This is a genomic window from Chelatococcus sp. YT9 (assembly GCF_018398315.1).
GTDB lineage: Bacteria > Pseudomonadota > Alphaproteobacteria > Rhizobiales > Beijerinckiaceae > Chelatococcus.
Genome location: NZ_JAHBRW010000001.1, coordinates 711276 through 824497 on the forward strand (window position 1 = coordinate 711276; position 113222 = coordinate 824497).

General features: G+C 62.7%; 109 protein-coding genes, 3 tRNA genes and 1 pseudogene (2 of these 113 cut by a window edge). 70 read left to right on the forward strand and 43 right to left on the reverse strand.

Features of this window, described 5'->3' with window-relative positions; translation table 11 throughout:
* From KIO76_RS03265 to KIO76_RS03305, 9 genes are all read left to right on the forward strand, one after another.
* Positions 1-2922: the 3' portion of a tape measure protein gene (locus tag KIO76_RS03265; RefSeq protein ID WP_213321445.1), read on the forward strand. 1998 nt of this gene lie to the left of the window's left edge; the window shows 2922 of its 4920 coding nt (coding positions 1999-4920); the start codon falls outside the window, past its left edge; the stop codon is at positions 2920-2922.
* Between the two features lie 11 nt (positions 2923-2933).
* A complete protein-coding gene (locus tag KIO76_RS03270; protein ID WP_213321446.1) occupies positions 2934-4469 on the forward strand; it encodes a hypothetical protein in 1536 nt (511 codons plus the stop codon).
* Positions 4470-4474: 5 nt separating this feature from the next.
* Positions 4475-5899 carry a phage tail protein gene (locus KIO76_RS03275; protein ID WP_213321447.1) on the forward strand — a complete coding sequence of 475 codons (1425 nt, stop codon included), beginning with the start codon at positions 4475-4477 and terminating at the stop codon, positions 5897-5899.
* A 6-nt stretch (positions 5900-5905) separates the two neighbouring features.
* Positions 5906-6772, forward strand: coding sequence for a hypothetical protein (locus KIO76_RS03280; protein ID WP_213321448.1), 867 nt, complete (start codon positions 5906-5908; stop codon positions 6770-6772).
* Positions 6773-6785: 13 nt separating this feature from the next.
* Positions 6786-9548: a hypothetical protein gene (locus tag KIO76_RS03285; protein WP_213321449.1), complete on the forward strand. Its 2763-nt coding sequence runs from the start codon at positions 6786-6788 to the stop codon at positions 9546-9548.
* Entirely contained in the window at positions 9545-10501 is a 957-nt protein-coding gene (locus KIO76_RS03290; RefSeq protein WP_213321450.1) for a hypothetical protein, read from the forward strand. Before KIO76_RS03285 ends, KIO76_RS03290 begins: the two co-directional genes overlap by 4 nt.
* A 39-nt stretch (positions 10502-10540) precedes the next feature.
* Positions 10541-10837, forward strand: a complete 297-nt coding sequence (locus KIO76_RS03295; protein WP_213321451.1) for a hypothetical protein — start codon at positions 10541-10543, stop codon at positions 10835-10837.
* The gene (locus tag KIO76_RS03300) at positions 10834-11160 is read left to right on the forward strand and encodes a hypothetical protein (RefSeq protein WP_213321452.1); all 327 of its coding nucleotides are present in this window, start codon (positions 10834-10836) and stop codon (positions 11158-11160) included. The genes KIO76_RS03295 and KIO76_RS03300 overlap by 4 nt, the downstream gene beginning before the upstream one ends.
* Before the next feature lie 293 nt (positions 11161-11453).
* Positions 11454-11675: a DUF7940 domain-containing protein gene (locus KIO76_RS03305; RefSeq protein ID WP_213321453.1), complete on the forward strand. Its 222-nt coding sequence runs from the start codon at positions 11454-11456 to the stop codon at positions 11673-11675.
* On the opposite strand, the gene KIO76_RS03310 is transcribed toward KIO76_RS03305, so the two are convergent.
* Positions 11672-12241 carry an HNH endonuclease signature motif containing protein gene (locus KIO76_RS03310; RefSeq protein WP_249729462.1) on the reverse strand — a complete coding sequence of 190 codons (570 nt, stop codon included), beginning with the start codon at positions 12239-12241 and terminating at the stop codon, positions 11672-11674. The genes KIO76_RS03305 and KIO76_RS03310 overlap by 4 nt on opposite strands.
* An 87-nt stretch (positions 12242-12328) precedes the next feature.
* On the opposite strand from KIO76_RS03310, the gene KIO76_RS03315 reads away from it, so the two are divergent.
* From KIO76_RS03315 to KIO76_RS03335, 5 genes are all read left to right on the forward strand, one after another.
* Complete coding sequence (locus KIO76_RS03315; RefSeq protein ID WP_213321454.1) at positions 12329-12799, forward strand: lysozyme; 471 nt, start codon at positions 12329-12331, stop codon at positions 12797-12799.
* A complete protein-coding gene (locus KIO76_RS03320; RefSeq protein WP_213321455.1) occupies positions 12796-13197 on the forward strand; it encodes a hypothetical protein in 402 nt (133 codons plus the stop codon). Before KIO76_RS03315 ends, KIO76_RS03320 begins: the two co-directional genes overlap by 4 nt.
* 165 nt (positions 13198-13362) lie before the next feature.
* On the forward strand, positions 13363-13626 hold the full coding sequence (locus KIO76_RS03325) for a hypothetical protein (RefSeq protein ID WP_213321456.1): 264 nt from the start codon (positions 13363-13365) through the stop codon (positions 13624-13626).
* Positions 13627-13680: 54 nt separating this feature from the next.
* Positions 13681-14919 carry a hypothetical protein gene (locus KIO76_RS03330; RefSeq protein WP_249729464.1) on the forward strand — a complete coding sequence of 413 codons (1239 nt, stop codon included), beginning with the start codon at positions 13681-13683 and terminating at the stop codon, positions 14917-14919.
* A complete protein-coding gene (locus tag KIO76_RS03335; RefSeq protein ID WP_213321457.1) occupies positions 14916-15329 on the forward strand; it encodes a dATP/dGTP diphosphohydrolase domain-containing protein in 414 nt (137 codons plus the stop codon). Before KIO76_RS03330 ends, KIO76_RS03335 begins: the two co-directional genes overlap by 4 nt.
* Positions 15330-15591: 262 nt before the next feature.
* On the opposite strand, the gene KIO76_RS31530 is transcribed toward KIO76_RS03335, so the two are convergent.
* The gene (locus tag KIO76_RS31530) at positions 15592-16113 is read right to left on the reverse strand and encodes a helix-turn-helix domain-containing protein (RefSeq protein WP_213321458.1); all 522 of its coding nucleotides are present in this window, start codon (positions 16111-16113) and stop codon (positions 15592-15594) included.
* Between the two features lie 436 nt (positions 16114-16549).
* Between KIO76_RS31530 and KIO76_RS03345 the strand changes: the two genes are divergently transcribed.
* From KIO76_RS03345 to KIO76_RS03360, 4 genes are read left to right on the forward strand one after another with little or no spacing between them, the layout of a single operon-like run.
* The gene (locus KIO76_RS03345; RefSeq protein ID WP_213321459.1) at positions 16550-17338 is read left to right on the forward strand and encodes a phage antirepressor KilAC domain-containing protein; all 789 of its coding nucleotides are present in this window, start codon (positions 16550-16552) and stop codon (positions 17336-17338) included.
* Entirely contained in the window at positions 17338-17649 is a 312-nt protein-coding gene (locus tag KIO76_RS03350) for a hypothetical protein (RefSeq protein WP_213321460.1), read from the forward strand. The genes KIO76_RS03345 and KIO76_RS03350 overlap by 1 nt, the downstream gene beginning before the upstream one ends.
* Positions 17646-17891, forward strand: a complete 246-nt coding sequence (locus tag KIO76_RS03355; protein ID WP_213321461.1) for a hypothetical protein — start codon at positions 17646-17648, stop codon at positions 17889-17891. The genes KIO76_RS03350 and KIO76_RS03355 overlap by 4 nt, the downstream gene beginning before the upstream one ends.
* A complete protein-coding gene (locus KIO76_RS03360) occupies positions 17891-18118 on the forward strand; it encodes a hypothetical protein (protein WP_213321462.1) in 228 nt (75 codons plus the stop codon). Before KIO76_RS03355 ends, KIO76_RS03360 begins: the two co-directional genes overlap by 1 nt.
* Before the next feature lie 547 nt (positions 18119-18665).
* On the opposite strand, the gene KIO76_RS03365 is transcribed toward KIO76_RS03360, so the two are convergent.
* Positions 18666-19379 (reverse strand): L,D-transpeptidase, encoded by a 714-nt coding sequence (locus KIO76_RS03365; RefSeq protein WP_213321463.1) that lies wholly within the window; start codon positions 19377-19379, stop codon positions 18666-18668.
* A gap of 362 nt (positions 19380-19741) precedes the next feature.
* On the opposite strand from KIO76_RS03365, the gene KIO76_RS03370 reads away from it, so the two are divergent.
* Positions 19742-21823, forward strand: coding sequence for a hypothetical protein (locus KIO76_RS03370; protein ID WP_213321464.1), 2082 nt, complete (start codon positions 19742-19744; stop codon positions 21821-21823).
* A gap of 150 nt (positions 21824-21973) precedes the next feature.
* On the opposite strand, the gene KIO76_RS03375 is transcribed toward KIO76_RS03370, so the two are convergent.
* Positions 21974-22861: an alpha/beta hydrolase gene (locus tag KIO76_RS03375; protein WP_291976170.1), complete on the reverse strand. Its 888-nt coding sequence runs from the start codon at positions 22859-22861 to the stop codon at positions 21974-21976.
* A 394-nt stretch (positions 22862-23255) separates the two neighbouring features.
* Between KIO76_RS03375 and KIO76_RS03380 the strand changes: the two genes are divergently transcribed.
* The 3 genes from KIO76_RS03380 to KIO76_RS03390 all read left to right on the forward strand — a co-directional run bounded on the left by KIO76_RS03380 (position 23256) and on the right by KIO76_RS03390 (position 26024).
* Positions 23256-24908 (forward strand): arylsulfatase, encoded by a 1653-nt coding sequence (locus tag KIO76_RS03380; protein WP_213321465.1) that lies wholly within the window; start codon positions 23256-23258, stop codon positions 24906-24908.
* A gap of 328 nt (positions 24909-25236) precedes the next feature.
* Entirely contained in the window at positions 25237-25536 is a 300-nt protein-coding gene (locus KIO76_RS03385; RefSeq protein ID WP_213321466.1) for a PsiF family protein, read from the forward strand.
* Positions 25537-25781: 245 nt separating this feature from the next.
* Entirely contained in the window at positions 25782-26024 is a 243-nt protein-coding gene (locus KIO76_RS03390) for a hypothetical protein (protein ID WP_213321467.1), read from the forward strand.
* Between the two features lie 93 nt (positions 26025-26117).
* On the opposite strand, the gene KIO76_RS03395 is transcribed toward KIO76_RS03390, so the two are convergent.
* Positions 26118-26591: a DUF3806 domain-containing protein gene (locus tag KIO76_RS03395; RefSeq protein ID WP_213321468.1), complete on the reverse strand. Its 474-nt coding sequence runs from the start codon at positions 26589-26591 to the stop codon at positions 26118-26120.
* Between the two features lie 344 nt (positions 26592-26935).
* Here KIO76_RS03395 and KIO76_RS03400 point away from each other — a divergent pair, with 344 nt between their 5' ends.
* Positions 26936-28381: an NAD-dependent succinate-semialdehyde dehydrogenase gene (locus KIO76_RS03400; RefSeq protein WP_213321469.1), complete on the forward strand. Its 1446-nt coding sequence runs from the start codon at positions 26936-26938 to the stop codon at positions 28379-28381.
* A 129-nt stretch (positions 28382-28510) separates the two neighbouring features.
* Here the strand turns inward: KIO76_RS03400 and KIO76_RS03405 are convergent, their stop codons facing one another.
* Positions 28511-29419: a ribokinase gene (locus KIO76_RS03405; RefSeq protein WP_213321470.1), complete on the reverse strand. Its 909-nt coding sequence runs from the start codon at positions 29417-29419 to the stop codon at positions 28511-28513.
* Positions 29420-29446: 27 nt separating this feature from the next.
* On the opposite strand from KIO76_RS03405, the gene KIO76_RS03410 reads away from it, so the two are divergent.
* Complete coding sequence (locus tag KIO76_RS03410) at positions 29447-29686, forward strand: hypothetical protein (RefSeq protein WP_213321471.1); 240 nt, start codon at positions 29447-29449, stop codon at positions 29684-29686.
* Positions 29687-29945: 259 nt separating this feature from the next.
* Here KIO76_RS03410 and KIO76_RS03415 read toward each other — a convergent pair whose 3' ends face one another.
* Complete coding sequence (locus KIO76_RS03415) at positions 29946-31199, reverse strand: Gfo/Idh/MocA family protein (protein WP_213321472.1); 1254 nt, start codon at positions 31197-31199, stop codon at positions 29946-29948.
* Positions 31200-31467: 268 nt separating this feature from the next.
* Between KIO76_RS03415 and KIO76_RS03420 the strand changes: the two genes are divergently transcribed.
* Positions 31468-32682 carry an ROK family transcriptional regulator gene (locus tag KIO76_RS03420; RefSeq protein ID WP_213321473.1) on the forward strand — a complete coding sequence of 405 codons (1215 nt, stop codon included), beginning with the start codon at positions 31468-31470 and terminating at the stop codon, positions 32680-32682.
* A 98-nt stretch (positions 32683-32780) separates the two neighbouring features.
* On the opposite strand, the gene KIO76_RS03425 is transcribed toward KIO76_RS03420, so the two are convergent.
* The 4 genes from KIO76_RS03425 to KIO76_RS03440 form a co-directional block, all read right to left on the reverse strand.
* Positions 32781-33215, reverse strand: coding sequence for a hypothetical protein (locus KIO76_RS03425; protein ID WP_213321474.1), 435 nt, complete (start codon positions 33213-33215; stop codon positions 32781-32783).
* Positions 33216-33968: 753 nt separating this feature from the next.
* Complete coding sequence (locus tag KIO76_RS03430) at positions 33969-35498, reverse strand: ATP-binding protein (protein ID WP_213321475.1); 1530 nt, start codon at positions 35496-35498, stop codon at positions 33969-33971.
* Positions 35495-36238: a response regulator gene (locus KIO76_RS03435; RefSeq protein WP_213321476.1), complete on the reverse strand. Its 744-nt coding sequence runs from the start codon at positions 36236-36238 to the stop codon at positions 35495-35497. The genes KIO76_RS03430 and KIO76_RS03435 overlap by 4 nt, the downstream gene beginning before the upstream one ends.
* 749 nt (positions 36239-36987) lie before the next feature.
* Positions 36988-37245, reverse strand: a complete 258-nt coding sequence (locus KIO76_RS03440) for a hypothetical protein (protein ID WP_213321477.1) — start codon at positions 37243-37245, stop codon at positions 36988-36990.
* A 574-nt stretch (positions 37246-37819) separates the two neighbouring features.
* On the opposite strand from KIO76_RS03440, the gene KIO76_RS03445 reads away from it, so the two are divergent.
* On the forward strand, positions 37820-38554 hold the full coding sequence (locus KIO76_RS03445; RefSeq protein WP_213321478.1) for a TerC family protein: 735 nt from the start codon (positions 37820-37822) through the stop codon (positions 38552-38554).
* 45 nt (positions 38555-38599) lie between these two features.
* On the opposite strand, the gene KIO76_RS03450 is transcribed toward KIO76_RS03445, so the two are convergent.
* The 6 genes from KIO76_RS03450 to KIO76_RS03475 form a co-directional block, all read right to left on the reverse strand.
* Positions 38600-39052, reverse strand: coding sequence for an arsenate reductase ArsC (locus tag KIO76_RS03450; RefSeq protein ID WP_213321479.1), 453 nt, complete (start codon positions 39050-39052; stop codon positions 38600-38602).
* 4 nt (positions 39053-39056) lie between these two features.
* On the reverse strand, positions 39057-39539 hold the full coding sequence (locus KIO76_RS03455; RefSeq protein WP_213321480.1) for a UPF0262 family protein: 483 nt from the start codon (positions 39537-39539) through the stop codon (positions 39057-39059).
* Between the two features lie 24 nt (positions 39540-39563).
* Positions 39564-40889 (reverse strand): histidinol dehydrogenase, encoded by a 1326-nt coding sequence (gene hisD / locus KIO76_RS03460; RefSeq protein WP_213321481.1) that lies wholly within the window; start codon positions 40887-40889, stop codon positions 39564-39566.
* Positions 40890-40938: 49 nt separating this feature from the next.
* Entirely contained in the window at positions 40939-41367 is a 429-nt protein-coding gene (locus KIO76_RS03465; RefSeq protein ID WP_213321482.1) for a DUF2948 family protein, read from the reverse strand.
* Between the two features lie 705 nt (positions 41368-42072).
* Entirely contained in the window at positions 42073-43362 is a 1290-nt protein-coding gene (gene murA / locus KIO76_RS03470) for a UDP-N-acetylglucosamine 1-carboxyvinyltransferase (RefSeq protein ID WP_213321483.1), read from the reverse strand.
* Positions 43363-43368: 6 nt separating this feature from the next.
* Positions 43369-43602 (reverse strand): hypothetical protein, encoded by a 234-nt coding sequence (locus KIO76_RS03475; protein WP_213321484.1) that lies wholly within the window; start codon positions 43600-43602, stop codon positions 43369-43371.
* Between the two features lie 427 nt (positions 43603-44029).
* Here KIO76_RS03475 and hemA point away from each other — a divergent pair, with 427 nt between their 5' ends.
* The 4 genes from hemA (at position 44030) to KIO76_RS03495 (ending at position 46932) form a co-directional block, all read left to right on the forward strand.
* Positions 44030-45256, forward strand: a complete 1227-nt coding sequence (gene hemA / locus KIO76_RS03480; RefSeq protein WP_213321485.1) for a 5-aminolevulinate synthase — start codon at positions 44030-44032, stop codon at positions 45254-45256.
* A 113-nt stretch (positions 45257-45369) separates the two neighbouring features.
* Positions 45370-45444 (forward strand) — tRNA-Thr (locus KIO76_RS03485).
* A gap of 190 nt (positions 45445-45634) precedes the next feature.
* Positions 45635-45919, forward strand: a complete 285-nt coding sequence (locus KIO76_RS03490) for a hypothetical protein (protein WP_213321486.1) — start codon at positions 45635-45637, stop codon at positions 45917-45919.
* A 29-nt stretch (positions 45920-45948) separates the two neighbouring features.
* Entirely contained in the window at positions 45949-46932 is a 984-nt protein-coding gene (locus tag KIO76_RS03495) for a zinc-dependent alcohol dehydrogenase family protein (protein ID WP_213321487.1), read from the forward strand.
* A gap of 27 nt (positions 46933-46959) precedes the next feature.
* On the opposite strand, the gene KIO76_RS03500 is transcribed toward KIO76_RS03495, so the two are convergent.
* From KIO76_RS03500 to KIO76_RS31310, 3 genes are all read right to left on the reverse strand, one after another.
* Positions 46960-48219 carry an adenylate/guanylate cyclase domain-containing protein gene (locus KIO76_RS03500; protein WP_249729465.1) on the reverse strand — a complete coding sequence of 420 codons (1260 nt, stop codon included), beginning with the start codon at positions 48217-48219 and terminating at the stop codon, positions 46960-46962.
* A gap of 78 nt (positions 48220-48297) precedes the next feature.
* On the reverse strand, positions 48298-48501 hold the full coding sequence (locus KIO76_RS03505; RefSeq protein ID WP_213321488.1) for a Thivi_2564 family membrane protein: 204 nt from the start codon (positions 48499-48501) through the stop codon (positions 48298-48300).
* Positions 48502-48768: 267 nt separating this feature from the next.
* The gene (locus KIO76_RS31310) at positions 48769-48903 is read right to left on the reverse strand and encodes a hypothetical protein (RefSeq protein ID WP_283771403.1); all 135 of its coding nucleotides are present in this window, start codon (positions 48901-48903) and stop codon (positions 48769-48771) included.
* A 285-nt stretch (positions 48904-49188) separates the two neighbouring features.
* On the opposite strand from KIO76_RS31310, the gene KIO76_RS03510 reads away from it, so the two are divergent.
* Complete coding sequence (locus KIO76_RS03510) at positions 49189-49800, forward strand: cupin domain-containing protein (RefSeq protein WP_213321489.1); 612 nt, start codon at positions 49189-49191, stop codon at positions 49798-49800.
* 111 nt (positions 49801-49911) lie between these two features.
* Positions 49912-50664, forward strand: coding sequence for a fumarylacetoacetate hydrolase family protein (locus tag KIO76_RS03515; RefSeq protein WP_213321490.1), 753 nt, complete (start codon positions 49912-49914; stop codon positions 50662-50664).
* Between the two features lie 28 nt (positions 50665-50692).
* On the opposite strand, the gene KIO76_RS03520 is transcribed toward KIO76_RS03515, so the two are convergent.
* Both KIO76_RS03520 and KIO76_RS03525 read right to left on the reverse strand, forming a co-directional pair.
* A complete protein-coding gene (locus KIO76_RS03520; RefSeq protein WP_213321491.1) occupies positions 50693-51781 on the reverse strand; it encodes an AbrB family transcriptional regulator in 1089 nt (362 codons plus the stop codon).
* Between the two features lie 153 nt (positions 51782-51934).
* Positions 51935-53122, reverse strand: coding sequence for a pyridoxal phosphate-dependent aminotransferase (locus tag KIO76_RS03525; RefSeq protein WP_213321492.1), 1188 nt, complete (start codon positions 53120-53122; stop codon positions 51935-51937).
* Between the two features lie 351 nt (positions 53123-53473).
* On the opposite strand from KIO76_RS03525, the gene KIO76_RS03530 reads away from it, so the two are divergent.
* The 7 genes from KIO76_RS03530 to KIO76_RS03560 all read left to right on the forward strand — a co-directional run bounded on the left by KIO76_RS03530 (position 53474) and on the right by KIO76_RS03560 (position 64082).
* Positions 53474-55336: an extracellular solute-binding protein gene (locus KIO76_RS03530; protein WP_213321493.1), complete on the forward strand. Its 1863-nt coding sequence runs from the start codon at positions 53474-53476 to the stop codon at positions 55334-55336.
* Positions 55333-57231: an extracellular solute-binding protein gene (locus KIO76_RS03535; RefSeq protein WP_249729466.1), complete on the forward strand. Its 1899-nt coding sequence runs from the start codon at positions 55333-55335 to the stop codon at positions 57229-57231. Before KIO76_RS03530 ends, KIO76_RS03535 begins: the two co-directional genes overlap by 4 nt.
* A gap of 65 nt (positions 57232-57296) precedes the next feature.
* Complete coding sequence (locus tag KIO76_RS03540; RefSeq protein ID WP_213321494.1) at positions 57297-58397, forward strand: microcin C ABC transporter permease YejB; 1101 nt, start codon at positions 57297-57299, stop codon at positions 58395-58397.
* A gap of 1 nt (position 58398) precedes the next feature.
* Positions 58399-59571 carry an ABC transporter permease gene (locus KIO76_RS03545; protein ID WP_213321495.1) on the forward strand — a complete coding sequence of 391 codons (1173 nt, stop codon included), beginning with the start codon at positions 58399-58401 and terminating at the stop codon, positions 59569-59571.
* 10 nt (positions 59572-59581) lie between these two features.
* Entirely contained in the window at positions 59582-61231 is a 1650-nt protein-coding gene (locus KIO76_RS03550; RefSeq protein WP_213321496.1) for an ABC transporter ATP-binding protein, read from the forward strand.
* Positions 61232-61645: 414 nt separating this feature from the next.
* Complete coding sequence (locus tag KIO76_RS03555; protein ID WP_213321497.1) at positions 61646-63145, forward strand: phosphomannomutase/phosphoglucomutase; 1500 nt, start codon at positions 61646-61648, stop codon at positions 63143-63145.
* Between the two features lie 109 nt (positions 63146-63254).
* Positions 63255-64082 (forward strand): class I SAM-dependent methyltransferase, encoded by an 828-nt coding sequence (locus KIO76_RS03560; protein ID WP_213321498.1) that lies wholly within the window; start codon positions 63255-63257, stop codon positions 64080-64082.
* An 85-nt stretch (positions 64083-64167) separates the two neighbouring features.
* Here KIO76_RS03560 and KIO76_RS30860 read toward each other — a convergent pair whose 3' ends face one another.
* The 4 genes from KIO76_RS30860 to KIO76_RS03580 form a co-directional block, all read right to left on the reverse strand.
* Complete coding sequence (locus KIO76_RS30860) at positions 64168-64428, reverse strand: HAD-IA family hydrolase (RefSeq protein ID WP_291976172.1); 261 nt, start codon at positions 64426-64428, stop codon at positions 64168-64170.
* A 504-nt stretch (positions 64429-64932) separates the two neighbouring features.
* Positions 64933-65562, reverse strand: coding sequence for a TadE/TadG family type IV pilus assembly protein (locus KIO76_RS03570; protein WP_213321499.1), 630 nt, complete (start codon positions 65560-65562; stop codon positions 64933-64935).
* Positions 65559-66158 carry a TadE/TadG family type IV pilus assembly protein gene (locus KIO76_RS03575; protein ID WP_283771404.1) on the reverse strand — a complete coding sequence of 200 codons (600 nt, stop codon included), beginning with the start codon at positions 66156-66158 and terminating at the stop codon, positions 65559-65561. The genes KIO76_RS03570 and KIO76_RS03575 overlap by 4 nt, the downstream gene beginning before the upstream one ends.
* Positions 66136-66702: a pilus assembly protein N-terminal domain-containing protein gene (locus KIO76_RS03580; RefSeq protein ID WP_213321501.1), complete on the reverse strand. Its 567-nt coding sequence runs from the start codon at positions 66700-66702 to the stop codon at positions 66136-66138. Before KIO76_RS03580 ends, KIO76_RS03575 begins: the two co-directional genes overlap by 23 nt.
* 380 nt (positions 66703-67082) lie before the next feature.
* Between KIO76_RS03580 and KIO76_RS03585 the strand changes: the two genes are divergently transcribed.
* From KIO76_RS03585 to KIO76_RS03625, 9 genes are all read left to right on the forward strand, one after another.
* Entirely contained in the window at positions 67083-67271 is a 189-nt protein-coding gene (locus tag KIO76_RS03585; RefSeq protein WP_213324992.1) for a Flp family type IVb pilin, read from the forward strand.
* Between the two features lie 191 nt (positions 67272-67462).
* Complete coding sequence (locus KIO76_RS03590; RefSeq protein ID WP_213321502.1) at positions 67463-67969, forward strand: A24 family peptidase; 507 nt, start codon at positions 67463-67465, stop codon at positions 67967-67969.
* 303 nt (positions 67970-68272) lie between these two features.
* Positions 68273-69052 carry a Flp pilus assembly protein CpaB gene (gene cpaB, locus KIO76_RS03595; RefSeq protein ID WP_213321503.1) on the forward strand — a complete coding sequence of 260 codons (780 nt, stop codon included), beginning with the start codon at positions 68273-68275 and terminating at the stop codon, positions 69050-69052.
* 89 nt (positions 69053-69141) lie between these two features.
* Positions 69142-70548: a type II and III secretion system protein family protein gene (locus KIO76_RS03600; protein ID WP_249729468.1), complete on the forward strand. Its 1407-nt coding sequence runs from the start codon at positions 69142-69144 to the stop codon at positions 70546-70548.
* Entirely contained in the window at positions 70541-71284 is a 744-nt protein-coding gene (locus KIO76_RS03605; RefSeq protein WP_213321505.1) for a CpaD family pilus assembly protein, read from the forward strand. Before KIO76_RS03600 ends, KIO76_RS03605 begins: the two co-directional genes overlap by 8 nt.
* On the forward strand, positions 71281-72573 hold the full coding sequence (locus KIO76_RS03610; protein WP_249729469.1) for a CpaE/TadZ family protein: 1293 nt from the start codon (positions 71281-71283) through the stop codon (positions 72571-72573). Before KIO76_RS03605 ends, KIO76_RS03610 begins: the two co-directional genes overlap by 4 nt.
* A 200-nt stretch (positions 72574-72773) precedes the next feature.
* The gene (locus tag KIO76_RS03615; RefSeq protein ID WP_213321506.1) at positions 72774-74213 is read left to right on the forward strand and encodes a TadA family conjugal transfer-associated ATPase; all 1440 of its coding nucleotides are present in this window, start codon (positions 72774-72776) and stop codon (positions 74211-74213) included.
* A 42-nt stretch (positions 74214-74255) separates the two neighbouring features.
* Positions 74256-75233, forward strand: a complete 978-nt coding sequence (locus KIO76_RS03620) for a type II secretion system F family protein (RefSeq protein ID WP_213321507.1) — start codon at positions 74256-74258, stop codon at positions 75231-75233.
* 76 nt (positions 75234-75309) lie between these two features.
* Complete coding sequence (locus KIO76_RS03625; protein ID WP_249729470.1) at positions 75310-76248, forward strand: type II secretion system F family protein; 939 nt, start codon at positions 75310-75312, stop codon at positions 76246-76248.
* Positions 76249-76336: 88 nt separating this feature from the next.
* On the opposite strand, the gene KIO76_RS03630 is transcribed toward KIO76_RS03625, so the two are convergent.
* Positions 76337-77386 (reverse strand): tetratricopeptide repeat protein, encoded by a 1050-nt coding sequence (locus KIO76_RS03630; protein WP_213321509.1) that lies wholly within the window; start codon positions 77384-77386, stop codon positions 76337-76339.
* Between the two features lie 231 nt (positions 77387-77617).
* On the opposite strand from KIO76_RS03630, the gene KIO76_RS03635 reads away from it, so the two are divergent.
* The 3 genes from KIO76_RS03635 (at position 77618) to KIO76_RS03645 (ending at position 80484) form a co-directional block, all read left to right on the forward strand.
* A complete protein-coding gene (locus KIO76_RS03635; RefSeq protein WP_213321510.1) occupies positions 77618-79006 on the forward strand; it encodes a leucyl aminopeptidase family protein in 1389 nt (462 codons plus the stop codon).
* 140 nt (positions 79007-79146) lie between these two features.
* Positions 79147-79497, forward strand: coding sequence for a MarR family transcriptional regulator (locus KIO76_RS03640; RefSeq protein ID WP_213321511.1), 351 nt, complete (start codon positions 79147-79149; stop codon positions 79495-79497).
* A gap of 105 nt (positions 79498-79602) precedes the next feature.
* Positions 79603-80484, forward strand: coding sequence for a C40 family peptidase (locus KIO76_RS03645; protein ID WP_213321512.1), 882 nt, complete (start codon positions 79603-79605; stop codon positions 80482-80484).
* A 23-nt stretch (positions 80485-80507) separates the two neighbouring features.
* On the opposite strand, the gene KIO76_RS03650 is transcribed toward KIO76_RS03645, so the two are convergent.
* From KIO76_RS03650 to KIO76_RS31540, 3 genes and pseudogenes are all read right to left on the reverse strand, one after another.
* Entirely contained in the window at positions 80508-81344 is an 837-nt protein-coding gene (locus KIO76_RS03650; RefSeq protein ID WP_213321513.1) for a purine-nucleoside phosphorylase, read from the reverse strand.
* 3 nt (positions 81345-81347) lie between these two features.
* Positions 81348-81593: pseudogene (locus tag KIO76_RS31535) on the reverse strand (cytidine deaminase family protein); the annotation flags it as partial.
* Positions 81536-81763, reverse strand: coding sequence for a hypothetical protein (locus tag KIO76_RS31540; RefSeq protein ID WP_349629361.1), 228 nt, complete (start codon positions 81761-81763; stop codon positions 81536-81538). The gene KIO76_RS31540 and the pseudogene KIO76_RS31535, both read right to left, overlap by 58 nt.
* A 330-nt stretch (positions 81764-82093) precedes the next feature.
* Here KIO76_RS31540 and moeB point away from each other — a divergent pair, with 330 nt between their 5' ends.
* Positions 82094-82891, forward strand: a complete 798-nt coding sequence (gene moeB, locus KIO76_RS03660) for a molybdopterin-synthase adenylyltransferase MoeB (RefSeq protein WP_213321514.1) — start codon at positions 82094-82096, stop codon at positions 82889-82891.
* Here moeB and KIO76_RS03665 read toward each other — a convergent pair.
* Positions 82881-83654 carry an alpha/beta hydrolase gene (locus KIO76_RS03665; RefSeq protein ID WP_213321515.1) on the reverse strand — a complete coding sequence of 258 codons (774 nt, stop codon included), beginning with the start codon at positions 83652-83654 and terminating at the stop codon, positions 82881-82883. The genes moeB and KIO76_RS03665 overlap by 11 nt on opposite strands.
* Positions 83655-83708: 54 nt before the next feature.
* Here KIO76_RS03665 and KIO76_RS03670 point away from each other — a divergent pair, with 54 nt between their 5' ends.
* From KIO76_RS03670 to pheT, 6 genes are all read left to right on the forward strand, one after another.
* The gene (locus KIO76_RS03670; protein WP_502761832.1) at positions 83709-84974 is read left to right on the forward strand and encodes a glycosyltransferase family 4 protein; all 1266 of its coding nucleotides are present in this window, start codon (positions 83709-83711) and stop codon (positions 84972-84974) included.
* A 195-nt stretch (positions 84975-85169) separates the two neighbouring features.
* Positions 85170-85700, forward strand: coding sequence for a translation initiation factor IF-3 (gene infC, locus KIO76_RS03675; protein WP_213321517.1), 531 nt, complete (start codon positions 85170-85172; stop codon positions 85698-85700).
* 222 nt (positions 85701-85922) lie between these two features.
* Positions 85923-86126 carry a 50S ribosomal protein L35 gene (gene rpmI, locus KIO76_RS03680; RefSeq protein ID WP_110377182.1) on the forward strand — a complete coding sequence of 68 codons (204 nt, stop codon included), beginning with the start codon at positions 85923-85925 and terminating at the stop codon, positions 86124-86126.
* 41 nt (positions 86127-86167) lie between these two features.
* Positions 86168-86530 carry a 50S ribosomal protein L20 gene (rplT, locus tag KIO76_RS03685; protein WP_213321518.1) on the forward strand — a complete coding sequence of 121 codons (363 nt, stop codon included), beginning with the start codon at positions 86168-86170 and terminating at the stop codon, positions 86528-86530.
* A 225-nt stretch (positions 86531-86755) separates the two neighbouring features.
* Complete coding sequence (gene pheS, locus KIO76_RS03690) at positions 86756-87838, forward strand: phenylalanine--tRNA ligase subunit alpha (protein WP_213321519.1); 1083 nt, start codon at positions 86756-86758, stop codon at positions 87836-87838.
* Positions 87839-87963: 125 nt separating this feature from the next.
* Entirely contained in the window at positions 87964-90387 is a 2424-nt protein-coding gene (gene pheT / locus KIO76_RS03695) for a phenylalanine--tRNA ligase subunit beta (RefSeq protein ID WP_213321520.1), read from the forward strand.
* 119 nt (positions 90388-90506) lie between these two features.
* Here the strand turns inward: pheT and KIO76_RS03700 are convergent, their stop codons facing one another.
* The 5 genes from KIO76_RS03700 to KIO76_RS03720 all read right to left on the reverse strand — a co-directional run bounded on the left by KIO76_RS03700 (position 90507) and on the right by KIO76_RS03720 (position 92695).
* A complete protein-coding gene (locus tag KIO76_RS03700) occupies positions 90507-90776 on the reverse strand; it encodes a BQ00720 family protein (protein WP_213321521.1) in 270 nt (89 codons plus the stop codon).
* 200 nt (positions 90777-90976) lie between these two features.
* The gene (locus KIO76_RS03705) at positions 90977-91411 is read right to left on the reverse strand and encodes an Hsp20 family protein (RefSeq protein ID WP_213321522.1); all 435 of its coding nucleotides are present in this window, start codon (positions 91409-91411) and stop codon (positions 90977-90979) included.
* Positions 91412-91968: 557 nt separating this feature from the next.
* A tRNA-Ala gene (locus KIO76_RS03710) sits at positions 91969-92044 on the reverse strand.
* Between the two features lie 107 nt (positions 92045-92151).
* Positions 92152-92227 (reverse strand) — tRNA-Ala (locus KIO76_RS03715).
* Positions 92228-92314: 87 nt separating this feature from the next.
* On the reverse strand, positions 92315-92695 hold the full coding sequence (locus tag KIO76_RS03720; protein WP_213321523.1) for a TIGR02300 family protein: 381 nt from the start codon (positions 92693-92695) through the stop codon (positions 92315-92317).
* Between the two features lie 221 nt (positions 92696-92916).
* On the opposite strand from KIO76_RS03720, the gene aroA reads away from it, so the two are divergent.
* The 3 genes from aroA (at position 92917) to KIO76_RS03735 (ending at position 95927) form a co-directional block, all read left to right on the forward strand.
* The gene (gene aroA, locus KIO76_RS03725) at positions 92917-94266 is read left to right on the forward strand and encodes a 3-phosphoshikimate 1-carboxyvinyltransferase (protein WP_213321524.1); all 1350 of its coding nucleotides are present in this window, start codon (positions 92917-92919) and stop codon (positions 94264-94266) included.
* A 5-nt stretch (positions 94267-94271) separates the two neighbouring features.
* Positions 94272-94916, forward strand: coding sequence for a (d)CMP kinase (cmk, locus tag KIO76_RS03730; RefSeq protein ID WP_213321525.1), 645 nt, complete (start codon positions 94272-94274; stop codon positions 94914-94916).
* Between the two features lie 96 nt (positions 94917-95012).
* A complete protein-coding gene (locus KIO76_RS03735) occupies positions 95013-95927 on the forward strand; it encodes a DUF1194 domain-containing protein (protein WP_249729472.1) in 915 nt (304 codons plus the stop codon).
* A gap of 329 nt (positions 95928-96256) precedes the next feature.
* Here KIO76_RS03735 and panC read toward each other — a convergent pair whose 3' ends face one another.
* Positions 96257-97132 (reverse strand): pantoate--beta-alanine ligase, encoded by an 876-nt coding sequence (gene panC, locus KIO76_RS03740; protein ID WP_213321526.1) that lies wholly within the window; start codon positions 97130-97132, stop codon positions 96257-96259.
* A gap of 14 nt (positions 97133-97146) precedes the next feature.
* Positions 97147-98097 (reverse strand): 3-methyl-2-oxobutanoate hydroxymethyltransferase, encoded by a 951-nt coding sequence (gene panB / locus KIO76_RS03745; protein WP_213321527.1) that lies wholly within the window; start codon positions 98095-98097, stop codon positions 97147-97149.
* 200 nt (positions 98098-98297) lie between these two features.
* On the opposite strand from panB, the gene KIO76_RS03750 reads away from it, so the two are divergent.
* Entirely contained in the window at positions 98298-98681 is a 384-nt protein-coding gene (locus KIO76_RS03750) for a methylglyoxal synthase (protein ID WP_213321528.1), read from the forward strand.
* Positions 98682-98701: 20 nt separating this feature from the next.
* Here KIO76_RS03750 and hrpB read toward each other — a convergent pair whose 3' ends face one another.
* Together hrpB and lepA are read right to left on the reverse strand one after the other, a co-directional pair.
* Positions 98702-101164 carry an ATP-dependent helicase HrpB gene (gene hrpB / locus KIO76_RS03755; protein ID WP_213321529.1) on the reverse strand — a complete coding sequence of 821 codons (2463 nt, stop codon included), beginning with the start codon at positions 101162-101164 and terminating at the stop codon, positions 98702-98704.
* A 260-nt stretch (positions 101165-101424) separates the two neighbouring features.
* On the reverse strand, positions 101425-103230 hold the full coding sequence (lepA, locus tag KIO76_RS03760; RefSeq protein WP_213321530.1) for a translation elongation factor 4: 1806 nt from the start codon (positions 103228-103230) through the stop codon (positions 101425-101427).
* A gap of 185 nt (positions 103231-103415) precedes the next feature.
* Here lepA and KIO76_RS03765 point away from each other — a divergent pair, with 185 nt between their 5' ends.
* Positions 103416-103991 carry a GNAT family N-acetyltransferase gene (locus KIO76_RS03765; RefSeq protein ID WP_249729473.1) on the forward strand — a complete coding sequence of 192 codons (576 nt, stop codon included), beginning with the start codon at positions 103416-103418 and terminating at the stop codon, positions 103989-103991.
* Here the strand turns inward: KIO76_RS03765 and hrcA are convergent.
* On the reverse strand, positions 103962-105050 hold the full coding sequence (hrcA, locus tag KIO76_RS03770; protein ID WP_213321532.1) for a heat-inducible transcriptional repressor HrcA: 1089 nt from the start codon (positions 105048-105050) through the stop codon (positions 103962-103964). The genes KIO76_RS03765 and hrcA overlap by 30 nt on opposite strands.
* 251 nt (positions 105051-105301) lie before the next feature.
* Between hrcA and rph the strand changes: the two genes are divergently transcribed.
* The 3 genes from rph to hemW all read left to right on the forward strand — a co-directional run bounded on the left by rph (position 105302) and on the right by hemW (position 107981).
* Entirely contained in the window at positions 105302-106015 is a 714-nt protein-coding gene (gene rph / locus KIO76_RS03775) for a ribonuclease PH (RefSeq protein ID WP_213321533.1), read from the forward strand.
* A gap of 3 nt (positions 106016-106018) precedes the next feature.
* Positions 106019-106660: an RdgB/HAM1 family non-canonical purine NTP pyrophosphatase gene (gene rdgB, locus KIO76_RS03780; RefSeq protein ID WP_213321534.1), complete on the forward strand. Its 642-nt coding sequence runs from the start codon at positions 106019-106021 to the stop codon at positions 106658-106660.
* 160 nt (positions 106661-106820) lie between these two features.
* Complete coding sequence (gene hemW, locus KIO76_RS03785; RefSeq protein ID WP_213321535.1) at positions 106821-107981, forward strand: radical SAM family heme chaperone HemW; 1161 nt, start codon at positions 106821-106823, stop codon at positions 107979-107981.
* On the opposite strand, the gene KIO76_RS03790 is transcribed toward hemW, so the two are convergent.
* Positions 107982-109247 carry a penicillin-binding protein activator gene (locus KIO76_RS03790; RefSeq protein WP_213321536.1) on the reverse strand — a complete coding sequence of 422 codons (1266 nt, stop codon included), beginning with the start codon at positions 109245-109247 and terminating at the stop codon, positions 107982-107984. It lies immediately after the preceding gene.
* Positions 109248-109436: 189 nt separating this feature from the next.
* On the opposite strand from KIO76_RS03790, the gene rsmI reads away from it, so the two are divergent.
* From rsmI to KIO76_RS03810, 4 genes are all read left to right on the forward strand, one after another.
* Positions 109437-110402 carry a 16S rRNA (cytidine(1402)-2'-O)-methyltransferase gene (rsmI, locus tag KIO76_RS03795; protein ID WP_213321537.1) on the forward strand — a complete coding sequence of 322 codons (966 nt, stop codon included), beginning with the start codon at positions 109437-109439 and terminating at the stop codon, positions 110400-110402.
* Entirely contained in the window at positions 110399-110779 is a 381-nt protein-coding gene (locus KIO76_RS03800; protein ID WP_213321538.1) for a YraN family protein, read from the forward strand. The genes rsmI and KIO76_RS03800 overlap by 4 nt, the downstream gene beginning before the upstream one ends.
* A gap of 121 nt (positions 110780-110900) precedes the next feature.
* Complete coding sequence (gene gshB / locus KIO76_RS03805; protein WP_213321539.1) at positions 110901-111854, forward strand: glutathione synthase; 954 nt, start codon at positions 110901-110903, stop codon at positions 111852-111854.
* A 102-nt stretch (positions 111855-111956) separates the two neighbouring features.
* Positions 111957-112538 (forward strand): NAD(P)H-dependent oxidoreductase, encoded by a 582-nt coding sequence (locus KIO76_RS03810; RefSeq protein WP_213321540.1) that lies wholly within the window; start codon positions 111957-111959, stop codon positions 112536-112538.
* Positions 112539-112550: 12 nt separating this feature from the next.
* On the opposite strand, the gene nth is transcribed toward KIO76_RS03810, so the two are convergent.
* Positions 112551-113222 carry the 3' portion of an endonuclease III gene (gene nth / locus KIO76_RS03815; RefSeq protein WP_249729474.1) on the reverse strand. Its footprint extends 192 nt past the window's final position, so 672 of the gene's 864 nt are visible here — the last part of the coding sequence; its start codon lies beyond the right edge, outside the window; the stop codon is at positions 112551-112553.

The following is a 113222-nucleotide window of genomic DNA, read 5'->3' on the forward strand; positions in this document are numbered from 1 at the left end:
GATGATCTGGCTGGCGCTACGCGTCGCTTGGATGACGCGCGTGAAGCAATGCGCGATTTGCAAGAATCCCAACGTTATACTGGCGATCTGTTCGCGGATTTTATCACGGACATGAAGGATGGCGCCGGGTCTCTATCAGACGCGTTCAAAAACTTGGGGGATGTGTTCTTTAACTCCGGTCTCCAAGCCCTCTTGACTGGAGAGGGGCCACTAGGCGGGGTGCTGGGGCTGTCTGCGACAGAGAAGGGACAGCAAGGTGGGCTTCTCGGGCTGCTTGCCGGAAACGACGTCAAGTTGTTCAGAGAGACGATCTCCAAGGGCGTCGAAGATGGGTTCACGAAGCCCCTTAAGACAATGGCACAGGGCGGTTACGGGCCTGACATGCAATCGACCGGCATGTTCGGGATCGATGGTAAAGCCCTTATGGGTGGCATTACGGCATTGGCGAGCCTGGGCGCCGCTTATGGCGGAGGGATGTCGGCGGGATCTCCGATGATGGGCGCGGCAACGGGCGCACTTTCCGGGGGCATTGGCGCCCTCTCATTGGCTGCCATTCCCGCATTGTCGGCGATCCCCATGATCGGGCCCATTCTCGCGATCGGCGGCGCGCTTCTGGGTGGCGGCCTCGGCTTTCTCGGTGGCTCACAGTCTCAGAAGCAGCGCAAGGAAGAGCTTCAGCGCCAGGCCGAGGAGAACTATCAGGCCGCCAAACCGCAGGTTGCTCAACTTGGACAGCTTTTCCGCGGTGACGAACTCGGCAACATCCAACAGCAGATCCAGGCCGGCATCGACAAGCTGAATGAGCTTGGCCCGGTGCTCGTCAATGCTGGTCACGTGGATGAGCTGATCGCCCTCCAGAACGACTACAACACCTTCGTCAATCGGATGAAGGACGAGTTCCGCGCCGACTTCACCGGCACCATCGACGAGCTGCGCGCCGGGCTCGGTGCTCAGGGGCCGTTCAAGCAGGCATCCGACGCCGTTAAACAGTTCGGGGATAGCGCCAAGTCCTTCGTTGCCGACACGGCGACCGCGTTCGGTGAAGGCGCCTGGCAGATCCAGAACGCGCGTGATGCCTCGATCGATTACGCCCTGTCGATGCTCGACCAGGCCAAGACGCTCACGGAAGTGCAGCAGTCCATCCAGTCGATCAACGGCACGGCCGCCGGCCTGTCGAAGGTGCTTCAGGATCTCGGTATGTCCGCCGAGGATGCCGCCAACGCCATCAACCAGCGTGTCGGCGCGGCCATGGATCGCCTTCGCTCTGCCTTCACCGAGGGGCTTGAGCGGCGCCTGAATGAGGCGAGCGATATGGGCTATCTCAACGAGATGGCCGATCAGATCGCGCAATACCGCAATGACTTGGCGGACGCGGCGGCGCTTGGGCTCGATGGCGCTCTTGCCGCACGGGTCTTCGCGGCCGAAGCCCAGCAGATCGTCAACGGCGCCGAACTCGCGGGCGATGCCTTCAACGCCCTCGTGCAGCAGTTCCCAGAATTGGCCGGCGTCGTGAAGGAGTTTTCGCAGGCGCTCGCCGACATGGGCAACGACCTCGCCGCCATCGCGCAGCGCCAGCAAAGCTATTACGATCGCATCTTCAACGCGGCCAACGACAACAGCACGCTGGAAGGCGCCCTGAAGGCCTTTGACCGCAATGCGCAGCGCGAGCGTGAAGCGGAGATGAAGGCCGGCGGACAGGCGATAACCGATCTGGAGCTTGCCCTTGCCGCTGAGCGTGTGAAGATCGTCAATGACTTCGCGGCCAAGGCGAAAGCGGCCGAGCAGCAGGCGGCCGAACAAGCGGCGCGGGCGGCACAGCAGAAGGTCGACGAAGCCCAGCGCGCCGTCGACGATGCGCGGTCGGATCTCCAGCGGGCCTATGAGCAGCAGGCGTCCACCATCAACGCGACGATCTCGCGGCTGGAGGCCTTCACCTCATCGATCCGCAAGCTGCGCGCCGACCTGCGCTTCGACGACAGCCTGTCGCCCTACAACGATCGCCAGCAGCAGCAGGAAGCCCAGGCCACCTTCCAGGAGCTGGCGGCGAAGGCGATGGCCGGCGATCAGACCGCGATGGACCAGCTCGCCGACGCGGCGCGCCGGTATCTCGAGGAATCGAAGGCCTATTACGGCTTCAATGAGGTCTATGCCCGGATCTTCGAGGAGGTGCAGTCGACCCTTGAGGCGGTCGGCAGCAAGTCGCAATCGGAACTCGACATCGCCCGCGCGCAGCTCTCCGCGCTCGATGCACAGGTCAGTGGGCTGCTTACGGTCAACGACAGCGTGCTGACGGTGGCGGCCGGCATCGAGAAGCTGAATGCGGCGGTTGCCGCCTTGGCCGCGGCGCAGGCCGCCCAGATCGGCAACGGCACGGGCACGCCGGACCAGCGCACGGCCTATGTCACCTCTCTCTATCAGAAATACTTCGGTCGCCAGCCCGACCAAGCCGGCCTTGATTTCTGGGTGAAGTCGGATCTGTCGACGTCGCAGCTCGACCAGGCTTTCGCCGATGCGAAGGCAGCCGGTGCCATGCGGCTCGGCGGCATCGTCGGGGCCTATGCCCGAGGCGGCCTTGTCGGCAACGGCATCTGGGACATGGACAGCGTCATCGCCCGCTATGCCGGCGGCGGCAACATTGCCCTGGCAGGCGGGGAGCATGTGACCCGTGCCCCTTCCGTCAACCCGGCGACCTATCCCGTGCTCGATTACATCAACCGTACCGGCCGCGCACCGGCCAATGACGACAGCGCCAAGGAGGAGATCCGGGCGCTCAGGGCGCTCGTCGAGCAGCTGATCGGCGTTTCGGTGCAAGGCCACAAGGCGGTTGCCCAGGCCGTCGTCGAGAACACCAGCGCCGTGAAGGAAGACACCCGCAAGGCTTCAACGGCGCAGATCGCGCGCCGAACCGGCACCAACGGATAGGCTCACCCTCCATGATCTATCTCGTCGAGATCGACGCCCATAACGGGGCGGCGCTGCTGACGTTTCGCTTCGCGACAGAAGCCTACATCACCAGCCCGTCTGACAGCCCGGCCAACACTATTTATGAGCCGCGCATCGTCGACCCCGGCTCCTTCTCCGCCAACCTCTATAATGCGGGACAGACCGGCGGCAGCGCCTCCATCGGCTTCGGCGATCTCATCTTGGCCAATGCCGATGGTGGGCTCGATGCCTGGTTTGACTATGGCTTCGATGGCCGCCGCATCGAGATCAAGCAACTGGCCGGCGTGGCCTCGCCCTTCTCCTCCGCCGTGACGGTGTTCAAGGGCACGATCGAGACGATCGACACGACCGACGCCTGGCAGACGCTGCGCGTGCGGATCTTCGATAACCGGCTGACGCTCGACCGGCCCTTGCAGGTCAACCGCTATGCCGGCACCACGCTTGGCGCCGGCAACACCGCCGAGGGCACGGAAGACCTGCGCGATCAGCCGAAGCCGCTCGCCTTCGGGGCGGTCTATGGCATCAGGCCGTTCGCAGCCAATCCATGGGATGGCGTGTTTCAGGTGGCGGATAATGCGGTCTATGGCATCCAGGTCTATGATGGGGGCTCGCAGCTGACCGGCGTCGGGAACTATGGATCGCTCGCGGCCCTGATCGCCGCGACCGTCCTGCCGGGACGCTACGCGACCTGTCTCAACCTCGGGCTGTTCCGCATCACGCGTTCAGCTTTTCAGCTCACTGCCGACGTGCAGGAAGGTGCGCTTTGGTATGAGCGCAATGTCGCTTTCCTCGTCAGAAGGATGCTGCAGCGGGCGGGGCTTACCACGGCGGACTATTCCGATGTCAGCCTGAACGCGCTCAACAATCTCAATTCTGCCGAATGCGGGATCTGGATCGACAGCGATCAGCACATTCTCGATGCCGTTCAGCAGGTCTTGAACTCGGTCGGCGCCTGGATCGCGCCGAATGCCAATGGTGTGCTGGAGGTCGGCCGCTTTGAGATGCCGGGGGCGCCCGTCACGACCTTGACGATGGATGACATCATCCGCCCGGACAACATGTCCTTTGAGGTCACCAACGATCCCGGTCGCGGCGTTCCGGTCTGGCGCGTCGTGGTGCGCTACAAGCGTAACTACACACCGCTGTCAGGCTCGGAAGTCTCCCGATGCACGGAGCAGAATGAGGATTACAAAGCCTATCTCGCCACGGAATGGCGGGAGCGGAAGGCCGAAGATGCCGCGATCAAGACGAAATACAAGAATGCCGGTGAGATGACGATCGAAACGTGCTTGACCCAGCCCAGCGACGCCCTGGCGGAAGCAACGCGACTGCTCTCGCTCTACAAGGTCAGGCGCGACCGGGTAAAGGTCGTGCTCTGGGCGGAGCGGGCGGCGAGCATCAAGCTCAATGACACCGTCACCGTGCAGGTGCCGCGCTTCGGCTATGCGGCTGGGCGGCCCATGCGGGTGATCGGGCGCGATGAGAACCGCACCGAGAACATCGTCACCCTCGATCTGTTCGGCTGACCCCCATGGCAGACAGCGCAATCGTCATCACGCAGGTCACCAAAGCCGGCGGGGCGGGGCAGATCACCTTGCTCGTCACGACCAGTGGCGGCGGCGAGGGCGACTGCCTGCCGTACATGACCCTGAAGGAAGTGGAGTTCTACGCTTCCAAGACCAACAATCGCGCCACCGCCACGAAGATCGGTGCGACCCCTGGCGCCTTCGTTCACGGCAACCTCGGCGTGTCCGAGACCTGGTATTATTGGTTCCGGGCGATCGACAACAACAGCCCGCCGCTCGTTGGTGAGTGGTATCCGTTTTCGCCCACTGACGGCGTGGTGGCGACGACCAGCAACCAAGTGCCGCCACCGAACTCTGTCGGCACGCCACAGCTGCAAGATCAGGCTGTCATCAACCAGAAGCTCGCGCTTCTTGCGGTCGCGACGGCGAATATTCAAGCGCTGGCTGTTGGCACCGCGCAGATGGGCAATCTGTCCGTCACTGACGCCAAGATCGTCAACATGTCGGTCGCGAAACTGTTGGCTGGCATCATCTCCGCCACCATCACCATCAACACGCCCGTCATTAACGGCGGCAGTATCCACGGCGCCCGCATTCGCATCCAGGCGACCGATGGGACGCTTGTCGAGCCCGGCATCATCTTCAACTCGACCGTCGCTCCCAACGTCTCTTCAGTGAAGATCAACCAGACCGGGGCGAATGGCGAGGCGGCGGTCTATGGCACCAACCTCGGCACGGGGCCGCAGTCGCACGGCGCGCGCTTCAACAGCATCCCGATCACCGGCCCCGCGGGCGGCTCGGCCCTGCTTGGCCTGCCGCCCGCATCCGGCAGCTATGCGGTGTTTTGCGAGAGCGGCAGCGTCGGGCCGTTCACCGGCTCGCATCCCGGTTTCATCGACAAGAGCGCGCCGGAGTTCCCGCCTGGCTCGATTCTGGTCGACGTCGATGTGATTGACCGGCGCGGCGTCGACGACACGGTCACGTCGGTCGCTCTGTCGAGCAAGGCGATGGACCCGGCGGCGATCGGCGTCTTGACCCGGCGCTATGAGTTGCAAGCCCATTCCGTGCACAGCGTTTGCGAACGCCCGCCGGATTACAACTACGGCCTGATGTCATCCACGCCGCAGGAGCGCCTGCAGGGCGGCATGCTCAAGCGTCGTCGTTGGGCGAGGAAATGGGACGGCGTCGTGATCAACGGCCTCGGCGAGGGGCAGGTTCTGGTCTGCGGCCGGGGCGGCGATCTCAATCAGGGCGATCTCATCTGCACGTCGGACCTGCCGGGCATCGGCATGCGGCAGCCGGATCTCGATCTCGGTGGCCAGTCCGTCCAGCTCGTCACCAACTACACCGTGGCCCGCATCCGCGAGGCTGTGACGTTCTCGCACCCCGACGAGGTCAAGCTCGTCGCCTGCATCTATCTCTGCGGTTGAGGCGCCATGGCCGACAACAGAATCATGCTGCTCTACAACGCCCTGTCGGACGGCGGCGCCTTCGCGGCCGGGTATGGCTCGTGGGTGACAGGTCTGCCGCTCGCCAATCTTCAGAACAACCAGCTGTTCAAGCGCGCCCGCTCCACCAATCTCACCCTCACGAGCACGCGCTTTCGCATCGCCTTCTCCACCCCCATCGCGCAACGGGTATTTCTGCTCGGGCCGCATAACGGCTCCGGCGGCATGCAGTATCGCATCCGTGGCTATTCCAACTCCGGTTATTCATCCTTGATCTTCGACACGGGATGGATAGGCCGCTCGGTCTCGTCGCTGACCCTGCCATGGGAGACCTTCAACTGGTGGCTCGGCGGCGCCGGCACCGAGAACGACGACCCGGAAGTCAGGCCCTGGATTATCCATGTCTTCGACGACCAGGTCACCGCGCAATATTGGCAAGTCGAGATTGACGACACCGGCAATGCGGCGGGCTATTTCGAGGCCGGGCGGCTGTTCATGGCCGACTGGTGGGAGCCATCGATCAACTACCAGTACGGCAATAACGGCCTGACTTTCGAGACCAATACAATCCGTGAGACGTCTGCCTCGGGTGTCGAGTATTCGGGCCGTCGCGGTCCTGCTGTCCGGGTTTTTTCGTTCAACCTGGATCATCTCCCCGAGGCAGAACTCTACTCCTCCGGCTATCGCATGATGCGCTTGGCCGGCGATGACCGTGAGGTCTTCGTAATCCCTGATCCGGCCGACGCCTTCATTCAGCGCCGCGCCTTCCTGGGCCGGCTGCGCTCCATTGGCGCCCTCTCGCAGAATACCTACCAGCGCGGCGGGACCTCCTTCGAACTCAAAGAACTCATCTAGACCGGAGGCCATCATGGCTTTTGACCCGACCGCACTCGCTGCGGTGGCGCGGCTCATCGCGCTCATTCCGGCGAATTTCAACGGCTTCAACCATCAAACCGTCTTTCCCCAAACGGGGAATGACATGGGCGTCGTCGCCAACGCGATCGCGGCCGAAGCTCAGCTCGCCATCAATGCCGCAGCCAATCTTGCCGGCACCTCGACGACCTCGACCGCGATCGGCACCGGATCGAAGTCCTTCGTCACACAGGCCGGCAAGTCGTTCAACGTCGGGCGCTACGTGCAGATCGTCTCAGCGGGGAACCCGACGACGCGGCAGATGTCGGGGCAGATCACGGCTTACTCGGGAACGTCGCTCACCGTCGACGTCACGACCGCCATCGGCTCCGGATCAGCCGCGGACTGGACGATTTATCTCTCTGGCCCCGCCGGTAAAGGCGAGCCGGGCGATCCCGGCGCAGATGGCGAAGATGGTGCGGACGGCGCGAACGGCAACCGCATTTGGGCCGGCACCGGCGCGCCATCGTCCGGCCTTGGGGCTCCCGATGACTTCTATATCGATACGGGCGCGCTGGTCTTCTACGGCCCGAAGGTTGGCTCGTCGTGGGGGGCGGGTACGAGCCTGAAGGGCACCAATGGTGAGGATGGTGACGACGGCGCTTCCGCCACGGTCGAAGTCGGCGACGTCACCACCGTTCCCGCTGGCCAGCTAGCGACGGTCACCAATGTCGGAAACTCGCTCGCTGCCGTGCTGGATTTTGAGATCCCGGCCGGCCCGTCTGGCGCCGATGGTGATGACGGCGCCGCTGCCACTGTCGAGGTTGGAACCGTCACGACATTAACGCCCGGCACTCCGGCAACAGTGGTGAATGGCGGCTCATCCTCCGCGGCGGTGCTCAATTTCGGCATTCCGGCCGGCGTGCAGGGTCCGGCCGGCCCCGTCATCGCGGCGTCCTGGAACTTCTCCACCACGACCACGGACGCAGACCCCGGCAACGGCAATGTGCGTCTCAACCACGCAACGCCTGCCAGCGCCACCTTCATCTATTTCGACAACCTCGATGCCGGCGGTGCGACGGTCACCGCCTGGCTCGACGCGCTCGACGATTCCACGACCACAGGCAATAAGGGCCGCCTTCGCCTAGTGGCTGTCGATACGCCGACAACCTTCGCGGACTATCGCGTGACCGGCTCAGTTGTCGATGGGACGGGCTACCGTAAGGTGCCGGTCGCGTATGTCGCCGGTAACGGCACGCCGACGAATGCGGCAAAGCTCGCCTTCAGCTTCGCGCCGACTGGTGACGCTGGCGCGGCTGGCGCCGGCTCAGGCGATGTGACGACGTCGGGCGCGGTGTCCGCTGGCAATCTTGCTGTCTTCGCCGACAGCACCGGTGATGTCCTCGAGGACGGCGGCGCTTTCAGCTCCTATTCCGCCACGCTCCTCGGTGGGGCCAACGAGGCGGACTGGAAAGCGGCGCTTAATCTTGAGATCGGAACGGACGTCCAGGCGCATTCCCCGACGCTCGATTCCCTCGGGGCGCTGGCGACCGCGGCCAACAAGGGCTTCTATGCCACCGGCGCGGGCGTCGTCGCCGAATACAACCTGACGTCTTTCGGCCGGACGCTCGGAGGCCTTGCGGATTATGCGACGCTGAAAGCGGCGCTCACGCTGGCCAAGGGTGATGTCGGCCTTGGCAATGTCGACAACACCTCCGACAGCACAAAATGGTCCGCCGCGGCGACGCTGACGAACAAAAACATCAACTTCGCCAACAACACCGTCAGCGGCATCACGACGACGCATTTCGCGGCCAGTGTCATCGACACCGACGCCAGCATGGCGGCTGACAGCGATACTCGCCTTCCTACGCAAAAGGCGACAAGGGCCTTCGTCGCGCAGTACATCGCTGCTCAAGACGTTGAGGTGGTCAAGGGCGGCATCAACTGCTCGACCAACCCGAACTATCCCGCCGCCGATGCGGGCCACATCTATCGCGTCACCGCGGCGGGTAAGATCGGCGGCGCATCGGGCCCCAATGTGGAGATCGGCGACCGACTTGAATGCTTTGTCGACAGCTCCGGCGCGGGCACGCACGCCAGCGTCGGCGCGAATTGGCTCGTCAGCCAAGTCAATATCGACGGGGCCGTCGTCTGCACCGGCAGCTCGGTCAATGGCCGCATCGCCACTTTCAACGGCACATCCGGCAAAGTTATTCAGGATGGCGGCAAGGCCCTGCCGACAGGCGATGTCGTTGGCACATCCGACGTCCAGACCCTATCCAACAAGACCCTGACCTCCCCGGCGATCTCGGACCCCACCGGTCTCGACAAGAACGATGTCGGTCTCGGCAATGTCGACAACACGTCCGACGTCGACAAGCCGGTTTCCGCCCTTCAGGCTTCCGCGATAGCGGCCAAGCCAGAAGCCTTCATCCTCGCCTGCAGCGACCTCTCCACGGCGCTCGCAGCCGGCACGGGCAAGGCCTACTTCCGGCTGCCCTATGACTTCACCCTCACGGCCGTCAAAGCCTCGCTTCTCACAGCGCAGGCCTCGGGGAGCATCTTCACTGTCGACATCAACAAGAACGGCACGTCAGTGCTCTCGACGAAGCTGACAATCGATAACACCGAGAAGACATCAGCAACGGCGGCGACGCCCGCTGTGATCTCGTCAGCCGCCTTTATCGCTGATGACGAGGTGACGATCGATATCGACCAGATCGGCGACGGATCGGCGGTTGGCCTCATCGTCGAGCTGATCGGAAACCAGTCATGAGCCTGATCATCAATCCCTATGTGTTCCGCAGCGCCGCGAATCTTGCGATCCCTTCTGTTTATTGGACCGATGGGGATACAGGCGCGGATCAGGGCTGCTATTACTCGACAGACGGCACGACATACGCCGCAATCACCCCCACCCTCCCGGCCAATGGCATCGGCGATAACGCCACTGATGGAGCGGGGCTATGGGTCGCGTGTCCACCTTCGAACGCGTCTCTGAACGAGATCTACGTTTCTGATAATCCGTTGGTTGGCTGGGATACATATTCGCTATCGTTCCAGCCGCGGGCCATTTGTTATGACGGAAGCAACTTCGTCATCTGCGGTTTTGGTGGGAATCTCGCCTATACGAGCAATCCGCGTGGATCGTGGACATCGTGGTCATCAGGCGTCTCCACGCAGTTGAACGACGTAAAATTCGGCAACGGGAAGTACGTTGTAGTCGGGTCTTTTGGGTACTTGCGCGCTGCGACCAGTCGTGGCGGCACCTTGACGAGCCGCTATGCTGGCGGACCATCAATCGGCATCCAGTGCGTTAAATATGACCCAGCTGGGGCGAGGTGGCTCGCCGGAGGTTCATCTGGAAATCTCTGGTATTCAATCGATGCCAATGCCGCCTCAAGCGCCTGGTCGAACTACCAGTCTGGATCCCGCGAGATAACATCCATTGAAATGACCGGATCTATGGCTGTGTACGTCACGTTTGGGGGCCGTAGGGGGTATACGACCACGCCGCAGACGTCCGGGTCCTGGACGGACAGCGGCCCGTTCGGCGGTACGGCCGATATGTGGTGCGTGAAATACTCACCTCTTCTGGGGCTATGGATTGCGTTGGGCGTCAACGTATTGCGCACGGCAACCACTCCATCGGGATCGTGGACCAGCCGCATGCCCGGTGGGACGTCGGGTTCACAGGCCGCCCGTAAGGGCCTGATCGTCACAGGCTAGCCGCCCTCTGAGGCGGCTTTTTCAATTCAGGAGGGCGCCATGCCCACGGTTTACGTTGAATACGGCTTCGCCGCATCTGCCGGCCTGACAGGGATCTCCCGCATCGACGCCAGTACCGAACGGATCTGGCGCGACGGCGTACAGATGGCTGAAGCGACCGTCTCAGCCGTTGGACGGCCTACCGGGCAATTTCGCATCTGCGGTCGTTCGCCCTCGATCTTCAGCACCCGGCGCGTGGGTTTCGTGATGGCTGGCGCCTCCTGCGTCGGCAAGGAAGCCAACCTGAACGCCGTCGTCCAGAATTTCATCACCAAAATAAAGGTCGTTGCAGCATGAGCGTTGAGAACAAGTTCATCATCACCGCCGCGCAGAAGGTTACCCTTGAAGCGCTGAGCAACCCGACCAGCATTCCGCCCGTCTACATCGCGCCGCGCGCCATCGACACGGCATCACCAGGCGTCGGCATCAACCTGAATCCCGATGCGATCGAATTCGAGGCGGGCGCCGTCGTCGAACTCGTCGGCAAGTTCGTGGCGCCCAAGCGCATCGTGGATGACGCGGACTATCAGGCCTATGTGCCGGGCATGATCACGTATCTGCTCGATCTGCCGTATGCACTGCTTGAGGCGGAGACAATCTTCGCGCCCGTCCTAGACTGATGTGAAGCGGAACCGACGGGGATGGATCAACCCGCCCCCGGCTGCTGGCTTGCGCCGGGGAAAGGGGCAGCCGGAGGCGGCACCTCTCGCCGGGGGAGCGGTTTTGAGGTCGCCCATCGAAACACGGCCTAAACCGCGCTGCAAGCGGATCTGATCGTCGGAGACATCCAAATGAAACTTTTGCTGATCGTGGCGCTAGTCGCCGCGGCTGTGAGCGCGTGCGCGTCTCGTGAGAGCAGCTACTGGGCTGGTGTTGCTCAAGGCGCAAAGCACGTCGTTGAAGGCGGCAACCGGTGAGGCTCGTCCCGAACTGGAGGCGAGTGCTCCGGTACGCTTGGTCTGTCCGGCTTCTGACGATCGCGTTCGTTCTTTCAGGCCTAGAGGCGGCCGTGCCGTTCCTCGATGGCGTCCTTCCCATTCCGCGCGGTGCCTTTGCGTTGCTCGCCTTCGTGGCGACCGGCGGGGCGTTCGTTGCGCGCTTGATTGCACAGCAGAGCGTTTCCGGAGAAACCTAGGCAGCGTCGTCCGCTTTAACGCCGGCCCATCGTTCCCCATCTCGAATTTTGTAAATCAGGCTAGGAGAAACATCGGCGATTATGGCAATCGAATGCGGGGCTATGCCCATAGATATAAGTTTTTTGATGTATGAAACGCGCTTAGCGGTGAGTTTCGCTCCTGGATTATTCTCGCCTACGAGGGGGATGAGATTATTCTCCCAGGCGTGCCGTGAATTTTGAGACTTAGACACCCATTCCAAATTGCCAGGTGAGTTATTGAGCTTGTTCCCGTCTTTATGGTTTACAACGAGATCCGGCTCATAACCATCAACGAAAGCCATCGCGACTAGCCGATGGACGAGTGCCTTGTACGTTTTTCTCTTGTGAACGAAGCAAACCTCTCGATAGCCCATTTTGGTTATGCTTGGCTTCAGCATCCTCTCTTTGAACACCGCCACCTTAGTGGTTAGCCGCCCTAAGCGGATATAGGTATACGGTGTTTCTTTTTTCGGTAGATGAACCTGGCCAGTATCGCTTACGAGCAGCTTGTATCCTCTAAAGTCAACTTCTTTCCAAATCTCCATGAAAAACCTCGCGATGCTTGCCCCCGTACTCAGCTTGTACGGAGAAACGCAACGCGCAAGACCTCATCAGTAAAAAAAGGTGTATATGTGATGACGCGCTTGAAAAAGCGATCGGCAGTGGCTGCGGCTGCCGTCGCGCTTGTCGGTGGGTTTGAGGGTCTGCGCCTCAATGCTTACCCAGACCCAGCAACGAGGGGGCCGCCGTGGACTGTCTGTTTTGGGTCCACCCATGGGGTAAGGCCGGGAGATCGCCATACGCTCGACGAATGTAAGGCGATGCTTACTAGGGATCTTGAGATCTATGCCAACGGCATCGAAAAGTGTGTGAAGGTGCCGTTGCCCGATACGCGGTATGTGGCGCTCGTTTCCTTCGCCTACAACGTTGGCGTCGGCGCCGCCTGCAACTCATCCGTGGTGCGCAATATCAATGCCGGCAATCCGAAAGCCGGATGCGACGCGCTTCTTAAATGGAACAAAGCGGCGGGGATCGTCTTCCCAGGACTGACGAAACGGCGCGAGCGTGAGCGTCAATGGTGCTTGCAGGGGGCGGACCTGTGAACGCCCTGTCCAGCGCCCTCGGCATCCCGCCTTTCGCGATCTATTTCGCCGTAGCGGTCATCGCCTTCGGTAGCTTCTGGGGCTATGGCGCCTGGAAGTATCACGATGGATACGTGACCGGGAAGGCGGAAGCTTCCAACGCCGCAGAGGCCGCCCGCCTTGTCGAGCGTGACAGGCAGGACAAAGCCAACGCCGACGCCCGCGAGGCCGCCCGCAAGCGCGAGGAATGGCTCGCCAAAGAAAACACCCGCCTCCAATCCCTCCTCGACGAGAACGCCAATGCGGCTGATCAAGATCCTCGCCGCGACGAGCCTGCTTTGTCCTCTGATGGCGTGCAGCGCCTCAACAAAGTTCGTCGCCTCTCCCCCAAGCCTATCTCCCCCACCGGGGAGCTTTGAAATGGATTGCCCGGATCCTGTCCAGCTTCCGAGCGGCCCGATGAAGCAACGGGACGTTGAACGATATTGGAGCCGGGATCGCGTCTCCCTGATTGAATGCGGCGATCGGCATGCAGCATTGCGTGACTTCTACCGGCAGCGCGACGGCGCCTTGAGGGTGAAGCCATGAGTGACGCCATCACGATCAGCAAGGATGAACTGCGGGCAATCGTGCAGGAGGCCGTCAAGGACGCTCTCCATGACATGGGCCTTCGCGCCGATGAGCCCGCTCATATCGATGAAGCCCGCGAGGACTTCCGCTTCATCCGTCGGTTGCGCAAGGCGATCGACAGCGCCGCCGGCAAGGTCGGGATGGCCATCATCCTGGCGATAATGGGCGGCCTCGGCTGGCTCATCATCTCCGGCGGAAAAGCCTTCCTCGGCAAGTAATCCCGCAACAAAAGGATCTGAGATGACCTTTCGCCACATAGCGCGGGGTAACGCATGAACACGCCTCTATCTGATGACTTGGCGATTGAGGCCGTCGAAGCACTGCGGACACACGGCAGCCAGAACGCAGCTTCAAAGGCTCTGGGCATCGCCCGTTCTACCTTCCAGAACCGCATCCACCACGCCGCGCGCCGCGGCTTCATGGGGACCGGCCCCGTCCTTCCGGGCTATCACATCTCCAAAGAGACAGCCGTCTACAACAAGGACGGCGACCTTGTTCGCGAGTTCGTCCAGCAAAAGCCGGATCATGGCGACGAGTTCGTTGTCCCGGCTGGCCACACGATCAAAGGTGTCAGCGCCCTTGTCGATGCGACCGGCAACGAGATCGTCAAATGGGTGAAGACCCGCGAGGAACGTGACCCGCTCCAGACTGTCGAAGCGATCAAGGAAGCCTTCGCTAACTATGCGAGCCCGGTGCGGCCGATCGCTGAACCATCATCTTGCGTGGTCGATCTGATGACGCTGGTCCCGCTTGCCGACTGGCACGTCGGGATGTCCGCATGGTGGCGCGAGACAGGCACGAATTGGGATCTCAAGATCGCTGAGGATGTCCTTGGCGCTGGCATCGATGGGCTGATCAGCCGGACGCCGCCATCAGGCGAGTGCGTCATCCTCGGTGGCGGTGACCTTCTCCACTCCGACAATAACCGGAACGAAACGGCCCGCTCAGGCAACGCCCTGGATGTGGATGGCCGCTATCAGAAAGTGCTGATGGTTGCCTGCCGACTGATCGTCCGCACCATCGACGCGGCGCTTAGGCGACACGGGCGAGTGACCGTGCGCATTCTTCCGGGCAATCACGACGAGCACTCATCCGTTGCCGTCGCCTATTTTCTCCTCGCCTGGTACCGCAACGAGCCCCGCATTACAGTGGACACGGACCCGTCCCTATTCTTCTGGAAGCGGTTCGGCCTCGTGATGCTTGGGGCGACGCATGGCCACACGGTCAAGATCGAGAAGATGGCCAGCATCATGGCCCATCGTCGCGCCGAGGACTGGGGCGCCACGAAATACCGCTTCGTGCACGGCTTCCACTGGCATCACAGCCGCAAGATGGTGAGCGAAGGCGAGGGCGTCATCGCTGAGATTCATCAGGCGCCCATCCCTCAAGACGCATGGCACTTCGGATCTGGCTTCATCTCGGGCCGGTCGATGCAGGCCATCACCTATCATTCCATGTTCGGTGAAGTGTCCCGCGTGCGTGATGTCATCCTTGATGCGGAGGCGGCATGATGGACGACACGAACCCGAAAGACCGCGCCGGCTCGTCCAGGGTCGACCTGTCGCTGTTCCCCGCTGCCGGTTTGATCCATGGCGCGCACGCCATGATGGACGGCGCCGAGAAATATGACCCGTATAACTGGCGTGAGAAGAAGGTCAGGGCTCGGGTCTACATCGCGGCGGCACAGCGACACCTGCTCGATTATCTCGACGGTGAGGACACAGCCGATGACAGCGGCGCGCACCACCTCGGGCACGCCATGGCCTGCTGCGCGATCATCCTGGATGCGATGGAGACGGGCAATCTTTTGGATGACAGGCCTGTGTCCGGTCGGGCCTCGGCGGTCCTGAAGCGCCTGGAAGCAGTGATCCGATCAAAGAAAAACCCGCCCCAACATGCGGAACGGGCCAAAGTCAGATAGCTGCAGAACTCTAGTATACCACCGCCACGCCGGAATGTCCCGCCGCCCTGTCCCTTACGGGGCGGGGCGGCTTTTGGCGTTTCACGGTCCCGACGAAATTCGTCGCCACCTCCGACGCTATTCGTCGGATGTCATCGTACGAAGTTCGTTCGATGTCGCGGTAGTCTCCTCAGATCTGAGGGCACCTCACCGCGAGGTACAGTGGAGCATACCCCAACGCATTCCGCCGTCTTTCTAAAGTACGAATTTCGTACTTTAGCTTTCATGGCTCATCAATGCCGAAATCAAAATCGGGCGATTCCGTTGGTTGCGGCAGCCCCGTAGGCAATCCCAATTCTGCTAATCGTCGCTCTAGCTGAACTACGTTCTCCGAGATTGTTTCAATTCTGGCCTGCACGGTCTGTTCTTCACGGCGCGTGAACTCCATTGATTCTTTGGATAGCCCGCCTTGAGCCAAGAGATTTCGGAACTGATTTAGTCTTTCGGTTTCGAATTCTAGCAATGATCTGTTCACATACAGTTCTGTGCGCAGAACGGCTCCAGGCGAAGGCTGGAAGAATCGCGCGCCTTCTCCCCCGATACCCGCCTCGGCCCCGTCCTCGATAAGGACGACCCCATTCTTACGTAAGGCAGCCACCATTGCAGAGAGGTTATTCGGCGACGGCACGCGTCGGCCCTTCTCAAAGTCCCGGACAGTGCTTTCGCTCAGATTAGCGTGCTTGGCCAAGTCTGACTGAGACCATTCGAGCAGCGCTCGCGCAGCGCGGGACTGGGTAGGCGTCATTGCTATCCACCAGAAATTATCATTTCTCACATACATTTCGCGTGTACCACACACGGAAACCATTGACACCCCGCTTTTATCGTCGGTAAGCTGTTACAGTTAACGAAAAGCGTTAATGGGAGACTAAATGCGACCAACAAAGACGCCTAGTACGCCAAAAAGCGGTGTGCCGGTAGTGCGAATCGGTACCCCCTTCACTGCAGAGGAGGTCGAGCAAATTGACGACGTGCGCTTCCACCTCCGGCACGAGAGCCGCACTGAGACTATCCGTTGGCTTCTGATGAAGGGCCTGGAGGCAAGCAAGAATGCAGAAAAGGCATCCTGAAACGAGCACGGCGACGAAGCTGAAGGGCCTAGGAACCCGCTTCGCCGCCGTTGAAACCCGACCGGCGCGTCAACGCCTGTCAGACGCCACCCAAGAGGTAGGAGCCTCTGAATGAACGACTATACAAATAGCAATTTTCCCGAATCGACGAAAGCACAGACTTTGCCGCCAGGCTTGCCGGCTGTGCAGATCGATAAAGGTTACGGCACCGACGCAACTATGCCGAGCCCCGAGATCGCGACACTCACAGGCAAACGCCATCACCATGTCATGCGCGACATCAAGACCATGCTTGAGGCACTGGATCTGCCAGCCACCAATTTTGGGGGCTACTATATCGGGGAGAACGGGAAGGAGCTCCCCTGCTTCCACCTCCCCCGCGATCTTACAATGACGCTGGTCACGGGCTACAGCATCCCGTTGCGCAAGAAGGTGATCGATCGGCTCGACGAAATCGAGGGAGCCCTTCGCAATCGCCCCGTGCTGGACTTCTCAGATCCGAAGGTGCTTCTCGGGGTGCTCAATCACCTTCAATGCCAGATCGAGGCAAAGGACGTTGTCATCGCCGATCAGAGCCAGCGGCTGACCAAGCTCGATCGGATCGAAGGTGCGGTCGACAATCTCGTGATCACCGACGCTGCGAAGGTCCTCAAGGTGAAGCCCAAGTTTCTCCGGACATTCCTGCAGGAAAACCGGTGGATCTATAAGCGTCCGAAGTCTCGGCACTGGCTGGCCTACCAAGCCCTCATGCCGAAGTACCTCGACCATCGCGATCATACGTTCAAGGACGACGACGGGGACGTGCACTTCTCCACGTATGCCGTCGTTACCCCAGCCGGCATGGTCAAGTTGGCGGCGATGCTCGACGAGCATTTCGCTGAGAAAGGTGAGGTGCGGTGATGGGCGCGCATACAGATGAAATTTCCCAGATCGCACTGCTGATCGAGATCGCCAGGCGCGCTATCGATGTGGAGTGGTACGAAGACGAGCGGAGGCAATGCCAGTCCGATCTGCGTCAGGCCTTCCAGGAATGGAAAGACGCGCGCCGCATCGACCATGTGGAGCGGGACACCCCGAATTGGGATGCGCTCATGGAGGCCACTGCCGAGCCGTTCGCCGAGCTAGAGCGGGCCAAGCGCCACGCTCGTAACGCCAAGAAGCGGCTCACCACGGCAATCCGGCGGATGAACACCACGGGAGGCCGGGCTTGAGCAACATTCGCCAGGAGGTCATGGCCACCCTCATCAACTTCATGAGGGAGGCTCGAGCCCAAGGTCTAGATGACTGGAAGGCGGCTGAGCAGCGTTTCCCCGGAACGCCTGCCGAGGTCATCGCCGAAGCATGGGGAGCCGTGAACGACGAGGAGGTCTCGCGGTGGTGGGCATCTGTCGAGCGCACCATTGAGGGCGAGGTGGTCCGGAACGCCATCGTCAAAGCTGGGAGCGCTGCCTGATGGAGACGACCAACCGTTCCCTTGCCGGCGCCGTGAGCGACATGGAGGGCAGCGTTAAAGGCTGTGAGGAGATGACGCAGGCCGTGATCATGATGCTGGACCGCGGCCTCACCAAGGGCATGACGCCGGGCGATTGCCGGGCTGTCGATCGGGCCTTGCACCACCTTCTGGACTACGCCATCGAAGCGCGAATCGGATGGCAGCGCGCCTCGCAAATCGGATCCTGAGATCAGGTTTCCGATCCCAGCACATAAAGAGAAGGCGCCCTTGCGGCGCCTTTTTTGTGCTCACCCATCTCTCCGGGTGGGCTGCCGAATGCGAGGCGTCACAAGGACTTGGCTATGATAGTTCTCCGGATGTTCCACAAGCGGGGAGGATGTTCAAGTCGAGCCTCCGCTACCAAAAATCTCAAAGGCACCAATACGCTAGACAAGTCGGCCGAGAGCACTGAGGCTCAATCGGTTTCTGGACACTTGTCCAGGCAGGGTTTGCGTCCAAGCTTCCTCATAGCCTCACACGCCCTGTCGAGCGTTCGCGGGACCCGTCCGCTCCCGCCCGGTGGCCGTGACTATCGCCAAGAAGGCCGCCCTTCGGACTTCAGTCGCATGCAGCCACCCTCGGCAGGTGGGCGCGCGCGGCCGGCGCGGAAGTTATCCGCGACCGAGGTGCGGCGGCGCCCTCCAAGGATCGCGGCCTGCACCAGCACTCGCGCTTGGGGAAAGGCTCGCCTTTGGTCGTGGTCGCCCGGACTGTGCCTCGGGCAATAGCGCGGCCTTAAGCGGGTAGGACGACCACCTTGGTCTTGACCGGTGTGCGGTTATAGAGGTGTATCATGTCCTGGCTGAGGAGGCCTACACAGCCACTCGTGATGCCGGAGCCGATCGATTCGGGGTCGCTGGAGGCGTAGATCGTGTAAAGCGTGTAGGCGCCGTTCTGATAAAGATAAAGAGTACGGGCGCCGAGCGGATTATCGAGGCCACCGGGCATGCCGCGGGCGTATTTGGCCGCCTCGGGCTGGCGCTTGATCATCTCCTTTGGTGGCGTCCAGGTCGCCCATTCACCTTTGCGCCCGACATAAGCTTCACCGCTCCACCGGAACCCGTCGCGCCCGACATTCGCCCCATAGCGGGTTGCGTTGCCGTCTTCCTCGATGCGGTACACGTAATAGTTGCTGGGATCGACGATGATCGTACCGGGCGCTTCCTTGGTCTCGTAGCGAACGGTCCGGCGATAATATTTCGGGTCGACCTTCCTGACATCCGCCGCCGGGATCGGGAACTTCTCCTCAGGCACGGGGCCGTAGACCTTCTGCGCCTCCGCGAGGCTCATGCTGCCGTCGGACGTCACGCAACCGCCCAGCCCGAGCGCACCGAGACCCACGGCCGAGCCGCACAGAAACGACCGGCGGTTGAGAACCCCCGATCGAAGCCCAGGCGAGGCCGTTTCGTCGATCTTTCCAGCAGAGGGATGCCCACCGTCTGTGATCATGATTCACCAGTCCCATATCCGATTGCACGACGAGACAATACGCCGACATAAACTGTTAAACATATTTGCGGCGCAGAGATTGCTCTCCCACGGACCAATTGGCAAGTCCAGGGTTGCGTCGCGCGGACCGCCATAGCCGCACTGCGCCATTACGGCAGGTGGCGCTTGAAGACGCCGCGCTTCCCCAATTCCGGCACCAATCCCCCTCCGCGAACAATCAGATGCCCAGAACGTGCGGACACACAGCGCGATAAGCTCTCAATGCAGGGACGCAGCTGTTTCAAAAAATCATATTAACTTGCCATGAAATCGTGAATCGCTCTTGACAATACCGAAGTACCGCTGGCCACAGCCGCGATGGAGTGGTATTTATCATTACCCGCCACAAAGATGGCCGGCGGGAATATCTAAATTCCAAATCTAAACTCAGAGCCAATCTTGGGGGGGCATCAGTGGCGACCAAAACATATAATATCGGCACCAACGGCTATAGCATCATAGCCGGAAATCTATCGCAACAGAATAATCTCGTCATCAAAGGAAATGGCAGCAACGCTAAGGTCGTCATTGAATCGACGAACATATTCGGCTTCAATATTCCAACGACCTTGAACGGGTCTGTCAACGGACAATCCAAATTCATCGCGACGCTGATTAATGATGGCGTCTCATTCGCTGGAACATCCGGCAACGAGAGTTTTGACGCGGCGAAATATCTCGGTGATGTCCGCTTCAACGGCGGCGCCGGAACCAACAAGCTTATCGGCGCGTCCGGCAATAACGTTTTTACCCATGACTACAACAATTCCGGCGTTGACTCTATTGTCGGCGGCGTCAACAAGACAGTTAACTGGAGCCTACTGTGGTGGAACTATAGCAAGACACATGTTGCCTCGAACGAGCTGGTGATCAACGGCACGTCGGCAGCTGACGTCTTCAACTTTTCCGGTAGCAACACCGCGTTTAAGGTATTTAAAGATAATACCAACAACCACGTCATCGACGCGAGCCAGTTCAACAATGGACACGTCAAGGTCAATGGCGGCGCTGGCGGTGACCAGGTCGATCTACGCATGTTCACGGGCGTCCTGACGTTCAACGGCGATACTGGCAACGACACACTGGTCTACAGGGACGGCTACAGTGGCATAGGGTCCACTTATAATGGCGGTGCGGATCGCGATGGCCTCGCGGTCGATGCCAAGACCTCGGGCAGCACCCTGATTTTATCGGACTCCGCCCTGACCAACGGCAGCTCGACCCTGCTTCACCTGTCGAGCGTCGAAGATTTCAACTTCGTCGGCGCGGCCGGCGATGACGACGTCGATGCCAGCCAGTTCAGCGGACGTGTCATCTTCCGCGGCCGCGGCGGTGAGAACGAGCTTCACGCCGGCAAGGGGGACAACGACGCTATTCACGAGCTGTCCTACGGCGGTCACGATACTCTGTTCGGCAACACGGTGAGCGGTCAGACTTCTCTGGAAATCGTCGGCGATGGACAGGCCAACATCCTGGCGTTCGCAGGCGATGCCAACACCTTCAAGGTCACGCACAATTCGTCGGAAGTCATCGACGCCACCGACATCAACGGCATCAAGACCGTCAATGCCAATGCTGGCGCCGACGCGCTCGATATCGCGGACTACAAGGGCAAAGTGGCCTTCAACGGCGGTGCCGGCGATGATCTGCTCACTGTGCGTGATAAGACAAGTGGCGCCGGCACCACGTATGACGGCGGAGCCGACACTGACACGCTGAAGCTTGTGGCGGCAATCGGCGGCAGCACCATTACCGTGAATACGACCAAACTGGTCGATTCCAATGGCGCCGATCTGGTTACCTTTCAGAATATCGAGCGCTTCGTGTTCGATGGTAAACTGGGTGACGACACCGCTGACGCCTCCACCTTCACGGGCTTCAGTGAGCTGAGCGGCGGCTGGGGGAATGACACGCTGAGGGCAGGCAGCGGCGGCAGCGCACTAACCGGCGGCTTCGGTGGCGATGATATCCATCTCGGCAGTGGCGTTGATGAAGTCTACTATACGGGAGATATCTTCCAGTCGATCTTCCTGGCCATGGACAATGTCACCGGCTTCGACACGACAACTGATAAACTCCTATTCAATACCGGCAACGCGATCCAGGCTGACGGAGCGGTGAAGATTCTCGGAGCGACCATCGGGGCCTTCGACGACGGCATCCTTCAGTTCGGCACCAACTCCATAGGAAACGCCGCTAGAACGACCTTCAACAATCTGTCTCTCTTCGCCGCCGCTGAGTTCGTGGCCGGCTATGCCGCCGACGATTCGGTCGTCGGCTTCCAGCACAAAGGCGAGTGGTACGTCGCTGAGTTCGGCGACGGCCTGATCATCGACAACATCATTCATCTGGCTGGCGTCAATCTCACCGGCACCAATCTCGCCGGCTATGTGAGCTTCGCCTAGAGTCAGTCCGACGTTGGCTCGAAACATCTCTTTCCAGCCAGCGCCGTGCCCTCGTCACTGGCGATATGCCGATCCTGAAAACTCGGAAACGTGCCCTCGAAGCGCGTTTATTCTTGCGCTGGCCTCAAAGCAGATCGACAGGACAGCGCTTCAACCCCCCTCGAAATGGCGGCGCAGGAAAGAGCCGACTTGCTCGATGGCGCGCGCGCCGTCGTCGAGGCGGGCGGACCAGAGCGGCCAAGCGTGGATCATCTCCGGCCAGATCTCCAGCGTCGCCCGCACATCGGCTCCGCCGAGCGCCCGGCTAATACCAACGGCATCATCGAGAAGCGTTTCACTGGAGCCCACCTGCACCAACGTCGGCGGCAGGCCTCGCAAGTCCGCATGGAGCGGCGAAACCAGCGGATTCCGCGGATCAGTGCCGGCAAGGTATGCGGATGCCAGGCCCTGAAGATAGTCCCGCTGGATCAGCGGATCGACCGAGGCCTTCGTGGCAAGGCTTTCACCTGTCATCTCGAGGTCGACCCAAGGAGAGGCCAGCCAGGCGCAGGCGGGCAATGCCTCGCCAGCTGCTCGCAAACTGAGAAGGCAGGCGAGCGTCAGGCCGCCACCCGCGCTGTCTCCGCCAATGGCGATGGCCCCTGCGTCATGGCCTTGGGACCGCAGGAAGCGGTAGGCGGCGAGTGCGTCCTCGAGGCCTGCCGGGAAAGGATGTTCCGGCGCCAGCCGGTAGCCGACCGCTAGCGTGCGCACGCCCGCTGCGCGGCCGACGCCGGTAACCATCGTGCGGTGGCTCTTGATCGACCCAGAGCAATAGCCCCCGCCGTGCAGGAACATGAGAACGCGGCTCGGGTCGCTACCTTCCGCCAAGGACCATTCGGCGGGAATCGTGCCAATCGTCACCGGCTCCAGGGTGATATCGGTCCTCACGGGATCGATGGCACAGACTTCATCCATCCGCGCGCGGCGCTCAGCCCACGTGGTCGGCCGTGGCTTCGACCGGAAAATTTCCTCCAGCGCTTCAATCTGCTTGTTCACAGCTCCTCCTGCCCAGGGAGCTCCAGTAGCTACCTCTAAATATCCGATCCTTGCAGACGATTGTATGCTTGCGAAGAAATCACCCCACCTGCGCTGCAAACTATCGATGAAACAGGTAGTTTTACAACCTGATCATGCGCTTATGCCGTAATTTTTATTCAACCAATCCGGTTCAGCTAATTTCAGCCAGGAAGCTCCCGACGGCGAACTAGCCGCAACCAAACTCTGCTCGACTCCCGATTTTTCGTGAGGCAAGCTTATGGTCGCCTAAGTTCCCCTAGCCGCGACAGGCTGCATTACTCTGAACTGCGGAAAATACACGTACTCACTGCATCGAGCCAAGAACCAGGCTCACGTTTACACGTAGTGACTTTCGACAGTGGAGGAATGGCGTATGTCATCGGATCGTTCATCCCAATCGCCCAGCAACAATGTGAACCGTCGCTCGCTCCTCATGGGGTCGACTCTCGCTGCCGCGGCGGCCACGATCGGAGCAGCAACGCGCAGCGTCGCGCAGACGGTGCCTCCTCCCGCCGCCGCCGGAAACAGCACCAAGGCTCCGAATATTCTTGTCATATTTGGCGATGATATCGGCGTCTCGCAGATCAGCGCCTACACCATGGGCCTGATGGGCTATCGAACCCCGAACATTGACCGCATCGCCACGGAAGGGGCGATCTTTACTGATTCATACGGCCAACAAAGCTGCACCGCCGGCCGTGCCTCGTTCATCCTCGGACAGGAGCCGTTCCGTACCGGCCTGTTGACAATCGGTATGCCTGGCGACCCCCACGGTATTACCGACTGGATGCCGACGATCGCGGATGTGCTCAAGACGAAGGGCTATGCCACCGGGCAATTCGGCAAGAACCACCTCGGCGATCAGGACCACCATTTGCCGACGAACCACGGTTTCGACGAGTTTTTCGGAAATCTCTACCATCTCAACGCCGAAGAAGAGCCGGAAGGGTACTTCTATCCAAAGGACCCGGACTTCCGAAAGCAGTATGGTCCTCGTGGTGTCCTCCACACCCACGCTGACGGCCGTATCGAAGATACCGGGCCCCTGAACAAGAAGCGCATGGAGACGATCGACGAGGAATTCCTGGCCGCGGCGAAGGATTTCATCGACCGGCAGCACAAAGCCGACAAGCCGTTTTTCGTCTGGTTCAATGCGACGCGCATGCACGTGTTCACGCACCTCAAGCCGGAGAGCAATGGCAAGACGGGGAAGGGTATCGAGGCCGACGGCATGGCCGAGCACGACGGTCATGTCGGGCAACTCCTTCAGCAGCTCGACGACCTCGGGATCGCAGACAATACGATCGTCCTCTACACGACCGACAACGGAGCCGAGCTCGCGCTTTGGCCGGATGGTGGTATGACCCCGTTCCACGGTGAGAAGGGGACGACCTGGGAAGGCGGCATGCGGATCCCCATGATGGTTCGCTGGCCGGGCGTGGTAAAGCCCGGCTCGCAGATCAACGAGATCGTCACGCTGATGGATTGGATGCCGACCTTCGCCACGGCCGCGGGGATTCCCGATCTCAAGGAACAGATGAAGACGGGCTTCACGTCAGGCACCAAGAACTTCAAGGTCCATCTAGACGGATTTGACCTGACGGAACTTCTCAAAGGTGAAGCCAAGACACCCCCCCGTGACGTGATGTATTATTTCGACCAGGGCGGCAATTTGAACGCCATCCGTTGGAACGACTGGAAACTGAGCTTTGCAACGGCCAGCGAGGGCAATATCGCGACCGCGATCCGCGAAACGCCATCGTGGGCGGTAATAGCCAATCTTCGAATGGACCCCTACGAACGGGGAATGAAAGAGGGCGGCGGAGCGATCGAGTTCCTGGCGCGGAATATGTGGCTGCTTGTGCCAATCCAAGGGAAGATCAAGGATTTCTTTGCCGACTTCGACGAGTTTCCTTACCAGGAGGGTAGCTCGCTCAATGCGAGTGGGATCAACTACGGTCTGCTCCGCCAGCAGGCGGCCCTCAAGCGTCTGAAGGACCTGGAACGGCTTACGCCAGCGCGTTGAGCAATTCTCTCGACGAGCAAGCTACACGCAGTTGCGCAACGGCCACCCCGTGCACAGGGGTCATGGGGTGATCTTCGCAAGCAATGCAGGCGTCAGTTTTCCATAACCGTGCCTCTATCACCGATCGGCCGCAGCGAGCGCGGCCTATCCAACTCCTCATCGACGGTTCAGCGGGTTAGCCAAATCGGCTCCCGGGAGCCGCGCCAATCTGGCATAAGAGCAGGATAGTTCTGCCGACGAGTGATTCCGAGTGAGCGCGAACCGCGCGATAGCCCGTGCTTCCCAACAGGAGGATGCCATGATCACGCGTAATCTCCTTGCCACATTCATGACCTTCAGCGTCCTGTCGGCCGGTTTTTGCCTGCCGGCGAACGCTCAGTCCGCGGCGCAGAGTGCCCAGCGAGAGCGCATGACCACATGTAATAACGAGGCCAAGGCAAAATCGCTGGCAGGAGATCAACGCAAGACCTTCATGTCGAATTGCCTGGCCGGCAAGACGGATGCCACTGAGCAAAAGGCCCTCAGCGCTCCACAACAACGCATGAAAGACTGCAACGCCGATGCCACCAAACAGGCGCTCACGGGCGAGAAGCGAAAGGCGTTCTTGAGCACCTGCCTCAAGGGCTGATCCGGTTCACCTGCACCGCGCCGTCTTACCGCCAGAGCAATGCGGCTTTGAGCGCGAGCCTGGTGTGCCGCAGATCTAGCGTTTCCTCCTTGGCGTACGGCAGTGCGGCCTTAAAGGCGACGTCTTAGGACCACGCCGGCCCTCGCGGCGCGGGAGCGAATCACCCGCGAAAGTGCTTCGCATTTTTTTATGATTGTCACGCGGAACTTTTAAGCCTTCTATGCGTATTGCGTTGGGAGGCGTCCATGGTTCCCGAAAATCATCTCATCGAAACCGATGTCGAGATCGTTCGCGCTACTCAGGCAAGGATCAAGAGGCATCGCGCTGCGATTGCCGACCTCCGTGCCAAAGGGCATTCCAGCGAGATGCTAGACGGGGTGCTGCGCTATCTCGTGGCCGCCCAGAGCGAAGACACATCGCCACGACGACGCGCGCCTAGGGTGATCGATATCGCCGTGCCACCCACGGATCCAGAATTCCACGCGTAGACCGCACAACGAAGCGCCCGCCCCTTCGACGAAGGGAGCGAGCGCAGCGCGACCACGCGGGTCTCAACGCAATCACGCCATTAAAACAACAGTTTAAGAGGAAGCAGGTTCCGCATCATCTGTTACGGCGCTCGCGGAAGCAGCCTTGTGACGGGTTCGCTGCTCTGTCACGAGTTTTAACGCGTCGTTGTAAAGGCCGTGAACGTCGATCTCCTCACCTGTTTCCACCCGCTTGGATATCATCGTCAGAACAAAAATGATCAGCCCGCTTTCGGCATCCTGCAGCGCGGGGTCCCGGCCAATGGCATCATCCACGACAATCCACGTAAGGCCGAGTTTCTGAGCCAGCACATCACCGAAAGTGATGCCGAGGCTTTGCAGTTTCCATGTCTCGTCAGGCTCGATCATGCCTGGCGTCAACAGCGCCTGGATGATCCTCAGCTTACCATCGATCGTCTCATAGCGATCCTGAAATTCTGGCTTGAAATGCCCGCGCACCCATTCCCGCTGCCGCTCCACATGGGCGGCATCGTCCCCCGCCAATGCCTCCGTACGCTGGCTCGTCATTGCAAGCTTCCTTTCACAAGCTGTTGTCCTCAAGTTGCCAACGCATCCGTCGACGGTTGAAGCAAAAACGGCGGCCGCTACCGCCACAGGCCTCACGCAGCACCACGGGTTAAACCGAAAAGGCACCTCTCCACCGCCCATCTCGCGCTCAAGGTCCGGCATATTGAGCCATGACATCCGTTTACGCCATTGATCTTCGTCCTGTGTCGATCCATCTGATGTGCATTGCATGAAAAGCCATGGCTCACTGTGCGTGAAGGGTTTATCACAACGCCGGAAGGTAATTTCGCACGGCTGCCTGTCCGCGGCTCACGATACGGACTTGATCCCTGGAGTATCTGACGATGACCACACCCGCTTATCCCGAGGTTCAGCTCTTCATTGACGGCTCCTGGACACGGGGAACGGAAGGGCAAAGCCTGAAGGTGCTCAATCCCGCGACCGGCGAGGCCATCGGAAGCTTCGCCAAGGCCGACAAGGTTGACCTGGACCGTGCGCTGAAGGCAGCCCAGAAAGGCTTCGACACCTGGCGCAAGATTTCGGCCTTCGATCGTTCGAAGCTGCTGCGTCGCGCTGCAGAGATCCTGCGCGAGCGCGCCGACGCCATCGCGCCGTTGTTGACGCTGGAGCAGGGCAAGCCGCTCCCTGAGGCCAAGGGCGAGCTGATGTCGTCCGCCGACGTCATCGATTGGGCCGCTGAGGAAGGCCGCCGAACCTATGGCCGCATCATTCCCGCCCGCGCCCCGGGTGTTCAGCAGCTTGCTATCAAGGAGCCGATCGGCCCGGTGGCCGCGTTCACACCGTGGAACTTCCCGGTGAGCCAGGTGGCTCGCAAGATCGCCGCAGGCCTTGCCGCCGGTTGCTCTTTCATCGTCAAAGCCCCGGAAGACACACCGGCTTCGCCTGCCGAGCTCATTCGCGCCTTCGCCGATGCCGGGCTGCCGGCAGGTGTCATCAACCTCGTCTATGGCGACCCGGCTGAAATTTCGTCCTATCTCATCGCCCATCCCACCATCCGCAAAGTGTCCTTCACCGGTTCCGTGCCCGTTGGCAAGCATCTCGCGGCGCTCGCCGGCACGCATATGAAGCGGGCCACCATGGAGCTCGGCGGCCACGCGCCGGTGGTGGTGTTCGACGACGCCAACGTCGCCGAGGCGGGCAAGATCATGGTCGGGTCCAAGTTCCGCAATGCAGGCCAGGTCTGCATCTCGCCCACGCGCTTCTACGTGCAGGACGGCGCCTACGACGAGTTCCTCGAGACCTTCGTCGCCGGGGCCAAGGCCGTGAAGGTGGGCGACGGGCTCGATCCCTCGACGACCATGGGGCCGCTCGTCAGCGAACGCCGCCGCCTCGCCGTGGAAGAGCTCATCAACGACGCCGTGCAGAACGGCGCGACGCTCGTCACGGGTGGCAAGCGCGTCGGCAATACCGGCAACTTCCTCGAGCCGACCGTGCTCACGGATGTCACGCCTTCCATGCGCATCATGAATGAGGAGCCATTCGGCCCTGTGGCGCTGTTCTCGCGCTTCTCGGAGTTCGATGCGCTCGTGCCGGAAGTGAATCGCCTGCCCTTCGGCCTCGCCGGCTATGCGTTCACACGCTCCAGCGAGCGCATGGCGGCGGTATCTGACGTCATGGAGACAGGCATGATCACCATCAACCATCTGGGGCTTGCCCTGCCGGAAGTTCCGTTCGGCGGCGTCAAGGATTCCGGCTATGGTTCCGAAGGCGGCATCGAGGCGGTCGAGGCGTATCTCAACACGAAGTTCGTGAGCCAGGTCGGCCGCTGAACAGTTCCGCTCCTGTGGCCGCGCTCAAGGTGCGGCCATAATTGCTTCCGACCATGAGGTCGAGGTTCAGGAGATCGCCCACCCCCGCGCCGGCCGGGATGGCGGGGTGACACTGGCGCTCCATTGGTCCTAGACCTGCATGCGTTTTTCGAGCAGGGCCTCCAGGTCTTCGCGGCGCGGAAGGCTCGGTTGGGCGCCCTGTTTGAGGCAGGCGAGCGCGCCGGCTGCGCACCCCTGGCGAATAGCAATTTCCAGCCTGAGCCCTGCGTCGAGCGCGGCCGCGAAAGCGCCGACGAAGGCGTCCCCCGCGCCCGTCGTGTCGACGGGGTCGACGGGGAAGCCGGGACAACGCGCCGACTGCCCTTCCACATGGGCGAGCGCCCCCTGCGGGCCAAGGGTCACCACAACGCCGAGGCCAAGATCAGAGGCGAGCTTCTCCACGACATCGCTTGCGCCGCCATGCAGGCCGGAACGCTCGGCGACCTGGCGCAACTCCTCTTCATTGACGATGAGGATATCAACCAGCGACAGAAGCTTTGTGGAGACCGGGCGCGCCGGCGCAAGATTGAAGATGCGCGTGAGCCCGCGCGCCTTCGCCCAGGCAAGCGCCTTCTCGGTCTCGCCCATCGAGACCTCACCCTGCACCAGCAAGCTGTCGCCCGAAGCGGTGACAATGTCATCCAAGGCAGCCGCCCTCACCTGCGCATTGGCGCCGGGTGACAGCACGATCTGATTCTCACCGTTGGCGTCCACGGTGATGAAGGCCGTGCCGGTCACGCCGTCCGCAGTCGTGACGTGGTCGAGGTGAACGCCATCCGCATGGAGATGCGCGAGGGCGAGGTCAGCGAAACTGTCAGTTCCGGCCGCACCGACGAAGGTAACCTCAGCCCCCATGCGCCGCGCCGCGAGCGCCTGATTGGCCCCCTTGCCGCCAGCCGCCACGATATGGTCCGCGCCGGTGATGGTTTCCCCCGGATGAGGAAAGCGCTCGACCTTGCTGATGAGATCGATGTTCACCGAGCCAAAGACGACGATCATGGGGCCTCCCGGATACTCTGCACGCGGATGACCGACACCCGCCACGCCGCTTATCGCGATTCGCCGGAAGTGTGGCACGGATTGCGGGGATGGACGAGGGTGGACAAGGGTAGGAATCGGTTTAACCGCATGGGGTTGCTGATCCTGGGCGGCAAGTATTCCACGGTGAAATATGTTTATTCGGACGAGACGGCCTCGCCCGAACAATACAGATCGAGTACATTCGCGCTGCTTCGCAACATCCAGCAGCTGTCCGAATTTACTTGATCGGAGCCAGCCTGAAAGTCCCTGGCCTCCCCTCCTCGGCAGGATCATACGCAGTTATGAAGCCTTCCTGCCAGACGGTTGAGCCCAAGGTCACAGCCTCAAAGCAGAAGCCTTCCGGATAGTCACGAAAACCGGGCTTGTCGCGCAGCATTTCGATCGCTTGTTCGCAATCGCGGCCAGAGGCCCTAAATGCCGATATGCAATTCGGTATCTTCACGATCTTCGTATGCGCGCACATACCACAGGTCATAGACTTGATTCATGAATTGCCCCGCGCCACCACCGGCACATAGTCTTCGAGCGCTGGGTCCGGCAGCTCGACCGTGCGGCCGAGTTCGGAGGAGCGGTAGAGCGCCATCAGCATCTCGACCACGGCGACGCCGTCATGGAAAGTCTCGAAAGGCATGACGCCGCGGCGGAAGCAGTCGACGAAATAGCGGTTCTCCAGCGTATAGCCATAGATGCCGGCCTCGTCATCGAGCACCGGCATCAGCCCCTGCTCGGCGTTCTGCTTCTCCACGAGGTCCTCGCCGGCATCCCCCTCCACGGCGCGCGACAGGAACACCTTGAGTCCTGTGTTCAGAGACGAGAACTCCATGGCATATTCAGGGCCGAGCAGTTCTAGGGTGATGCGTAGTCCCGGCCCGACATAGGCCCATGAGGTGGTCGCCTCGACGATCGCGGTCTCGCCGCCGGGGCCGGCGAAGGTGAGGATGCCACGCGCGAAATCCTCGGCAGGACGATTGACGTAGTCCACCCCCGGCATCGCGGCGGCGAGCTTCGCCGCATAGGCGGGCCGCGTCCATTTGAGATTGGCGACGGTAGCATTGACAGAGACGAGCTTCAGCGCGTCGCGCGGCTCATCGGGCGCCGTCAGGAGAAAGCGTCCGACCTCGACGCTATGGCACATCATATCCGAGAGCACGCCGCCGCCCTGCTTCTCACCCTGCCAGAACCAGGGCTCATGCGGGCCGGCGTGCTCCTCCGCAGCGCGGGCCAGATATGGGCGCCCAGTCGCCGGAGCGGCCCGGCGCCATATGATATCGCGGCCCCGCTGGACGGCGGTGGAGAACAGCTGGTTCTCGAGATAGCCGTGAAGAAGCCCCGCGTTCTCGGCGAGCGCCAGCATCTCACGCGCCTCCCGCAGTGTCCGAGCCAGCGGTTTTTCGCAAGCCACCGCCCGTATGGACGCCCGCCCCTCCGTCACCGCCGCATGGATGGCGTGCATGGTGGCGAGCCGCGTATGGTTCGGCGTGGTGATCCACACGGCGTCGATCTCGCCGGAAGCAAGCATTGCCTCCAGGCTGTCGAAGCTGCGGCAAGGGCCAAGATCAAGGCTCTCGGCCAGCGCAGCGAAACTCTCGCGCCTTGCCGCGCGCGGACTATACACACCGGCAACGGTGACGTTACGTACGCCAGTCAGCGCCTGCAGATGAAAACGCGCGATGAAGCCGGATCCGATGAAACCAATGCGCAGCAGGGGAAGGACGGCGAGCGGTTGGGCGGCTGTCATGGCAGTTTCCTCGGCAAGGCGCATCGCGAATGGTGTTGTCGAGCTTGATCCGCGTCCGGCCCCGCGAAATGCGCAGCCGAGTCGCAGAGACAGGCGTGGTATCGCGCCATTTTTGTAAAGCTCCCTGACGAAAGCAATCGAAAACTGCGTGTTCAAGCCGCGGGACGCCATCGCCGGACGGAATGGGTGTTGAGTTGACGCCCCGCGGTCAGTGATTTAGTCAATCTCCCGGACATTATCGATCCGGTTCACCCCTTGCGAGGTCGTCATGGCCACTGATGCGCCCTCAACGCCCGTCGCCCGGCAGATCTCGCTGCGCACCGTCATTCAGGCCGTGCTCAACCAAGGGGCGATCTCGCGCGCGCAAATCGCGAAAGTCACCGGATTGTCCAAGCAGACCATTTCCGAAGTCGTGCGCGAACTCGAGGAGGGCGGCTGGCTGCGGGAGCGCGGGCGCACGCAAGGCGTCCTCGGGCGCAGCGCCGTGACCTACGAAATCAACAACAGGGCTGCCTTCGTGCTCGGTCTCGATCTCGGCGGCACCAAGCTCCGGATTGCCGTCGCTGATCTGGCCGGCGCCGTTCTCGCGGAAGAGGAAGTGCCGACGGACCTGCGCGGCGGGCTCCATGTCGTCGAGCAAATCGCGGCGCTTGCTCGCCGTCTCGCAGCGGCGGCTGATGTTCCTCCCACGGGACTGCGCTTCGGCGTGATGGGGACGCCCGGCGTGGTCGATGCCGCGAGCGGCGCCATCACTGTCGCGCCTAATATCCCCGGCGTCGATCGGATCGACGTGGCAGGGGCTCTGCGAGAACGCCTCGGCATCACCATCGCCATCGAAAACGATGTCAATCTCGCGGTTAAAGGCGAGCAATGGCAGGGACACGGCGCCGGTGCCGGCACCTTCGCCTTTATTGCCCTCGGCACCGGTATCGGTATGGGCATCGTGGCGGACGGCAAGCTTCTTCGTGGCGCCCGGGGGGCCGCCGGCGAGATCGCCTACCTGCCGATCGGCGGCGACCCCTATGATCCCCGGGGATTCATGCTGGGAACGTTGGAGACTGCCGTCGGCAGCAAGGCCATCGCCGATCGCTATCGGGACTACGGCGGCACGGCGGGTACGACCGTGCGCGAAATCTTCACGGCCCTCGAAGCGGGCGACGACATTGCGGCCGTGACCATCGACGAGACAGCCCGGCTCATCGCGCCGGCCCTTGTCGCTGTACAAGCGCTCATCGACCCGGAGCTCATCGTGTTCGGCGGCAGCATCGGTGTCAGGACTGAGTTGTTCGAGCGCATGCGGCATCATCTCGCCCGTTGCGGGCATGTGCCGCCCCGGCTCGCCATCAGCCGGCTCGGCAATCGCGCCGCTTTGATCGGCGCCATCGGGACAGCCCTGACAGACCTCCACAACAGCCTGTTCGGGCTCGACGTGAAACCGGGCGGCCTCTCGCTACCCGCCGTCGCCGGAGGCGCGGAGACCTGAAGCGGCAAGCGTAGAAGTCAAGCCCCCTTCCAAACGACGACGGCCACCTCGTGGAGGCGGCCGTATATTCAAAGCGAAAAGCGAGGCGAAGGGGCGGCTCAGCTCTCCGATCGCGGAGGCTGCTGCGGAGCTGGTGCCGGGGTCGGCGTTTCCATGCTGCGGCCGACAGGGCGCATGGGATGGCCCGGCTGGCGGGGATCGTTCTTCGCGACGGACTGCGCCATGTTCATGACGTCGCGGCGGATGCTCTCGAGCAGATCCTGTCCCCAGCCGGTGTCGCCAAAGCCGATATGCTTCAACGCTTCCTTGATTACATCGATCTTAGCCGAGACCTCGAAGGTGTTGCGCGCCTCGATGCTGCCGATGGACCGCTCAACCGTGCGCAATTCACGCAGGAGGTCGTCTCGCAGCGACTTCTGATCGTCGGCGTTGATCAGCGGGGACGCAAGCATGCCGCGCAATGCAGCCCAACGCAGGCCGAGAGCCGCAACACTGCTCGATTGGTCCTCGGAATTTGGCGGAACATTGGTCATGGTTACGCTCCCACGAGGGTACGATCTACTGAAAGGAGTTCAGTGACGGCAGGACGCCGGCACCAAGGCGATGGAAGTCCGCTGACAGCGAATCGAGACAAAACTGAGATAACCGCATGGCCATAACATGTCATCGACCATCAGAACGATCGCTCGCCTGAAGGTTCGCATACCCTGTCCTTAGAGCATCGCGGCAGAAAGTGTAAGCGCCTTTGGCGAGACATAAGGCAGACCATTGGCGGACACACCCTTCCCTCATGGGGGTTATCCCCAATCCCCACATCCCCGGATCGTGACAGGCCATGAAGCGATAGGGTCACAAGCCGAACGAACGGCGCTCCGACGAGGCGCCGTTCTGGCGATTCGGGATGTCGGATGAGCCAGATAGGCGCGCCGAAAGCCTCCTCTCCGTCGATATCAGCGCAGACTGTCGTTGAGCCCGCTTTCTCCCGAGAACGATCCGACAATCGCTTGGCCCGCTGTCACCGAGCCCGCCTTACGGACCACGCCGCTTACCGCGTTACATCTGCGGCACCCTCATACAGATCAATGGTGCGTCCAAGTCTATCGCTCAGTTGCAGCTGATCTGGAACAAAAATCGCGGATGCCCGGTTGTCGTGGGTGAGAAATTAACGGAAGGAGACAGACATGCGCGGTATCATTCTTTGGATTCTCGGTGTCCCCGTGTCCGTGATTATCCTGTTGTACCTTTTCAATTTTCTATAGTGTTGTCCAACTAGTATAAATCGCGGATTAACGTGGCAGGGTCACTGTAACTTTTAGACCGACGGGGGATCGCCCGGGATGGCAGGGCTCCAAAGTGATGCTTCCCCCGTGCCCGCTTATGATATCGCGGGCAATGGTCAGCCCCAGCCCCGTGCCACCCGTTTCGCGGCTTCGTGAGGTTTCGAGCCGCTGAAACGGGGCGAATGCCCGCTCCACATCCTCAGCCGCTATGCCCGGCCCATTGTCTTCGACAATCACCTTCATCGTTTTTGGCGCGACCACGAGGCTCACCGTCACGGCGCCGCCGTATTTGGCGCCATTGCGGATAATATTCGCCAGAGCGCGCCGCATAGCGAGAGGCTGGCAGCGGCCCGTCGCGTGATCCGGCCCAATGTAGCGTGCCGCACCACCTTCATCGGACACATCATCGCAGAGGCTGATCAGGAGTGAGGCAATATCGACAGCGCGATGCTCCTCCCGCCTGGCTTCCTCGCTCGCGAAAGTGAGCGTCGCCTCGACCATCGTCTCCATTTCGGCAATGTCAGACATGACCTGCCGCCGCTGCGCCGGATCGTCGAGATATTCCGCCACAAGCCTGAGACGCGTCAGTGGCGTGCGCAGGTCATGGGAAATCGCCGCGAGCAACATGGTCCGTTCGTCGACGAACCGCTTCAAACGCACCTGCATTTCGTTGAAAGCCCGGGCAATGGCGGCGAATTCACGGATCGGCGGCGGCTCGATCGGCGTCATCTCGCGTTCGCGGCCAAGTCTTTCCGCTGCGGCAGCAAGGCGGTGGAGTGGCTTCAGCATGCTGCGGGCCATCCAGACGGACAGCACTGCGATAATGATCAGGCTCAACACAAAGAGCGTCAGGCTGCGGAGCCTGTCCCACTCAAACAGGCGCGCGCGGAACGGCGCGTCCTTCGGCTCGACGACCAACCAGCTCGTGCGAGCTTCGTCTAAAGGCACGCCGATCACGAAGCCCGGTGGAAGCACAGTCTCCCGCACAACGACCATATTGGGGGGCGCCGGCAGGGCATCGGCACCCGGAGGCACCACACTGACCAACGGCGGCCCAAAACGACCGCCCTCGCGATCAGACGGCTCCAGCGTTACGACCACCGGCGATTCACTGGCGCCGAGTCCGGCTTTCAGCAACAAAACCAGCCGATCAAACGGCCACTTGGCCGCCTCACGGAAGGGACCGCGCTCGAGGCGCGGCGGGCTCGGGCCAAACCAGCCCAACGGGTCCCATAGGGGCGACGGCGGCGGTGGTGGGACCGGGCGGCGATCGACGACCGAGAACCTGAGCCATTGCGCTGCTGGCAGCGCCTCCAGCACCGCGGCGCGTGCGTCTGGCGGCGTTTCTTTGGACCGCTTGTAGGCCTCGATCGTGGCATCGGCGATCCAGCCAGCCTGGAACACGGTAATATGAGGCCTCGGCACGAGCAGGAACGCGACGATGTTGACGAACTGCACCGCCGCAAGTGTCAGCGTAACCGCGACGCCGATGCGGGTCGCCAGGCTGGTCGCAGATAACCTGCGCCACAGGCTCACGAGCCGTCACCTCGCGCGACTGCACTCGTGAAAATATAGCCTCCGCTACGGACCGTTTTGATGAGCTGTGGGTCTTGCGGATCGATCTCGATCTTGCGGCGCAGACGGCTGACCTGCACGTCGATACTGCGATCAAACAACTGCCCGACCCGCCCGTGGGCAAGATCAAGCAACTGATCACGGCTCAAGACCCGTTCAGGGTGCTCGACGAAGGCCAGAAGTAGATCGAACTCACCGGACGTCAGATCTGTCAGCACGCCATCAGGCGAATGGAGAGTGCGGCGGGATGCGTCAAGCCGCCAGCCCGCAAAGCTGAAGTTGCCGCGCACGCTGCCTTGCGCCTCGGCGGACGGGCCGACACCCTGCATGCGTCGCAGAATGGCGCGTATACGGGCCAGAAGCTCGCGGGGATTGAACGGTTTGGTCACGTAATCGTCAGCACCGAGCTCAAGCCCAACGATACGGTCGGCGTCATGATTCATAGCCGTGAGCAGGACGATAGGAACCGGATTTTCGGCGCGCAGACGTCTGCAAAGGGAGAGGCCATCCTCCCCCGGCATCATAATGTCGAGGACGATGATATCGAAACGCCCGGCGGCAAGCGCCGCGAACATCCGTTCGCCATTCGCGGCCTCGGTGGTGCGCATGCCATGATCCGTCAAGAAGCGGACCAGCATTCCGCGTATCTGAGGGTCGTCATCAACGATCAGTACATGGGGCTGAGCAGTGGTCGCCGACATGCGCCATGCTCCTTCGCTTTGTCGATTAGGACGTATGGGCGCTTCTTAGGAGATCCACAAACACGGCAGCAAGCGGATTTCTGTAACGCTTCGTTACAAACGGAAACTCCGGCGTCATAGCCCATGGTGCGGCGCGCGCTAAACAGGTGTTGCTCGGGCCCTGATCCGGAAGCAACGCCGGAACTCCCCCAGCCGCGCGGCGTTTCCGGGCCAGGGCGCTCGGAAGAGCTTGCCCGCACTTCCTGAGACCGAGCACTGCTTTTTTGCCCTACAGGGCACGAGGTGTGTTGATCAGATGGCTTTTGTTCTCAGTCTTTGCACGAAAACCGCAATGCCGACCAAGGCCCGGCGCGCCTCGCCAGCGAGGGCGCGCAGATCCGCCACCGTTGTAAGCTGGGCGGCCACCATAGCCGTCGGTTTGGGTCTATGGATCGGTCTCGCTGTCCTGTTTGGTGAGCGCGACGGACGGGTTGCTGTCCTGACAAGCGACTGCACTGTAAGCACCTATCGCGATCCTATCACCGGCCGCAATCAGATGACGAAGTCGTCCGTCGGAGTCCTTGAAAAACGGCTCATATGCGGCACCAACTAAGTCAAATCCGGTGCGCTCCTCGGGGGCGAGGCCCTACGTGATCGAAACCATTGCTGTTTCAGGATCACTGACGCGCCTTGAGCACGCAGGCGCTAAACACCAAGCCGGCATCCGCTGGAGGCTCGCGCCTCCGGAAGCCTCCGCCTTCGGATTGATGTCAGCGTCGCAGTCGGCGGCCGTTTGCGCGGACCTTGCGGCGAAGTCGACGGACGACGTGTTCGGCCGCGCCACCTGTGGCTAGAGTGGCCGCGACTTCGACGAAGGCGGTGACCTTCTCGTCAACCATACGGTTCATTTCCGCCTCCGCGACGGGCCCGCCGCCAGCCAGCCGTACCATGCGCAACGCAATGACTTCCTGAGCCTCAAGGCCCAGAAGGGTCATGTCACGCGACAGCCGCATCCACGCTTGCCACATGCTCCAACCTTCATAATCCGTTTGTAAAGCGATCCGCTCCGCGCGCAGCGATGAGGACCGAGGCCAAGTTGGTCAGGTCTAGAGATGGCCAAAGCGGTGACAGCCAGGTCAGCTCCGGTAGGATATCCCCGCCCTTCCGAAGAAATGACGGGCGCGCGCTTCCGCTTGAACGTTATCCAAAGGCGTACTGCAACTCCAAAGGTGGCGAAAGCCTCGCCTCAGCTTATTCGCCTAACAATAACTGCGAATCTTTAAAAATCGTTCACCAAGCGGATCTCATATTCCAAAAACACATAGCGCAGTCATTAAAAATGCGTCCTTATGCGTCAGACGCAGCACTTATCCACTGGCAATCGTAGGGAGTAGCGCTTGGATTGAGGCCAGACATCTGCGTGACGTGATCCGCATGACGATCCCGCGCGTGACGGTGGTGCCTTGACTTCCCTCCGGAAGACGTTCGCCCTGTATAGGATGGAGCCAGCCATGCCGAGCGGGTCCATACCTGGTCCGAGTCTTTGCCCGTTTCTTGATCCAATTCCAGACGCCCTGCCGGCCCTTCGATCGAGTTAGCCGTATGTCCTTCGACCCGCAAATCCTGCTGCAGATCCTGCAAATTGCCTGGATCGACCTGCTTCTCTCAGGTGACAATGCCGTAGTCATCGCACTGGCCTGCCGCTCTTTGCCCGCGCGGCAGAAGCGCGCCGGCATATTTCTCGGGGCGAGCACGGCTGTCTGCCTCAGGATTATTTTCGCGTTGATCATCAGTTATCTGCTGGAGCTGCCGTTTCTGCGCATCGCCGGCAGTCTTCTTCTCCTATGGATCGCGGTGAAACTCGCGGTCGGAGAGGAAGACAGCGAGCACCATATCCGCGAGAGCACCAGTTTGTGGCAGGCGGTGCGCACCATCGCCATCGCCGACGCCGTCATGAGCCTCGACAATGTCGTCGCCATCTCCGCCGCCGCCCATGGTAATCCATGGCTCTTTATCTTCGGCCTCGTGCTGTCGATCCCGCTCATCATGGTGGGATCCACGCTGATCATGGCCTTGCTCGAGCGCTATCCCGTCTTCGTCTGGGCTGGGGCCTTGCTTCTCGGCTGGATTGCCGGGGAAATGCTCGTCTCGGACCCTCTTGTCGTGGCACAGCTCAGTTCGGTCGGCAGCGGCCTTGCGTTCCCGGACGCCGCGCATGACGGAGCGCTTATGCCGGTCTCGCAGGTGCTTTACGCGGCCGCGGCAATCGGAGCGCTCATCGTACTGGCGACCGCGGGCGCGTTGAAATGGTCACGCCGCCGGGAAGAGGAAATCTAAAGCGAGCCCACGACGGAAGAAGTTGCTCGAGGGGAACAGCTTTCCCTAGGGCAGTTTTGAAAGGCGCTGGAGAATACGCTGGGTGAGCTGGTCGCGGACGCTGCGATAGGCGTCAAGCCTCTGGTCGCGCGTCCCTTCCGTCGCCGTGGGGTCCTGGGTCGGCCAGTATTCGACGTCGAACGCATGCGTGCGCGTCAATTCGAGTGACTGGTGATGGGCCTCCGGGGAAAGGGTCACGATCAGATCGAAGCTCAGATCAGCCAGATCGTCCAGCGATTGCGGGCTGTGATCCCCGATCGCGACGCCGATCTCGTCCATGACCGCTACGGCGAAGGGATCAAGCTCGTCCGGCCGAACGCCACAGGAGGTCACATAAATGGTGCGGCCGAAAAAGTGACGGGCAATGCCTGCCGCCATGGGCGATCGCACGGCGTTGTGGGCACACATGAACAGAACCGCCCGTACCTCGCGATCCCCGGCAGGCGACGGCTCTGCCATGGGCTCACCCTTTCCAGTGCAATGCGAAGATCAGGGTGAAAAGGCGCCGGGCTGTGTCGAAATCAACCTCCACCTTGCCGTTGAGCCGGTCCCGCAGAAGTTCGGAAGCTTCGTCATGCAAGCCCCGCCGTCCCATGTCGATCGCCTCGATCTGCGCCGGCGTGGCGCTGCGGATCGCTGCGTAATAGCTGTCGCAAACGAGCTTGTAGTCCTTGATCACCCGTCGAAATGGCGTGAGGGAAAGCACATGGGCGATCACCGCCTCGCCATTCTCCCGGCGGATGTCCAGGGCGAGCTTCTTCTCCACCAGCGAAATGGTGAGGCAATAGGGTCCTCCATCATCCCCGGGGATGGCGAAGGAATTGGCTTCGATAATGTCCCAGATGGCGACAGCACGCTCGTGTTCCTGGTCGGGATTGCCCCGACCAATCGACACTTCATCGAGCGTGACGGAAACGAGGCGGCGGCGAAGCTTTGCGTCTCCCAACCCTGTCTCCTGTTTCAGTCTCAGTCAGCGGTTAAGGCGGATGCTGACCGAACGCGCGTGGGCATCAAGCCCCTCAGCCCGGCCAAGCGCGATCGCGGCCGGAGCAAGAGCCGCCAAGCTGTCGGGCGTGCACTGCAGGATAGACGTCCGCTTCATGAAGTCGAGCACCCCGAGCCCCGATGAGAAGCGTGCCGAACGCGCAGTCGGCAACACGTGGTTGGAGCCTCCGACGTAGTCCCCGATCGCCTCCGGCGTATGGCCACCGAGGAAAATAGCGCCAGCGTTGCGGATGCTTCCCGCGAGTTTGTCGGCGTCCTCCGCAACGATCTCAAGATGCTCCGGCGCCAGACGATCGACCAGTGGGACAGCCTCGGCCAAAGACGGCACATGGATGATGGCGCCGAATTCCCGCCAGCTGGCCTCGGCGATATCCCGGCGCGACAGCGTTTTGAGCTGTCCTTCGACAGCCTCTTTCACCGCGGCGCCCAAAGCGCGATCGTTGGTGATGAGGATGGATTGAGCCGCGGTGTCGTGCTCGGCCTGGGCGAGGAGATCCGCGGCGATCCATTCCGCATTGGCCGACGCGTCCGCCAGCACCAGGACTTCGGATGGACCGGCAATCATGTCGATGCCCACCCGCCCGAATACGTGCCGCTTTGCGGCTGCCACATAGGCGTTGCCGGGGCCGACGATCTTGTCAACGGGCCGGATTTTCTCGGTGCCATAAGCCAAGGCAGCGATCGCCTGCGCGCCGCCGATGCGGTAGACCTCATCGACACCCGCAAGGCGGGCTGCCGCAAAGACCAGCGGATTGACTGCGCCGTCGGGTGTCGGAACAGCCATCACGACGCGCTCGACACCGGCAACCTTGGCAGGAACCGCATTCATCAGCACGGACGACGGATAACTCGCCGTGCCACCCGGCACATAGATCCCGACGGCTCCGACTGCCGTCCAGCGCCAGCCGAGGGTCACGCCGAGAGCATCGGTGAAGCGCTCATCCCGAGGCAATTGGCGGCTATGATAGGCCTCGATCCGGTCGCGGGCTGTCTGGAGGGCTGCCAGCGTGTCGCTGTCGCATGCCCCCGTCGCCGCATCAAGCTCGTCTTCGCTGACCCGCAGGGTCTCCGGCGTTAAGGTGAGCCGATCGAACTGACGCGAGAAATCGATGACCGCCTGGTCGCCGCCTTCAACGACGGCCTGCACGATCCGGGCTACGGCCTTGTCGACCTCTTCGGAGACCTCGCGCTTCATGGCGAGGAGGTCGGCAAAGCGGGCAGGAAAATCGTCAGCCGTGCTGTCGAGTTCGAACGGGCCGCCCGCGGGCGAGGTGTCTGGCGCTTTGGTCATTCGTCTCTGGCTACATCAATGGTCTGGAACAGGGCAGATAAGTCCACAATCAGGGCATCTCATGATTCGGGCGTGCTGGGGCGTCCCAAACAGGCCCGAGATCTCGCAACTGGGCCTCGATGCACTCGACGCGCAGCTCAATGGCCGCTCCGCCGGAAAACAATAGCAGCACCAGACCTGATGGCGCCTCCGTCTCGATGAAATCGATGGCGAGCAGGTTGAAAACCTCTCCGTTGCTGGCCGGATCGATCTTGTTGCGGCGAACCCGCTCGACCTGATTGAAGTGCAGAGCGGCAAGCCTCCGCTGCGGCTTGCCCTCAGCGGGGCCCTCCCAGTCGAAACGGTGGAGCGCCATCGCGAAGCAACGCCTGTGCGGCAGGTAGGTCAAATCCTCGACGCGCAGCAGCGCATCCTGGAGATGGGCTGAGATGACGGACAAGTCTTCGTGGTCGAGGGCAATAAGCTTGATCTCGTCCATTTGCGGTCCCCATGCGTCTCTGAAAACACCAAAAATTGACGCACTCATGGTTTGTTATCCGCCGACCGGGGCTGACGCAACAGATGCGCCCGCTCCGGTGTCGATGAAACATTCCCCAGCATCGAGCGTTGAAGCACAAGACACAAACTGCGGGTCATGCCATCGGCTGCGCTATCCTGACTATTCGCCCCTGGAGACTGTATCTGCAGCTCATATGGGGTCGGGAGGAAACAATGTCTCTTCGCCTTTTTCTGTCGCTGTTCGCGATACTGGTAGCCGGCTGGATGGCAGTGCCCCAGACAGCGTTTGCCCAGTACGCACCTCCCGGCTACGGCCGTGACTATTATGATGATCGGGGACCGCCTCGCTATGATCCGCGGGAAGAGAGGCGTCGTGAAGAGTGGCGCCGCGAGCGGGAATGGGAGCGCCGCAACGAACGTCGGGGTGATTGGGACGATCGTCGCGGCGGCTGGGACGACCGACGCGGTCCGCGTCGCGGCGGCTATTGCGTAACATCCCGCGGAAGCTGCCCAGCCGTTGGGCCTTCGGGGGGACCTTGCCGCTGCGAGATCCCGGGCTTTGGGCGTAAACGCGGTATCATTCAGTAGGCATCACGGCATCGCTGAAAAAGAACGACCGCCGCGGTCCCTGCGGCGGTTGTTCTCTGCCTATCGCAAGCTGCGGAGTTCGGGACAGGCGCTGCCCTCAGCCGGACAGGCGCTCAATACGCGCGCCGCAACGTCCGAGCTTGTTCTCGAGCGCCTCGAAGCCGCGATCGAGATGATAGACGCGGTTCACCATCGTCTCGCCCTCGGCCGCAAGAGCCGCGATGACGAGCGAAACCGAGGCACGCAGGTCCGTCGCCATGACGGGGGCCCCCTTCAGCCGCGCCACGCCATCGACATAGGCCACGTCACCGTCGAGACGAATGCGGGCGCCAAGGCGGGCGAGCTCCTGCACATGCATGAAGCGGTTCTCGAAGATGGTCTCGCGGATCCGGGTCGTCCCTTTGGCCCGGGTCATCAGCGCCATGAGTTGCGCCTGCAGATCGGTCGGAAAGCCCGGGAAGGGCTGCGTGGTTACATCGACGCTGGCAAGACCGGCGCCATTGCGTTTCACGCGGATACCTTCGTTGCTCGCGCTGATCTCCGCTCCCGCCTGGACGAGCACATCGAGCGCCGACTGCAGGAGATCCGGCTCAGCGCCTTCAAGGAGGACATCGCCGCCTGTCATCGCGACAGCCATGGCATAGGTGCCGGTCTCGATGCGATCAGGCAGCACGGAATGCTCTGCACCTCCGAGGCTGGTCACGCCCTCCACGACGATTCGCGTCGTTCCAGCTCCGGTGATACGCGCGCCCATCTTCGCAAGGCAAAGCGCAAGATCGGTCACCTCGGGCTCGCAGGCCGCGTTCTCGATGACCGTGGTGCCTTCAGCCAGCACGGCAGCCATCAGCGCCGTGTGGGTGCCGCCAACGGTCACCTTAGGGAAGTTGATTTCCGCGCCGCGCAGGCCCCTCGGGGCGCGAGCGAGCACATAGCCCGCATCGATCTCGATCTCGGCGCCAAGCCGTTCCAGCGCCATCAGCAGAAGATCGACCGGCCGCGTGCCGATCGCGCAGCCGCCAGGCAAGGAAACCTTCGCCTCCCCCATCCGGGCGACAAGCGGGCCGAGCACCCAGAAGCTGGCCCGCATGCGCGACACGAGTTCGTAGGGGGCAACCGTGTCTATGATACTGCTTGCCTTGAGACGGATGGTCTGCCCCGTCTCGGCCGTCTGGCCGGGACGCTTGCCCGCGATGCTGTGGTCTACCCCGTGATTGCCGAGAATTCGCAGGAGCAAGCCGACGTCGGCAAGCCGGGGAACGTTGTGCAGTTCCAGCGTGTCCTCCGTGAGGAGGGACGCGATCATGAGGGGCAGGGCCGCATTTTTGGCCCCGGAGATGGGCAGCGTACCAACAAGCGGCTCGCCCCCCACGATGCGAATTCGATCCATCGACAATCAGTCCTCTTTCACTGGACGCTGCCCGCCCGCCCCATGAGAATCCACTCTAGTATTCAATCGCTGACCATCCGGCGCATGATCATGCTCAGCTGCGGTCGACGAAATTCCGGCCTGCAGGTCGGATACCGCCGCTTTGCGAGCCCTGCCCTGCTCCTTGCGGCGCTTGAGGTTGTCGCGCAAAGCCGCCGCCAAGCGTGCCTGCCGGGTCGTGTCGGTCTCACCTTTCGCCATGGCGGTCCGTGATCGGCCTCGTCATTCCGTCTAGTCTCACCCGTGAGCCATAGCCCAGCGCGGGGCGCAGAGCCCCCACGAAAAGCGATAGACATCTCCGGGCCGTGTCACAAGTGGCAAGGAACGCAGCCTTTGCGCAAAGGTCAGCGAATCCTTGACGCAAAAGCGTGAAAAGGACGGGATCATCCGATCCGCAGAATCCCCTGGGCAGCGCCTGGGATGAAGCTGTCCAACCGGAGGGGGTGGGCATTTTGTCCTTCCAGATTCTCGGCCTGCGGCGTCTCGACGTCTTGTGTCATTCGCGCCAATATGGAATTGCTCAAAATGTGACACGCATGGATTGCCTTGAAGCACAACCAGCGATGTCGCCTTGATGCAGGGCAGGACCGCGATTGCAGGCGATCAGGCTCGCAGAATGGGACGCCGCATGATCTACGACCATTTCTTCCGCTCCGCCCTCGACACCTTGCACGACGAGCGGCGCTACCGTGTTTTCGCGACGCTGGAGCGTGACGTCGAACGGTTTCCGCGTGCCATCTGGCACTCGTCGGACGGGCCGCGTGATGTGGTTGTGTGGTGCACAAACGATTATCTCGGCATGAGCCGGCACGCCGTGACGATTGAAGCAGCTACGCGGACGGCTGAGCGGATGGGCGTCGGCGCGGGCGGCACCCGCAACATCGCCGGGACCAGCCTGCCGATCGTCGAGCTCGAGAAATCGCTGGCCCGGATTCATGGCAAGGAGAAGGCCCTCGTCTTCACCTCCGGCTATGTCTCCAACGAGACGGGCATTGCGACGATCGCACGCCTCCTGCCGGACTGCCTCATTCTCTCCGACGAGCAGAACCATAATTCGATGATTGAGGGCGTGCGCCGCTCGGGTGCCGAAAAGGTCATCTTCCGGCATAACGACCTCGCTCATCTCGAAGCACTCCTGGCGGCGGCCGATCCGGCCCGGCCCAAGCTTATCGTCTTCGAAAGTGTCTATTCGATGGACGGCGATGTCGCGCCGATTCATGCCATCTGCGATCTCGCCGAGCGTTATGGCGCGATGACCTATGTGGACGAGGTCCATGCGGTCGGGCTCTACGGTGCGTCCGGCGGCGGCTATGCCGAGGAGGTGGGCGCACTCGATCGCCTTGACGTGATCGAGGCGACCCTGGCCAAGGGCTTTGGCTGCATCGGCGGCTATCTCGCGGCGAGCGACCTGATCATCGATGCTGTCCGGTCCAACGCGCACGGCTTCATCTTCACTACCGCCCTCCCCCCGGCCATAGCCGCCGCCGCCCATGCAGCCGTGGAACATCTGTCGACCAGCGGCGAGGAGCGCCGGCGCCATCGCGCCCAGGTGGCACGCACAAAGGCCGTCCTCAATGCCGCCGGGCTGCCGGTGAGGCCGAACCCTACGCATATCGTGCCTGTAATCGTCGGTGATCCCGAACTGACGAAGCGCGCAAGCGACATGCTCCTCGTCGATCACGGCATCTACGTGCAGCCCATCAACTATCCGACTGTGCCCCGCGGCACCGAGCGTCTGCGCATCACCCCGACACCTTTCCACAGTGACGATCTGATCGCCGGGCTCGCCGACGGGCTTGTCGCGGTGTGGCAGAAGCTCGGCCTGCCGCTGCGGCCCCAGGCCGCCGCAGCTTAAGTCCACAAGCAAGCGTGGAAGAACGCATTTAATGGCATTTGCGCGCTTGCGCGGGCGAATGCCTTGTGGCAGTGTCCGCCCGCTTCCAGGCAGGCACGCGCCGCCGGATCTTAGCTGCCGTAGCTCAGTGGTAGAGCACTCCCTTGGTAAGGGAGAGGTCGAGAGTTCAATCCTCTCTGGCAGCACCATCCCTTCCCTCTCTCTCTGGCAATCGCGTACACGTCAAATCCCCGCCCACGCGGAGGATGCGAGTGGCGGAGAAGGTGGCGTCGGAACGTTGCGTTCCATATTGCCCGTTGCGAAGGGCGCGGGTTTGGCCGACAAATCGGGCAGGTCCACCGTGCGGGGAGGCCCCCGCTAACATCAGGTCATCCCGCCATGTCGATCCAACCCGAGACCTTCGTGCGTGGACGAGCCCTGGCAGAGGCCTTGCGCTCGCCTGATCTCGATCATCGCGCCGAGATCGAAGCTTTCATCGAACCTTTCGAGGAAACGGACAGCCTGCTTGCCGCCACGTCGGCGGTCATGTCGCTGGCCGACGCCTTCGTGGGAACGCCGCGCGGACTTGCTGAGGACGCCGTGCGCCCCCTGGTCGATGCCGCGATCGCTGCGGGCTACAACGCGGAATACAAGGCACGGATGGACGAGAATCCCAAGGTTTGACGTAAGGTCGGCGCGAGGGAGGGACGGCCATGTACGCGATGCAACTCAGGGCGTGCGGAACCCCACTCGTCGGGACCGAACTGCCGGACCGGGAGCCCGGCCCGGGAGAGATCCGGCTGAAGGTTGCCGCCTGCGGGGTCTGCCGGACTGATCTTCATGTGGTGGATGGCAACCTGCCCTCTCCGAGGCTGCCCATCATACCCGGCCACGAGATCGTCGGCCGTGTGGAAGCACTGGGCGCCGGCGTCACACATCTGCGCATAGGCGAGCGCGTCGGCATTCCATGGCTCGGGCATACATGCGGCACGTGCCCCTACTGCACGGGCGGTCACGAGAACCTGTGCGACGCGCCGCTCTTCACGGGTTATACGCGCGATGGCGGTTTCGCCACCACCGCCATCGCCGACAGCAGCTACGCCTTCCCCTTGGGCGAAAATGGCGATGATGTCGCGCTCGCGCCGCTCCTCTGTGCGGGACTCATCGGCTGGCGGGCGCTCGTCATGGCTGGCGAAGGCAAAAGCCTCGGGCTCTATGGCTTCGGCGCCGCCGCGCATATCATCGCGCAGGTGGCAGCGTGGCAGGGCCGCGCCGTCTATGCCTTCACCCGGGTTGGCGACGTCTCGACCCAGACCTTCGCCAGGAGCATCGGCGCGATCTGGGCGGGTGGATCGGACGAGGCACCGCCCGCCCCGCTCGACGCGGCCCTCATCTTCGCGCCGGTCGGCGCTCTCGTCCCCGCCGCGCTGAGGGCTGTCCGCAAGGGTGGACGCGTGGTCTGCGCCGGCATCCACATGAGCGACATTCCAAGCTTTCCTTACAGGCTGCTGTGGGAAGAACGGCAGGTTATCTCGGTGGCTAACCTGACGCGCCAGGACGGCATCGATTTCCTGAAAATTGCCCCACGGGCCGGGATCACGACGACGACCCACCGATATCCGTTGACTGAAGCCAATCAGGCGCTCAACGATCTACGCGCCGGATGTTTCGAGGGCGCCGCGGTGCTGGTACCCTAGAGCAAATCGATAACAGACGAACGTGCTCTAAGCGCCAGCAGTCGTCTCCGGCAAGCGCCGCGGCGAGGCCGCATGGAGAACGACCGGCCTTTCGACACCCTTCAACACCACTGGCGGACGCGGATGAAAAACGAAGGCCTCCGGCCAGGCCGCCACGATCGCGTCTCGCGTATCCGAGCAGACGAGCACCAGTCCCGGGCTGGACCGAGCGGCCTGCGCCGCATCGACCTGTGCGACGATGCGGGCAGCCAGATTAACCGTAGCGCCAAAGATGTCGCCGTCGCGTGGAACCACCGGTCCCGTGGCAAGGCCCGCGCGCACCATGGGCAGGCCATCTCCAGCACAGCGGTTCGATATCGCGAAACTCGCCTCCAGCGCCGGCCGGGCGTCCGGGAAGAGCAGCATGACCCCGTCGCCAAGCGCCTTTACAAGCCGTCCGCCGTGCTTCGAAACCGTGTCCTGGGCCAAGGCTTCGAGACGGGACGCATAGTCCGCCGCATGCTCATCACCCATGACCTGGGTCAGTGCGGTGAACCCTGAGAGGTCGATGAAAGCGACCGTCGGCGGCTTGCGGTTGAGGGCTTCACCGAGGCCAGCCTCGCTGAGGATCTCCTGCACACGCATAACGACATTATCGAAGACAGCCTCTTCCAGCATGCGCCGTTGCAGCAGAAAGAGCGCCCGGAACCCCAACCGCTGCAATTGCAGACGCATGTCCGCGCCACGTTCCAGCATGGCGCGGCGCGAGATCCCGGAAGCCAGCATGCGCTCCTCGACTTCACCACGAAAGAGATCGCGCATCGTCTCGACACTGCGCCGCACCGATTGCCCGAAAATGCGCAGGACACGCGCGAGCGCATCGTCACTGAGGCCAAAAGCCCGCGCTGCTGCGATGAGCGACATCAACTCGATGTCGTCCTCGCGCAGCGGCTGGTCCGGCCGCAGGGCAGGAAGACCAACGGCGCTGCGGAGGCGCGTGGCGCTGGCCGCATCGAGATCCAACGAGGCCAGCAGGTCCTCGCTCCCTCGTGCGGAGAGCGAGACCGGGTCGAACATTAGCTGACCGGCGAAATCCAGAGACAGCAGGTCGTCCGCGATCGCCCTCGCCAGCACATGAAGGTCGAGCCCCGCGTCGCGCAGGGCGAGCGAAAGTCGCACCCGACTGATATCAGCTCTCGCGAAAGATCCATGCGATGGACTGACGATTCCCAGCTCGACAAGGCTGGCGATGTCACCCACGGCACAGCCCGTCAGTTGTGCGAGCTCAGTGACGGATACGGTCGCCATGGAACCCTCCCCACCAAGGTTCTTTAGCCGCCACACTAGGCGGAAGGACCACCGCCGGAAAGGGGGCGCGCGTGTCTCCTACTCGGTGATCTTTGTCGAGGGTGGGGTGGAAATCGCCAGCAGATCCAGCGAGCGAACGATGGAGACGAGCCCAAGCACGATAACGACCACCCGGACGATCATCTTCACGCGGCCGTCGAACGGTAGGAACTGGATGAGCCAGATAACGAGCCCGCAGATCAGGATTGTTACGATCGCATGCGTCAGAACGGTGATGATCATGGAGCTCCCTTGCAACTCGGCGTTTCCGTTCAGAGGCGGGCGGTATACCTCTGTCTTTGCCTTCCGCGCTTGAAGCCGGGGATACAAGTTCAGCGCGTCTCAAATGCCGGTCGACGATCACCTGGATAGCCAACGGATCGGCAAAGCGAATCGTGGTTCAGCCCACACTGTCTGGCCGAAAATTCTCAGCGTGACATATGCATCCAGCGCGTTGATGGACAAAGGGTCCGAACGCGTCGCGCGCTACCCTCTGGGGATGGTGGAAGGTCAAAGACGCCTTGCGCTTCGGCGTACGCGCGCCAGAGCCGGCTTGGGTTCAGGGCGTTTTATTGCGAAAGCGAGAAGCGCGATTGCAGCGAGATTGATCACCGCCGCGCCGACCAGATAGATGATGGTATTCATAGCTCGATCCCTTGCGCCACCCTCATAAAAACGACAAGGCAGCGCTTCTGTTCCACATTCCTACGCAACGCCTCTCAGCCATTGATCTCCCTTGCGCGAAGCCGCGGACGCGTTGACCTCCTCCCGACACCGGTCGATGATAGAGGGACGTTGATCATTTGGCGAGGTGGACGGCGGCGTCTGTGATGCCAATTCCACTACGCCTGACCGACATGCAGAACGAATAGACGACATGCGCGCTGAACATCGCCGCGCGATGCCGGGAGAGCGGGGCCAACGCGGATCATGACGACAGCCAGTGCAATTATGGCCACCCTGGGCCTGAAGCGCCACCCAACCTGCGGCTATGTCCAGGAAACCTATCGCAGCCGCCATAGCCTGCCGACCGCATCCTTGCCTGAGGGCTATGAAGGCGCAAGGGCCGTCGGTTCGGCGCTGTATTTCATGGTCACTGCCGATGCGCATATCGTGATGCACCGCATCCGCAGCGATCAGATCTACCACCATTACCTCGGCGATCCGCTCCACGTTCTCCTGCTCTATCCCGATGGCACCGGAGAAGTGCGGATCGTCGGGCCAGATCTCGAGGCGGGCATGCGGCCGCAGCTTCTCATTCCCGGCGGCACCTTTCATATGTCACGGCTCGAACACACGAAAGGTTTCGCCCTTCTGGGCTCGTCCGAATGGATCGGCGTTGAGCCGCCAGACGTCGAGCTTGGCGATTTCGAGAGCTTGAGCCGGCGTTATCCCGCGATGCGCGACATCATGATGGATTTCATGGCGAGCGCGGGACCGCCCAGTGGTCCGCTGCGTGAAGCCCTGCGCCACCGCGAGGCGCTACTGGACGAAGCTCTGAAAGAGACCTTCCCCGGCAGTGATACACCCTCCATCGCTTGACCCGTGGCGTCAGCTTGACTTTCAGTTGCGCGCTCCAGGGCCATCCAGCCCGCGACCGCCGGCGCCCATAAGGCTTCGGCCCACACGACCACAAGATCAAGGCATTTCAGAATGAGCTCATCGGATCGCATTGAGGACGCCGCCGCCATACTCGTGGAGGCCCATCGGACCGGCACCGCCGTCGAGAGCCTGCCGCCCGGCCTCGTCGCCTCGCAAGCGGAAGCTTATGCGGTGCAGGAGCGGGTGGTACAGCTGCTCGATTCGGACATCGTCGGCTGGAAGGCCGGCTTCGACGCGGGCGGCCAATCAATATGCGCCCCGATCATGGCGCGGGTGAGCCGCCATGGAGGTCCTGAACTTCCCGTGCGCGGCCACACGCCATGCGCCATCGAGGTGGAAATCGCCTATATCCTCGATGCGGATGTTCCTGCAGCAACGCCGGTTGCCGAGGCCGAGAGCATAGTCTCGCAAATCGCGCTTGGAATGGAGCTCATCCAGTCGCGCTACCGGGACCGCACGGCCCAACCTTTCCTGTCTATGCTCGCGGACGGCCTCGCCAACGGCGGCTACTACCTGGCGGCATCAAGTCCTCGCGCCGATGCGCCCGACCTGCAGGCGATGCATCTCACCATCATGCAGGACGGCGAGACGATCTGGGACAAGACAATCGCCCATCCACAGGTAGATCCGGCCGCACCGTTGCGCGCGCTGCTCGCAGCCCCGCCGAGCCATTGCGGCGGTCTCCGCAAGGGCCAGTTCATCACCACCGGAACTTTGAACGGAGCTCCTGCAGTGCCCGTGCCAAGCAGCATCGCGGCCATCACTGTCCTTGGCCCCCTGGCTACCAAACTCGTGAAAGTCTGAGCCGGCGGTTCCGGCCGGCGATTGGGCTCTACTGGGGCTCGTCGCCGGCCGCGTAGGCATTCTTGAGCCGCCGGCCTTCCATACGGTGGATCGTCGCGATGATGATCGGCAGGAGAAGCGCGACCAGGATGAAGCGTGCGAGGTGATGGGCACCGACAAAGATCGGGTCAAGCCCGAGAAGAAGCGCCAGCACCGTCATGACCTCAAGCCCCCCGGGGGCAAAGGCGATGATGGCCGCGGCAAAGGTCACGTCAGCTAGTTGCCACGAGACCAGGGCAAAACCGAGTGCGATGGCAAAGGAGACCACGAAGGATCCGACTGCTGCCGGGAAGGCTGCTATTAGGGCCTGCCGATTGACCGTCGCGAAGCGGGACCCGACAAAGGCCCCCACCAGGACCAGGGACAACGTGTAGAGCGACACGGGTAACCGGCCCTGCACGAGACCAAGACCATGTGCCAAAAGGCTGACGACGAGCGCTCCAAGCAGCATCGGCGCGGCGATCTTCAGACGTTGCAACACGAGTGAAAGCAAGAAGGACAGCGCCATGATCACGGCGAATGGCAACGGCGCCAGAACTTCGCCAGCCTGAGGCACCTCCGTCGCGCCGCCCGTTAGCACGATGATCATCGGCAGGATCAGCACAAGCACGAACAGGCGGAAGGATTGTACGACCGCAATCAATCCGACATTCCCACCGCGATCCGCCGCCACCGCCATCACCGTCGAAAGCGCCCCCGGCGCTGAGCCGAGAACCGCGTCGGCCAACGTCCATCCAGAGCTCCGCTTGAGCCAGAGCGACGTCAGCAGCAGAACGCCGAGAACCGATAAAGTGAGAAGCAGAAGGCTAACCGGATAGCGCGCCAACGCGCTGAGGGCCTCAGGCGTCGCGGTTGCGCCCATGGTGAAACCGGCGAGCAGAAAGCCAATCTCGACCAGAGGCCGTGCCATCGGCACGGAACGGCGAGTAAGGCACAGGAGAGCGACAGCCGTAACCGGCCCGGCGACCCAGGCGGCCGGAACGCCGAGCACAAGAAACAGCAATCCCCCGGCTGCGGCAAAGGCGATCTGCGCTACTTGACGCGCGGATGCCAGAAGAATGGAGCCGGAGCGGGTCATGCCACCTCAATGACAAGCGCGTTCGAAGCCGCGCGAAGGGATGAAAGACCTATCGCGCGTTCTCCGGCCGGCCGTCAAACGCTCATGGCGCAACCCGCACTCGCGGGCCATGCATGAGCCGCAGCCGCTGCCCTGCTCCGTCGGAAGGAAAGTTCAAGGTGCGAGACGCATGAGGGCGGAAGCGAGGCGGCGGGTCGCCTCCTCGAGATCCGATACCTTGCGCGCGAAGCAAAGGCGGAAGAACGCTTCGCCTCCGGCGCCGAACGTCGTTCCCGGTGCCAGCCCCACGGCTGCCTCGTCGACGAGGACCCTTGCAAAGCGCGCGCTGTCGGTGACGCCGTCAACCGAGAAGAAGAGATAAAAGGCGCCTTGCGCCGGTGCGAAGCGAACACGATTCGTCGCCGCCAGCCCTTGCGAGACAATCGTTCGGCCTATCCTGGCACGTTCAAACTGTTCGGCGACGAAAGCCTCGCCTTGGTCCAGCGCAGCGACGGCCGCTCGCTGCATGAAGGCGGCGGTACCTGATGAAGAATACTGGATCAGGTTTTCGATGGTCTGGCCAAGGCGGGGGTTGGCTTCCAGCCAGCCGACGCGCCAGCCTGTCATCGCCCAGTTCTTCGACATCGTCTGCACGAAGATGACGCGGTCTTCGTCATCGATGACATCGTGGAAAGACGGAGCCGGTGCGGGCCCGTCATAAACGAAGCGCCCGTAGATCTCATCGGCGATTATCCACAGCCCATGACGACGTGCCAGAGAAAGGACCGCCGCAATGTCCTCGGGCGTCGCCATCCAACTCGTCGGATTGGACGGCGAGTTGATCACGATGGCCTTTGTCGACGGCGTGATGGCGGCGGCGATCCGATCAACGTCGAGAAGCCAGCCCTCGTCGGTGTAGGTCATCGGCACCTCGACGGGTCGCGCGCCGGAGATGCCGACGCCGGCAACGAAATTCGGCCAGGCGGGCGTCGGCACGATGACCTCGTCACCGGCCCCGGACACCATCCGGAAGGCAACCTGCAGCGCGTGCATACCACCGCTGGTCACGAAGAAGCGCTCCGGTGAAACCGTGCGGCCATAAAGGCGCCCGATATAGCGCGCGATCGCCTCGCGCAGCTCCGGCAGCCCGCGCTGATACGTGTAGAAGGTCTCGCCGGCGGCCAGCGAGGCTACGGCCGCGTCGGAGATGAAGGACGGTGTGGGCAAGTCCCCTTCGCCAACCCAAAGCGGAATCAGTCCCTCTCGATGGCGCCCGTAATTGAAGACATCAACGATGCCGCTGATCGGGGCCTCCAAGGCCTCGCGTCGAAGAGAGGAACTCAGGCTGTCCGTTTCGGTCATGGCTGCGATCAATCGCCTCTATTCCTGCGCCGTCCGGCACGACGGAAGCGCACTCCACGCCCAGCTCTTAGCGCGGATCGGCCGCCAGGAACCATCAAATCTCGCGATCAATTGACTGACTTTTGTGATCAATCACCTCGTCGACGCCACCTGATCCATGCAACATCGGCGCAAAATCCATGATCGTGGGCGCAGGGCGCGCAACTTTGGCGCGCGGGAGCAGGGCGGTATCTCTCCCAGCAACCTCGTGAAGGTTGGCGGCACGCCTGGGAAGCGCCATAGTGCGCCACCGGCCTGCTTCGGCGCATGATATTCGTCCCGCGCACACAGACCTGGAAACGGAGTGGTTGATTGCAGTTTCGCCTCGTCGTTATCGCCTGTCTCGCCGCGTTGCTCGCACCGCTGCCAGTGGCATCAGCCCAGACAACCTGGCGGCACGGACTGTCGCTCGTGGGTGAACCCAAGTACCCGCCGGATTTCGCGCATTTCGACTACGTCAATCCTGCTGCGCCGCAGGGGGGAACCCTCCGTCTTGGCTCTATCGGCGGCTTCGACAACTTCAACCTCGCCATTGCCGGCATGAAGGGTGAGCTCGAGACCGGCATCAGCCGCATATACGACACCTTAATGACGTCGAGCCTCGACGAGATCAGCTCCGAATATGGCCTCGTGGCGGAAAGTCTGAGCTATCCCGACGACTTCTCCTCGGTCACTTTCCGCCTGAGACCCCAGGCTCGCTTCCACGACGGCACGCCCATCACCCCCGAGGACGTCATCTTCTCGTTCGAGACCCTGAAGGTCACGAGCCCGATGCACATGGCTTACTGGCGCAATGTGGCGAAGGCCGAGGCCACGGGAGACCGCGAGGTCACATTCACCTTCGACGAGAAGGGAAATCGCGAATTGCCGCTGATTGTCGGCCAGTTGCCCGTGCTGCCGAAGCACTGGTGGAGAGGCAAGACCGCCAATGGCGCTGCGCGCGACATCACCGCAACGTCGCTGGAACCGCCGCTTGGTTCCGGCCCCTACCGGCTGAAGAGCTTCGAGGCGGGACGCTATGCGGTCTACGAGCAAGTGCCGGATTACTGGGCCAAAGACCTGCCCGTGAACAAGGGCACGAACAATTTCGGCGAAATCCGCTACGATTATTTCCGTGACGCGACCGTGCTGTTTGAAGCCTTCAAGGGCGACCGCATCGACTGGCGCCGCGAGAACGTCATTCGCAACTGGATGACCGCCTATGATTTTCCGGCCGCCCGCGACGGTCGCATCATCCGCGAGGAATTCCCCATTCGCAATCTCGGCATAATGCAGGGGATGGTCTTCAACCTCCGCCGGGAGAAATTTCAGGACATTCGGGTCAGGCGGGCCTTCAACTACGCTTTCGACTTCGAGGAGCTCAACCGCACGATCTTCTTCGACCGTTATGAGCGTATCAACTCGTTCTTTTTTGGCACCGAGCTTGCCTCGAGCGGCCTACCGCAGGGCCGCGAACTGGAAATCCTCAATGAAGTCAAGGACAAGGTGCCCCCGGAGGTTTTCACGACGCCCTATGCCAATCCGGTCGGCGGCAACGCCGAGGCGACACGCAACAACCTGCGCACGGCACTCGGCCTGCTCCGCGAGGCAGGCTATGAGCTGAAGGGTACCCGGCTGGTCAACGCGAAGACAGGGGCCCAGTTGACGGTCGAGATCCTCGGCTACGACCAGACCATGGAGCGCTGGGCGGCGCCCTACAAGGCCGCGCTGGAACGTCTCGGCATCGGGGTGAGCCTGCGGGTCGTCGACGCAGCTCAGTACCAGAACCGCCTGCGCACCTTCGATTTTGACGCGACGGCCACGCTGTTCCCGCAATCGCTCTCGCCGGGCAACGAGCAGCGGGATTTCTGGGGCTCGCGATCAGCCGACCAGCCCGGGTCCTACAATCTTGCCGGTATACAGAACCCCGCCGTCGATGCGCTGATCGAGCGGATCATCTTCGCCAAGACCCGCGAGGAACTGCTCGCGGCGACACATGCCCTCGATCGCGTATTGCTTTGGAGCGCTTATGTGGTTCCCCACTACTACTTTATGAAGGAGCTGACAGCGCGCTGGGATCGCTTTGATCATCCCAAGACCATGCCCTATTTCGGCGGAGCCGCCTTCCCGACGGTCTGGTGGTCGAAGGCTGCCACCTCTTCCAGCGATACCAGCACGTCGGGGAGAATCCCTTGAGCAAACGCTTCCAACCCACGCGGCGCGGCCTCATTCAGGCGGGGGCAGTCTTGGCCGGAGGCGTGCTTGCCGCCCGTCCCGTGCTCGGCCAGGCAAAGGTGGATGGAGCGGCGGACGCCGGTGAGGTGACCCGCCACGGGCTTTCGTCTTTCGGGGACCTGCTGTACCCGCCCGATTTCAAGCATTTTGCCTATGTGAACCCGAACGCGCCGAACGGCGGCACGCTCTCGCTGCAGATCAAGCAGAGCACCGGCAACCAGTCCTTCGACACCTTCAATACATTGAATGTCTATGTGCTGAAGGGAGACGGTGCTGCCGGCCTACCGGACACGTTCGACACCCTGATGGCCGTGAGCCAGGACGAGCCCGACGCGTTGTACGGCCTGCTCGCCCATTCCGTTCATGTTTCGGCGGATAAGCGGACCTATAGCTTTGTTCTGCGGCGTGAAGCGCGATTCCACGACGGCACGCCCGTCACGGCGCATGACGTGGCCTTCTCCCTCACGGTCCTCAAGGAAAAGGGGCACCCGACGTTTAGCGCCGTGCTTACCGACCTGGAGGAGGTGAAAGCCGCCGACGATTATACCGTGGTGGTCCGTCTCTCTGCCCGGCGCAATCGGGACCTGCATCTCATCATTGCGACCCTGCCTGTCTTCTCCAAAACTTACTGGGAGACCCGTGACTTCGAGGCCGCGACGCTGGAAGCTCCCCTCGGCTCTGGGCCTTATCGCGTGGGGCGCTTCGAGCCGGGGCGCTTTATCGAATTGCAGCGGGTCCCTGACTACTGGGGCAAGGATTTGCCCGTGAATGTCGGGCAGAACAATTTCGACCGCATTCGATATGACTATTTCCGCGATCGCGAAGTGGCCTTCGAGGGGTTCAAGGCCGGGACCTACAACTTCAACGAGGAATACACGGCGCGCATTTGGGCGATCGGCTATGATTTCCCCGCCTTCAGGCAAGGCCGGGTCAAACGCGAGCAGATCGAAAGCGGCGCGGCGATCCCGACTCAGGGGTGGCACTTCAACCTCAGGCGCGAGATGTTCGCCGATCCGCGGATTCGCGAGGCGCTGGGACTGGCATTCGATTTCGAATGGACGAATGCCAACATCATGTTCTCGTCCTACAAGCGACTGACCTCCTATTTCCAGAACTCGGCCAACATGGCCCACGGACTACCCACGCCGGAGGAAATCGCTCTGCTCGAGCCTTTCCGCGATAAGCTGCCGGCGGATGTCTTCGGCGAACCGTTCACGCCACCCGTATCGGACGGCTCCGGCTCAGATCGGAATCTCTTGCGCCGGGCCGACCAGCTTCTGCGCGAAGCAGGCTGCAAGCGTGAGGGCGGCGTTCTGCGTTTGCCCAATGGCAAGCCGTTCGAGATTGAATTTCTCGATTTCTCGCCCACCCTGCAGCCGCACACCCAACCCTTTCAGGCCAATCTCAAGAGGCTCGGCATCAACGCCCGCTCCCGGATCGTGGACGCCTCGCAGTACAGCCGGCGCACGAATGACTTCGATTTCGACATCGTCTCGGGCGCCCTGGCCGGCAGCCTGACACCCGGGGATTCGATGCGTGTCGTCTACGGTTCAGACGCGGCGCGCACGCCAGGCTCGCGGAACCTCAGCGGCATCGCAAACCCGGCGGTTGATCACCTCATCGAGGTCATCAGCAAGGCGGAAACCCGGGATGACCTCAAGGTCGCATGCAGGGCGCTGGACCGCGTGTTGCGCGCCGGTCGGTACTGGATACCCATGTGGTACCGCTCGGAGCGATGGCTCGCCTATTGGGACGTCTTTTCTCGTCCGGCGACTATGCCGAAACATTCTACAGGCGCGCCCGGCACATGGTGGTATGACGAGGAGAAGGCCAAGCGAATCGGATTGAAGGGATAAGGGCAATGACAGCGACAGGTCAGCAGCTCCAGTCATCCGCGGCAATGGTAAAGGTCCCGGGCTGAATGCTGGCTTATATCGCCCGCCGCATCCTTCTCATGATCCCGACGATTCTCGGAATCATGCTGATCTCATTCATTCTCGTGCAATTCGCTCCTGGCGGCCCGGTCGAGCGGATCCTCGCTCAGTTGCAGGGCACGGACGCGGGCGCGCTCTCCCGCATCGGCGGCGGCGGAGGAGATTTCGGCAGCCAGGGTGGGAGCGCTGGAGGCGGCGGCGCCTCCAACTATCGCGGCGCACAAGGATTGGACCCGGCTTTCATCGCCCAGCTTGAAAAGCAGTTCGGCTTCGACAAGCCTGCTCACGAACGTTTCCTGAAGATGCTGCGCGACTACGCGACCTTCGATTTCGGCAAGAGCTACTTCCGCGACGTCCCCGTCATTGATCTCATCAAGGAAAAACTGCCCGTCTCGATCACGCTCGGGCTCTGGATGACAATCCTGTCCTACGCGATCTCCATCCCGCTCGGGATATCCAAGGCCGTCAAGGATGGCTCACGCTTCGATGTCTGGACCTCCGTGGTCGTCATCATCGGCTATGCCATCCCGAGCTTTCTGTTCGCCATCCTGCTCATCGTGCTATTTGCCGGCGGCTCGTTCTGGCAGATCTTCCCTTTGCAGGGGCTCGTTTCCGAGAACTGGTCGAGCCTCAGCTGGCCGGAGCGGATTCTCGATTATTTCTGGCACATCGCGCTGCCAATCACGGCAATGGCGCTTGGCGCCTTCGCGACCTCCACCCTGCTCACAAAAAACTCCTTCCTCGATGAAATCCGCAAGCAGTACGTTTTGACAGCACGCATGAAGGGGCTGACCGAGCGACAGGTGCTGTATGGCCATGTCTTCCGGAATGCCATGCTGATCGTTATCGCCGGATTTCCCGGGGCCTTCATCTCCGCCTTCTTCGCAGGCTCGCTTCTGATCGAGACCATCTTCTCGCTCGATGGGCTCGGTCTCCTGTCCTTCGAGTCCATCGTCAACCGCGACTATCCTGTCGTGTTCGCCAACCTCTTCATCTTCTCCCTCCTCGGCCTCGTGGTGAACCTCATATCCGACCTCACCTACACGTGGATCGACCCGCGCATCGACTTCGAAACGCGGGAGGTGTGAGATGACCGAGGCCGCCCTTCCCCGCGACGTGCCGGCATCGCCGCAGCGCCTTGCCCCGCCGCTGCCCCCACGCAGCGGCCTTATCAATCTCACGCCGCTCAACCGGAGACGGCTTGCCAATTTCAAAGCCAACCGTCGCGGCTATTGGTCGTTCTGGATCTTCGCGATCGTGTTCGTGGTCACGCTGTTCGCGGAGTTCATCGCGAACGACCGGCCCATCATCGCCTTCTACAAGGGCGAACTTCTGTTCCCGGTCTTCGTCGACTATCCGGAAGAGAAGTTCGGCGGGTTCCTGGCGCAGACTGATTATCGCGCGCCGATCATCGCAGACGAAATCAAGGCAAACGGCTGGATGATCTGGCCGCCCATCCGCTTCTCCTATTCCACGCACAATCTCGACCTGCCGGTGCCCGCCCCCTCACCGCCCACCTGGATGCTCACGGACGCCCAATGCCGTCCCATCGCGGAGCGAACCGGCGGCAACAGCTGCTGGGACATCGAGTGGAACTGGCTCGGGACGGACGACCAAGGTCGTGATGTGCTCGCCCGCGTCATCTACGGATTCCGCTTGTCCGTTCTGTTCGGGCTGGCGCTTGCCATAATCTCATCCGTCGTCGGAATTGTCGCCGGGGCTGTGCAGGGCTATTTCGGCGGCTGGACGGACCTCATCCTCCAACGCATCATCGAGATCTGGAACTCGATACCCTCGCTCTACCTGCTGATCATCATCTCCGCCGTCATCACGCCCGGCTTCTTCGTGCTGCTCGGCATATTGCTGCTGTTCTCGTGGGTGGCGCTCGTGGGCGTCGTGCGCGCGGAATTCCTGCGTGCGCGCAATTTCGAGTATGTGCGGGCGGCGCGCGCGCTGGGGCTTTCCAACATCACCATCATGTTCAAGCATCTCTTGCCGAATGCGATGGTGGCGACCCTGACTTTCCTGCCCTTCATCCTCAACGGCTCCATCACGACGCTGACCTCGCTCGATTTCCTCGGTTTCGGCCTGCCACCGGGATCGCCGTCGCTGGGTGAACTCCTGAACCAGGGCAAGGCCAATGTGCAGGCCCCATGGCTTGGCCTGTCCGGCTTCTTCGTCATCGCCTTCATGCTGTCGCTGCTGATCTTCATCGGCGAGGCGGTGCGCGACGCCTTCGACCCGCGCAAGACCTATGCGTGAGGCCGCCGTGATGACAGCCAACACCCCACCCGCCAAGCCAGCGCTGCTCTCCGTCGAGGATCTGTCGGTCGCCTTCCGGCAAGACGGCAAGGAGACGCTGGCGGTGGACCATGTGTCCTTCGCGATCGCACCGGGCGAGACGCTCGCGCTCGTCGGCGAGTCGGGCTCCGGCAAGTCGGTATCGGCCCTCTCGATCCTCAAGCTCCTCGCCTATCCCGCTGCCAGTCACCCATCCGGCCGCATCCTCTTCAAGGGACGCGACCTCATGGCGCTGGACGAGGACGAGCTGAGGCAGGTGCGCGGCAACGACATCACCATGGTGTTTCAGGAGCCGATGACGTCGCTCAATCCGCTCCACACCATCCAGCGGCAGATTGGTGAGATTCTGCGGCTGCACAAGGGGCTAAGCGGCCAGGCGGCCCGCAGGCGCATCCTCGAACTGCTCGAACTCGTCGGCATCCGCGACGCGGAAAGCCGCCTCGACGCTTATCCACACCAGCTCTCGGGCGGCCAGCGCCAGCGCGTCATGATCGCCATGGCGCTCGCCAACGAGCCCGACCTCTTCATCGCCGACGAGCCGACGACCGCGCTCGACGTGACCGTGCAGGCGCAGATCCTCAAGCTTCTGGCCGACCTCAAAAGCCGGCTCGGCATGGCGATGCTGTTCATCACCCACGACCTCGGCATCGTCCGCAAGATCGCCGACCGGGTCTGCGTGATGAACGGCGGCCAAATCGTCGAGGCGGGGTCTGTCGACGAGATTTTCGACCGGCCGCAACATCCCTATACGAAGAAACTTCTCGCTGCGGAACCCAAGGGAGAGCCGCACGCGGCCGATCCCGCCGCGCCGATTGTCGTCGAAGCTGGCCCGGTGAAGGTCTGGTTCCCCATCAAGCAGGGGTTCCTGCGCCGAACGACAGGCTATGTGAAAGCGGTGGACGGCATTTCGCTGACCGTGCGCGAGGGGGAAACGGTTGGCGTGGTCGGTGAATCCGGCTCGGGCAAGACCACGCTCGGCCTCGCATTGCTACGTCTCATCCGGTCCGAAGGCCCCATCGTTTTTCTTGGCAACCGCATCGACGGACTGTCCTCCAGCGCCGTGAAACCGCTGCGCCGCGACATGCAGGTGGTGTTCCAGGACCCCTACGGCTCTTTGTCTCCACGCCTCTCTGTTGCGGAGATCGTTGAGGAAGGCCTCCTCGTGCAGAAGCGCGGCCTCACCTATGAGGATCGTCGTGAGGTCGTGGCCCGAGCCCTCATCGATGTCGGGCTTGATCCAGCGACGATGGACCGCTACCCGCATGAATTCTCGGGGGGGCAGCGCCAGCGCATCGCCATCGCGCGCGCGATGGCGCTCGAGCCACGCTTCATCGTGCTCGACGAACCGACCTCGGCGCTCGACATGTCGGTGCAAGCGCAGATCGTCGATCTTCTGCGCGCCCTCCAGGATGCCAAGAAACTCGCATATCTCTTTATCAGCCACGACCTCAAGGTCGTGCGGGCGCTCGCCTCCTCTGTCATTGTCATGCGAAACGGAGTGGTCGTCGAGCAGGGCGACGCACAAAGCCTCTTCGCCAATCCACGCGAGGACTACACCAAGGCCCTGTTCGCCGCCGCCTTCGCGCTCGACACGGCCAGCGACGGCACGGTGCGAGAGTAAGATACCGCGAGGCATTCCGAGCAGAGCCGGATGCTCGAAGTCCGGCACATGCCTCGGCCCGGGCCAGCTCCACTCTGGTCATCCCGGAAGCGGCAAAGCCGCTGTCCGGGATCCATGAACACGACGCGTATTCCATGGAAGACCCGTGTTCACGGATCCCGGGCTCGTTGCTACGCAACGCCCCGGGATGACCATCGAGGTTCGCTCTACATCACGGCCGTCCCTGCCATTCCGATGCGCCGGGTGGTTAGCTCGCAGTGCGATGACGCGGCCGCCCGGCCGGGCATGAAATCGCCCCTTTCATCGCGATGTTAAAGGCGACGTTCATCATGGCTTTGCCAAATACGCATCCGCGCGTATGGTCCATCATGCGATGAACGTTCGCGTTTCTAGCTGTAACAACAAGTGGTGCCCATGTTTCCAAAGCCCCAGACGTCCCTCACGCCCAACACCTATGACTACGAGTCGCTGCCGCTGGTGAAGCCCACGGGCTTCCGCGAATACGACGCGCGCTGGTTGTTCCAGAAGGAAATCAACCTCATGGGGGTGCAGGCGCTGGGCATCGGCCTCGGCACCTTGCTGCACGAACTCGGCACCAAGCCGGAGATCGTCACCGGGCACGACTTCCGCGGCTATTCCTCCTCTATCAAATACGCCCTCATCTCGGGCCTGATGGCAGCCGGCATCAAGGTCAAGGACATCGGCCTCGCCATGTCGCCGATGGCCTATTTCGCCCAGTTCGATCTCGACGTGCCGGCGGTCGCCATGGTCACCGCCTCGCACAACGACAACGGCTGGACCGGCGTGAAGATGGGTGCCCAGCGCCCTGTGACCTTCGGCCCCGACGAGATGGGGCGGCTGAAGGAAATCGTCCTTTCCGGCAACGTCAAGACCCGTGACGGCGGCGGCTACGAGTTCATCGAGAACTTCCCGGCGCGCTACATCGCCGACCTCACTAACCGGCCGAAGCTCAAGCGCCGCCTCAAGGTCATCGCCGCCTGCGGCAACGGCACGGCCGGCGCCTTCGCGCCGCAGATCCTCGAGGCGATCGGCTGCGAGGTCATCCCGCTCGACACCGAGCTCGACCACTCCTTCCCGCGCTACAACCCGAACCCCGAAGACATGAAGATGCTTCATGCCATGGCGGAGAAGGTGCGCGAGGTCGGCGCCGATGTCGCCCTCGGCTTCGACGGCGACGGCGACCGCTGCGGCGTGGTCGACAACGAGGGCGAGGAAATCTTCGCCGACAAGATCGGCGTGATGCTGGCGCGTGACCTCTCGACGCTGCATCCGGGCTCCACCTTCGTGGTCGACGTGAAGTCCACCGGCCTGTTCGTGACCGACCCCGTTCTCATCAAGAACGGCGTGAAGGCTGACTACTGGAAAACCGGCCACAGCTACATCAAGCGTCGCGTGCGCGATCTCAACGCGCTCGCCGGCTTCGAGAAATCCGGCCATTTCTTCTTCAACGCGCCGGTCGGACGCGGCTATGACGACGGCTTGGTCACCGCGCTTGCCGTCTGCGACATGCTCGACCGCAACCCCGGCAAGACCATGGCCGAGCTCTACCGCGAGGTGCCGAAGACGTGGGGCACGCCGACGATGGCGCCGCATTGCGCCGACGAGGTGAAATACGAGGTGGTCGACCGCGTCGTGAAGCGCTTCCAGGCCATGCATGCGGCTGGCGAGAGCGTCGCCGGCCAGTCGATCCGCGACCTCATCACGGTCAACGGCGTACGCGTCGTCTCCGAGGATGGCACCTGGGGCCTGGTGCGCGCCTCCTCCAACAAGCCGGAGCTCGTCGTCGTCATCGAGAGCCCGGTCTCGGAAGCGCGCACGCGCGAGATGTTCAAGGCGATCGACGACGTTCTGCGTGAGAATCCGGAGGTTGGCGCCTACAACCAGACATTCTGACCGACCGGCCTGACAAGGCCGCACCGGCGGAAAGTCAGCCAGCCCCCGCACCAAGAGCCGGAAAGCCGCATGTTGCGCCGCTTTCCGGCCGGACAATGGGGAACTGGCCATGGACACCGAACGAGAGGTTGCAAACCACTACAGCCGAGCGGGCCTCGAAAGCGCAATTCTCGATGCGTTGCGCGCCTCGGGCGCGGATGTCGATCATCTGACATCGGCCGATCTTCGGGGCGCAGACGAATTTCACCTCGGCTGGCATGCAGCGACCGCCGCCCTGGCGAGCGACCTCGGGCTGACAAAAGGCGAGCGCGTGCTGGATGTCGGCTCGGGGATCGGCGGCCCGGCCCGCTATTTCGCGGAGACTTACGGCTGCGTCGTATCCGGCATCGATCTCACCGAGGACTATGTTGCTGTCTCGACGGCCTTGACGCAGCGATGCGGCCTCGATGACCGGGTTTCGTTCACCCAGGCGAGCGCCCTCGCGTTACCTTTCCCGTCCAGCCACTTCGATGCCACGACCCTCATCCATGTGGGCATGAATATTCCGGACAAGACCGCATTGTTTTCGGAGATCCGCCGCATCTTGAAGCAGGGCGGCCGATTTGGCGTTTACGACATCATGCGGCTCGACGACGTAGAGCTTCCATTCCCCATGCCCTGGGCACAAACGAGTGCGACGAGCTATGTCGAGCGACCCGATACGTATCGCAATGCCCTGGAAAGCGCCGGCTTTGTCATCACTGAAGCGCATGATCGGAGCTTGCTGGCGCTGGATCTCGCACGCGCAATGCGGGACAAGGTCGAGAAAGAGGGAGCGCCGCCGCTTGGCCTCCATCTCCTGATGGGTCCGGCCGGCGGACAAAGGATGGAAAATGTGCTCGGCGCCTTGCAAAGGGGGCATATTGCCCCGATCGCTATGATCGCCCGGGCGCTCTAGCGCGCCGCAGACACGTGCATGCGATCTCAGGATAGATCATACCCCTTGCAATCAACAGAGCGGCGCCCCTGCGGTCGGAGCCGCTCTACAGGGGAAATCCAGACGCCCGCAGAGCATCCGCCAGGAGTTCGGGCGCGGTGAACTGGTGCACGGTGAAGCCCAACTCGCGCGCCGCCGCGACATTGGCCGCATTGTCGTCGACGAACAAGCACTCGCCGGCGGTTAGTCCGTTTTGCTCGAGAAAGAGCGTGAAGATCGCAGGGTCCGGCTTGACGAGGCGAACCTCGCCGGACACGACGATACCATCAAAGCCTCCGAGAAAGGGAAAGCGCTCTCGGGCGAGCACGAATTTCTCAGCAGAGAAATTCGTAATTGCATAGGTCGGGACGCCGCGCTGCGCAGCGCCGCGAGCAAGGCCACCGTGCCCTCGATCGCGTGAGGCACCATCTCTTCCCAACGACCGTCGAAAGCTGCGATCTCAGCTTGCCAATCCGGATAGAGCGCCGTTCTCTCAGCGATAGCCTCGGCCCAGGAGCGCCCGCGGTCCTGCTCGAGATTCCAGGCCGTCGTACAAACCTCGGTGAGAAAGTGCTCCATACGTGCATCATCGCCGACAAAGATCTTACGATAGAGATGCCGCGGGTCCCACTCCAGAAGAACCGCCCCGATATCGAAGACAACGACACGGGGGGGAGAAGCCTCAGCCTGCGTCGTCATCATCTCTCGTTCCCAAGACCCCAACTGCCGGACGCCGGCGGCTGGCATCACCTGTCACCATTCCACGGCGCTTGCCGCGCAAGTTCTGCTCTATCGGAAATCGGGATGGGGTGCCAACGCATTTCAGCATTCACTACTGATACACCGTGCCGTTGCTCGTGATGCGCGAGATGCGCGGCACCAGCCGCGGCGTCAATGTGCGCGTCTCCCGCATCGTCAGCACGCCATCGCGAAAGGCCGACATGGGAAAACCGAGCGAGCTCAGGACATCCGCCCAGCCGTCGATATAGGGATAGGTCACATCCCCAACGATCAAGGACGAATTCCTTATCGCCAAGCCTGCTGCTCCGGCGGGGAAGGTATAATCGGAGCCCCGCGTCAGTGCTGCCCCGCTGCGATTGGCATCGCTCCAGACCACCTTGGCGACACCATTGCTGTCGATATAGACGCTGGATAGCACCAGGGTAACCCCGCCGGTCGCGTAAGGCGCGAGAACAGCACGCGCAGCACTGAAAACAAGATCCCGCTCGCTATCAGTAACGATCTGCACTCGAGCGGTCAGGTCCGCCAGCGTATGCGCCATGATAGAGACCTTGCGATTGAGCGCAACGCCGTTGGTGATGACGACGAAGCCGACATAGATGAGGGCCATGACCGGCATGACCAGCGCGAACTCGATCGCCGCGATTCCCTCTCGTGAGCTCGCAAAACAACGGAGGTTGCGCAGCTTGCGTGTTTGCGGGCAGTACATTGGACCCGTCATTCGAATGGCTCCGTCCGGAATGCGGCTGTTGCCATGATCAAGCGATTGCCATTGTCGAGATTTGCAATGGCCGGGTTGCCGAAGGCGATGAACACCGGCAGTTCGAGCGCGGCCCGGACAAGCACGATCTGGTTTGCGCCACTGCTTTGATAACCGAAGCCCGAAACGTCGATCGCCCCGTCCCGTATCGGCATGTTCAAGTCCGCCTGATTGAAGCTGGACAGCACCCGCACATCGAGATGCAAATTGGCCTTGCACTCGTTCGCGCCGACCATGACGATCGGTGAGCCGTCGCAGATGCTGTTCCGCAGGCTTGTCAAGCGCGCGCTGTCGCTTGTACCACCTGTTTGCGAGCGACCAGTCAGCACAAGCCGCGCGCCGTCGTCCACGTTGGTTTCCAGCACTTGCTGCGCCCAGAAGATCAGTGCGGTCTGGATGATGGCAAAAGCGAGCGCCAGAAAGAGCGGCGCGACCATTGCGAGCTCGATGGCTGTAACGCCGCCCGTCTCGCGCGCGAATGGCTGCGCAGCCCGCAGAAGGCCGCGACGCGGCGCCTGGACTGCGTCGTCTCGCCTATCTGCCCTGCGCAAGCGCATTGCGATCCTCGATCTGACTTTTCAAAGCACGAAAAGCTTCGCTGTCGTCACCGATGACAAGCGTCGGCTCGCAGCTCGGCGCGCAGATAAAGCTTTGCCGCTGTCGCCCGTGCTGGACGACCACTATTCCTTCTGGCGAAGCCTCAACCCGCAAGAGCGATTCCCCCACCACGACACCGCGTGCATCGAGAGCGATCACATTTGTCGTGCCGAAACTCTTTCCCGTCACTACGAGTACGTTGTTCTTCTGTAACGACACATCCGCCACCGACGGATTACCGACGATCACGGTCTGAGCGTTCTCAGGCAGGCGAATGATCTTCGCCTGATTAGTTCTGACGCTGATCGTATCTGTTGGCTCCGCGTGGAGAACGCGACTATCGGGCACGATTGCCATGCCCAAAGCGACAAGGAAACCCGCCATCGCACCCTTTACCCGGGAACCAGGCGGCATGCGCAGGCCGGAAAGCATGCTCGTGTACTCGCCGGAAAGCAGACGGAACCGCAAAATCCGGCATGCCGACTGTCGATAAAACTTATGCATGGCTCGTGATCTTCAGGCAGATAGAGATACCCCCGACTCTACGACCCAGACAATGAACGTTCGGATAACCATCATCGCGCAACTTGATGAAGCGCAGCACATCTCACACGCCCATCAAAAGGCGAGCTATTATTTCCATGATGTGTATTTCCAAAAAACGTCCCTTATGATCCAAAATAATAATTGAATAGACATTTCTTGCGAAAAATTCTTATCAACTACATGTTGACCATGAGATAAGGAGATAAAACTCTGCATCTCTTTTTCCTTGAATTTAACTGAGGAGCAATAGTTGCAGTGTTAGGGTCAGTCATGGTTCCGGTAGCGCCAAACAACGAGAGGCGTCTGATGATGAGAACCTGGTGCAAGGAGCAGCAAAAATGGTAATGTTGTTTTCGCGTTTTCTGGAAGATGAAACAGGCGCAACGGCTATTGAATATGGCTTGATCGCCGCCCTGGTGGCTGTCGCCATTATTGGCGCATTGACCCAGCTTGAAACCGGATTGTCCGCATTGTTCAACGGCATTGGTGGTCGTCTCACGACAGAAGCCGCCAATACCGCGAACTGATTGAGGGACCACGAATACAAGTCCGCATAGCCAGACAACTGTGGAATACTGGCTCCCGGAATCATGCAAAGCGGTCGCGTGCCCTCATCGGCACAGCGGCCGCTTTTCTCATTTGAGCCTAGATAGACGCCCGTCGGCGATTCACGAACGCGTTTTTCTTTGCAAGATTATCATTCAGAAGATCAACCAACATGCTAATCGCACTTCTTATTCTATTCCCATTTTTAATGATACTTGCTGCCGTCAACGACATCATGACCATGACGATCCCGAATTTCATCCCTTTGATATTGATTGTCGGCTTCGCTTTCTTTGCTCCCGCCGCGGGACTGCCGGCGACCACGATCGGCCTTCATGCAACCGCTGCCGTTCTCATGCTTGGGGTCACATTCTGTTTCTTCGCATGCGGGTGGATGGGCGGAGGGGATGCAAAACTGGCGGCGGCAACCGCGCTCTGGTTTGGTCCGACCATGCCATTGCTGGATTATGCCATCCTCACGTCGCTGATCGGGGCGGGCCTCACGTTGGCGCTGCTGGCCGCTAGACGTATGCCGCTACCTCTCTTCGCGGAATCCTGGGCGTGGGCACGTCGGCTTCACGGCGCAGGCACGGGCGTTCCTTACGGCATGGCGCTCGCAGCTGCGGGCTTGATTGTCTACCCCGAAAGCGTAATCTGGAAAGCAATCGTCCTTTTATAGCAAAGCGTGTATATTATCGAAATTTATGATAATAGATCTGCAAGCGCGCAGCATCTTCATAAATTCTTATCGTAAGAGTGGGTGTTTTCAGATTTTATCTTGTTAACCATTAGTTGACATATTGGCGGGCATAAAAGGCCACACTCCTTTGTCTTGCCATGTACTGATATATCCGCCGATGGTTTTCAGCCATTCCGGCGCATCAGTAGGTATGAGTCCTTTCTGGCTGGCTAGATGTAGCGGACGTCTCCGCGGCCGGCCGCCCCTCAACCCTGTTCAGCGTGACGTTGGATCGCGGCTGCAATGAAATCAGCACGTTTCGTCGTTCTCGGCATAGCACTGGCCGCTGGCATCTCGGCGGCGTATCTGGCACGTGGCACGACAAGACCTCCGGCACCGTCACTTCCGGCACAGCCCGCTTTGCGGACTGTGGAAGTTCTGGTGACTGCGAGCGACCTCGGCATGGGCAGCACCGTCAAGGCGGAAAATCTGCGATGGCAGATCTGGCCTGCTGAGAGCCTTCCGGCCCACGCGATCACGAAGCGCGACACCCCGGAAGCTGTCACGGAGCTCACGGGCACGATCGTCCGTGCGAGCATAGCCAGTGGCGATCTCGTTCGGCGCGAGAGTCTAATAAAGGCAAATGGCTCCGGCTTCATGTCTGCAATGCTTCCGTCCGGCAAGCGCGCGATGGCGATCACGATTGACAGCCGTGGCAGCAGCTCCGCTGGCGGCTTCATTCTGCCCAATGATCGGGTCGACGTCATTCGTACCTATAGAGGCGAGCAGCAGGGCAGCAACGAGACGATCCTCGCGCAGACCATCCTGCAGAACATAAGGGTGCTTGCCATCGGTCAGATCGTGCAGGAAAAAGCCGGCGAACGTGTGGTCAGCGGCGAGAATGCGACGCTGGAGGTTGATCCGCGCCAGGCGGAGATCCTGACACGCGCTCAAAAAAACGGGCAGCTTTCGCTCGTGTTGCGCTCCCTCACCGATGCGAATGTCGCTGCCATCGCGATCGATCCCGAGGACAGCATGACAATCGTGCGTTTCGGAGTCGCGTCCCAGACAGGAGGACGCTGATCGGCATGCGCTTTCTGCCCGAACCAGGCCTTGCGACAATTCCGTCGCTCCCGCCATCCCCACATCGATGTTTCGACCGGAGCGTCCTGTTGCGAGCAATTCTCGCAGCGGTGACCGGCCTGCTTGTATTGCTGACCGCTCCGGCGTTGGCTGACAATGGATTGAGGCCCAGCATCAGCTACGAACCGGCCCAAATGCGGCGGGTCGAGTTGTCCATTGGACGTTCGACGATCATCAATCTCTCGCGGGACGCCAAGGAGGTCTTCGTCGCGGATCCGAAAGTCGCGAATGCGGTGGTCCGGTCGACGCGCAAGCTCTTCATCATTGGTGTCGGCGACGGCGCGACATCAATCATCGCGCTCGATGACACGGGCCAGCAGCTTGCCTCGATCGACATCACCGTCGGCCGTGACCTGAATGTCCTGCGGCAGACCATCAAGGCTGTCGCGCCCCACGCCGTAGTGGACGCGCGCGCGGTGGGAGAGTCCATCCTCCTCACCGGCTCCGTCGGTTCAGCCGTGGAAGCCCAGCAGATTGCCGATGTCGCCGGTGCATTCGTCGCAACGAGCTCTGCTGCGAGCGGAGGCGGAAAAGGGAACGTCATCAACGCCTTGACTGTTCGTGCCAAGGACCAGGTGATGCTCAAGGTCACCATCGCCGAAGTTCAACGCAATGTCCTGAAACAACTCGGTGTGGACTCATCCGGCACCTGGAATCTCGGGCGCATATCTTTGGACGCAGCGACGGCCAACGCGTTTCCCGTGCAAGGCTCGCCCGGCAACTCCGTCGCGTCAAACTTCGGCAGTAAGAATAGCGTCACGTTGCGCGCGCTCGAGCAAGCCGGCGTGGCCCGCACCCTGGCGGAACCGACCCTGACCGCGATTTCTGGCGAGACGGCCGCCTTCCTCGTGGGTGGCGAAGTGCCCATTCCGTCCGGCTATAGTTGCTCCGGGACAGGAACCTCCACTTGCACGCCCTCAATCGAGTTCAAGAAATTCGGTGTTGCGCTGACGTTCACGCCGGTCGTCCTGAGTGAAGGGCGCATGAGCCTGCGTGTCGCGACGGAGGTGTCGGAAATAGATGCGCAGAATTCAACGCGTTATGCGTCGTTCAACATTCCGGGTTTCAAGGTGCGCCGCTCTGAGACCACGGTGGAGTTGCCGTCCGGTGGCTCCATGGTCACCGCGGGGCTGATCCAGCAGAACTCGCGCCAAGCCATCACGGGCCTGCCGGGGTTGCTCAATCTTCCGATCCTCGGCGTCCTTTTCCGCTCGCGAGACTACCAGCGCCAGGAAACGGAACTCATGATCGCGGTGAGCCCCTATATCGCCAAGCCAATGAGCGCTCACGAAATGACCCGCCCGGATGATGGCTTCGCCGATGCCATGGATCCTCAGGGTGTATTCCTCGGTCGGGTCAATCGCATCTATGGGCCGAAAGCGGACAAGGCCATCAGGGGCGGCGCCCCCAATCGCATCGGTTTCATCAATGACTGACGACCGCTCCACCCATCCCGGCGGTCGCCGCGGACCAAGGCTCACGCGCCGTCTTGCCGTCTGCGCTGCACTGCCCCTCATCCTCTCGGCCTGCGGAGCGAACCGGCGGGTGGAAAGCCTCGATATCCCCTATGACTATCGACAGCGCCACCCACTCGTGATCACCGATCGGGCAGAGTTGTTGAACATTGCCGTCACGGGCCGAAGCCATCTCGATGGCCGCCAAGCTGCCGACATCCACGCCTTCGCCGGCAACTACCGGCGCTACGGCAAAAGCAATGTCCGCATCTTCGTGCCGGCTGGCACCGGGCAGGAAGCCGCTGTGCAGGCCACCCTTCGGGCGGCGCAGCGCGAACTTTCGGCGGCCGGCATCGGCGCGACCGCGATCGCCACGGCAAGCTACAGCCCCGGAGACGATGATGCCGTGCCGACCGTGCGCCTCAGCTTCATGAAGCTCGGCGTCACCGTCGCGAGCGCCTGCGGCCGCTGGCCCGCCGATCTTGCCAGCGGCAGCTCGACAGATGGGTGGACCAACGCCGCCTATTGGAACTTCGGCTGTGCCTACCAGGCCAACTTCGCGGCCCAGGTCGCCGAACCACTCGATCTTGCCCGTCCCCGCCAGGAAAGTGTGCCGGACACGCAGAAGCGCCTACGCGCCATTGGCCAACTGCGCCAGGGCAAGGACCCGTCGACGGTCTATCGATCGACGCAGCGTGTCGAGGATTTGGGCCAATGACGACTCCCGTCCTTCGCTCCGCCATTCCTCCACCCTCCGAGCCAACCGATCCACTGCCGCCGGCCATGCCGCCAGTGCCGCGAATCGCCGTGGCGGCATTCTGCGAAACCACGGAGACGACGGAGAGCATCGTCGCGGCTGCCCGAGACCGGCATATGCTGCGTGCGCAAGTCGCCATTCACCATGGCGGCATCGCGGCCGCGGAAGCAACGCTCGGCAATACGCATTCCCCCAATGTGATCATCGTGGAAACGCAGACAGGACGTGCCGAGACACTCCAAGCGCTCGATGGTTTGGCTCATGTCTGCGATCCCGGAACCAAGGTCATCGTTGTCGGCCATGTCAATGATATTCAGCTCTATCGCGACCTGATAACCCGCGGTGTTAGCGAATACCTGATCGCGCCGGTGGAACCGCTCGATCTCATCCGCACGATCACCAATATATTCAACCGGCCGGATAGCCAGGCCTTCGGTCGTATTGTTGCCGTCGTCGGCGCGAAAGGGGGAGTGGGCGCCTCGACAATCGCCCACAATCTGGCCTCGGCCATAGCGCGGGAGCTTGGTCTCGCCGCGGTCATCGCCGATCTCGACATCGCTTTCGGCACGGCGAGCCTCAATCTCAACCTGGATCCGCCGCAGGGCATCGCCGACGCGCTGGCTGCACCGGACCGGCTCGACAACAATTTCGTCGACCGCCTCATGGTGAAATGCACCGAGAACCTCAACCTTCTAGCGGCCCCCGCAGTACTCGATCGTCCGTGGGATCTCGACCAATCCATCGTCGATAAACTTCTCGGCACGCTGCGTTCGGCGCACCCGGTGGTTGTTCTCGATCTGCCGCATATGTGGACTTCCTGGGCACGCCACGCTCTCGTCGACGCGGACATGATCGTGATCGTCGCGGGTCCCGATCTCGCAAGCTTGCGCAACACCAAGAACATGGTCGACATGCTGCGCCAGGCGCGGCCTTCGGATCGCCAGCCCTATCTGGTCCTCAACCAGCTCGGGCTGCCCAAACGACCCGAGATCAGCGCTCCGGATTTCGCGAAGGCCGTCGGCCTCACGCCGTCCGCCACAATTGCGTTCGACGCCCAGCTTTTCGGGAATGCCGCCAACAACGGCCATATGTTGCACCAGGCGCAGCCGAATAGTCGAGCTGCGAGTACAATAAACGAACTCGCAACCACCATCATGGGTCGAACAAAGAAGAGCACAGATGAAGCTAAATTCTTGCAAGCTCTACTCGCCAAGCTTGCCGCCTTAAAAAAAGCGCGCACGCTGAGATGAGATACCACGCCCCTCGTTGACCACGGCAGCTCGCCTTCAGACGAGGTATGCGGCGCCGTTTTGAACAGTTGACCGTGAGTAAAAAGCAGCTTCCGGCCGTTACTTCATGGCGGCATCGATCCATGGAACACGCGTGGGACATCGCAACGCCGCGCAAGCTGCATCGGAGAGCCTCGCCGCGCTATAGGAGTATTGTTGCAATGTTTGGCAAAAGACCCGGCCAGGAAGCCTTAGCCCGCAAGCCCGAGCCCGCCGTCGCGGCGCCCAGTGCCACGGAGACGCGCCTCCCGCCATCGGCCCCGGTGCCAGCTCCCGTGCATACGCCGGATGTGCCGCTCCACTCCGATGGCTATTATCAAACGAAGAACATGATCTTCGCGGCTCTCATCGAGGCGATCGATTTGACGCAGCTCGTGAAGCTCGACGCAGAGAGCGCGCGTGACGAGATCCGTGATATCGTTACGGAAATTATCGGCCTGAAAAACCTCGTTATGTCGATCGCCGAGCAGGAAGGACTGCTCGAGGACATCTGCAACGATGTCTTGGGCTATGGCCCCCTCGAGCCCCTATTGGCACGCGACGACATCGCCGATATTATGGTAAACGGCGCGGATCGCACCTATATCGAAGTATCCGGCCGCATTCAGCGCACGAATATACGCTTCCGAGACAATCAGCAACTCATGAATATCTGCCAACGCATCGTCAGTCAGGTCGGGCGGCGCGTCGACGAGGCCTCACCTATCTGCGATGCGCGCCTGCCGGACGGATCACGCGTCAACGTGATCGGCCCCCCACTGTCGATCGACGGCCCGGCCTTGACGATTCGTAAATTTCGACGCGACAAGCTGACGCTCGATGATCTTGTCCGCTATGGCTCCATTTCTCCGGAAGGATCAGAACTCCTGCAGATTATCGGCCGCGTGCGTTGCAATGTCATCATCTCGGGCGGGACGGGCTCTGGAAAAACAACATTGCTTAACTGTTTGACGCGGTTCATAGAGGACAAGGAGCGCATCATTACTTGCGAAGACGCGGCAGAACTGCAGCTTCAGCAGCCCCACGTCGTCCGGCTGGAAACACGCCCTCCCAATCTGGAGGGACAGGGGCAGGTGACGATGCGTGACCTTGTGCGCAATTGCCTGCGTATGCGCCCCGAACGCATCATCGTCGGCGAGGTGCGTGGACCGGAAGCGTTCGACCTCCTGCAAGCCATGAATACCGGCCACGACGGTTCGATGGGTACGCTCCACGCCAACACCCCGCGCGAAGGCCTCTCCCGTCTCGAGTCGATGATCACGATGGGCGGGTTTTCACTGCCTTCCCGCACCATTCGCGAGATGATCTGCGCCTCCGTCGATGTCGTCGTTCAGGCCCAGCGCCTGCGTGACGGTTCGCGCCGCATTACCCAGATTACAGAAGTACTGGGGATGGAAGGCGATATCATAATCACGCAGGATCTCATGACCTTCGAAATCGTGGGCGAGGACGGGAACGGCCACATCGTCGGGCATCACCGCTCAACGGGAATAGGTCGACCGCGCTTCTGGGAGCGCGCGCGGTATTTCGGCGAAGAGCAGCGGTTGGCGCGGGCCCTCGACACTATCGAGCAGAAAGCCGGCATCGCCGGCGCTGCATAGACGATCGGGGATCGCGCGATAAGCTTGCCATGAGATCACACCATGAATGCTGACGCCCTTCTCATCGTCATACTGTCAACGATTGCGGCTGGCGCGGCGGCTTATGTCCTGTTCTTCCCGTATCTCTCATCGCGCGCCCGTATCGAGGAGCGACAGAGAACCTTCGTCGCGCCGCCGGCGCAGCGCGCCCTTGAACGGGCGAACGGCGCCGCGAACCGACGCGATCAAATCGCCCAGAGCCTGCGGGATCTAGAGGCCCGCCAAAAGGCCAAGCACAAGGTCCCGCTTGAAACGCGGCTGGCCCGGGCCGGGCTAGCCTGGACCAAGAAACGCTTCTTTGCCGTCAGCATGATCGTCGGTCTTCTCGTCGGCCTCCTCCTGGGCGCGTCGTCCGGCAATCTGTGGGTCGCCGCCGGCGGCCTCTTCGTAGGCGCATCCGGCCTTCCGCGCTGGATCCTCTCCTATCTCACCAAGCGCCGTATAAACCGCTTCATCGAAGAGTTGCCCAATGCGCTCGACATCATTGTGCGAGGCATCCGCGCCGGCCTGCCGGTCGGCGATTGCCTGAAGATTATCGGCAGCGAAGCGGCGGAGCCGGTGCGCAGCGAGTTCCGCGCGATCGTCGAAGCCCAGGTTCTCGGCATGCCCGTTGCCGACGCCGTCGGCCGCCTGCCCGAGCGCATCCCGGCGGCGGAAGCGAATTTCTTCGCCATTGTCATAGCCGTCCAGCAGCAGTCCGGCGGCAATCTTTCCGAAGCCTTGGGCAATTTGTCCCGCGTCTTGCGTGAGCGTCGAAAGATGAAGGGAAAGATTACGGCAATGAGCATGGAAGCAAAGGCGTCCGCTGCTATCATCGGCGCCCTCCCCTTTATCGTCACCGCTCTCGTTTATATAACGAGTCCGAAATATATCGCCTTTCTCTGGACGACGAACACCGGAATGCTTGCGCTCTCCGCATCCGGCTTGTGGATGGCCATAGGGATTCTGGTCATGAAGAAGATGATCAGCTTCGATATTTGAATGCGATCAGCGTTGTAACAATTGCCGGGGGTGCATCATGGCAACTTTGCTCAGCATAATCACAGACCGGCAATTCATGCTCAGCATTCTGATCGCGCTTTGCGTCGGCGCGACGGTTTTGACGCTAGCCATGCCCCTGATGATGGCTGATACTTTAGGCAAGCGCATGAAATCTGTCGCCTCGGAGCGAGAGCGCATTCGTCAGCGCGAGCGCGAACGCCTCGGCGCAGCCCAAGCTCAGCGTGCGAGCCTGCGTCCCGAACCCAAAGCCTACATGAAGCAGGTCGTTGACCGCCTCAATCTTTCGCAATGGCTCGGCACTGAAACAGCGAAAATGAAACTGAGCATGGCCGGGTTTCGGGGTAATTCCGCGGAGATAAATTTCCTTTTCTTCCGGCTTATTTCACCCATCGGCTTCTGTCTTATCGCGATTACCTACATGTTCGTGCTCAAGGTCGGGCAATTCCCTGGAATGATCCGTTTTGGCATCGTCATCGCGGCCACCTATGCCGGCATCAAGCTGCCTGAGCTCTTCCTCGCCAACAGGACACAGAAGCGGCAGCAATCCATCAAGCGGGCCTGGCCGGACGCCCTCGATCTGCTGCTCATCTGCGTCGAATCAAGCATGTCCGTCGAGCAGGCCTTCCGCAGGGTCAGTCAGGAGATCGGCGCGCAATCCATCGCCCTCGCAGAAGAACTGATGCTGACGACGGCTGAGCTTTCCTACCTGGCCGAACGAAGGCAAGCCTACGAAAATCTTGGTATTCGCACAGGTGTGGAATCTGTGAAGAACGTAACGACCGCGCTCATTCAGGCAGAACGTTACGGAACTCCGGTGGGCCAGGCGCTACGCGTTCTGGCCCAGGAAAGTCGAGATGCGCGCATGAACGAGGCGGAGAAGAAAGCCGCCGCCCTCCCACCTAAGTTGACCGTCCCGATGATCCTCTTTTTCCTACCGGTTTTGTTCATGGTGATCATCACGCCAGCGCTTATTCAAGTGTTCAAATGGAAGTAGCGACTGGTCCCAATATATAACCTTGAGAACAGCCTCCGAAGAATATTCGCCTGCCTGACGCGCCGGTCGAGCATATCGGTGTTATGCGTCACTCTACAGATGGGCGCAGCGGGAGACCAAGTGGCCTTTCATAAGCCTGCCCGGCCGCCTTGGTCGACCTCGCCGAGGCCGGCGAGGTCGGCCGGATCGGCTTGTCACTGTTGACAGCTGACACCCGCGCACGTCTCTCGCGAGCCGCCGGCTCGTTGACGGCAGAGCGCGAGGATCGCTTCGCGTCGATTGCCGTTTGAGGCCCGCCCGGCATCTGCGCTGCACGCGCGGCAGCTTGCGGCTTGTCAACGAATTGCCTGAGATAGGCAACGCCGCGTGCCGCGGATTCAGGTGTCATGTCTTCCTTCAGAAGGCTTTCCGCCTCGGCGGCTTGACCCGACAATCCAAGCACGAGCGCGAGATTCTGGCGCACGCGCTTATCTGCCTTCGGACTCGCAGCTGCGAGGCGCAACGCCTTCTCCGCCTCTGGCAGGTTGCGCGACAACGCGTAGGAAAGGCCGAGGTTGGAAAGAATGGAAGGCTCGTCGGGCGCAAGGCGCAAGGCGGCCTCATAATAGCGACGGGCTCCCGGTTGATCACCGAGCTGGTCCGCCACCGTCCCCTGCGCCGAGAGCACGCGCCAGTCTGGTTTATCGGGTGTATGGGCCCGCGCGAGCACATCTCCCGCCTCACGCAAGTTGCCCACGTCGATCAGCGCGCGACCGTAGGCGGACAGAAGCGCCTTGTCTTGCGGCGCACGCAGCGCCGCCTGCCGCAGCACGGCCACTGCCTGCTGATGCTGGCCGATCTCACGCAGCGACCGCCCGTAAGCAAGTGCCGCAACCTTGTCATCGGGATTGGCCTCATAGCGTTTGCCAGCCTTTTCTGCGAGCTCGCGCCAATCGGCTTCCGTCGGCTCGGCGGTCTTGGCTGCGCGCTTCAGCGGGAAGATCGAGCCGGTGATATCGGCCTTTTGCAGATCCGGAATACACCCACCAAGGAGCGGTGACAGCATACAGGCGAAAGCCAGAGCGGCTATTGGCCGCCGTCTGAGCTGCCGCTGCACCGGAAATTGCAAGAGCGTCACGGTTGAAGGTGAAGGTTTCATGCGCTCTCGTCGACCTGGAAATTGCCTATCCCGGCTTGGACTCCATTCAAACTCGATTAACCCTAACGGCAGGTTACCAGTCGTATCCGCCAAGCAAAAGCCAGCCGCAATGCAATCGTGGCATTCCCCTATTGCTGGAGACCAATGTGCGATGACCTGTTACATTCGTGCTACGCAAAAAGCAGGCGTGATCGCTGCTGCGGGCGCGTCAATCAGGTTTGAGGATCGTCAGTGCATCCTTCCATCGTTACTTCTTCTGTCGCCGAATCGATTCCGGTGATCATTGTCTCCAGCGACTCGCTTCTCGAGGTGCTCGCTGCACTCCCCGCCGCAGCGCGGACGTTCGCGATCGCCCAAGGCTTCGCCGCCGACAATGGCAGCCACCTCGTCCTCCCCGACGCGGAAGGCGGCATAACTGCTGTGCTCTTCGGCTGGTCGCCGCTGAGGGCGGATGCGGATCCGTTTCTTCCCGGCAAGCTGCCGCCACTCCTGCCCCAAGGCACCTACCGCCTTGAACGGCTGCCGCAGGAGGCGGCGGCCAATGCCGCGCTCGGCTTCCTGCTGGGCACCTATCGTTTTGATCGCTATCGCGCAAAGAAGACGCAGCCAGCGGTGCGTCTCGTCCTGCCGGCGGGTGTGGACGGCGCGGAACTCTCCCGGCTCGCCGAGGCGGTTGCGCTCGGGCGCGATCTTATCAATACGCCTGCGAACGATCTGGGACCGGATGGCATCGAGGCGGCGGCCCGCGTGGTCGCGGAACGCCACGGGGCGACTATCGCGGTCACCGTTGGTGACGATCTCCTTGCCGGCAATTTCCCGATGATCCATGCGGTCGGACGGGCCTCCGCCGTGGCGCCGCGTCTCATCGATCTGGCTTGGGGCGACGCCGATCATCCCAAGGTCACGCTTGTTGGCAAGGGGGTGGCATTCGATACCGGCGGCCTCGATATCAAGCCGCCGGCCAGCATGGCACTGATGAAGAAGGATATGGGCGGCGCGGCTGCGGTCTTGGCGCTCGCAGAACTCGTCATCGGCGCCAAGCTGCCAGTGCGCCTACGTGTCTTGATCCCGGCCGTGGAAAACGCCATCTCGGGCTCGGCCTTTCGTCCCGGCGACATCCTGCCGAGCCGAAAGGGGCTCACCGTGGAGATCGGCAATACGGATGCGGAGGGACGGCTCATCCTCGGCGATGCGCTGGCGCTGGCTGATGAGGAAGCACCGGACCTCATCGTCGATTACGCGACCCTGACGGGTGCTGCGCGCGTAGCGCTGGGACCGGATCTGCCCCCCTTCTACACCGATGACGATGAACTGGCCGTGCGCCTCGCCAGCCTTTCGCGCGCAGTCAATGATCCGGTCTGGCGGATGCCATTCTGGCCGCCCTACGATGCCATGCTCACCTCGAAGGTCGCCGATGTGAATCATATCTCAGGCGGCGCCTTCGCCGGCTCGGTGACAGCAGCGCTATTCCTGCGCCGGTTCGTGGAGAAAGCCGGATCTTACGTGCATTTCGACATCTTCGGCTGGACACCGTCCGCAAGGCCCGGACGGCCCGAGGGCGGGGAAGTGCAGGCGGCACGGCTCGTCTATGCCTATCTCAAGGAGCGCTACGGCGGGTAAACTCCTTGAGCGCGGCAATCTCCAAGTTGTCATGCGGGCATCAGGCGACGTTCTCTTAACCTCGCCGCGAAGAAGCAATTGTGATCGAGCCATGCCAGCCGATATGAATACGGGTCCGTAACGAATGCCGGACCCGGCCGATGTCCGTTGAAATCCGTGCTTTGCAAGCACTCACATTGTGGCACGACGTCACGCTGGAGCTCGTGCGCGACGAGGACATCGACCTGTCCCTCAGGCAGATGGCTATCCTCCTCACGATCTATCTCGACACACCGCCGCATACGGTCCGCGGCTTGGCGCGCAAGCTCGGTGTGACGAAGCCGGTGATCACGCGCGCGCTCGACAGCATGGGCAAGCTCGACTTGGTGTCGCGCCGTCGCGACGAGAAGGATCGCCGCAACGTCGTCGTGCAGCGCACTGTCAAGGGAGCGCTCGCCGTAGAGCGCCTTGGTGATATTGTCATCGCCAAAGCGGCAACCTTGAGGCCATGAGGCAAAGGCGACGGCATTGAGGCCGCAAGATTGAAGCCAACGAGATTGAAGCCACGAGATTGCCGCGATAAGGCCCCAGAGATTCGCGACGCATAGGACACGCCGATGAACGCCTTCGATCCCCGCCTGACCGCAGCCCGACCGGATCTCGCAGCCTTGCATCTCCGTGGCGCGGTCGAAGCCGAGGCTTTTGTTGCGCCACGCCTCCTGCGGGTCACGGCCCCGACGGCACCATTGCGGCGTGAACCCGTGCCGGATGCGCCCCTCGACACCGAAGCTCTCGCCGGCGAGCCTGTCGCAGTGTTCGAGGAGCGCGAGGGGTGGCTTTGGGGACAATTACTGCGCGACGGCTATGTCGGCTATCTGCCGGCTGAAGCTCTGGGACGTCCGTCTCTGCCGCCGGGGCATGCCGTCGCGGTACTCCGCACCTTCGTTTTCCCCGGACCCAGCATCAAGCTGCCACCGCTCTGTGCGCTGCCCTATGCGGCGGAAGTCGCCGTGGCGGAGATGGGACCTGCGCCTTTCGCACGCTTGGCGGATGGCGGCTTCGTCATTTCGCGGCACATCGCACCGCTGCGCAGCTGGCGGGACCAGGACTTCGTTGCGACCGCCGAACGTTTTGTAGACGTGCCTTACCTCTGGGGTGGCAAGACGGTGCTTGGCATCGATTGTTCAGGTCTTGTCCAGCTCAGCTTGCGCGCGGCCGGGGTCAACTGGCCGCGTGATACCTACCGGCAGGAGCAGTCATCGGCTGCCAGCCGGGTTACGGGCGGCGAGCAGGGCCGCGGCCTGCAGCGCGGCGATCTCGTCTACTGGAAAGGCCATGTCGGCATCATGATCGACGCCGAACGCCTACTGCACGCGAACGCGCATCATATGATGGTCGCTGTCGAACCCCTGAGCGATGTCGTGGAACGCAGCCTGAGCAAGGGCGGCGGACCGATCACCAGCGTCAAGCGCCTCGCCTTTCCTGCGATTGCGGCCTGAAACAACAGGCGGGACTGGCAACCCTAGATTTCATCGGGCCGCGAGACGAAGCCGCGGATGATCCGCCTGATTCCCGCGGCGGCCGAAACGGTAATGTCCTTGGTTGGGCCATGCTGCTGCGGCGCATCCTCAAATCCTGAGGCATAACTCGTCACCACAGAAATCGCCGATACGCGCAAACCATAGCGGCGCGCCAGGATGACCTCGGGCACCGTCGACATGCCGACGAGCTCTGCCCCTAACGTCCGCGCCATGCGGATCTCCGCGGGCGTCTCGAAGCTCGGCCCCGAGAACCACATGTAGACACCCTCGTTCAGGGCAATGCCTGCCGCGATGGCTGCGAGCTTCAGCCGGCGGCGCAACCGATTGTCATAGGCGTCCGCCATATCGACGAAACGGCCGTCTTCCCGGTCTCCGATCAGCGGATTGAGCCCTGAGAAATTGATGTGGTCGGTGATGACACACAGGCTGCCTACGCGGATCGTCGATTTGACGGAGCCGGCCGCGTTGGTCAGCAGCACGGGCGGCTTTCCGAGAATGCCGAGCAGCGCGATGGGCAGGGCCATCGTCCGCGCATGGCCCGTCTCATAATAATGAGCGCGGCCAGCATAAATCAGCACGCGCTTGCCTTCCATATAGCCCGACACGAGCTGGCCGGGTTGACCGGCCGGCCCATTGTCCGGGAAGCCGGGGATGGCGGCATAAGGCACCTGCACGGCACCCTCGACATCCTCGATGATATTGCCGAGGCCGGTGCCAAGCACCAGGGCATGATCGAACGGGCCCATGACGCCCCGGTCCTCGAGTGCGGCGCGGGCCTGATACAGCAGTGGCGTGGACGTATCGGTCACGGATGTCATCCCCTAACGGGCGAGATTGGAAGGTCCGAACGCAAAGGGCAGGAGATCGCCTAAGCGAAAGCTCTGCCTGACGCGACGCCTGTCACCCACATGAACCGATGTGTCTGGTCCGGCGAATTCGCTGAGCCTCTGCCGGCACACACCACATGGCATCGTCAGCGCCTCACCCTCACCCACGACGACCACCGCGGCTATCCTGGTATCGCCGGCCGCAACCATCGCACCGATTGCCACGGCTTCAGCGCAGAGCCCGGCTGGATAAGATGCGTTCTCGACATTTGCACGGCAAACACGCGACCACTCGTCGACAACACGGCCGCACCGACCCGGAACCCCGAGTACGGCGCATAGGCATGGTCTCGTGCCGTGTTCGCGGCCGCAAACAGGGCCTCGACCTCACTCGCCGCGGTCCGGTCCATGAACGCCTCCTTGCACTCGTCCGCGTGTTACGAAGCAGAGCACATTGCATCGGCCGACGACATTCGCCATCTCTTGTGGCAAGACGCGTTGAGACAAGATGCGTTGCAACAAGGCACGTGGCCATCGTCTGTCTGGAGAACGACACGGAACGTGAGAGCAGACCCTAGAGCATCCAGCCGTGGAGACGCAATCTCTTTTCCGAAAAATCCTTTTATGAACAAATGGATAGACGAAAGTGGCGTTTCTGATCAGCAAAATCACGACGGATCCGTAGGCAGCGCAAGAGGACAGCACGGGACCGTGGGAGCGCAGCCGAGACGAGGTGGATAGTGAGTCTGTCGAGCGAAGAGATTGAGCGCTACGCGCGCCATATCATCCTGCGTGACGTCGGCGGTCCTGGGCAGGCCAAGCTGAAGGCGGCGCGTGTCCTGGTGATCGGCGCCGGCGGCCTCGGAGCCCCACTCCTCCAATATCTGGCGGCCGCGGGGGTCGGCACCATCGGCATCGCCGATGACGACACCGTGTCGCTGTCGAACCTGCAGCGGCAGATCATCCATGGGACGCCGGACATAGACCGCCTAAAGGTCGACAGCGCGATAGACGCGATCGCGCGCCTCAACCCGCATGTCGCCGTGGCGCCGCATCGGCTGCGCGTCAACGATGAGAATGTCGAGGCCCTGCTCGCCGCGTATGACGTCATTGCCGACGGCTCAGACAATTTCGCGACCCGCTACCGGGTTTCGGACGCAGCGTTCCATGTGGGGCGACCACTCGTCATGGGCGCGCTCGGCACGTTCGATGCGTCCCTCACCACTCTCCGGCCCCATGAATCAGGGCCGGACGGCAGTCCAAATCCGACATACCGGTGCTTGTTTCCAGAACCACCCGCACCAGGTACGGTGCCCACCTGCGAGGAAGCAGGCATCATCGGCGCCCTGCCCGGTATCATTGGATCGCTGATGGCGCTTGAGGTGATCCGCGCCATCGTTGGTTTCGGCGAAGGGCTCGTCGGCCGCCTGCTATTGATCGACGCGCTGACTATGCGCTTCGAAACCTTGAGCTATAGCTGGGATCCGGACAACGTCCTGAGTGGCTCGGGCAATCGCGAGAAGGCGCTCACGCCATAGCCGCCACCGCCGCGACGAGACGCTCTATATCCTCCGGGCGTGACAGGCGGTGGTCGCCGTCCTTGATCAGCGTCATCGTCACCGCCTCACCGGGCAGATGCTCTACGAAGCCGAGCACATGTTTCCACGGCACGTCCGGGTCTTCCATGCCCTGGAGGATATGGACGGGACAGCCCGGCTCGATGGCGCCATCGAGCAGCAGGTGGCGGCGACCGTCCTCGATCAGGCTGCGCGTGATGACATAGGGCTCGCCATACTGAGACGGTCGCAGGAACACGCCGTCTCGTTTGATGGCGTGCCGGGCCTCCTCGGGAAAGGCCTCCCACATCAACCGCTCGGTAAAATCCACCGCCGGTGCGATCAGAACGAGGCCCGCGGGCGCATGGGGCGAGCTTTCCGCGCGCAGGCGCAGCGTGGCGAGCAGCGCGATCCAGCCCCCCATCGACGAGCCCACGAGAATGGGAGCGCCTGTCGTATGGGTCGATATGACGGCGATACTTTCCTCCAGCCAGCGCGAGATGGTCCCATCTTCGAACCGGCCCGTGGATTCACCATGGCCTGAATAATCGAAACGCAGGAAAGCCCGGCCCTTCTCCGCCGCCCAGTCGTCCAGCGCTGTCGCCTTGGTGGCCCGCATATCCGAGCGGAAACCGCCCAACCAGACGACGGCTGGATCCGCGCCGGGGCGGGACAGCACCGCGATGTCGCGTCGCGCGTCACCCTCGCCGACGCCAAGGAATTGCAGATCCGGCGTGTTGCCCATAAGACTTTCTCCTGCACTAGCATGCACGAATCGATCAGGAGGCGTCATACACCGGTGACCCAACCGACACGAGCGGGAGCGCCGCTAATCCTGCCGACAGTGACCAACCATCCGCTCACCGGCCGCGCCATCCTGCAGATCGTGCCGGAGCTGGAGGCAGGCGGCGCAGAACGAACGACCGTTGATATCGCGGCCGGCCTCGCCGCCGTGGGAGCTCGCGCCCTCGTTGCGACGGAAGGCGGACGCCTTGTGGGCGAGTTGCAGGCGAAGGGGGGCGTCTGGATCCCCTTTCCCGCCCGCACCAAGAACCCGCTGGCCATGGCGCTGAACGTCCGCCGGCTCATCCGCATCTGCCTCAACGACGGCGTCGAGATCCTCCATGCGCGGTCCCGCGCGCCCGCCTGGGTGGCACTCGCGGCTGCCCGCGCGCTCAAGATCCCTCTCGTCACCACCTATCACGGCAGCTACGCCGGACGCTCGGCCGTCAAGGTCATGTATAATTCCGTGATGGCGCGCGGTGATGTGGTGATCGCCAACTCGATCTATACGGCGGATCTCATCCGCGCCGCCCATCCCATCGCCAACGGCCGCATCCGGGTTGTCTACCGCGGCACAGATCTCGCCCAGTATTCGGCCAGCGCGGTACCGCCCGATCGGGTCGAGGCCTTGCGCAGATCCTGGGGCGTGCCGCCGCACGAGCGCATCGTGCTGCTCGCCGGCCGCCTGACGGGATGGAAGGGCCAGACCGTGCTGATCGCCGGGGCTCGCAAGCTCCTCGACCGCGGCCTGCGCGACGTCGCCTTCGTGCTTGCCGGTGACCATCAAGGCCGCGACGGCTACGTGCGAGAGCTCGATCAGCAGATCGAGCGACTCGGCGTGAAAGGCATCGTCCGCCGTGTGGGGCACTGCGTCGACATGCCGGCAGCGTTTCTCGCCGCCTCCGTCGTCACCGTGCCGTCGACAGAGCCGGAGGCCTTCGGCCGTGTCGCCGTGGAGGCGCAGGCCATGGGTACCTGCGTTGTCGTGTCCGACCTCGGCGCGGTTCCAGAAACAGTGCTCAGCCCACCCCAGGTCCCGGCTTCGGAACGCACCGGCTGGCATGTGCCTCCGGGCAATGCCGACGCGCTCGCGGACGCCATCGGAGAGGCACTCGATCTCGGCGCGACGGCCCTGCAGGGCATGGCCGTGCGCGCTCGCCGTCATGTGGAGCGAAACTTCTCGCTGGAGAGCATGGTCAACGAGACTTTGGACATATATTCAGCGTTAATCGAGCGCAGACCGCTCGAAACATACGACACATTTGCATCACAGCCCCCATAGCCGCTGGACGCAGCCTGGAATCTGTTGACTTTCAGGGCTCTTGTCGTGAATGTTATTAGCTCAGCGTATTTTGTTAACCACATACCACCCGTCCTGGTAACTCCACGTGGCGCAGGCGCTTGAGGCAGCCTCGCCCACGCGGGAAACAGGGCTCAACCAGACGGGCAACAGGAGAGCACTCCCATTCGTAGGCCTATGAGATCCATCGCGGCTCCACAGAAGGAGGGTCCCCGCGCCAATCGAGACATTAGAGGTGTCCGCGAAGTCCAGCTGATCGACGAAACGGGTCAGAACCGCGGAGTTATGCCGCTCTTCGACGCGCTGCGCGCCGCCGAGGAAGCGGGGCTTGATCTCGTCGAGATCGCGCCGAACTCCGTTCCACCAGTCTGCAAGATCCTCGACCACGGCCGCTTCAAGTTCCTCGAACAGAAGAAGGCCGCCGAGGCACGCAAGAAGCAGAAGACCGTCGAGGTGAAGGAGATCAAGCTCCGCCCCGGCATCGATGACCACGACTATGAGGTCAAGATGAAGGCGGTGAAGCGCTTCTTCGAGGAAGGCGACAAGGTCAAGATCACGCTCAGGTTCCGCGGCCGCGAGATGGCTCACCAGGATCTCGGCTACAAGCTGCTCGTCAAGGTCAAGGACGAGATGTCCGAAATCGCCAAGGTCGAGAGCGAACCGCTACTCGAAGGTCGCCAGATGGTGATGGTTCTGGCACCACGTTGACAGGTGCCGAGGCGACCTGTTTGCCTCGCCGTTTGAACGACCCGCCGTAAGGCGCAAAAGCGCTGGCGGGTCAGTTGCCAAGCGGGCTCGTTTCTGCGATAAGCCCGTCCTTCGTTGGAACCGCCCGGCCACCAGGGCTGCCGTGGCGGTTCTTTTTGCTCACATGCAATGTGACAGCCGGACGGGCGGGCAACTGCCTGGGATGGCTGATGGGAGAGCCAAATGCCCAAGTTGAAGACGAAATCGGGCGCCAAAAAGCGCTTCAAGATCACTGGGACGGGCAAGGTCGTTGCCGCACAGGCGGGAAAGCGCCACGGCATGATCAAGCGCACCAAGAAGTTCATCCGTAATCAGCGCGGCACAACCACGCTGTTCGAGGGTGATGCGAGGAACGTGAAGCAGTTCTTCCTCCCCAACAGCCGCTGAGTGCCTTCCCGCAACGTTGAACATTTCCCAGGAGATCGATCATGGCCCGCGTCAAACGCGGCGTGACATCCCACGCCAAGCATAAGAAGGTTTTCAAGGCTGCCAAGGGTTTCTACGGCCGCCGCAAGAATACGATCCGCACCGCCAAGGCGGCTGTCGATCGCGCGATGCAGTATTCCTACCGCGATCGCAAGAACAAGAAGCGCACGATCCGCGCGCTCTGGATTCAGCGCATCAATGCGGCTGTTCGCGAGCACGGGCTGACCTACAGCCGATTTATCGATGGCCTCGGCAAGGCAGGGGTCGAGATGGATCGCAAGGTGCTGTCCGATATCGCCATTCGCGAGCCGGACGCCTTCAAGGCGATCGTCGAGAAGGCGAAGGCCGCGCTTCCCGCGGCCTGATCGCGAGGGGCGCTTCGACCGCCCTCTCTCGCCATACCGAGGCCTATCACGTTCGGCGGCAGCATTGCCGCCGGGCGTTTTGTTGCGTCTCGGGCTTTTTTCGTCCCCGGGCCGCGCCGACTGTCATCGACGTGCCATCGTGCCACCGGCAATTGCTCCAGCAATTGCCCGAGATGCGGGCTTCCGCATCATGAGGCCGACCGCGTCACGCCGCCGAGGGAAATGATGAGCGACCTGTCCGGGCTCGAAACCACCATTACATCAGCCATTGCGGCCGCCGGAGACGAGGCCACCCTGGAAGCCGTGCGCATCGCCGCGCTTGGCAAGAAGGGCTCGATTTCCGAGCTCCTGAAGACGCTCGGCGCCATGACGCCGGAGGAGCGGCGGGAGAAGGGGCCTGTTATCAATGGCCTGCGCGACCGGGTGTCCTCCGCGCTCGCAGCGCGCAAGACCGCGCTGGCCGAGAAGGCCCTGGAGGCGCGGCTTGCCTCCGAGCGTGTCGACGTCACGCTGCCCGTGCAGGAAGGCCCGGAGACCCGTGGCCGCATCCATCCGATCAGCCAAGTCATGGACGAGCTCACGGCGATCTTCGCGGACATGGGCTTCTCCATCGCCGAGGGGCCTGACGTCGAAACCGATTTCTACAATTTCACGGCGCTCAACTTCCCCGTCGGCCATCCCGCACGAGAGATGCACGACACCTTCTTCTTCGCGCCGGACGAGACGGGCACCCGCAAGCTCCTGCGCACGCATACGAGCCCCGTTCAGATCCGCACGATGCTGTCGAAGAAGCCGCCCATCCGCGTGATCTGCCCCGGCCGCACCTATCGCTGCGACAGCGACCAGACCCACACCCCGATGTTCCACCAGGTCGAGGGGCTCGTCATCGACAAGACGTCCCATCTCGGCCATCTCAAGTGGATCCTCGAGGAGTTCTGCAAGACCTTCTTCGAGGTCGACAGCGTCAAGATGCGCTTCCGCCCGTCGTTCTTCCCCTTCACCGAGCCGTCGGCGGAGGTGGATATCCAGTGCTCGCGCAAGGGTGGCGACATCCGCTTCGGCGAGGGCGAGGACTGGCTGGAGATCCTCGGCTGCGGGATGGTGCACCCGAATGTCATTCGGAACTGCGGCCTCGATCCGGACGAGTACCAGGGCTTCGCCTGGGGCATGGGCATCGACCGCATCGCCATGCTGAAATACGGCATGCCGGACCTGCGCCCCTTCTTCGAGGCCGACGTGCGCTGGCTAAGCCACTACGGCTTCCGCCCGCTCGACCTGCCGACACTGGCAGGCGGACTGTCGACCTGAGCCTTCGCTGAACGACAATACCCTGTCATGGCCGGGCGTGGCCCGGCCCTTCCGATCTCAAAGGCCTGACCTATTGATCGGCACCCTCGGCTAAGCCGAGGTGACGGGTGAGAGGATGAAAGATTATGAAATTCACGCTCTCCTGGCTGAAGGACCATCTCGACACCGAGGCTGACGCTGATGAGGTCGCTGCCGTCCTCAACCGCATCGGGCTCGAGGTCGAAGGCATCGAGGACAAGGCCAAGGCGCTTGCGCCTTATGTGATCGCGCGTGTCATCTCGGCGGTCCAGCATCCCAATGCCGATCGCCTGCGGGTCTGCATGGTCGACACGGGCGACGGCAACCCGATCCAGGTGGTCTGTGGGGCGCCGAATGCCCGCGCGGACATGATCTCGGTCTTCGCGCCACCCGGCACCTATATCCCCGGCAAGAACATCACCCTCGGCAAGGGCGTCATCCGTGGCGTCGAGTCGAACGGCATGCTCTGCTCTGAGGCCGAGCTCGAATTATCCGAGGACCACGATGGCATCATCGACCTGCCCGCTGACGCACCGGTGGGCACCAGCTACGCCACCTGGGCGAAGCTCGACGATGCCGTGATCGAAATCGCGGTGACACCAAACCGTCCCGACGCGCTCGGCATCGCCGGCATCGCGCGCGATCTCGCGGCGGCGGGGCTGGGGCGCCTCAATACACCGCCAGTCGCGACCATTCCCGGCGAGGGCTTCTGCCCGGTGGAGGTCTCGCTCGCGTTCGCGGAAGACGATATCCATCTCTCGCCAGCCTTCGCCCTGCGGCTCGTGCGCGGCGTCAAGAACGGCCCCTCCCCGGAGTGGCTGCAGAAGCGGCTGAAGGCCATAGGCCTGCGCCCCATCAACGCGCTCGTCGATATCACCAACTACGTCACCTTCGATCGTGGCCGGCCGCTGCACGTGTTCGACGCCGCCAAGGTCAAGGGCGACCTCGTCGTACGGCGCGCTGAGGAGGGCGAGGAGATCCTCGCGCTCGACGGCAAGACCTACAAGCTCGACCCCAGCATGGTCGTCATCGCTGACGACAACGGCATCGAGTCCCTCGCCGGGATCATGGGCGGCGAGGCGTCCGGCTGCGATGAGGCCACGACCGATGTGCTGATCGAGTCGGCGCTGTGGGACGCGCTGAACATCGCGCAGACCGGCCGTAAGCTCGGCATCATCACCGATGCGCGCTATCGCTTCGAGCGCGGGGTCGATCCCGCCTTCACCCTGCCGGGCATCGAGCTTGCGACGCGGCTCGTTCTTGATCTGTGCGGCGGCGTGCCAACGGAGGTGACGCTGGCAGGCGCCATACGCGACACCCACGCCCCCATCACGTTTCCCTGGAGCGAGGTGAAGCGCCTCAGCGGGCTCGACCTGCCACAAGGAGAGATGGAGAAGCACCTCGTCGCGCTGGGCTTCAGCGTCGACAATCAAGGTGACACGGCCCAGGTGGATGCGCCGTCCTGGCGACCGGACATCGAGGGGAAGGCGGATCTCGCCGAGGAGATCATCCGCATCGCAGGGCTTGACCGTGTTGCCTCGACGCCCTTCCCGCGCCTCCATGCCGCCGTCGCCGAGCCAGTGCTGACACTGCTGCAGAAGCGCACCCGGCTTGCCAAGCGCGCGCTCGCGGCGCGTGGGCTCGTGGAAGCGGTCACGTGGTCGTTCATCAGCCATGAGGAAGCGACGCTCTTCGGCGGCGGCGACCCACGGCTCGCGCTCGCGAATCCGATCGCCGCAGACCTCTCCGACATGCGCCCCAACCTCATTCCAGGCCTCGTGAAGGCGCTGCAGCGGAACGCTGACCGCAGCTTCGCCGACGTGGCGCTGTTCGAGGTAGGCCAGGTCTTCGCCTCCGACGAACCGGAAGGCCAGACCATCACGGCCGTTGCTGTGCGACGTGGCACCGCCCATGCAGCCGGAGTCGGTCGGCGTTGGGACGCCGAGGCAAAGCCCGTCGACGTGTTTGACGCGAAGGGCGATGCGTTCGGCCTGCTGACAGCCCTTGGAATCGCGACCGCCGGTGTTCAGGTCGTCTCGGGCGGGCCCGCCTGGTACCATCCCGGCCGCTCGGCGACGCTGCAATTTGGACCGAAGGCCACCATTGGAGCCTTCGGTGAGCTCCATCCTCGCGTCCTCGCGGCGCTCGATGCCAAGGGTCCGATCGTCGCCTGCGAGATTACTCTGGATGTGCTGCCCGCGCCCAAAGCGAAACCGACCAAGGTCAAGCCGAAGCTTGCTCTGCCTGAATTCCAGCCCGTGACGCGCGACTTTGCCTTCGTCGTGGATTCCAGCGTGGCTGCGGCGGATATCATGCGCGCTGTCCAGGGTGCCGAACGCAACCTGATCACCGACACCTCGGTTTTCGATATCTATGAGGGCGCCGGGGTGGGTGAGGGCAAGAAGTCGGTGGCCGTCGCCATCGTGCTCCAGCCGACAGAGAAGACCTTGACAGATCAGGATATCGAAGCGGTTTCGGCCAAGGTTGTCGCCGCCGTTGCCAAGAAAACGGGCGCCACGCTACGCGGCTGATTCCGCCGGCCTTGCCCGACCTGATATTCCCGGAACGAAAAAGGCGGGCCCAAGGCCCGCCTTTGCAATATCGTCGCTCCATATGGCAGTTCACGCCGGAGCGGACGTGCGGACCCCCGTCAGTGGACGCTGATGGGCTCCAGGTTGTGCTCCCAGGCATTGGCAATGGCCGCGTCCCTGGAATCGGTCAGGAGGATGGGCGTGCCATCCGCCCCTAGCAGGGCGAAAAGCTCCAAGCCCGGCTGAATCTCTGGTGCCTGTGGAAACAGGCGGTTGAATTCCTCGGAGCGCATGGCACGCACATAGGCAACCTTGCCCTCGCCCGCAGCCGCCAGCGCGTCGCTGTCCTGAACGTCGCCGATAAACTCAAACGCATCACTATTGGTCATCGCGCCCTCCTGGGGCCGTCCTGAGACAGGTTCCTGTCGTAACCAGGACATGCCCGAAGCTATTGATCCAGGGCCGCTTCTTGTCGCTCGTGCCACCTGCCCGAGCGGAACGCGCCCTAGAGTAGCGGTCGTAAACTTGCATTATTCGAGCCAACATCCCTGCAGGCTGCGCCCAAATCGTTCCCAAAACCTTCACAGCGTCATCCACCGTCACGGGAGATGATGTCGATTCGCCGTATCACACGTTCCGATTCAGGACGCACGAGATCGACCGACAGCAAGCCATTCGATAGATCCGCGCCCATAACCTCCATGCCGTCGGCCAGAAAGAACGTGCGCTGGAACTGTCGCGCCGCGATCCCGCGATGCAGGAAATGCCTGGTGCGGTCATCCACCTGCCGGCCGCGGATGCAAAGCTGGTTTTCCTCGAGGGTTATCTCGAGCTGGTCTTGGGTGAAGCCGGCCACCGCCAAGGTAATGCGGAGCTTCTCCGGCTCGTTGTCGCAACGGGGAATGCGCTCGATGTTGTAAGGCGGATAGCCATCCGTCGCTGCTTTGGCGACACGGTCCAATGCGCGCTCGATCTCGTCAAAGCCGAGCAGAAACGGGGACGACAGAGACGGTACCCTAGACATGAGCGAAGCCCTTTGTTGCGAGGCACTTCGTGGTGGAGCCCTTACGGCACTCCCATAATCGGGGAGCTCCCGATCACACGAGCGATATGGCGGCTCGCCCGCCGTGGGTCAAGGGCTATGCCTTCAACGCATACATAGCTTGCACGTGTGGAAGAATATCAGCCTGCGAAAGGGGCTTTGGTGGCTTTGATGATGGCATTTCGACGTCGAACAGGAACGGCGCGAGCTCGAATCGGAACGGTGCGCTTGCCCGACCAGGAACGATCAGGCGCTCAGCTCATTGAGGAGTGCGTTGATCGCCGCTCAGCCCGCTTTGCCCGAGCAGGCGGGTTTTAGAAGCCAGTTATCCACAGAATCGAGGGCATCGAGCCGGTCCTGTCCGCTGGTTGTTATACGTCTTTGTCTCCGCGGTGGGCGAAGGCTCCCTCACGCTGACCAGAAAACCCTTTCCGAGCGGCCGGTCACGCCTAGCCGCGACGGGGCGCGGCCGTGCCGCGATCCGCCGCGAAGACGGCGGCAGCTTATCGGTCGGTCGTGAGGGGGGATAAGGAAGGAAGTGGTGGAGCCAGGCGGAATCGAACCGCCGACCTCTTGAATGCCATTCAAGCGCTCTCCCAACTGAGCTATGACCCCACTGTCTCAAGAAGCACGCTAGGATTGGCTTATCTCAGCCGAATCGAAAGGCTCAAGGCCTTTTCACACTGCGCAGCCCCTTGGGCAACAGAAGATATGCGAGGCGATGGTGGAGCCAGGCGGAATCGAACCGCCGACCTCTTGAATGCCATTCAAGCGCTCTCCCAACTGAGCTATGGCCCCACTCGTCTCAAGCAGCGCGTTTGGGGACGCCCGCTTCAGGCCGCCAAATCGGCGGCCCGTGTCTATAATCACGTCCTGCGACGTTTCTCAAGTCTCTTCATCGTCGGCGATATCGCCGTCGATCAGATCGCTGACATCGTCGTCGGATTCCTCGTCCTCGGCGAGGAACGTCTCGTCCTCCTCGATGTCATCATCGAGCTCGATATCGTCGTCAGCCGGCAGGTTCTTGCCGGCCTCGGCCTCGTCTGCCTCGTCAAGAGACACGAGCTCGACTGCCTCGCCAGTGGCGGGCGTATCGTCCTCTTCCTCGCTCGCGGCCCTGCTCGGGGCCTTGGGCTGAGGCTCAAAAACTGAACGTGGAAACGATTCGCCCGTGAAGGGGGACACAATCGGGTCCTTGTTCAGATCGTAGAATTTGCGGCCTGTGGTCGGGCAGACGCGCTTGGTGCCGAGTTCCGGTTTCGCCACGGTATCGCACTCTCGCCGATGGAAAGGAAGCGATCCCGTTAGTCGGGGCTCCGCGCCCTGTCAAATCGAAAACGCGTTCGGACGCATATTTTAGCGCAGAAGAGTGCGAAACAACCCTCGGGAGGCCCCTTCGAGGTGACGGTTGCCCAGTCCCGTGATAGGCAATGCCCATCGTGCCGGGCGTCGGCTCGCCCTCTCAATCCACCTCACCGAGATCTGTCGTGTCGTCCCATTCGAGCCCCTCGCCCCTTGTCTCCCGCCCCTCGCCGTCGCTCCGCGGTCGCGTTGCGATTCCCGGCGATAAGTCGATTTCGCATCGTGCGCTGATTTTTGGGCTCCTGAGCGTCGGTGAGACGCATATCACGCGCCTGCTCGAGGGCGAGGACGTCTTGCGCACGGCTGCCGCCGTGAAGGCGTTGGGCGCCACTGTGAATCACACGGGCGAGGGCGCTTGGACGGTGACGGGGGTGGGCATCGGCGGCCTCATCCAACCAGCCGACGTGCTTGATTTCGGCAATGCCGGGACGGGCTCGCGCCTGATCATGGGCGTCGTGGGATCTCACTCCATCACCGCGACCATCGATGGTGATGCCTCGCTGCGCAAACGCCCGATGCGCCGTATCCTCGCCCCCCTGGAGGCGATGGGTGCTACCGTTGTTTCCGAGGAACAGGGCGGCCGCTGCCCGATCACGCTGCGTGGCGCGCAGGAGATGATTCCGATCACCTACCAGACACCGGTGCCTTCGGCCCAGATCAAGTCAGCGGTGCTGCTGGCGGGCCTCAACGCGCCTGGAACGACGACCGTGATCGAGCAGGAGGCGTCGCGCGATCACACCGAGCGAATGCTGCGCCATTTTGGCGCAGAGGTGGAGGTCACCGCCGCCGGCACCCACGGACGCCGCATTGCTCTGAAGGGCCAGCCCGAGCTGCGCGCGGCTCCGGTCGCCGTGCCGGCCGATCCATCCTCTGCGGCCTTCCCGCTCGTGGCAGCCCTCGTGGTGCCAGGATCTGAGGTCATTCTGCAAGGCGTGATGACCAATCCGCTGCGAACCGGCCTCGTGACCACGCTCATCGAGATGGGCGCCGATATCACCCTCCTTAATCATCGCACAGACGGCGGTGAGGAGGTGGCGGACCTCGAGGTGCGGTTTGGCCCTCTAAAGGGTGTGGACGTTCCTGCTGAGCGGGCCCCTTCGATGATCGACGAGTATCCGATCCTGGCCGTCGCGGCGGCCTTCGCCAGCGGCGAGACGCGCATGCGGGGGCTCTCGGAATTGCGCGTGAAGGAATCGGACCGGCTGGCGGCGGTTGCCGAGGGTCTCTTCGCTGCGGGTATCAAGGCGCGGATCGAGGACGATGACCTGATCGTGGAAGGAGTCGGCGGCACGCCAGCGGGCGTTCGCGGCGGCGGGACGGCCGCCACCCATCTCGACCATCGCATCGCGATGTCGTTCCTCGTGCTCGGACTTGGCGCCAGGGAGGGGATGGCCATCGACGACGCGGGCATGATCGCCACCAGCTTCCCGAGCTTCGTGCCGCTGATGCGCCGGCTCGGCGCAAATCTCGGCTGACCGTGATGATCCTGGCGATAGACGGCCCGGCTGCCTCAGGGAAAGGCACCCTCGCGAAGCGGCTCGCGGCCCATTTCAACCTCCCCCATCTCGACACCGGGCTTCTCTACCGTGGCGTAGCGATGGCCTTGCTTGATCGCGGTGAGCCGCTCGACGACGAAGCTGCCGCTGAGCGCGCGGCGCAGGCTCTCTCACCCGCATTGCTCGATGATCCCCGCTTGCGCGAGCGGGCGATGGGCGAAGCCGCCTCTGTCGTGGCCGCACAGCCGCGGGTGCGCGCCGCCCTGGTTGCCTTCCAGCGCACCTTTGCCGCAGCGCCGCAGGGCGCCGTTTTGGACGGACGCGACATCGGCACGGTGATCTGTCCGGACGCGGACGTTAAACTGTTCGTGACCGCCAGTCCCGAAGTGCGGGCGAAACGGCGCGCGCTTGAGCTGAACAATCGCGGGGAGCGGTCCAACGAGGCTGAAATCCTTGCCGATATTCGCATTCGCGACGCGCGCGACGCCAACCGCGCGGACGCGCCATTGCGCGCAGCGCCGGATGCGCAGGTGCTGGATACGTCAGATCTGACAGTTGACGAAGTTTTCGCCAAAGCATTGGCGCTCATTGCAATGGCAATACAGGATTGCACACACACAAGGGCGTGATCGATAAGGCCGTGCTGCATCAAGCAACTTGGCGTCGTCTGCCGTTGGTGTCACACTATCGTCTTTCGCCTCAACAAAGACTTGAGGGCGGGCACGATGTTGGCACGTGTATGCGAAAAGCTGCGGCTTGGCAGCTTGTTCCTCACGGGTACTCTCATTGCCTGTGGGATGATCGGCCTGATGGCCGAGCCAGTACAAGCGGCCGAGCAGGAGGTTGACCTCGCGCTCGTTCTTGCCGTCGACATATCCTACTCCATGGACGAAGACGAGCAGAAACTGCAGCGACAAGGCTACATGGACGCCCTGCGCTCGCGTGAGGTGCTCGAGGCAATCGGCAAGGGCGCCGTCGGCCGCATCGCCGTCACCTATGTGGAGTGGGCCGGACAGCGCAGCCAGGACGTCATAGTGCCCTGGCGCATCATCGAGGGCCCTGAAAGCGCGGATTCCTTTGTCGAAGTTCTGTCGAATGCGCCAATACGACGCGCCTTCCGCACGTCCATCTCGGGCGGCATCGATTTCTCGGCCGCGCTGTTCAACACGGGCGGGATCAAGGCGATGCGGCGGGTGATCGACGTTTCGGGCGATGGACCGAACAACGAGGGGCGCGCCGTGACTGATGCACGCGACGAGGCGATTGCGCAGGGTATCACCATCAACGGCCTGCCGATCCTGCTGAAAAGGCCGGGATATACCGATATCTCCGATCTTGATGGCTACTATCGAGACTGCGTCATCGGTGGCGTCGGCGCATTCATGGTGCAACTGCGGGAGTTGCAGCAGTTCAGCAACGTGATCCGCACCAAGCTGGTGACTGAGATCGCTGACAGCGACCAGACGCCGAAGAACGAGTTCGGTCGTATCGCGCCGCTGATCCAACAGGCTGGCATCGTCGCTCCAACGCCTCAGTTCGCCCAGGCTCAGCCGCGCGTCGAACGTGCCCCGGCCAACGGACAGGGGCGCACGGGCTGCCTCGTCGGCGAGCGCATGTGGAACCAGCGCATGGGTAACTGACGCGCGATCATTCGGGGCCATCGCGCAGCGATCAGCCTGGAACAGCAGCTTCCTCCCGGGTAACTTGGAAACCCTCCGGGGTGACGTGGAGAACCGCCACCGGTCCCTCCCCTTCAGGGGAGGGTGACCTCGCGCCAGCGAGGACGGGTGAATCACGCGACTTGAGCCGAGGCTTCCAGGCCTGCCAATATTGCCGTCGGGTCAGCGTCAGGTGGCCCCACCCGGCGCCCCCTCCCCTGAAGGGGAGGGATCAGCGCGGCGGATGAGAAAAACGTAGTTAGGCGCGCCGCACCTGACTTGATGACCTAAAATTCGGTCTCAGGAAATCGTCACGCGCCGCGCGGCAGCACGGCGACATTGTCGATCAGCCTTGTCTTGCCGAGATAGGCGGCGACCAGCAGCCGGCCCGGGCGCTCCGCCCGGTCGAGCGGCGCGAGCGTTTCCGCATCCACGAAAGCCAGATACTGCACGGGTTCGAAACCAGCTTCCCGCAGGCGATCCATCCCGGCCGCCAGCAAGGGCGCGGCATCCTGCCCCGCCTGGAGCTTCTCCGCGATCTCATCGAGAAGCCCGTGCAGCCGCGGCGCAACTGCGCGCTCGGCCGGCGTGAGATAGGCGTTCCGAGAGGACAATGCGAGGCCGTCAGCCTCGCGGATCGTCGGCACGCCGCGAATCTGCACCGGAATGTCGAGATCCCGCGCGAACCGCTTGATGACCTGGAGCTGCTGATAGTCTTTTTCGCCGAATAGCGCCACATCCGGGGACGCCTGAAGGAGAAGCTTGGTCACCACCGTGGCGACACCTGCGAAATGTCCCGGCCGGAATGCCCCGCAGAGGCCTTCGCTGACACCGCTGACAGTCACCGTGGTGGCGAAGCCCGGCGGATACATCACCGCGACGGTCGGCAAGAAGACGGCATTGGCGCCAGCACTCGCCAGCTTGGCAAGGTCGCCATCCCGGTCGCGGGGATAGCGCGCGAAGTCTTCGTTCGGCCCGAACTGCGTAGGATTGACGAATATCGTGGCGATCACCCGGTCAGCAGATCTGCGGCCTTCGCGAACCAGTTGGAGATGGCCTTCATGCAGAGCCCCCATGGTCGGCACAAGAGCGACCGTCTGTCCTGCGGCGCGATAGCCCCGCACGATAGTGCGCAGCGCGGCAACGGTTTCGGCGATCGCGGGCTGTGGTGACACGGCTGCACACATGGGGGTCCATCCGACTATCTGGGGGCCTTGGCGGGAGCCTTGACGGGCGTCTTGCCAGGCGTCTTGGCAGAACTCTTGGCTGAAGCTTTGGCCTTGTCGGGGGCTTTGATCTTGCCTGCGGGCTTGACCTTCGCGGCGGCTTGGGCCAGAGCCACGCCGAAGCAATGCTCCGGCCCTGGAAAGGCGTGGGCGCGGACGTCACGCGCATAGGCGGCGACCGCCTCACTGGCGGCAGCGCCGAGTTCGGCATAGCGCTTCACGAATTTTGGCGTGAATTCGCCATAGAGCCCGAGAATGTCTTCGCTCACGAGGATCTGCCCCTGGCAAGCAGGCGAGGCGCCAATACCGATCACCGGCGCGGCGAGATCCGCCGCAATGGCGCGCGCCAAAGGCTCTACCGTCCCCTCCAGAACGACCGCGAAGGCACCTGCCGCTGCGATCGCCTCGGCGTCCCGGCGGATGGCCTGGGCCATTGCCTCATCGCGGCCCTGCACGCGGAAACCGCCATGGCTATGCACCGACTGCGGCTTAAGCCCGACATGCCCCAGCACCGGGATGCCGCGCGCGACGAGAAAGGCCACTGTCTCGGCCATCTCCACCCCGCCCTCCAGCTTGACGGCGGAACAGCCGGTCTCGGCCATGATGCGGGCAGCGTTGCGGAACGCGACCTCGCGCGATTCCTGATAGCTGCCGAAGGGCATGTCGACCACCACGCAGGCACGCGCGGCGCCGCGCATCACCGCCTTGCCATGGGCGATCATCATGTCGAGGGTGACGCCGAGCGTCGAGTCCATGCCATAGACCACCATCCCGAGCGAATCCCCAACCAGGATGAGGTCGCAATGGGGATCGAGGAGTTTGGCCATCGGCATGGTATAAGCCGTCAGGGCGACGATCGGATTGGCCGCGCTACGCACGCTGATATCCTTCGTCGATATCCGACCGTCACGGCTCGCCGCGCTCATCCCTCGCCTCCCTCGATTTTTACCCGACTAAAGTTGTACGGCCTTTTAGAGCATCGCGCCCGAACCTGTGAAGACGGTTCGATCACTTTACGACCGCTGGGGCCAACTTAAGAAAGACACCCCGCGTCGTGGTTTCCCTCGCCAACGTGCGAGGCTATCTTTTCCCCGATAATGCCCCTTGTATCCGGAATGGACTTCCCATGCGTCGCACCGCCATCGCTCTCGTCGCCCATGATGCAAAAAAGGACGCAATGGCGGATTTCGCGGCGGCTCACCGGCTCAAGCTCTCCGCCTGCGACCTCTTCGCCACGGGCACCACCGGCGGGCGCGTCATGGAGCGTTGCCCGGAACTCCAGGTGCAGCGGCTGAAAAGTGGCCCGCTCGGCGGCGACCAGCAGATCGGCGCCCTGATCGCGGAAGGGCGTATCGATGCCCTCATTTTCTTCGTCGATCCCCTCTCGCCGCTGCCGCATGACGTTGATGTCAAGGCACTGACACGCCTTGGCCTCGTCTACGATATCGCCATGGCGTTGAACCCAGTTACGGCGGAGATGGTGCTCGCGGCAATCCAGCCCCATGTGTGATCGACCCCGCGCGGGGCCAGCTATGTGCCCCGGGGCTTGGCTCGCGTCGTCGGCGCCGCATTGAGCGGGTCCTCCGGCCAGGGGTGCTTGGGATAGCGACCGCGCATGTCGCTGCGCACGTCAGCCCACGAGCCGCGCCAGAAGGCGGGTAGATCACGGGTGATCTGGATCGGCCGGTGGGCTGGCGAGAGCAGGTGCAGCACCAGCGGAACCCGTCCGCCGGCAAGCGTGGGATGCTTGGCGAGCCCGAACAGTTCCTGCACACGCACGGCGATGCCCGGCCCCTCCTCCCCGCCATAGTCGACCGGGATGTTGGAGCCGGTCGGCATCGTGACGTGGGTCGGCGCCTCGGCCTCCAGCCGCCGCTGAAGGTCCCAGGGCAGAAGCGCCTTGAGCGCGCCGTCGAGGTCTGACGCCGAGATGGCGGACAGGCCGGTCCTGCCGAGGAGATGCGGGCCGAGCCAGTCCGCAATGCCGGCCGTGAGCGCGGCATCGGACAGGTCCGGCCATTCCCCGCCCTCAGCGCGTGCCAGAAACATCACCCGCTCGCGCCACTGGCTGATCGCCTTGGTCCAGGGCAGCGCGCCGAGCCCCAGGCCGGCGATGCCTTTTGCGAGAATGGCGGCCGTCGCCTCGTCCGCCGGCACCGGCAAGGGCCGCTCGCCGAGCACGAGCGCGTCGAGCCGCCGCGTTTCCCGCGCCCTGAGCGCTCGCGCCTGCCTGTCAAAGGTGACCTCCGTCGCGGTGACGATGCGGTCTCCCGCCAGATGCTCGATAGCCTCCAGCGTGAGCGGCGCGGCGAGAAGAATGCGCGCGGTCGCCCCGCCGCCGGCAATCTCGGCGATGGCGAGATAGGGGGACCGCGCCAGGGCATCAGCCGCATCGAGCGCCGCTGCGCGCCCATTGGCCATCAGGAATTCACCCGGCTTCCCCCGCGCCTTGGCGATACGATCGGGAAAGGCGAGCGCGAGCAAAGCGCCGGCGTCGCCGGGCTCACCCTGCGGCCGCCCAGATGGAACCGACTTCGCCCAGCCTTCAGCCATCCGGCGCATATCGCGCGCTTGCGGCGAGCGCTCGCTGCGAAAGCGGCCGAGACGCTCAGTGAGATCCGTCCCCGTGCCACCGAGCCCGCGCTCCACCAGAACAGCCGCGATGTCGGCGGCCAGGCCCGCCTGCCCACCCCCCGCCGCGGCGATCACCATGCGGGCGAGCCGGGGCGGGAGCGGCAGAGCCTGCAAACGCCTGCCCGTCTCGGTGAGGCGCCCATCGGCATCGAGCGCATCGAGATCGGCGAGGAGGCGCCGGGCCTCGCCGAGCGCTGGCTTCGGCGGCGGATCGAGAAAGGCGAGCGCCGTGGGATCGGCCACCCCCCAGGCCGCCGAGGCGATCAGGAGCGGCGCGAGATCCGCCGCCAGGATCTCCGGCTTGGCGAAGGCTTCCAGCGCGCCGGTAGCGGCCTCCTCCCACAGCCGGTAGCAGACGCCGGGCTCGGTGCGGCCCGCGCGCCCTCGCCGCTGGTCCGCGGCTGCGCGCGACACGCGCACGGTCTCAAGCCGGGTGAGCCCGATATTCGGCTCGTAGCGTGGCACCCGCGCGAGGCCGGAATCGATCACCACGCGCACGCCGTCGATGGTCAGCGACGTCTCGGCGATGGAGGTGGCCAGCACGATCTTGCGGCGCCCGGGCGCGGCGGGCTCGATCGCCTTGTCCTGCGCCGAGCGGTCCAAGGCGCCATAGAGCGGCGCAAGGTCGACCGCAGGATCGATGATGCGTTGGGCAAGCCGCTCCTCGACCCGGCGGATCTCGCCCTGCCCCGGCAGGAAGACGAGCAGCGAGCCCGGCTCGGCGCGGAGCGCGCGCATCACCGCATCCGTGACCTCATCCTCGATGCGGCGATCGGGATCGCGCCCGAGATAGCGCGTCTCGACCGGAAAGGCCCGGCCCTCGCTCTCGACGACAGGCGCATCGCCGAGAAGCCGCGCGACGCGGGCGCCATCCAGCGTGGCGGACATGACAAGAATACGCAGGTCCGGCCGCAGACCCGCTTGCGCATCGAGCGCCAGCGCCAGGCCGAAGTCGGCGTCGAGCGATCGCTCGTGGAACTCGTCGAAGAGAACGGCGGCAATACCCGCCAATTCGGGATCATCGAGGATCATCCGGGTGAAGACGCCCTCCGTCACCACCTCGATGCGCGTCTTGGGCCCGATCTTCGAGCCGAGGCGCACGCGCAGGCCGACCGTCTCCCCCACCGCCTCGCCGAGCGTCGCCGCCATCCTCCCAGCCGCCCCCCGCGCGGCGAGCCGTCGCGGCTCGAGCAGGATGATGCGCCCTCCCGCCACCCACGGCTCGCCGATGAGGACGAGCGGCACCCGCGTCGTCTTGCCCGCGCCGGGCGGCGCGACGAGCACCGCGTTCGGCGCGGCGCGGAGATGGCGCGTCAGCGCCGGAAGCGCGTCGTCGATGGGAAGGGGGATAGCGGCCATTGCGGCCTTCAGCATGGAGGACACAAGTGTGGCTCGCCTTCACAAAATCCTGCTCTGGCGGGATCTCTACGAAACACTCAATTGCTGAGTGAGACGACCATCATCCCGGCCCGGGTCATCCCGGAAGCCGCACAGCGGCTGTCCGGGATCCATGAACACCGCCGCCAATCAATTGCCAATGTCGCGTTCATGGATTCCGGGGCTCCACGCTGCGCGTGGCCCCGGAAATGACCAGAGAGTAATGACCGCGGAAAAACCCCTCAGCTATCCATCTTCAGTGCGGCAATGAAGGCTTCCTGCGGGATTTCGACCTTGCCGAACTGCCGCATGCGCTTCTTGCCCTCTTTTTGCTTGTCGAGAAGCTTGCGCTTGCGGCTGGCGTCGCCGCCATAGCACTTCGCGGTGACGTCCTTGCGCAGCGCCCGCACCGTCTCACGGGCGATGATCTTGCCGCCGATGGCCGCCTGGATCGGAATGACGAAGAGATGCGGCGGGATAAGCTCTTTCAGCTTCTCGCACATCGCACGGCCGCGGGACTCGGCGCGCGCACGGTGCACGAGCATGGAGAGGGCATCGACGGGCTCGGCATTGACGAGGATCGACATCTTCACGAGATCGCCGGGACGATATTCGGTAATCTGGTAGTCGAAGGAGGCGTAGCCCTTGGAGATCGACTTCAGGCGATCGTAGAAATCGAACACCACCTCGTTGAGGGGCAGGTCATAGGTCACCATGGCGCGCTTGCCGACGTAGTTGAGATCCACCTGTTCGCCACGGCGGTCCTGGCAGAGCTTCAGCACCGAGCCGAGATAGTCGTCCGGCGTGAGGATGGTGGCGCGGATCCACGGCTCCTCGATCTCCTCGATCTTCATCACGTCCGGCATGTCGGCCGGGTTGTGCAGCTCGATCTCGGAACCATCCCGCATCTGCAGCTTGTAGATGACCGACGGGGCGGTGGAGATGAGGTCGAGGTTGAACTCGCGTTCCAGGCGTTCCTGGATGATCTCGAGATGCAGCAGTCCGAGGAAGCCGCAGCGGAAGCCGAAACCGAGCGCCGCCGAGGTCTCCATCTCGTAGCTGAAGCTCGCGTCATTGAGCCGGAGCTTGCCCATGGCGGCGCGCAAGTTCTCGAAATCGGCGGCATCGACCGGGAAGAGCCCGCAGAACACCACCGGCTGCACCGGCTTGAAGCCGGGCAGCGGTTCCGCGCAGGGACGCTTGGCGTCGGTGATGGTGTCGCCGACGGCCGTGTCCGCCACTTCCTTGATGGAGCCGGTGAGGAAGCCCACCTCGCCCGGGCCGAGCTCAGCGACATCAACCATCTTCGGACGGAACACGCCGATCTTGTCGACGCCGTGGATGGCATTGGTGCCCATCAGCTTGATGTTCATGCCCTTCTTGAGCACGCCATCGACAATGCGAACGAGCACGACGACCCCGAGATAGGCATCGTACCAGCTGTCGACGAGCAGCGCCTTGAGGGGAGCCGCGCGGTCGCCCTTTGGCGGCGGAAGGCGGGTCACGATGGCTTCCAGAACATCGGGAATGCCGACACCGGTCTTCGCCGAGATGGGGATGGCGTCGGACGCGTCGAGCCCGATCACTTCCTCGATCTGTTCCTTGACACGGTCCGGCTCGGCGGCTGGTAGGTCCACCTTGTTGAGCACAGGCACAATCTCGTGGCCGGCCTCGATGGCCTGATAGACATTGGCGAGCGTCTGCGCCTCGACGCCTTGGGAAGCGTCGACGACGAGGAGCGAGCCCTCGCACGCGGCCAGCGACCGCGACACCTCATAGGCGAAGTCCACGTGGCCGGGCGTGTCCATCAGGTTCAGGATATAGGTCTTGCCATCCTTGGCCGGATATTCCAGGCGCACGGTCTGCGCCTTGATGGTGATGCCGCGCTCGCGCTCGATATCCATGGAGTCGAGCACCTGCTCGGACATCTCGCGATCCGACAGGGCGCCCGTCATCTGGATCAGACGGTCGGCCAGCGTCGATTTGCCATGGTCGATATGCGCGACGATGGAAAAGTTGCGGATGGTGTCGATGGGTTGCTCGCTCATGCCCGGCACATAGCAGTGCGCTCCCGCCGCGCCAAGAGGGAACCCGATCGGGCGAGCCCGATTCTGCGCGGCCGGGACGCCATGTAAGCGCGGGTTTGGGGCGGCGCCGAAGTCCCGCAACGCCACCCCTCATACAACGCCCGCCGGGCGTGGTATGAGGGAAGCGTCAGTACGCGGGGCTAATGATGACGGGCAAGCCATTCGACATCGCCATAAGAGCCATCGACCGGCGCGAGGCCGAGACACGCGAAGGTGAACTTGCGGATCTCCTGGTCGATGCGGTGGTCGGGGGTGCCTCAGTCAATTTCATGGCGGACTTCGACCATGCCGATGCTCTCGCGTTCTGGCGCGGGCAGTTTCCCGGTCTCGGCGAAGGCACGCGGCTTCTCTTCGTGGCGGACGATGGGCGGCGTCTCCTCGGCACTGTCGTCTTGACGTTCGCTCCGCAGCCCAACGCGCCACATCGCGCCGAGATCGGCAAGATGCTTGTCCATTCGGATGCGCGCCGCCAAGGCCTCGGCGCGAGACTGCTGACAGCCGCGGAACAGGCGGCCCTTGCCAACGGCCGCACGCTCCTGATGCTCGACACCGCAAGCGGCAGTGCTGGAGAACGGCTCTACCGCCGCTGCGGTTGGACGGAATACGGCGTCGTGCCGGACCACTCCCATACACCGGCCGGTGCGCTCGCTCCGACGACCTTCTTTTTCAAGCGCCTCGGGCCGACTAGCTCTTCAAGTCCGGCGGGCGTCGAGCAGGCTTGAAACGATCTTCGCGGTATAGTCGACCATCGGCACGATGCGCGCGTAATTCAGCCGCGTCGGTCCGATGACCCCGACGACGCCGACGATGCGCTGCGAGCCGTCGCGGAAGGGAGCCGCGATCATCGAGGAGCCGGACATCGAGAACAGCTTGTTCTCCGAACCGATATAGATGCGCACCCCCTCGCCCTGTTCCGCACGAGCGAGGAGGTCAATGACCTCCTTCTGGGTCTCGAGATCGTCGAACAACAAGCGGATGCGCTCAAGGTCCTCGGCAGCGCGCAAGTCGTCGAGCAGGTTCGCCTGACCGCGCACGATGAGCTGGCGGCTGTCGGCCGGGCCTACCGAGGTCGCAAGTCCAGCCTCCACAAGGCGCGCGGTGATGGCGTCGAGCTCCCGCTCCATAGCCTCGCGGGCGCGCTCGATCTCTCGCTTGGCGTCGGCCAGCGTTCGACCGCGGATATGGGCATTGAGGAAATTGCCGGCCTCGATCAGCGCGGCCGTGGGCAAGCCGGGGGGCAGGTCGAGCACACGGTTCTCAACCTTCCCGTCTTCCGCGACCATCACGACGAGGGCCTTGCTGGGGTCCAGACGGACGAACTCGATGTGCTTGAGCGGCGCATCCTGCTTGGTTGTGACGACGACCCCTGCCCCGCGCGACAGCCCGGACAGCGCTGACATCGTCTGGCTCAACGCCGCGTCCAAAGAGGATTCGGCGCCATGGGCCTTCACCTCGGCCTCGATGCGCGCCCGATCTTCCATGCCGAGGTCGCCGATTTCAAGGAGCGCATCGACGAAGAAGCGCAGCCCACGTTCGGTCGGCAGACGGCCGGCGCTGGTATGCGGCGAGTAGAGCAAACCCGCATGTTCAAGATCGGCCATCACATTCCGCACGGAGGCCGGCGACAGGGCCATCGGGATGATGCGCGACAGGTTGCGCGAGCCGACCGGCTCACCCGTTGCAAGGTAGCTCTCCACGATCTGCTTGAAAATCTCGCGGGAGCGTTCGTTGATATCGACGAGCACGCCCTTGCCTTCAGCCTCGGAAAGAGGGGGGCTCATTGGTGCACTCATGTATTGTCTCAACCTTCCATTCCACTCCGCGTTTCCAGGCAGCCCACCTCGAACGCGTTCCCTAGATTATGGGGATGGAGAGGGGGCAAACACAAGCAGCACCCGCCCATCCCTCCCGGTCATCCACCACAACGGCCGCCTGCGATCAGCCGGGGTGAGGCATCAGCTTGCGTGTCACGGGCGCTGCTTCTAGAAGCTGCTTTGAGCAGCGTTCTGGCTGCACAATGGGAGATTGTAGGATGCGGCCCTCCAAACGCGCTCCGGACGAATTGCGCAAAGTCACCCTGGAGCGGGCGGTCGCGCGCTACGCCGAAGGCTCATGCCTGGTGAAGTTCGGTGATACCCACGTGCTGTGCACGGCCTCGCTCGAGGAACGCCCCCCGATGTGGGTCCGCGGCTCCGGCAAAGGCTGGGTCACGGCAGAATATTCCATGCTGCCGCGCGCGACGCTGGAGCGCACCCGCCGCGAGGTCACGGCCGGCAAGCCGTCCGGGCGCACCCAGGAGATCCAGCGTCTGATCGGCCGCTCCTTGCGTGCCGTCGTTGATCTCGCCGCGCTGGGCGAGCGCCAGATCACCATCGATTGCGACGTCTTGCAGGCGGACGGGGGCACACGCACCGCATCGATCACGGGAGCATGGGTCGCGCTGCATGACTGCCTTGCATGGATGCGGGCCCGTTCCATTATCGCGACCAATCCCCTCAAGGACCATGTCGCGGCCGTTTCCTGCGGCATTTACAAGGGCACGCCCGTGCTCGACCTCGACTACCCCGAGGATTCGGCCGCCGAGACGGATGCCAATTTCGTGATCACCGGCGCAGGTGGCATCGTCGAGATTCAGGGCACCGCGGAGGGCACCCCCTTCTCGGAGGAAGAACTGCTTGAACTTCTCAAACTCGCCAAGCTCGGCACCTCCAAGCTCGTCGAGCTGCAAAAAATCGCGGTGATGTGAGCCATGCCCATTCCCCCCGCCCGACCCATCACCTCGCCGCTTGTCATTGCAACGCATAATGCCGGCAAGCTCCGGGAAATGCGTGAGCTTCTGGCGCCCTTCGGCATCGAGGCACGGTCGGCGGGGGAGCTCAACTTGCCGGAGCCCGACGAAACCGGGACGACCTTTGCCGAAAACGCCGCCCTCAAGGCTCGGGCGGCCGCGCAGGCCACGGGGCTGCCGTCCTTCGCCGACGATTCAGGGTTGTGCGTCGCCGCGCTCGACGGCGCCCCGGGCATCTTTTCGGCCCGCTGGGCCGGCCCGACGAAGGATTTTCCCGCGGCCATGGCACGCATCGCCCATGAGCTCGACATTCGCGACGTGGCGTCCGCCGATCGGCGCGCTCATTTCGTATCTGCGCTCGTCATCGCCTGGCCGGACGGCCACGAAGATCTGTTCGAGGGACGCGTGTTCGGCACGATCGTGCCACCGCGCGGCACACTCGGCTTCGGCTACGATCCCATTTTCCAGCCGGACGGCCATGATCGCACGTTCGGCGAAATGGCGAGCGCGGATAAGCACGGCTGGAGCAAGACCGGCGCGCTGTCCCACCGGGCGCGCGCTTTCGTGAAGCTTGCCGAGGCCTGCCTGCCGGCGCACGACTGAAAAGGCGAAGATCTCCTCCCCTGGGGGGAGGGATCGGCGGTGGCGCTTGCGTTCGACACACGCAACAGTGCGCCGCAATGCCCGGCTGCCGTGATCACAGGTTCGGTCGCGACAGGGTTGGCCCTTGCGCGGCGGCGGTGTTCGCGGCAAAGCAAGGGCCATGATGCATCCAACAGCGGACGCGGGCTTCGGTGTCTATGTACACTGGCCGTTCTGCGCCTCGAAATGTCCGTACTGCGATTTCAACAGCCACGTTCGCCATGCGCCGGTGGATGAAGCCCGCTTCGTCGCGGCCTTCGCGCGGGAATTAGCCCATCGCGCCGAACTGGCGCCGAAGCGCACCGTGACCTCCATCTTTTTCGGCGGAGGCACGCCCTCGCTCATGAAGCCCGCCACGGTCGGCGCTATCCTCGACGCGATCGGCCGGCACTGGCAGGTGGACGCGCAAGTTGAGATCTCGCTCGAAGCCAACCCGACGAGCGTCGAGGCCGAGCGTTTTCGCGGCTACCGGGCCGCCGGCGTCAACCGCGTCTCCCTCGGCGTGCAGGCGATGAACGACGCGGATCTCAAGGCGCTTGGACGTCGGCATACGGCCGCGGAGGCCATGGGCGCGGTCGGTATCGCCGCCTCGATCTTCGACCGCTTTTCGTTCGATCTGATCTATGCGCGCCCCAATCACACGCCAGTCGCCTGGGCCGCCGAGCTCAAGGAAGCCATCGCGCGTGCCGCCGAACATCTTTCGCTCTACCAGCTCACCATCGAACCCGGCACGTGGTTTCATAGGCTTCATCAGGCTGGCAAGCTCGTCGTGCCGGACGATGAGGTTGGCCGTGCGCTCTATGACGTGACTCAGGAGGTCTGTGCCGCCCATGGTCTGCCGGCCTATGAGATCTCCAACCATGCGGCCGCCGGCGCCCAGTGCCGGCACAATCTGGTCTATTGGCGCTATGGCGAATATGCAGGGGTCGGCCCCGGCGCCCATGGCCGCCTCGTCACCGCGCAGGGTCGTCTCGCCATGGAAACGGAGCTTGTCCCCGAAACCTGGCTGGAAAAAGTGGAGACACAAGGCCACGGCCTCGCCGACGTGGAAATTTTGACGCCGGAAGCGCAGGGCGACGAGTACCTGCTCATGGGCTTGCGGCTCACGGAGGGGATTGATCCCCGCCGCTACGCTGCCTTGTCAGGCCGTGCTCTCAATCCGGAGCGCGTCGCCGGTCTCCTCGAACACGGGCTCATCATCCGCCACCCGGACGAACGCATCTCGGTCAGCCCTGCCGGCTTTCCCGTCCTCAATGCGGTCATCGCCGACATCGCGGCCTGATCAGCTGTCCGGCTTCAACTCGCGTGGCGCCGGACTCACCGTCACCGCGGCGCCATTGCGAATTTCAAGCACGGCCAGCGCACGCTGGTTGGTGCCGTCCGACAGGAAACGGAACACACCGTCCGCACCGGCGAAGCCGGAAGGGTTGGTCAAGACCTGCTCACTGAAGCGCTGCGATCCCTGCGTTCGTACAAGCGCAGCCGCCAACGACACCGCATCGTAGCTGAGGCTCGCGATGCGGACTGGCTCCGCGTTGAAACGGGCGGAATAGCGCCGCGAGAAGGCAGCAAAGCCCGCCGAATCCGGAGCGGCGAACCAGCCTCCCTGCATCGTAGGCAAGGCGAGCACCTGCGGATCATTCCATATACCAGTGCCCACGAGCTTGACGCGCGCGCCGTTCACGCCCGCCGTCTGCAAGGCCTGCGCTGCGGACGCCAGGCTCGCCCCACCATCGGGCAGGAAAATGGTATCGACCTGGGGATTGGCGCCTGAGGCCGCCGCGGCCACGCGTTGAGCCGCTTCGCGCATACGCGCGTTGTCCGTTGGGAAGCGCTCGACGAGACCAACCTGGACGCGCGCCGAGGCGGCCGCTGTCCGGAAGGCGGCTTCCGCGACAGTGCCATAGGCCGTGTCGGGCACGAACGCGGCGAAGGACCGACGCCGCTGCTGCGCCGCGAAGGTGACGATGCGGTTGATCTCGGTCTGCGGCATGAAGGACAAGAGATAGACGCCGCGCGAGGCGACGTTGGCGTCCGTGGAAAAAGCGATGACCGGTTTGCCCGCCGGCTTCGCCACCTGGGCGACGGCTTGAACCTCCGCGGCGAAAAGCGGCCCGATGATGAGCTCCGCGCCTTCACTGATGACGGACTGGGCCGCAGCGCGGGCTCCCTCGGCCGTACCGCGGGTATCCTTGACCAGAATCTGCATGTCGGGGTTGTTGAACTCGGAATAGGCGAGCTCGGCCGCGTTGCGCAGAGATTGCGCCGCCTGCCCCCCCTGCCCGGACGCGGACAGCGGCAGGAGCAGCGCCACCTTGACCGATCCCTGGCCGATCACCGTGCCCGGCACGTTGCTGGAGCCGAGGGCAGGCCCGCCCTCCCCACCGCCGACAAGGCCGCCCAGTCCACCCGAACAGGCGCTGAGCATCCCGGAGAGGGCAACCACGCCGAGGCGCGGCACCCATCTGCGGGTCACGGATGAAGTCCGCGTGAGAAGCGGCGCGAAAGTGTCTTTCAGGCTGCGCAACACCGGCAAATCCTTGAACATCCCTTTCATCGGCCCGTGAGGGCGTGGTCAGATACCCTGCGGGGCCTATAAACCATAAAAGCAACCGAGAGCGAATCACTCAAGCTTTGAGAGTGATAGTAAACAGCTTCTTCCCATACCCCGCATATCGACTATCGTGGCTTTCCCCATGCGAGCCCATGCGGAGCATAAACACCTGGAGACATGACCATGAACGGCGAGCGACCCGTGCCGCAGCAACAAGGCCCTCGCCAGCGTGCCCACAGCTTCACCGCCTTCGGCCTTGCCGCCGAAGCGGAAAAGCTCAATCCGGGCCTGCATCTCGTCGCTACGCCGATCGGCAACCTGAAGGATATCTCCTTCCGCGCCCTTGCAACGCTTGCCGCAGCCAATGCCATTCTGGCCGAGGATACCCGCGTCACCAAGACGCTGCTCGCTCACTACGGCATCTCGACGCCACTGGTTCCCTACCACGAGCACAATGCGGCGCAGATGCGCCCCCAGATTCTAGCTCGCCTGAGAGCCGGCGAGGCACTGGCCCTCGTCTCCGACGCCGGTACGCCGCTCGTCTCGGACCCGGGCTACAAGCTCGTCGCGTCGGTCCTTGAGGAAGGCATCGCCGTGACGAGCGTGCCCGGCGCCTCGGCCGTCCTGACCGCACTCGTCGTATCCGGCCTGCCGAGTGACCGCTTCTTCTTTGAGGGCTTCCTGCCACAGAAAAGCGCCGGCCGTCGCAGCCGCTTCGCCGCTCTCGCCGCAGTGCCGGGAAGCCTCGTTTTCTTCGAATCGCCTCGCCGCTTGGCGGCCATGCTCACTGATGCCGCGCATGTGCTGGGCGATCGGCCGGCGGCCGTCGCGCGCGAACTGACCAAGCTGTTCGAGACGGTCCGGCGCGGCACGCTGATGAGTCTGGCGCAGGAATACGGGGCCGAGGGGCCGCCGAAAGGCGAGATCGTCGTCATCATCGGGCCGCCCGATGCCGGCGAGAAGGGAGCGGCCGGTGACCTCGACGCGCGGATCGAGGCGGCTCTTCGAGTTCATTCGCTGAAAGATGCAGCGGCCATCGTCGCGGCGGATACCGGCCTGCCCAAGCGTGAAGTTTACGCGCGCGCACTCACGCTTGCGGCGGGCGCCAAGGATCGTGCCGAGACCGACGCGGAAGCAGACGACGCATGACAGCGGTGCCACCCCGCCAGCGCCTCGTCTCCCACCGGCGCGGGCTGGGCGGTGAGAGGCTCGCCGCGCTCCTTTTGATGATCAAAGGCTACCGGATCATCGCCCGCCGTTACGCGGCCCTGGGCGGCGAGATCGATCTTGTTGCCAAGCGCGGCCGCACCATCGTCTTTGTCGAGGTGAAGGCGCGCCGCGAGCTGGACGACGCCCGCGTGGCGATTACCTCCGACAAGCGACGCCGGCTCGGCCGGGCGGCACGCCACTGGTTGTCACATAACCCATGGGCCGCCGGGATGACGCTGCGCTTCGACGCAGTTTTTGTGGCGCCACGCCGCCTGCCCCGCCATCTCGTGGCTGTCGCCTCCTTGGCGATGGATTAGCGCTTGAAAAGCGCGTGCTTCTCCACACTTGCCTTGCGTGCTGCGCGCGCGCATGGATCAGGCAGCATCGATCTTGCAGTGAAGGATAACGTCATGAGGGCTTCACGATGAGGACTTCGCCATGAGCCGGACGTCGCAACTGAGGGTCGCGGTGCAGATGGACCCCATCGAGCGCATCAACATCGCGGGCGACACCACTTTCGCGCTGCTCCTCGAAGCGAAGGCGAGAGGCCATCAGCTCCTCTACTACACGCCCGAACGGCTTTCCATGACAGGCGGCACCGTGACCGCGGCCATGCAAAGCCTCGATGTGCGGGATATCGCCGGGGATCATTTCACACTGGGCGACAGCGAACGCCGGGCGCTTGCCGATGTCGACGTGGTGCTGCTACGGCAGGACCCACCTTTCGACATGGCCTATATCACCTCCACCCATCTCCTGGAGCGCGTGCATCCGAAGACGCTCGTCGTGAATGATCCGACCTCCGTGCGCAATGCGCCGGAGAAGCTGTTCGTCACGGAATTCCCGCAGCTGATGCCGCCCACTCTGATCACCCGCGACAAGGCCGAGATCGAGGCCTTCCGCGCCGAGCATGGCGAGGTGGTCATGAAACCGCTCCATGGCCACGGCGGCGCGGCCGTTTTCCGCATCGCCCAGCCGGACGCCAATTTCGGCTCCTTGTTCGACCTGTTCTCGACGACCTTCCGCGAGCAATGGGTTGTGCAGAAATTCCTGCCGGCAGTCTCGCGCGGCGACAAGCGCATCATCCTGGTCGACGGGGAGGCTCTCGGCGCGGTGAACCGCGTTCCGGCGGACAACGACATTCGTTCCAACATGGTGCGTGGCGGTGCCGCGGCGGCGACGGATCTCACTGAGCGCGAGCGCGAAATCTGCACGACGATTGGCCCGTCACTCAAGGCGCGCGGCCTCGTCCTTGTCGGCATTGATGTCATCGACGGCTATCTCACCGAAATCAACGTGACCTCGCCCACCGGCATCCGCGCCATCAAACGGCTCGGGGGGCCTGATCTCGCGGCCTCCGTATGGGACGCCATCACCACGCGCCTCGGCTGAGCGGTGATCTGATCTCGATCAATGCGTCGCGGAGACGCCAAGCCCAGACTTTGCTTTGTCCGCTCCATTCCAGATGGCGCGGATGCAAGGAAGGGAAGCGTAATGTCACGGCGCATTGTCATTATCCAGGGACATCCTGATCCTGACGAGCAACGGCTGTGCCGTGCCCTGGCGGACGCCTATGTGGAAGGCGCGCGCGAGGCCGGCCACGAGATCAGTTCCGTCGATCTGGCCAGCCTCGACGTTCCGTTTCTGCGCAGCCAGTCGTCGTTCGAGAACGACTCGGTGCCGCCGAACCTGAAACCGGCTCAGGAAGCCATACTAGCTGCCGAACATATCCTGATTGTCTTTCCGCTCTGGCTCGGCACCATGCCGGCCCTCGTCAAGGCCTTCTTGGAGCAAGTGATGCGGCCGGGCTTTGCCTTCGGCTATGACAAGGGCGTTCCGCGGACGCAGCTCACGGGCCGCTCCGCCCGTCTTGTCGTGACGATGTCGATGCCGGTGCTCGCCTATCGCTGGTGGTATTTCGGCCATGGCCTCAAAGCCCTGCAACGGAATATCCTGCGCTTCGTCGGCATCAGCCCCGTCCGTGAAAGCCTGTTCGGCATGGTCACCGGCGTGAGTGACGCAACCCGGCGCAAATGGCTCGACGACATGCGCAAGCTCGGCCGACAAGGCGCGTGACCTAAGCACCCGTCATCCTGCGACCGCAGGCGTTTTCGGCTCGAAACGGCAGAGATCTCGGATAAGGCAGCGCCAGCATTCCGGTTTGCGCGCCTTGCAGACATACCGACCGTGCAGGATGAGCCAGTGATGGGCATGGCGGCGGTAGCGCTCCGGGACAATCGCCTCAAGCCCGAGTTCTACCTCCAGCGGGTTCTTGCCCGGGGCCAGGGGAATACGGTTGGCGACGCGGAAAAGATGGGTGTCAACCGCGATCGTGGGCTCGCCGAAAGCAATGTTCATGACCACATTGGCGGTCTTGCGCCCTACACCCGGCAGCGTCTCCAACGCCGCTCGCGACATCGGCACCTCGCCTCCGAACCTCTCAATGAGCTGACGCGACAGGCCGATCACATTCTTCGCTTTGGCCCGGAACAGGCCGATCGTCTTGATATGGTCGCGCACCTTGTCCTCGCCGAGATCGAGCATCTTCTGCGGCGTGTCGGCGAGCGCGAACAGGGCCCGGGTCGCCTTGTTCACGCCGACGTCGGTCGCCTGCGCCGAAAGCACCACAGCGACGAGAAGTGTATAGGCGTTGACATAGTCGAGTTCGCCCTTGGGCTCCGGATCGACGCGATGGAAACGGCTGAAAATTTCTTCGACAACGGCTGGATCGACCACCGCTGCCTTGGGTATGGCCTTCCG

What these genes read in the sequence shown, in the direction of transcription:
- KIO76_RS03325 (WP_213321456.1), top strand. Translation starts at nt 13,363, where the DNA reads ATGAGTGACGCCATCACGATCAGCAAGGATGAACTGCGGGCAATCGTG.
- rph (WP_213321533.1), top strand. Translation starts at nt 105,302, where the DNA reads ATGCGGCCCTCCAAACGCGCTCCGGACGAATTGCGCAAAGTCACCCTG.
- murA (WP_213321483.1), bottom strand. Translation starts at nt 43,362, where the DNA reads ATGGATCGAATTCGCATCGTGGGGGGCGAGCCGCTTGTTGGTACGCTG.
- KIO76_RS03360 (WP_213321462.1), top strand. Translation starts at nt 17,891, where the DNA reads ATGGAGACGACCAACCGTTCCCTTGCCGGCGCCGTGAGCGACATGGAG.
- KIO76_RS03435 (WP_213321476.1), bottom strand. Translation starts at nt 36,238, where the DNA reads ATGTCGGCGACCACTGCTCAGCCCCATGTACTGATCGTTGATGACGAC.
- hisD (WP_213321481.1), bottom strand. Translation starts at nt 40,889, where the DNA reads ATGACCAAAGCGCCAGACACCTCGCCCGCGGGCGGCCCGTTCGAACTC.
- KIO76_RS03510 (WP_213321489.1), top strand. Translation starts at nt 49,189, where the DNA reads ATGACGACAGCCAGTGCAATTATGGCCACCCTGGGCCTGAAGCGCCAC.
- KIO76_RS03550 (WP_213321496.1), top strand. Translation starts at nt 59,582, where the DNA reads ATGACAGCCAACACCCCACCCGCCAAGCCAGCGCTGCTCTCCGTCGAG.
- infC (WP_213321517.1), top strand. Translation starts at nt 85,170, where the DNA reads ATGAGATCCATCGCGGCTCCACAGAAGGAGGGTCCCCGCGCCAATCGA.
- KIO76_RS03385 (WP_213321466.1), top strand. Translation starts at nt 25,237, where the DNA reads ATGACCTTCAGCGTCCTGTCGGCCGGTTTTTGCCTGCCGGCGAACGCT.
- KIO76_RS03330 (WP_249729464.1), top strand. Translation starts at nt 13,681, where the DNA reads ATGAACACGCCTCTATCTGATGACTTGGCGATTGAGGCCGTCGAAGCA.
- KIO76_RS03400 (WP_213321469.1), top strand. Translation starts at nt 26,936, where the DNA reads ATGACCACACCCGCTTATCCCGAGGTTCAGCTCTTCATTGACGGCTCC.
- KIO76_RS03545 (WP_213321495.1), top strand. Translation starts at nt 58,399, where the DNA reads ATGACCGAGGCCGCCCTTCCCCGCGACGTGCCGGCATCGCCGCAGCGC.
- KIO76_RS03540 (WP_213321494.1), top strand. Translation starts at nt 57,297, where the DNA reads ATGCTGGCTTATATCGCCCGCCGCATCCTTCTCATGATCCCGACGATT.
- KIO76_RS03490 (WP_213321486.1), top strand. Translation starts at nt 45,635, where the DNA reads ATGTCGATCCAACCCGAGACCTTCGTGCGTGGACGAGCCCTGGCAGAG.
- rpmI (WP_110377182.1), top strand. Translation starts at nt 85,923, where the DNA reads ATGCCCAAGTTGAAGACGAAATCGGGCGCCAAAAAGCGCTTCAAGATC.
- gshB (WP_213321539.1), top strand. Translation starts at nt 110,901, where the DNA reads ATGAGCCGGACGTCGCAACTGAGGGTCGCGGTGCAGATGGACCCCATC.
- KIO76_RS03525 (WP_213321492.1), bottom strand. Translation starts at nt 53,122, where the DNA reads ATGACCGAAACGGACAGCCTGAGTTCCTCTCTTCGACGCGAGGCCTTG.
- rplT (WP_213321518.1), top strand. Translation starts at nt 86,168, where the DNA reads ATGGCCCGCGTCAAACGCGGCGTGACATCCCACGCCAAGCATAAGAAG.
- KIO76_RS03580 (WP_213321501.1), bottom strand. Translation starts at nt 66,702, where the DNA reads ATGCATAAGTTTTATCGACAGTCGGCATGCCGGATTTTGCGGTTCCGT.
- KIO76_RS03555 (WP_213321497.1), top strand. Translation starts at nt 61,646, where the DNA reads ATGTTTCCAAAGCCCCAGACGTCCCTCACGCCCAACACCTATGACTAC.
- KIO76_RS03790 (WP_213321536.1), bottom strand. Translation starts at nt 109,247, where the DNA reads ATGTTCAAGGATTTGCCGGTGTTGCGCAGCCTGAAAGACACTTTCGCG.
- KIO76_RS03575 (WP_283771404.1), bottom strand. Translation starts at nt 66,158, where the DNA reads ATGCGCTTGCGCAGGGCAGATAGGCGAGACGACGCAGTCCAGGCGCCG.
- hrpB (WP_213321529.1), bottom strand. Translation starts at nt 101,164, where the DNA reads ATGGCCGCTATCCCCCTTCCCATCGACGACGCGCTTCCGGCGCTGACG.
- KIO76_RS03380 (WP_213321465.1), top strand. Translation starts at nt 23,256, where the DNA reads ATGTCATCGGATCGTTCATCCCAATCGCCCAGCAACAATGTGAACCGT.
- KIO76_RS03285 (WP_213321449.1), top strand. Translation starts at nt 6,786, where the DNA reads ATGGCTTTTGACCCGACCGCACTCGCTGCGGTGGCGCGGCTCATCGCG.
- KIO76_RS03570 (WP_213321499.1), bottom strand. Translation starts at nt 65,562, where the DNA reads ATGACGGGTCCAATGTACTGCCCGCAAACACGCAAGCTGCGCAACCTC.
- KIO76_RS03625 (WP_249729470.1), top strand. Translation starts at nt 75,310, where the DNA reads ATGCTCAGCATTCTGATCGCGCTTTGCGTCGGCGCGACGGTTTTGACG.
- KIO76_RS03395 (WP_213321468.1), bottom strand. Translation starts at nt 26,591, where the DNA reads ATGACGAGCCAGCGTACGGAGGCATTGGCGGGGGACGATGCCGCCCAT.
- KIO76_RS03445 (WP_213321478.1), top strand. Translation starts at nt 37,820, where the DNA reads ATGTCCTTCGACCCGCAAATCCTGCTGCAGATCCTGCAAATTGCCTGG.
- KIO76_RS03415 (WP_213321472.1), bottom strand. Translation starts at nt 31,199, where the DNA reads ATGACAGCCGCCCAACCGCTCGCCGTCCTTCCCCTGCTGCGCATTGGT.
- KIO76_RS03405 (WP_213321470.1), bottom strand. Translation starts at nt 29,419, where the DNA reads ATGATCGTCGTCTTTGGCTCGGTGAACATCGATCTCATCAGCAAGGTC.
- panC (WP_213321526.1), bottom strand. Translation starts at nt 97,132, where the DNA reads ATGTGTGCAGCCGTGTCACCACAGCCCGCGATCGCCGAAACCGTTGCC.
- panB (WP_213321527.1), bottom strand. Translation starts at nt 98,097, where the DNA reads ATGAGCGCGGCGAGCCGTGACGGTCGGATATCGACGAAGGATATCAGC.
- KIO76_RS03810 (WP_213321540.1), top strand. Translation starts at nt 111,957, where the DNA reads ATGTCACGGCGCATTGTCATTATCCAGGGACATCCTGATCCTGACGAG.
- KIO76_RS03645 (WP_213321512.1), top strand. Translation starts at nt 79,603, where the DNA reads ATGAACGCCTTCGATCCCCGCCTGACCGCAGCCCGACCGGATCTCGCA.
- KIO76_RS03410 (WP_213321471.1), top strand. Translation starts at nt 29,447, where the DNA reads ATGACCGACACCCGCCACGCCGCTTATCGCGATTCGCCGGAAGTGTGG.
- pheS (WP_213321519.1), top strand. Translation starts at nt 86,756, where the DNA reads ATGAGCGACCTGTCCGGGCTCGAAACCACCATTACATCAGCCATTGCG.
- KIO76_RS03585 (WP_213324992.1), top strand. Translation starts at nt 67,083, where the DNA reads ATGGTAATGTTGTTTTCGCGTTTTCTGGAAGATGAAACAGGCGCAACG.
- KIO76_RS03650 (WP_213321513.1), bottom strand. Translation starts at nt 81,344, where the DNA reads ATGACATCCGTGACCGATACGTCCACGCCACTGCTGTATCAGGCCCGC.
- KIO76_RS03440 (WP_213321477.1), bottom strand. Translation starts at nt 37,245, where the DNA reads ATGTGGCAAGCGTGGATGCGGCTGTCGCGTGACATGACCCTTCTGGGC.
- hemW (WP_213321535.1), top strand. Translation starts at nt 106,821, where the DNA reads ATGATGCATCCAACAGCGGACGCGGGCTTCGGTGTCTATGTACACTGG.
- KIO76_RS03475 (WP_213321484.1), bottom strand. Translation starts at nt 43,602, where the DNA reads ATGGCGAAAGGTGAGACCGACACGACCCGGCAGGCACGCTTGGCGGCG.
- KIO76_RS03345 (WP_213321459.1), top strand. Translation starts at nt 16,550, where the DNA reads ATGAACGACTATACAAATAGCAATTTTCCCGAATCGACGAAAGCACAG.
- KIO76_RS03700 (WP_213321521.1), bottom strand. Translation starts at nt 90,776, where the DNA reads ATGACCAATAGTGATGCGTTTGAGTTTATCGGCGACGTTCAGGACAGC.
- KIO76_RS03505 (WP_213321488.1), bottom strand. Translation starts at nt 48,501, where the DNA reads ATGATCATCACCGTTCTGACGCATGCGATCGTAACAATCCTGATCTGC.
- KIO76_RS03615 (WP_213321506.1), top strand. Translation starts at nt 72,774, where the DNA reads ATGTTTGGCAAAAGACCCGGCCAGGAAGCCTTAGCCCGCAAGCCCGAG.
- cpaB (WP_213321503.1), top strand. Translation starts at nt 68,273, where the DNA reads ATGAAATCAGCACGTTTCGTCGTTCTCGGCATAGCACTGGCCGCTGGC.
- KIO76_RS03300 (WP_213321452.1), top strand. Translation starts at nt 10,834, where the DNA reads ATGAGCGTTGAGAACAAGTTCATCATCACCGCCGCGCAGAAGGTTACC.
- KIO76_RS03465 (WP_213321482.1), bottom strand. Translation starts at nt 41,367, where the DNA reads ATGGACGAGATCAAGCTTATTGCCCTCGACCACGAAGACTTGTCCGTC.
- KIO76_RS03560 (WP_213321498.1), top strand. Translation starts at nt 63,255, where the DNA reads ATGGACACCGAACGAGAGGTTGCAAACCACTACAGCCGAGCGGGCCTC.
- KIO76_RS03495 (WP_213321487.1), top strand. Translation starts at nt 45,949, where the DNA reads ATGTACGCGATGCAACTCAGGGCGTGCGGAACCCCACTCGTCGGGACC.
- rdgB (WP_213321534.1), top strand. Translation starts at nt 106,019, where the DNA reads ATGCCCATTCCCCCCGCCCGACCCATCACCTCGCCGCTTGTCATTGCA.
- KIO76_RS03365 (WP_213321463.1), bottom strand. Translation starts at nt 19,379, where the DNA reads ATGATCACAGACGGTGGGCATCCCTCTGCTGGAAAGATCGACGAAACG.
- KIO76_RS03450 (WP_213321479.1), bottom strand. Translation starts at nt 39,052, where the DNA reads ATGGCAGAGCCGTCGCCTGCCGGGGATCGCGAGGTACGGGCGGTTCTG.
- KIO76_RS03640 (WP_213321511.1), top strand. Translation starts at nt 79,147, where the DNA reads ATGTCCGTTGAAATCCGTGCTTTGCAAGCACTCACATTGTGGCACGAC.
- hrcA (WP_213321532.1), bottom strand. Translation starts at nt 105,050, where the DNA reads ATGAGCCCCCCTCTTTCCGAGGCTGAAGGCAAGGGCGTGCTCGTCGAT.
- KIO76_RS03800 (WP_213321538.1), top strand. Translation starts at nt 110,399, where the DNA reads ATGACAGCGGTGCCACCCCGCCAGCGCCTCGTCTCCCACCGGCGCGGG.
- KIO76_RS03390 (WP_213321467.1), top strand. Translation starts at nt 25,782, where the DNA reads ATGGTTCCCGAAAATCATCTCATCGAAACCGATGTCGAGATCGTTCGC.
- KIO76_RS03310 (WP_249729462.1), bottom strand. Translation starts at nt 12,241, where the DNA reads ATGGAGATTTGGAAAGAAGTTGACTTTAGAGGATACAAGCTGCTCGTA.
- KIO76_RS03665 (WP_213321515.1), bottom strand. Translation starts at nt 83,654, where the DNA reads ATGGGCAACACGCCGGATCTGCAATTCCTTGGCGTCGGCGAGGGTGAC.
- KIO76_RS03520 (WP_213321491.1), bottom strand. Translation starts at nt 51,781, where the DNA reads ATGACCCGCTCCGGCTCCATTCTTCTGGCATCCGCGCGTCAAGTAGCG.
- KIO76_RS03590 (WP_213321502.1), top strand. Translation starts at nt 67,463, where the DNA reads ATGCTAATCGCACTTCTTATTCTATTCCCATTTTTAATGATACTTGCT.
- lepA (WP_213321530.1), bottom strand. Translation starts at nt 103,230, where the DNA reads ATGAGCGAGCAACCCATCGACACCATCCGCAACTTTTCCATCGTCGCG.
- KIO76_RS03630 (WP_213321509.1), bottom strand. Translation starts at nt 77,386, where the DNA reads ATGAAACCTTCACCTTCAACCGTGACGCTCTTGCAATTTCCGGTGCAG.
- KIO76_RS03620 (WP_213321507.1), top strand. Translation starts at nt 74,256, where the DNA reads ATGAATGCTGACGCCCTTCTCATCGTCATACTGTCAACGATTGCGGCT.
- cmk (WP_213321525.1), top strand. Translation starts at nt 94,272, where the DNA reads ATGATCCTGGCGATAGACGGCCCGGCTGCCTCAGGGAAAGGCACCCTC.
- rsmI (WP_213321537.1), top strand. Translation starts at nt 109,437, where the DNA reads ATGAACGGCGAGCGACCCGTGCCGCAGCAACAAGGCCCTCGCCAGCGT.
- KIO76_RS03750 (WP_213321528.1), top strand. Translation starts at nt 98,298, where the DNA reads ATGCGTCGCACCGCCATCGCTCTCGTCGCCCATGATGCAAAAAAGGAC.
- KIO76_RS03500 (WP_249729465.1), bottom strand. Translation starts at nt 48,219, where the DNA reads ATGGCGACCGTATCCGTCACTGAGCTCGCACAACTGACGGGCTGTGCC.
- KIO76_RS03350 (WP_213321460.1), top strand. Translation starts at nt 17,338, where the DNA reads ATGGGCGCGCATACAGATGAAATTTCCCAGATCGCACTGCTGATCGAG.
- KIO76_RS03705 (WP_213321522.1), bottom strand. Translation starts at nt 91,411, where the DNA reads ATGTCTAGGGTACCGTCTCTGTCGTCCCCGTTTCTGCTCGGCTTTGAC.
- KIO76_RS03335 (WP_213321457.1), top strand. Translation starts at nt 14,916, where the DNA reads ATGATGGACGACACGAACCCGAAAGACCGCGCCGGCTCGTCCAGGGTC.
- KIO76_RS03275 (WP_213321447.1), top strand. Translation starts at nt 4,475, where the DNA reads ATGGCAGACAGCGCAATCGTCATCACGCAGGTCACCAAAGCCGGCGGG.
- KIO76_RS03735 (WP_249729472.1), top strand. Translation starts at nt 95,013, where the DNA reads ATGTTGGCACGTGTATGCGAAAAGCTGCGGCTTGGCAGCTTGTTCCTC.
- KIO76_RS31530 (WP_213321458.1), bottom strand. Translation starts at nt 16,113, where the DNA reads ATGACGCCTACCCAGTCCCGCGCTGCGCGAGCGCTGCTCGAATGGTCT.
- KIO76_RS03295 (WP_213321451.1), top strand. Translation starts at nt 10,541, where the DNA reads ATGCCCACGGTTTACGTTGAATACGGCTTCGCCGCATCTGCCGGCCTG.
- KIO76_RS31540 (WP_349629361.1), bottom strand. Translation starts at nt 81,763, where the DNA reads ATGGACCGGACCGCGGCGAGTGAGGTCGAGGCCCTGTTTGCGGCCGCG.
- KIO76_RS03605 (WP_213321505.1), top strand. Translation starts at nt 70,541, where the DNA reads ATGACTGACGACCGCTCCACCCATCCCGGCGGTCGCCGCGGACCAAGG.
- KIO76_RS03420 (WP_213321473.1), top strand. Translation starts at nt 31,468, where the DNA reads ATGGCCACTGATGCGCCCTCAACGCCCGTCGCCCGGCAGATCTCGCTG.
- KIO76_RS31310 (WP_283771403.1), bottom strand. Translation starts at nt 48,903, where the DNA reads ATGAATACCATCATCTATCTGGTCGGCGCGGCGGTGATCAATCTCGCT.
- hemA (WP_213321485.1), top strand. Translation starts at nt 44,030, where the DNA reads ATGATCTACGACCATTTCTTCCGCTCCGCCCTCGACACCTTGCACGAC.
- KIO76_RS03765 (WP_249729473.1), top strand. Translation starts at nt 103,416, where the DNA reads ATGACGGGCAAGCCATTCGACATCGCCATAAGAGCCATCGACCGGCGC.
- KIO76_RS03280 (WP_213321448.1), top strand. Translation starts at nt 5,906, where the DNA reads ATGGCCGACAACAGAATCATGCTGCTCTACAACGCCCTGTCGGACGGC.
- KIO76_RS03270 (WP_213321446.1), top strand. Translation starts at nt 2,934, where the DNA reads ATGATCTATCTCGTCGAGATCGACGCCCATAACGGGGCGGCGCTGCTG.
- KIO76_RS03515 (WP_213321490.1), top strand. Translation starts at nt 49,912, where the DNA reads ATGAGCTCATCGGATCGCATTGAGGACGCCGCCGCCATACTCGTGGAG.
- KIO76_RS03425 (WP_213321474.1), bottom strand. Translation starts at nt 33,215, where the DNA reads ATGACCAATGTTCCGCCAAATTCCGAGGACCAATCGAGCAGTGTTGCG.
- KIO76_RS03290 (WP_213321450.1), top strand. Translation starts at nt 9,545, where the DNA reads ATGAGCCTGATCATCAATCCCTATGTGTTCCGCAGCGCCGCGAATCTT.
- KIO76_RS03610 (WP_249729469.1), top strand. Translation starts at nt 71,281, where the DNA reads ATGACGACTCCCGTCCTTCGCTCCGCCATTCCTCCACCCTCCGAGCCA.
- pheT (WP_213321520.1), top strand. Translation starts at nt 87,964, where the DNA reads ATGAAATTCACGCTCTCCTGGCTGAAGGACCATCTCGACACCGAGGCT.